105 protein-coding genes, 4 tRNA genes and 16 pseudogenes (2 of these 125 only partly in view) are annotated in these 112380 nt (G+C 68.8%); 72 read left to right on the top strand and 53 right to left on the bottom strand.

What is annotated here, in order from left to right; genetic code table 11:
- Positions 1-89, bottom strand: the 5' portion of a protein-coding gene (locus RGU41_RS17815; protein ID WP_134562045.1) for a cation diffusion facilitator family transporter. 874 nt of this gene lie to the left of the window's left edge; only the first 89 of its 963 coding nucleotides appear in the window; it begins with the start codon at positions 87-89; its stop codon lies off the left edge, out of view.
- A 58-nt stretch (positions 90-147) separates the two neighbouring features.
- On the opposite strand from RGU41_RS17815, the gene proC reads away from it, so the two are divergent.
- The 3 genes from proC (at position 148) to RGU41_RS17830 (ending at position 1754) form a co-directional block, all read left to right on the top strand.
- On the top strand, positions 148-1017 hold the full coding sequence (proC, locus tag RGU41_RS17820) for a pyrroline-5-carboxylate reductase (protein WP_134558650.1): 870 nt from the start codon (positions 148-150) through the stop codon (positions 1015-1017).
- 68 nt (positions 1018-1085) lie between these two features.
- Positions 1086-1532 carry an ArsR/SmtB family transcription factor gene (locus tag RGU41_RS17825; protein WP_134558651.1) on the top strand — a complete coding sequence of 149 codons (447 nt, stop codon included), beginning with the start codon at positions 1086-1088 and terminating at the stop codon, positions 1530-1532.
- Positions 1533-1655: 123 nt separating this feature from the next.
- Positions 1656-1754 carry a 30S ribosomal protein bS22 gene (locus RGU41_RS17830; protein WP_003792170.1) on the top strand — a complete coding sequence of 33 codons (99 nt, stop codon included), beginning with the start codon at positions 1656-1658 and terminating at the stop codon, positions 1752-1754.
- Positions 1755-1800: 46 nt separating this feature from the next.
- Here RGU41_RS17830 and RGU41_RS17835 read toward each other — a convergent pair whose 3' ends face one another.
- Positions 1801-2538 (bottom strand): HAD family hydrolase, encoded by a 738-nt coding sequence (locus RGU41_RS17835; RefSeq protein ID WP_134448778.1) that lies wholly within the window; start codon positions 2536-2538, stop codon positions 1801-1803.
- 53 nt (positions 2539-2591) lie between these two features.
- Here RGU41_RS17835 and RGU41_RS17840 point away from each other — a divergent pair, with 53 nt between their 5' ends.
- Together RGU41_RS17840 and RGU41_RS17845 are read left to right on the top strand one after the other, a co-directional pair.
- Entirely contained in the window at positions 2592-2861 is a 270-nt protein-coding gene (locus RGU41_RS17840; protein WP_134448779.1) for a glutaredoxin family protein, read from the top strand.
- Entirely contained in the window at positions 2858-3154 is a 297-nt protein-coding gene (locus RGU41_RS17845; RefSeq protein ID WP_322136981.1) for a Dabb family protein, read from the top strand. The genes RGU41_RS17840 and RGU41_RS17845 overlap by 4 nt, the downstream gene beginning before the upstream one ends.
- Before the next feature lie 121 nt (positions 3155-3275).
- Here RGU41_RS17845 and aspS read toward each other — a convergent pair whose 3' ends face one another.
- Positions 3276-4604 (bottom strand): aspartate--tRNA(Asn) ligase, encoded by a 1329-nt coding sequence (gene aspS, locus RGU41_RS17850; RefSeq protein WP_198413453.1) that lies wholly within the window; start codon positions 4602-4604, stop codon positions 3276-3278.
- A 64-nt stretch (positions 4605-4668) separates the two neighbouring features.
- Between aspS and RGU41_RS17855 the strand changes: the two are divergent.
- The 5 genes and pseudogenes from RGU41_RS17855 (at position 4669) to ccsB (ending at position 9465) form a co-directional block, all read left to right on the top strand.
- Positions 4669-5312: pseudogene (locus tag RGU41_RS17855) on the top strand (histidine phosphatase family protein).
- The gene (locus RGU41_RS17860; RefSeq protein ID WP_241975295.1) at positions 5309-5950 is read left to right on the top strand and encodes a TlpA family protein disulfide reductase; all 642 of its coding nucleotides are present in this window, start codon (positions 5309-5311) and stop codon (positions 5948-5950) included. Before RGU41_RS17855 ends, RGU41_RS17860 begins: the two are co-directional and overlap by 4 nt.
- Positions 5947-6708 carry a cytochrome c biogenesis CcdA family protein gene (locus tag RGU41_RS17865; RefSeq protein ID WP_134448782.1) on the top strand — a complete coding sequence of 254 codons (762 nt, stop codon included), beginning with the start codon at positions 5947-5949 and terminating at the stop codon, positions 6706-6708. The genes RGU41_RS17860 and RGU41_RS17865 overlap by 4 nt, the downstream gene beginning before the upstream one ends.
- Positions 6692-8382, top strand: a pseudogene (gene resB, locus RGU41_RS17870) (cytochrome c biogenesis protein ResB). The gene RGU41_RS17865 and the pseudogene resB overlap by 17 nt, the downstream one beginning before the upstream one ends.
- A gap of 51 nt (positions 8383-8433) precedes the next feature.
- Entirely contained in the window at positions 8434-9465 is a 1032-nt protein-coding gene (ccsB, locus tag RGU41_RS17875) for a c-type cytochrome biogenesis protein CcsB (protein ID WP_134558675.1), read from the top strand.
- Between the two features lie 21 nt (positions 9466-9486).
- Here ccsB and RGU41_RS17880 read toward each other — a convergent pair whose 3' ends face one another.
- The 5 genes from RGU41_RS17880 to RGU41_RS17905 form a co-directional block, all read right to left on the bottom strand.
- A complete protein-coding gene (locus tag RGU41_RS17880; RefSeq protein WP_134448784.1) occupies positions 9487-10500 on the bottom strand; it encodes an o-succinylbenzoate synthase in 1014 nt (337 codons plus the stop codon).
- A 147-nt stretch (positions 10501-10647) separates the two neighbouring features.
- Positions 10648-10911 (bottom strand): hypothetical protein, encoded by a 264-nt coding sequence (locus RGU41_RS17885; RefSeq protein ID WP_134448785.1) that lies wholly within the window; start codon positions 10909-10911, stop codon positions 10648-10650.
- The gene (locus RGU41_RS17890; protein ID WP_134448786.1) at positions 10908-11240 is read right to left on the bottom strand and encodes an ATP-dependent DNA ligase; all 333 of its coding nucleotides are present in this window, start codon (positions 11238-11240) and stop codon (positions 10908-10910) included. Before RGU41_RS17890 ends, RGU41_RS17885 begins: the two co-directional genes overlap by 4 nt.
- 193 nt (positions 11241-11433) lie before the next feature.
- A complete protein-coding gene (locus RGU41_RS17895; protein ID WP_416173190.1) occupies positions 11434-12423 on the bottom strand; it encodes an RNA polymerase sigma factor RpoD/SigA in 990 nt (329 codons plus the stop codon).
- Between the two features lie 42 nt (positions 12424-12465).
- Positions 12466-12630 (bottom strand): hypothetical protein, encoded by a 165-nt coding sequence (locus RGU41_RS17905; RefSeq protein WP_322136983.1) that lies wholly within the window; start codon positions 12628-12630, stop codon positions 12466-12468.
- A gap of 218 nt (positions 12631-12848) precedes the next feature.
- Here RGU41_RS17905 and RGU41_RS17910 point away from each other — a divergent pair, with 218 nt between their 5' ends.
- The 3 genes from RGU41_RS17910 (at position 12849) to RGU41_RS17920 (ending at position 16241) form a co-directional block, all read left to right on the top strand.
- On the top strand, positions 12849-13760 hold the full coding sequence (locus RGU41_RS17910) for a 1,4-dihydroxy-2-naphthoyl-CoA synthase (RefSeq protein ID WP_134558652.1): 912 nt from the start codon (positions 12849-12851) through the stop codon (positions 13758-13760).
- Between the two features lie 16 nt (positions 13761-13776).
- On the top strand, positions 13777-15033 hold the full coding sequence (locus RGU41_RS17915) for an AMP-binding protein (RefSeq protein ID WP_322137392.1): 1257 nt from the start codon (positions 13777-13779) through the stop codon (positions 15031-15033).
- 158 nt (positions 15034-15191) lie between these two features.
- Positions 15192-16241 carry a 1,4-dihydroxy-2-naphthoate polyprenyltransferase gene (locus RGU41_RS17920; RefSeq protein WP_322136984.1) on the top strand — a complete coding sequence of 350 codons (1050 nt, stop codon included), beginning with the start codon at positions 15192-15194 and terminating at the stop codon, positions 16239-16241.
- Here the strand turns inward: RGU41_RS17920 and RGU41_RS17925 are convergent.
- Positions 16215-16619, bottom strand: coding sequence for a DUF4229 domain-containing protein (locus RGU41_RS17925; protein ID WP_322136985.1), 405 nt, complete (start codon positions 16617-16619; stop codon positions 16215-16217). The genes RGU41_RS17920 and RGU41_RS17925 overlap by 27 nt on opposite strands.
- A gap of 90 nt (positions 16620-16709) precedes the next feature.
- Here RGU41_RS17925 and RGU41_RS17930 point away from each other — a divergent pair, with 90 nt between their 5' ends.
- The 4 genes from RGU41_RS17930 to RGU41_RS17940 all read left to right on the top strand — a co-directional run bounded on the left by RGU41_RS17930 (position 16710) and on the right by RGU41_RS17940 (position 20068).
- A complete protein-coding gene (locus RGU41_RS17930) occupies positions 16710-17228 on the top strand; it encodes a PLDc N-terminal domain-containing protein (RefSeq protein ID WP_322136986.1) in 519 nt (172 codons plus the stop codon).
- Positions 17221-18243, top strand: coding sequence for a thiamine pyrophosphate-binding protein (locus RGU41_RS21080; protein WP_416173167.1), 1023 nt, complete (start codon positions 17221-17223; stop codon positions 18241-18243). Before RGU41_RS17930 ends, RGU41_RS21080 begins: the two co-directional genes overlap by 8 nt.
- Positions 18183-19115: a hypothetical protein gene (locus RGU41_RS21085; protein ID WP_416173168.1), complete on the top strand. Its 933-nt coding sequence runs from the start codon at positions 18183-18185 to the stop codon at positions 19113-19115. Before RGU41_RS21080 ends, RGU41_RS21085 begins: the two co-directional genes overlap by 61 nt.
- A 77-nt stretch (positions 19116-19192) precedes the next feature.
- Positions 19193-20068 carry a polyphosphate kinase 2 family protein gene (locus tag RGU41_RS17940; RefSeq protein WP_322136987.1) on the top strand — a complete coding sequence of 292 codons (876 nt, stop codon included), beginning with the start codon at positions 19193-19195 and terminating at the stop codon, positions 20066-20068.
- Between the two features lie 144 nt (positions 20069-20212).
- On the opposite strand, the gene RGU41_RS17945 is transcribed toward RGU41_RS17940, so the two are convergent.
- Positions 20213-21439, bottom strand: coding sequence for an isochorismate synthase (locus RGU41_RS17945; protein WP_322136988.1), 1227 nt, complete (start codon positions 21437-21439; stop codon positions 20213-20215).
- A 158-nt stretch (positions 21440-21597) separates the two neighbouring features.
- On the opposite strand from RGU41_RS17945, the pseudogene RGU41_RS17950 reads away from it, so the two are divergent.
- From RGU41_RS17950 to RGU41_RS17960, 3 genes and pseudogenes are all read left to right on the top strand, one after another.
- Positions 21598-22279: pseudogene (locus tag RGU41_RS17950) on the top strand (class I SAM-dependent methyltransferase).
- A 30-nt stretch (positions 22280-22309) separates the two neighbouring features.
- Entirely contained in the window at positions 22310-23380 is a 1071-nt protein-coding gene (locus tag RGU41_RS17955; RefSeq protein WP_134558656.1) for a polyprenyl synthetase family protein, read from the top strand.
- Positions 23381-23390: 10 nt separating this feature from the next.
- Positions 23391-24850: pseudogene (locus RGU41_RS17960) on the top strand (FAD-dependent oxidoreductase).
- 123 nt (positions 24851-24973) lie between these two features.
- Here RGU41_RS17960 and RGU41_RS17965 read toward each other — a convergent pair.
- The gene (locus RGU41_RS17965; protein ID WP_134448794.1) at positions 24974-25462 is read right to left on the bottom strand and encodes a YajQ family cyclic di-GMP-binding protein; all 489 of its coding nucleotides are present in this window, start codon (positions 25460-25462) and stop codon (positions 24974-24976) included.
- A gap of 342 nt (positions 25463-25804) precedes the next feature.
- On the opposite strand from RGU41_RS17965, the pseudogene RGU41_RS21090 reads away from it, so the two are divergent.
- From RGU41_RS21090 to RGU41_RS17995, 6 genes and pseudogenes are all read left to right on the top strand, one after another.
- A pseudogene (locus tag RGU41_RS21090) lies at positions 25805-25933 on the top strand (RND transporter); the annotation flags it as partial.
- Positions 25934-26406: 473 nt separating this feature from the next.
- Positions 26407-26847 (top strand): hypothetical protein, encoded by a 441-nt coding sequence (locus tag RGU41_RS17975; protein WP_322136990.1) that lies wholly within the window; start codon positions 26407-26409, stop codon positions 26845-26847.
- 78 nt (positions 26848-26925) lie between these two features.
- Positions 26926-27633 (top strand): ABC transporter ATP-binding protein, encoded by a 708-nt coding sequence (locus tag RGU41_RS17980; protein ID WP_322136991.1) that lies wholly within the window; start codon positions 26926-26928, stop codon positions 27631-27633.
- Positions 27630-28862, top strand: coding sequence for an ABC transporter permease (locus tag RGU41_RS17985; protein ID WP_134448796.1), 1233 nt, complete (start codon positions 27630-27632; stop codon positions 28860-28862). The genes RGU41_RS17980 and RGU41_RS17985 overlap by 4 nt, the downstream gene beginning before the upstream one ends.
- A gap of 103 nt (positions 28863-28965) precedes the next feature.
- On the top strand, positions 28966-29847 hold the full coding sequence (locus tag RGU41_RS17990) for a hypothetical protein (RefSeq protein WP_134562052.1): 882 nt from the start codon (positions 28966-28968) through the stop codon (positions 29845-29847).
- On the top strand, positions 29840-31951 hold the full coding sequence (locus tag RGU41_RS17995) for an HlyD family efflux transporter periplasmic adaptor subunit (RefSeq protein WP_322136992.1): 2112 nt from the start codon (positions 29840-29842) through the stop codon (positions 31949-31951). The genes RGU41_RS17990 and RGU41_RS17995 overlap by 8 nt, the downstream gene beginning before the upstream one ends.
- 135 nt (positions 31952-32086) lie before the next feature.
- Here the strand turns inward: RGU41_RS17995 and RGU41_RS18000 are convergent, their stop codons facing one another.
- Positions 32087-33106 carry a LacI family DNA-binding transcriptional regulator gene (locus tag RGU41_RS18000; protein WP_134558660.1) on the bottom strand — a complete coding sequence of 340 codons (1020 nt, stop codon included), beginning with the start codon at positions 33104-33106 and terminating at the stop codon, positions 32087-32089.
- 168 nt (positions 33107-33274) lie between these two features.
- On the opposite strand from RGU41_RS18000, the gene RGU41_RS18005 reads away from it, so the two are divergent.
- From RGU41_RS18005 to RGU41_RS18015, 3 genes are all read left to right on the top strand, one after another.
- Positions 33275-33359, top strand: a tRNA-Tyr gene (locus RGU41_RS18005).
- 181 nt (positions 33360-33540) lie between these two features.
- Complete coding sequence (locus RGU41_RS18010) at positions 33541-34272, top strand: inositol monophosphatase family protein (protein ID WP_416173169.1); 732 nt, start codon at positions 33541-33543, stop codon at positions 34270-34272.
- A 293-nt stretch (positions 34273-34565) separates the two neighbouring features.
- The gene (locus RGU41_RS18015; protein WP_322136993.1) at positions 34566-35873 is read left to right on the top strand and encodes a peptidoglycan DD-metalloendopeptidase family protein; all 1308 of its coding nucleotides are present in this window, start codon (positions 34566-34568) and stop codon (positions 35871-35873) included.
- A gap of 35 nt (positions 35874-35908) precedes the next feature.
- Here the strand turns inward: RGU41_RS18015 and RGU41_RS18020 are convergent, their stop codons facing one another.
- Both RGU41_RS18020 and RGU41_RS18025 read right to left on the bottom strand, forming a co-directional pair.
- A complete protein-coding gene (locus RGU41_RS18020; protein ID WP_241975298.1) occupies positions 35909-36856 on the bottom strand; it encodes a GTP pyrophosphokinase in 948 nt (315 codons plus the stop codon).
- A 148-nt stretch (positions 36857-37004) separates the two neighbouring features.
- Positions 37005-38680: pseudogene (locus tag RGU41_RS18025) on the bottom strand (glycoside hydrolase family 13 protein).
- Positions 38681-38854: 174 nt separating this feature from the next.
- On the opposite strand from RGU41_RS18025, the pseudogene RGU41_RS18030 reads away from it, so the two are divergent.
- The 6 genes and pseudogenes from RGU41_RS18030 (at position 38855) to RGU41_RS18055 (ending at position 44899) form a co-directional block, all read left to right on the top strand.
- Positions 38855-40094, top strand: a pseudogene (locus tag RGU41_RS18030) (sugar ABC transporter substrate-binding protein).
- Positions 40095-40220: 126 nt separating this feature from the next.
- A pseudogene (locus RGU41_RS18035) lies at positions 40221-41842 on the top strand (ABC transporter permease subunit).
- A 1-nt stretch (position 41843) separates the two neighbouring features.
- The gene (locus RGU41_RS18040; RefSeq protein WP_322136994.1) at positions 41844-42752 is read left to right on the top strand and encodes a sugar ABC transporter permease; all 909 of its coding nucleotides are present in this window, start codon (positions 41844-41846) and stop codon (positions 42750-42752) included.
- Between the two features lie 8 nt (positions 42753-42760).
- Positions 42761-44638, top strand: coding sequence for a glycoside hydrolase family 13 protein (locus RGU41_RS18045; RefSeq protein ID WP_322136995.1), 1878 nt, complete (start codon positions 42761-42763; stop codon positions 44636-44638).
- Positions 44639-44719: 81 nt separating this feature from the next.
- Positions 44720-44791: transfer RNA gene (locus tag RGU41_RS18050), tRNA-Thr, on the top strand.
- 33 nt (positions 44792-44824) lie between these two features.
- A tRNA-Met gene (locus RGU41_RS18055) sits at positions 44825-44899 on the top strand.
- Positions 44900-45058: 159 nt separating this feature from the next.
- Here the strand turns inward: RGU41_RS18055 and RGU41_RS18060 are convergent.
- The 7 genes from RGU41_RS18060 to RGU41_RS18090 form a co-directional block, all read right to left on the bottom strand.
- Positions 45059-45373, bottom strand: a complete 315-nt coding sequence (locus RGU41_RS18060) for a hypothetical protein (RefSeq protein WP_322136996.1) — start codon at positions 45371-45373, stop codon at positions 45059-45061.
- Between the two features lie 55 nt (positions 45374-45428).
- On the bottom strand, positions 45429-46700 hold the full coding sequence (locus RGU41_RS18065) for a M20 family metallo-hydrolase (RefSeq protein ID WP_134558667.1): 1272 nt from the start codon (positions 46698-46700) through the stop codon (positions 45429-45431).
- Between the two features lie 3 nt (positions 46701-46703).
- Positions 46704-47150 carry a hypothetical protein gene (locus RGU41_RS18070; RefSeq protein ID WP_322136997.1) on the bottom strand — a complete coding sequence of 149 codons (447 nt, stop codon included), beginning with the start codon at positions 47148-47150 and terminating at the stop codon, positions 46704-46706.
- Positions 47051-47710, bottom strand: a complete 660-nt coding sequence (locus RGU41_RS18075) for a hypothetical protein (protein ID WP_322136998.1) — start codon at positions 47708-47710, stop codon at positions 47051-47053. The genes RGU41_RS18070 and RGU41_RS18075 overlap by 100 nt, the downstream gene beginning before the upstream one ends.
- Positions 47711-47791: 81 nt before the next feature.
- Positions 47792-48202: a nuclear transport factor 2 family protein gene (locus tag RGU41_RS18080; protein WP_322136999.1), complete on the bottom strand. Its 411-nt coding sequence runs from the start codon at positions 48200-48202 to the stop codon at positions 47792-47794.
- Positions 48199-48954, bottom strand: coding sequence for a cytosine permease (locus tag RGU41_RS18085; RefSeq protein ID WP_322137393.1), 756 nt, complete (start codon positions 48952-48954; stop codon positions 48199-48201). Before RGU41_RS18085 ends, RGU41_RS18080 begins: the two co-directional genes overlap by 4 nt.
- Positions 48849-49778 (bottom strand): cytosine permease, encoded by a 930-nt coding sequence (locus tag RGU41_RS18090; RefSeq protein WP_322137000.1) that lies wholly within the window; start codon positions 49776-49778, stop codon positions 48849-48851. The genes RGU41_RS18085 and RGU41_RS18090 overlap by 106 nt, the downstream gene beginning before the upstream one ends.
- A 111-nt stretch (positions 49779-49889) precedes the next feature.
- Between RGU41_RS18090 and RGU41_RS18095 the strand changes: the two genes are divergently transcribed.
- From RGU41_RS18095 to RGU41_RS21095, 3 genes are read left to right on the top strand one after another with little or no spacing between them, the layout of a single operon-like run.
- Positions 49890-50558 carry a cyclase family protein gene (locus RGU41_RS18095; RefSeq protein ID WP_322137001.1) on the top strand — a complete coding sequence of 223 codons (669 nt, stop codon included), beginning with the start codon at positions 49890-49892 and terminating at the stop codon, positions 50556-50558.
- 10 nt (positions 50559-50568) lie between these two features.
- A complete protein-coding gene (locus RGU41_RS18100) occupies positions 50569-51027 on the top strand; it encodes a helix-turn-helix transcriptional regulator (protein ID WP_322137002.1) in 459 nt (152 codons plus the stop codon).
- Positions 50952-51116 (top strand): cupin domain-containing protein, encoded by a 165-nt coding sequence (locus RGU41_RS21095; RefSeq protein ID WP_416173170.1) that lies wholly within the window; start codon positions 50952-50954, stop codon positions 51114-51116. Before RGU41_RS18100 ends, RGU41_RS21095 begins: the two co-directional genes overlap by 76 nt.
- Before the next feature lie 67 nt (positions 51117-51183).
- Here RGU41_RS21095 and RGU41_RS18105 read toward each other — a convergent pair whose 3' ends face one another.
- The 3 genes from RGU41_RS18105 to RGU41_RS18115 all read right to left on the bottom strand — a co-directional run bounded on the left by RGU41_RS18105 (position 51184) and on the right by RGU41_RS18115 (position 52953).
- Positions 51184-51762 (bottom strand): carbonic anhydrase, encoded by a 579-nt coding sequence (locus RGU41_RS18105; protein WP_322137003.1) that lies wholly within the window; start codon positions 51760-51762, stop codon positions 51184-51186.
- 311 nt (positions 51763-52073) lie between these two features.
- On the bottom strand, positions 52074-52769 hold the full coding sequence (gene deoC / locus RGU41_RS18110; protein ID WP_322137004.1) for a deoxyribose-phosphate aldolase: 696 nt from the start codon (positions 52767-52769) through the stop codon (positions 52074-52076).
- A 10-nt stretch (positions 52770-52779) separates the two neighbouring features.
- A complete protein-coding gene (locus tag RGU41_RS18115) occupies positions 52780-52953 on the bottom strand; it encodes a hypothetical protein (RefSeq protein ID WP_322137005.1) in 174 nt (57 codons plus the stop codon).
- Between the two features lie 51 nt (positions 52954-53004).
- Here RGU41_RS18115 and RGU41_RS18120 point away from each other — a divergent pair, with 51 nt between their 5' ends.
- Both RGU41_RS18120 and RGU41_RS18125 read left to right on the top strand, forming a co-directional pair.
- Positions 53005-53250, top strand: a complete 246-nt coding sequence (locus tag RGU41_RS18120) for a hypothetical protein (RefSeq protein WP_322137006.1) — start codon at positions 53005-53007, stop codon at positions 53248-53250.
- Complete coding sequence (locus RGU41_RS18125) at positions 53247-53600, top strand: cation transporter (protein WP_322137007.1); 354 nt, start codon at positions 53247-53249, stop codon at positions 53598-53600. Before RGU41_RS18120 ends, RGU41_RS18125 begins: the two co-directional genes overlap by 4 nt.
- Before the next feature lie 117 nt (positions 53601-53717).
- Here the strand turns inward: RGU41_RS18125 and RGU41_RS18130 are convergent, their stop codons facing one another.
- Positions 53718-54950, bottom strand: a complete 1233-nt coding sequence (locus RGU41_RS18130; protein WP_322137008.1) for an HNH endonuclease signature motif containing protein — start codon at positions 54948-54950, stop codon at positions 53718-53720.
- Between the two features lie 376 nt (positions 54951-55326).
- Here RGU41_RS18130 and RGU41_RS18135 point away from each other — a divergent pair, with 376 nt between their 5' ends.
- The 10 genes and pseudogenes from RGU41_RS18135 to RGU41_RS18175 all read left to right on the top strand — a co-directional run bounded on the left by RGU41_RS18135 (position 55327) and on the right by RGU41_RS18175 (position 64731).
- Positions 55327-56400 carry a DMT family transporter gene (locus tag RGU41_RS18135; RefSeq protein ID WP_322137009.1) on the top strand — a complete coding sequence of 358 codons (1074 nt, stop codon included), beginning with the start codon at positions 55327-55329 and terminating at the stop codon, positions 56398-56400.
- Between the two features lie 309 nt (positions 56401-56709).
- Positions 56710-57039 (top strand): annotated as a pseudogene (locus RGU41_RS21100) (2-enoate reductase); the annotation flags it as partial.
- An 86-nt stretch (positions 57040-57125) separates the two neighbouring features.
- A complete protein-coding gene (locus tag RGU41_RS18140) occupies positions 57126-58637 on the top strand; it encodes an FAD-dependent oxidoreductase (protein WP_416172961.1) in 1512 nt (503 codons plus the stop codon).
- Between the two features lie 209 nt (positions 58638-58846).
- Positions 58847-58975 carry a hypothetical protein gene (locus RGU41_RS18145; RefSeq protein WP_255454104.1) on the top strand — a complete coding sequence of 43 codons (129 nt, stop codon included), beginning with the start codon at positions 58847-58849 and terminating at the stop codon, positions 58973-58975.
- 5 nt (positions 58976-58980) lie between these two features.
- A complete protein-coding gene (locus RGU41_RS18150; RefSeq protein WP_322137011.1) occupies positions 58981-59253 on the top strand; it encodes a hypothetical protein in 273 nt (90 codons plus the stop codon).
- A gap of 8 nt (positions 59254-59261) precedes the next feature.
- On the top strand, positions 59262-60635 hold the full coding sequence (locus RGU41_RS18155; protein WP_322137012.1) for a mannitol dehydrogenase family protein: 1374 nt from the start codon (positions 59262-59264) through the stop codon (positions 60633-60635).
- Positions 60626-61702, top strand: a complete 1077-nt coding sequence (uxuA, locus tag RGU41_RS18160; RefSeq protein WP_134446652.1) for a mannonate dehydratase — start codon at positions 60626-60628, stop codon at positions 61700-61702. Before RGU41_RS18155 ends, uxuA begins: the two co-directional genes overlap by 10 nt.
- An 84-nt stretch (positions 61703-61786) precedes the next feature.
- Positions 61787-62497, top strand: coding sequence for a GntR family transcriptional regulator (locus tag RGU41_RS18165; RefSeq protein ID WP_322137013.1), 711 nt, complete (start codon positions 61787-61789; stop codon positions 62495-62497).
- A gap of 75 nt (positions 62498-62572) precedes the next feature.
- Entirely contained in the window at positions 62573-63634 is a 1062-nt protein-coding gene (locus RGU41_RS18170; protein WP_322137014.1) for a metalloregulator ArsR/SmtB family transcription factor, read from the top strand.
- A 131-nt stretch (positions 63635-63765) separates the two neighbouring features.
- A complete protein-coding gene (locus RGU41_RS18175; protein WP_322137015.1) occupies positions 63766-64731 on the top strand; it encodes a DMT family transporter in 966 nt (321 codons plus the stop codon).
- Here RGU41_RS18175 and RGU41_RS18180 read toward each other — a convergent pair.
- The 7 genes and pseudogenes from RGU41_RS18180 to RGU41_RS18210 all read right to left on the bottom strand — a co-directional run bounded on the left by RGU41_RS18180 (position 64694) and on the right by RGU41_RS18210 (position 70606).
- Complete coding sequence (locus RGU41_RS18180) at positions 64694-66085, bottom strand: protein kinase domain-containing protein (protein ID WP_322137016.1); 1392 nt, start codon at positions 66083-66085, stop codon at positions 64694-64696. The genes RGU41_RS18175 and RGU41_RS18180 overlap by 38 nt on opposite strands.
- A 56-nt stretch (positions 66086-66141) precedes the next feature.
- Entirely contained in the window at positions 66142-66462 is a 321-nt protein-coding gene (locus RGU41_RS18185; protein WP_416172960.1) for a DUF6458 family protein, read from the bottom strand.
- A gap of 43 nt (positions 66463-66505) precedes the next feature.
- The gene (locus tag RGU41_RS18190) at positions 66506-67174 is read right to left on the bottom strand and encodes a histidine phosphatase family protein (RefSeq protein ID WP_134446656.1); all 669 of its coding nucleotides are present in this window, start codon (positions 67172-67174) and stop codon (positions 66506-66508) included.
- 71 nt (positions 67175-67245) lie between these two features.
- On the bottom strand, positions 67246-67572 hold the full coding sequence (locus RGU41_RS18195) for a putative quinol monooxygenase (protein WP_322137017.1): 327 nt from the start codon (positions 67570-67572) through the stop codon (positions 67246-67248).
- The gene (locus tag RGU41_RS18200; RefSeq protein ID WP_322137394.1) at positions 67569-68315 is read right to left on the bottom strand and encodes an ATP-binding cassette domain-containing protein; all 747 of its coding nucleotides are present in this window, start codon (positions 68313-68315) and stop codon (positions 67569-67571) included. Before RGU41_RS18200 ends, RGU41_RS18195 begins: the two co-directional genes overlap by 4 nt.
- A 55-nt stretch (positions 68316-68370) precedes the next feature.
- Positions 68371-69416 (bottom strand): annotated as a pseudogene (locus RGU41_RS18205) (ABC transporter permease).
- 92 nt (positions 69417-69508) lie between these two features.
- The gene (locus tag RGU41_RS18210) at positions 69509-70606 is read right to left on the bottom strand and encodes a substrate-binding domain-containing protein (RefSeq protein WP_322137018.1); all 1098 of its coding nucleotides are present in this window, start codon (positions 70604-70606) and stop codon (positions 69509-69511) included.
- Positions 70607-70792: 186 nt separating this feature from the next.
- On the opposite strand from RGU41_RS18210, the gene RGU41_RS18215 reads away from it, so the two are divergent.
- Complete coding sequence (locus RGU41_RS18215; protein ID WP_322137395.1) at positions 70793-71776, top strand: LacI family DNA-binding transcriptional regulator; 984 nt, start codon at positions 70793-70795, stop codon at positions 71774-71776.
- Positions 71777-71783: 7 nt separating this feature from the next.
- On the top strand, positions 71784-72725 hold the full coding sequence (locus RGU41_RS18220; RefSeq protein ID WP_322137019.1) for a carbohydrate kinase family protein: 942 nt from the start codon (positions 71784-71786) through the stop codon (positions 72723-72725).
- Positions 72726-73151: 426 nt separating this feature from the next.
- Here the strand turns inward: RGU41_RS18220 and RGU41_RS18225 are convergent, their stop codons facing one another.
- From RGU41_RS18225 to RGU41_RS18235, 3 genes are all read right to left on the bottom strand, one after another.
- On the bottom strand, positions 73152-73673 hold the full coding sequence (locus RGU41_RS18225; RefSeq protein ID WP_322137020.1) for an SGNH/GDSL hydrolase family protein: 522 nt from the start codon (positions 73671-73673) through the stop codon (positions 73152-73154).
- 70 nt (positions 73674-73743) lie between these two features.
- Positions 73744-74370, bottom strand: a complete 627-nt coding sequence (locus tag RGU41_RS18230; protein ID WP_134446661.1) for a HEAT repeat domain-containing protein — start codon at positions 74368-74370, stop codon at positions 73744-73746.
- 50 nt (positions 74371-74420) lie between these two features.
- On the bottom strand, positions 74421-74879 hold the full coding sequence (locus RGU41_RS18235; RefSeq protein ID WP_134446662.1) for a GNAT family N-acetyltransferase: 459 nt from the start codon (positions 74877-74879) through the stop codon (positions 74421-74423).
- A 29-nt stretch (positions 74880-74908) separates the two neighbouring features.
- Here RGU41_RS18235 and RGU41_RS18240 point away from each other — a divergent pair, with 29 nt between their 5' ends.
- The 3 genes from RGU41_RS18240 (at position 74909) to RGU41_RS18250 (ending at position 77044) form a co-directional block, all read left to right on the top strand.
- Entirely contained in the window at positions 74909-75355 is a 447-nt protein-coding gene (locus tag RGU41_RS18240; RefSeq protein ID WP_134446663.1) for an FAS1-like dehydratase domain-containing protein, read from the top strand.
- Positions 75352-75792 carry a MaoC family dehydratase gene (locus RGU41_RS18245; protein ID WP_134446664.1) on the top strand — a complete coding sequence of 147 codons (441 nt, stop codon included), beginning with the start codon at positions 75352-75354 and terminating at the stop codon, positions 75790-75792. Before RGU41_RS18240 ends, RGU41_RS18245 begins: the two co-directional genes overlap by 4 nt.
- A 103-nt stretch (positions 75793-75895) precedes the next feature.
- Complete coding sequence (locus RGU41_RS18250; protein ID WP_322137396.1) at positions 75896-77044, top strand: UDP-N-acetylmuramate dehydrogenase; 1149 nt, start codon at positions 75896-75898, stop codon at positions 77042-77044.
- A 153-nt stretch (positions 77045-77197) separates the two neighbouring features.
- Here the strand turns inward: RGU41_RS18250 and RGU41_RS18255 are convergent, their stop codons facing one another.
- The 4 genes and pseudogenes from RGU41_RS18255 to RGU41_RS21105 form a co-directional block, all read right to left on the bottom strand.
- The gene (locus RGU41_RS18255) at positions 77198-77671 is read right to left on the bottom strand and encodes a hypothetical protein (protein ID WP_322137021.1); all 474 of its coding nucleotides are present in this window, start codon (positions 77669-77671) and stop codon (positions 77198-77200) included.
- Between the two features lie 203 nt (positions 77672-77874).
- Positions 77875-78111: a hypothetical protein gene (locus tag RGU41_RS18260; protein ID WP_322137022.1), complete on the bottom strand. Its 237-nt coding sequence runs from the start codon at positions 78109-78111 to the stop codon at positions 77875-77877.
- Complete coding sequence (locus RGU41_RS18265) at positions 78108-79190, bottom strand: hypothetical protein (protein WP_322137023.1); 1083 nt, start codon at positions 79188-79190, stop codon at positions 78108-78110. The genes RGU41_RS18260 and RGU41_RS18265 overlap by 4 nt, the downstream gene beginning before the upstream one ends.
- A gap of 125 nt (positions 79191-79315) precedes the next feature.
- Positions 79316-79795 (bottom strand): annotated as a pseudogene (locus RGU41_RS21105) (PspC domain-containing protein); the annotation flags it as partial.
- On the opposite strand from RGU41_RS21105, the gene RGU41_RS18270 reads away from it, so the two are divergent.
- Positions 79677-81185 carry a PspC domain-containing protein gene (locus RGU41_RS18270; RefSeq protein WP_322137024.1) on the top strand — a complete coding sequence of 503 codons (1509 nt, stop codon included), beginning with the start codon at positions 79677-79679 and terminating at the stop codon, positions 81183-81185. The pseudogene RGU41_RS21105 and the gene RGU41_RS18270 overlap by 119 nt on opposite strands.
- Positions 81182-81922: a response regulator transcription factor gene (locus RGU41_RS18275; RefSeq protein ID WP_322137025.1), complete on the top strand. Its 741-nt coding sequence runs from the start codon at positions 81182-81184 to the stop codon at positions 81920-81922. The genes RGU41_RS18270 and RGU41_RS18275 overlap by 4 nt, the downstream gene beginning before the upstream one ends.
- Before the next feature lie 36 nt (positions 81923-81958).
- Here the strand turns inward: RGU41_RS18275 and RGU41_RS18280 are convergent, their stop codons facing one another.
- From RGU41_RS18280 to RGU41_RS18300, 5 genes and pseudogenes are all read right to left on the bottom strand, one after another.
- The gene (locus RGU41_RS18280; RefSeq protein ID WP_322137026.1) at positions 81959-82582 is read right to left on the bottom strand and encodes a response regulator transcription factor; all 624 of its coding nucleotides are present in this window, start codon (positions 82580-82582) and stop codon (positions 81959-81961) included.
- On the bottom strand, positions 82579-83826 hold the full coding sequence (locus RGU41_RS18285) for a sensor histidine kinase (protein ID WP_134446675.1): 1248 nt from the start codon (positions 83824-83826) through the stop codon (positions 82579-82581). The genes RGU41_RS18280 and RGU41_RS18285 overlap by 4 nt, the downstream gene beginning before the upstream one ends.
- A gap of 42 nt (positions 83827-83868) precedes the next feature.
- Positions 83869-84732: an ABC transporter permease gene (locus RGU41_RS18290; protein ID WP_134446677.1), complete on the bottom strand. Its 864-nt coding sequence runs from the start codon at positions 84730-84732 to the stop codon at positions 83869-83871.
- A pseudogene (locus RGU41_RS18295) lies at positions 84729-85687 on the bottom strand (ABC transporter ATP-binding protein). The gene RGU41_RS18290 and the pseudogene RGU41_RS18295 overlap by 4 nt, the downstream one beginning before the upstream one ends.
- Positions 85688-85781: 94 nt before the next feature.
- The gene (locus RGU41_RS18300; protein ID WP_322137027.1) at positions 85782-86984 is read right to left on the bottom strand and encodes a pyridoxal phosphate-dependent aminotransferase; all 1203 of its coding nucleotides are present in this window, start codon (positions 86982-86984) and stop codon (positions 85782-85784) included.
- A 183-nt stretch (positions 86985-87167) separates the two neighbouring features.
- Here RGU41_RS18300 and RGU41_RS18305 point away from each other — a divergent pair.
- The 5 genes from RGU41_RS18305 to rplA all read left to right on the top strand — a co-directional run bounded on the left by RGU41_RS18305 (position 87168) and on the right by rplA (position 89952).
- Positions 87168-87240, top strand: a tRNA-Trp gene (locus RGU41_RS18305).
- Positions 87241-87282: 42 nt separating this feature from the next.
- Positions 87283-87558: a preprotein translocase subunit SecE gene (gene secE / locus RGU41_RS18310; RefSeq protein ID WP_134446683.1), complete on the top strand. Its 276-nt coding sequence runs from the start codon at positions 87283-87285 to the stop codon at positions 87556-87558.
- 100 nt (positions 87559-87658) lie between these two features.
- Positions 87659-88657 carry a transcription termination/antitermination protein NusG gene (nusG, locus tag RGU41_RS18315; protein ID WP_134446685.1) on the top strand — a complete coding sequence of 333 codons (999 nt, stop codon included), beginning with the start codon at positions 87659-87661 and terminating at the stop codon, positions 88655-88657.
- Between the two features lie 84 nt (positions 88658-88741).
- Complete coding sequence (gene rplK / locus RGU41_RS18320) at positions 88742-89173, top strand: 50S ribosomal protein L11 (RefSeq protein ID WP_134446687.1); 432 nt, start codon at positions 88742-88744, stop codon at positions 89171-89173.
- An 89-nt stretch (positions 89174-89262) separates the two neighbouring features.
- On the top strand, positions 89263-89952 hold the full coding sequence (gene rplA, locus RGU41_RS18325; protein WP_134446689.1) for a 50S ribosomal protein L1: 690 nt from the start codon (positions 89263-89265) through the stop codon (positions 89950-89952).
- 77 nt (positions 89953-90029) lie between these two features.
- Here the strand turns inward: rplA and RGU41_RS18330 are convergent, their stop codons facing one another.
- The 4 genes and pseudogenes from RGU41_RS18330 to RGU41_RS18345 all read right to left on the bottom strand — a co-directional run bounded on the left by RGU41_RS18330 (position 90030) and on the right by RGU41_RS18345 (position 94854).
- The gene (locus RGU41_RS18330) at positions 90030-91595 is read right to left on the bottom strand and encodes an APC family permease (protein ID WP_241984976.1); all 1566 of its coding nucleotides are present in this window, start codon (positions 91593-91595) and stop codon (positions 90030-90032) included.
- Between the two features lie 112 nt (positions 91596-91707).
- A pseudogene (locus RGU41_RS18335) lies at positions 91708-93142 on the bottom strand (aminobutyraldehyde dehydrogenase).
- A 107-nt stretch (positions 93143-93249) separates the two neighbouring features.
- Positions 93250-94005 (bottom strand): hypothetical protein, encoded by a 756-nt coding sequence (locus RGU41_RS18340; protein ID WP_322137028.1) that lies wholly within the window; start codon positions 94003-94005, stop codon positions 93250-93252.
- Positions 94006-94077: 72 nt separating this feature from the next.
- Positions 94078-94854 (bottom strand): FadR/GntR family transcriptional regulator, encoded by a 777-nt coding sequence (locus tag RGU41_RS18345; protein ID WP_322137029.1) that lies wholly within the window; start codon positions 94852-94854, stop codon positions 94078-94080.
- A gap of 137 nt (positions 94855-94991) precedes the next feature.
- Between RGU41_RS18345 and RGU41_RS18350 the strand changes: the two genes are divergently transcribed.
- The 3 genes and pseudogenes from RGU41_RS18350 (at position 94992) to RGU41_RS18360 (ending at position 98404) form a co-directional block, all read left to right on the top strand.
- On the top strand, positions 94992-96311 hold the full coding sequence (locus RGU41_RS18350; protein WP_322137030.1) for a CoA transferase: 1320 nt from the start codon (positions 94992-94994) through the stop codon (positions 96309-96311).
- Between the two features lie 39 nt (positions 96312-96350).
- Positions 96351-97499 (top strand): annotated as a pseudogene (locus RGU41_RS18355) (acyl-CoA dehydrogenase family protein); the annotation flags it as partial.
- Positions 97500-97648: 149 nt separating this feature from the next.
- Entirely contained in the window at positions 97649-98404 is a 756-nt protein-coding gene (locus RGU41_RS18360; protein ID WP_166790576.1) for a GntR family transcriptional regulator, read from the top strand.
- Here the strand turns inward: RGU41_RS18360 and RGU41_RS18365 are convergent.
- Positions 98323-99255: a hypothetical protein gene (locus tag RGU41_RS18365; protein WP_322137031.1), complete on the bottom strand. Its 933-nt coding sequence runs from the start codon at positions 99253-99255 to the stop codon at positions 98323-98325. The genes RGU41_RS18360 and RGU41_RS18365 overlap by 82 nt on opposite strands.
- A 170-nt stretch (positions 99256-99425) precedes the next feature.
- Between RGU41_RS18365 and RGU41_RS18370 the strand changes: the two genes are divergently transcribed.
- The 3 genes and pseudogenes from RGU41_RS18370 (at position 99426) to RGU41_RS18380 (ending at position 102908) form a co-directional block, all read left to right on the top strand.
- Positions 99426-101144 carry a circularly permuted type 2 ATP-grasp protein gene (locus RGU41_RS18370; protein WP_322137032.1) on the top strand — a complete coding sequence of 573 codons (1719 nt, stop codon included), beginning with the start codon at positions 99426-99428 and terminating at the stop codon, positions 101142-101144.
- Positions 101138-102058 (top strand): annotated as a pseudogene (locus tag RGU41_RS18375) (alpha-E domain-containing protein); the annotation flags it as partial. The gene RGU41_RS18370 and the pseudogene RGU41_RS18375, both read left to right, overlap by 7 nt.
- Positions 102059-102062: 4 nt before the next feature.
- A complete protein-coding gene (locus RGU41_RS18380) occupies positions 102063-102908 on the top strand; it encodes a transglutaminase family protein (protein WP_322137033.1) in 846 nt (281 codons plus the stop codon).
- Here the strand turns inward: RGU41_RS18380 and RGU41_RS18385 are convergent.
- Positions 102848-104068 (bottom strand): MFS transporter, encoded by a 1221-nt coding sequence (locus tag RGU41_RS18385; protein ID WP_322137034.1) that lies wholly within the window; start codon positions 104066-104068, stop codon positions 102848-102850. The two genes, RGU41_RS18380 and RGU41_RS18385, sit on opposite strands and share 61 nt — an antisense overlap.
- Before the next feature lie 150 nt (positions 104069-104218).
- Here RGU41_RS18385 and RGU41_RS18390 point away from each other — a divergent pair, with 150 nt between their 5' ends.
- Complete coding sequence (locus tag RGU41_RS18390; RefSeq protein WP_322137035.1) at positions 104219-104677, top strand: MarR family winged helix-turn-helix transcriptional regulator; 459 nt, start codon at positions 104219-104221, stop codon at positions 104675-104677.
- 89 nt (positions 104678-104766) lie between these two features.
- Here RGU41_RS18390 and RGU41_RS18395 read toward each other — a convergent pair whose 3' ends face one another.
- Entirely contained in the window at positions 104767-106257 is a 1491-nt protein-coding gene (locus RGU41_RS18395) for a helix-turn-helix domain-containing protein (RefSeq protein ID WP_322137036.1), read from the bottom strand.
- A gap of 117 nt (positions 106258-106374) precedes the next feature.
- On the opposite strand from RGU41_RS18395, the pseudogene aceA reads away from it, so the two are divergent.
- The 3 genes and pseudogenes from aceA to RGU41_RS18410 all read left to right on the top strand — a co-directional run bounded on the left by aceA (position 106375) and on the right by RGU41_RS18410 (position 110149).
- Positions 106375-107731: pseudogene (gene aceA / locus RGU41_RS18400) on the top strand (isocitrate lyase).
- 172 nt (positions 107732-107903) lie between these two features.
- Positions 107904-109511, top strand: coding sequence for a malate synthase A (aceB, locus tag RGU41_RS18405; RefSeq protein WP_322137037.1), 1608 nt, complete (start codon positions 107904-107906; stop codon positions 109509-109511).
- 104 nt (positions 109512-109615) lie between these two features.
- Positions 109616-110149, top strand: a complete 534-nt coding sequence (locus RGU41_RS18410) for a GNAT family N-acetyltransferase (protein WP_322137038.1) — start codon at positions 109616-109618, stop codon at positions 110147-110149.
- 9 nt (positions 110150-110158) lie between these two features.
- On the opposite strand, the gene RGU41_RS18415 is transcribed toward RGU41_RS18410, so the two are convergent.
- Both RGU41_RS18415 and RGU41_RS18420 read right to left on the bottom strand, forming a co-directional pair.
- Positions 110159-111574: a deoxyribodipyrimidine photo-lyase gene (locus RGU41_RS18415; RefSeq protein WP_322137039.1), complete on the bottom strand. Its 1416-nt coding sequence runs from the start codon at positions 111572-111574 to the stop codon at positions 110159-110161.
- Positions 111571-112380 carry the 3' portion of an NADP-dependent oxidoreductase gene (locus tag RGU41_RS18420; protein WP_322137040.1) on the bottom strand. It continues 198 nt past the right edge of the window, so only the last 810 of its 1008 coding nucleotides appear in the window; its start codon lies beyond the right edge, outside the window; its stop codon occupies positions 111571-111573. Before RGU41_RS18420 ends, RGU41_RS18415 begins: the two co-directional genes overlap by 4 nt.

Raw genomic sequence — 112380 nt, forward strand, 5'->3', positions numbered from 1 at the left:
AACGCCCAGGCGATGAGTTTTGTCGCGGCGATGCCCAGGTTCGCACCGAGTGCAGCGATGATGGCCTTGTTCCCCGAAGATGCGCTCATGCAGCAATTCTAGGAGGCCCCCGAGGCTGCGAAACGCCCCGAAAAGTAGACTGGCTGCATGACCGAGACTGCCGCCACCGCGGTGCCCCCCACCGTCCTGCCCACCATCGCGTTCCTCGGAGCCGGATCGATGGCGCGCGCCGTCCTGACCGGGCTGCTGACCCCCGCCGTGACGGTCGAGGGCGGCATCCGGGCCACCAACCGCACCGCGGAGAAGGCGGCAGAGCTGCACGACCTGCCCGGGGTCACCGCCTGGGCGACCGCGCTCGATCCGGACGCCAACCGCACAGCGGTCACCGGGGCGCGCATCGTCGTCGTCGCCGTGAAGCCGGCGATGGTGCCAGACCTGCTCCGCGAGATCGCGTCGTCCCTCGCGCCGGGCACCCTCGTGGTGAGCGTCGCGGCCGGCGTGACGATCGCCACATTCGAGGCGCTGCTGCCGGCATCCGTCGCCGTGATCCGATCAATGCCCAACACCCCTGCCCTCGTCGGCAAGGCCGTGACCGGCCTGAGCGCAGGCAGCCGTTCCACGGCGGCCGACCTCGACCTGGCCAGGGCCCTGTTCGGCACCGTCGGTTCGGTGCTCGTCGTCCCGGAGGACAAGCTCGACGCCCTGAGCACGATCAGCGGCTCCGGCCCGGCATACGTGTTCTACCTGATCGAGGAGTTCACCCGCACCGCCATCGACAAGGGGTTCACGGCGGAGGAGGCCGCGATCCTCGTCAACGGCACCTTCCTCGGTGCGAGCACCCTCCTCGCAGCAAGCCCGCTGTCGCCGGGCGAACTGCGCCGCCAGGTCACGAGCCCGCACGGCACCACCGAGCGCGCGGTCTGGGAACTCGAGAAGGGCGGCCTCAAGGAGCTCTTCGACCGGGCGACGGATGCCGCACTCGCCCGGGCGCGCGAACTCGCCGCCCCCACCGACTGACCCTGTCCCGGACAGCCGTTGCGGGCCCTTCCGTAGTATCCCTTCGTGGGAATGACTAGCCTAAAGGTATGGCAGACATCTTCGGCGTGGTGGCGGACTCGACTCGACGCGAAATATTACGCATTCTCCTCGAGCGATACAACCAGTCCGGGGCGGTCGGCGGCGAGCTCAGCGTGTCTGACATCGTCGTGCAACTCGGCCTCAGCCAGCCGACGGTCTCCAAGCACCTCAAGGTGTTGCGCGAGGCGGGACTCGTCGGCGTACGTGAAGCAGGGCAGCACCGTTATTACCATCTCGACTATGCCCCCCTGGAGGAGATCGAAGACTGGCTGATCCCATTCCTGAGCGTCGATTTTGATGCCGCAACGGAGGAGGAAGCCGAAGAGGCCGAGGGCCTCAAGGAAGAACAGCGGGCGTTCGCGACCGCGATCGGCAAGGTCTTCGCCGATACCTCATTCCAGGTCGCGCATGCGGTCAAAGACGTTAAACCGCGCAAATGGCGGAAGAACGAATAGAACAACCAGCAGTACTCGACCGGCAACCGCCGACCGAGCGTCGAGTGTCGCGCTTATCCGCTAGACTGGCACTTTCGTGTCTGTCGCGAATCTCGCGGCGAAATCAAATCTTGTGAGGTCCGTGTGGGTTCTGTAATTAAGAAGCGACGCAAGCGTATGGCGAAGAAGAAGCACCGCAAGCTGCTTCGTAAGACCCGCCATCAGCGTCGCAATAAGAAGTAGGACGGCTTAGCCCGTCCCCAAGCGTGAGCGTTAGGTCCTTCCGGGCCTAGCGCTTTTTGCTTGTGCGGACGCGGTTCGCGCGCGCCGCCCGGCGGATGCTCGCGCGCTTCATCCGCATCACGGGCCAGTCGCGCGCCGCCGCATACCGCGCGAGCGCAGCGTCCGGGTTGACCACCACCGGGTGGCCGACGAGGTCGAGCAGCGGAATGTCGTTGTGGGAGTCTGAGTACGCCCAGCAGTCGGCGAGGTCGACGCCGCTCGCCGCGGCGCGTGCCCGTGCCGCCTCGGACTTCAGGGCGCCGTGACAGACCCCGGCGGTCAGCCGACCCGTGAAGATGCCGTCGTCTGCCTCGAGCACGGTTCCGAGCGCGCCCGTGAAGCCGAGGCGCTCGGCGATGACGTCGGCGACCTCCTGAACGCTCGCGGTGAGCAGCCAGACCTCGTGGCTGTTCTCGAGGTGCCGTCTGGCCACCGCGACCGTCTCCGGCCAGAGCCGGCGGGTGAGCTTCGTGTCGAAGATCTCCTCGCTCAAGCGGATGAGCTCGGCCTGTTCGAATCCCACGGCGACCTCGAGGGCACGCAGCAGCACCGTGGAGAGGTGATCGCGGTTCTCGCCGACCGCGAGGAACCGGGCCTGCTTCCAGCCGAAGGAGGTGATGTCCCTGCGGGTGATGATCCCGCCCCGCCACGCGGCGACGCCCAGATGATAGAGGCTGGCCCCTCGCATCAGGGTGTTGTCGACATCGAAGAACGCGATGGCGCGCGGGGGAGTGGCTTGGAACATCTCCCTTGGAGTCTAGTTGGGTCACCATGCCGTCCCCGGCTTAGGCTGGGTGCATGGCTACTGCACTGCTCACCCTGATCGGGAAACCCGGATGTCACCTGTGCGACGATGCGCGTGAGCTCGTCACGGGTGTCGTCAGGACCCTGGACGGCACACCGGGAGCGCCCGAGATGGCCATCGAAGAGCGTTCGATCCTCGACGACGCGGCCCTGAGCGACCTGTATCTGGAGGACATCCCCGTGCTGATGATCAACGGCACGGTGCACAACTACTGGCGGATCGATCCCGACCGCCTCCGCACGGCCCTTCTGGCCGTGAAATGATCCGGCACGTGGTGTCGTGGCGGCTCGCCGCGACCGAGCCCGCCGCACGTGCGGCCGATGCGGCCGCCATCGTCGAGCGCCTCGAGGCCCTCGTCGGCGTCGTCCCAGAGATCCGCACCCTGCAGGTCGGCACGGATGTCGTCGGGAGCCCCAACTGGGACGTCGTGCTGATCGCGGACTACGAGGACCTCGACGCGCTCGCCCGCTACCAGGTGCACCCGGCCCACGAGGCCGCCGCGGCGTTCATCCGCTCCGTCGCCGCCGAGAAGGCAGCCGTCGACGTCCAGTTCTGACCCGTGCGGTTCTGAGCCGGCCGGAAACGCCGAAACGCAGGAGCTCCGGGCTGCTGAGGCGGTGTGAGCCTCAGGGCGCCGGAGCTCCTGCGTTTCGTTGTGCCGCTTGGACCCCGGCGACCTACGGCTCGAGACGGGTCGGGCCGCGGAACAGGTAGGTGACCTCGCGGATGCTGGCCTGGTGCAGCATCAGCATCAGCACCCGGGCGAGGCCCATGCCGAAGCCGCCGTGGCTGGGAACGCCGTAACGGAAGAAGTCGAGGTAACCGCCGAGCTCTTCCGGGTCGAGGCCCTTCTCGATCGCCTGGGCGGTGAGCACGTCGATGCGGTGCTCACGCTGCGCGCCGGTCGAGATCTCGGTGCCGTTGAAGATCAGGTCGTAGCTGTTGGTGATGGTCTGGTCGTTCTCCGGACGCATGTGGTAGAACGGGCGGATGCTCGCGGCGTAGTCGGTCAGGAACACGAACTCGTGGCCGTAGGTCTCCAGCACGTACGCGGCGATCTGGCGCTCGCCCTCCGGGTCCATGTCGTCGTCGTCGCGCGGCACCTCGTAGCCGCGACCCTTGACGATCTCCTTGGCCTCGGCGAGGGGGATGCGCGGGAAGGGCTGGGTGGGAACCGTCACCTCGACGCCGAACAGGGCCAGGACTTCTTCGCCGTGCTTGGCCTTGACGGCCGTGAAGCCGGCGACGAGGAGCTCCTCGTGCAGCTGCATGACGTCTTCGTGGCTGTCGATCCAGCTGATCTCCGCGTCGACGCTCGTGAACTCCGTCGCGTGACGGCTCGTGAACGACGGGTCGGCGCGGAACGCCGGTCCGACCTCGAAGACCTTGCCGAAGCCGGCCGACTGGGCCATCTGCTTGAAGAACTGCGGGCTCTGCGCGAGGTAGGCCTTGGTGTCGAAGTACTCGACCTCGAAGAGTTCGGCCCGGGACTCGCTCGCGCTCGCCATCAGCTTCGGGGTGTGCAACTCGATGAAGTCGTGTTCGATCCAGTACGTGCGGAGTGCGTGCTCGAACGTGGTCTGGATGCGGAAGATCAGGTTCTGCTTCGGCTGGCGCAGGTCGAGGAAGCGCCAGTCGAGGCGCTTGTCGAGGCTTGAGTCTGCGGCGATCGGCGTCTCGGGGATGGCGGCGGTGACGACCGTAAGCGTCGCGAGCTTGATCTCGATCCCGCCGAGCTTGACCCGTTCGTCGTGCTTGAGCTCACCGGTCACGGTGATGAAGCTGCCCTGGGCGAGCGTGGAGATCGTGGAGGCCGGCTCGTCGGCGACGACGGCACCGTCGGCATCCGTCGTGCGGGGGTTCACGAGCTGCACGGCACCCGACTCGTCGCGCAGCACGACGAACTGCACCTTCTTCTGGTCGCGGACCGTGTCGACCCACCCCGAGACCGTCACGGTTCCGTTAGAGAGGGCGGCCAGGTTCTTGATCAATACGCGCGAAGTCACCGGATAAGTTTAGCGGCACCGGCTCTCGGCTAATTCATGGGCACCTCCTCCGTAGAATGAGCGGGTGGTAGCCAGCCAGATCCATCTCGTCCGTCACGGTGAAGTGTTCAATCCTGAGCGCGTGCTGTACGGCAGGCTGCCCGAATTCCGGCTTTCCGACCTCGGCGCCGCCATGGCGACCGCCGCTGCCGTCGACCTCGTCGAACGCGGCCGGCCGGTGCGCCGGGTCATCGCCTCCCCCTGCAGCGCACCCGCGAGTCCGCGGCGCCCATCGCCGCGGCCTTCGGCCTGCCCGTCGAGATCGACGAGCGCATCATCGAGCCGACCAACAGATTCGAGGGCAAGCGGATGTCGGGCGAGCACGGCGCCCTGCGCGACCCGCGCAACTGGCCGGCCATGCTCAACCCGCTGCGACCGAGCTGGGGCGAACCGTACCGGGTGATCTCGGCACGGATGCTCGCGGCCATCGACGAGGCATACAACTCCGTGACCGACGGCGACGTCGTGCTTGTCAGCCACCAGCTGCCGATCTGGATGGTGCACCGCGCCCTCGCCGGCGAGCGGCTCCCGCACGACCCGCGCGGCCGACGCTGCGCCCTGTCGAGCATCACCACGCTGTCGTGGCGGGGCGAGGGACTCGTGGAGATCAGCTACGCGAACCCGGCGGCCGCGCTGCAGGCCGGGGCCACGGATGTAGGAGCGGTGTGAAGGCCGGTCCCGCGAACGGAACGCACCCGCGTCGGCGCCGCGCCGCCGGCCTGGCCGGCCTGACGGGGCTGCTCGCGCTCGCGCTCGTCCTCACCGGCTGTTCGACAGACCCCCTCGCGGACCAGTACCGCGCCGGAAGCAACAAGGGCTTCATCGCCGGCGACGGCAGCGTCACGGAGATCCCGGCCGCCGACCGCGGGGCCGCCGTGACCTGGAGCGGCGTCGATGAGACCGGCGCCACCGTGTCGAACACCGACTACGCCGGAAAAGTGCTCGTGGTCAACTTCTGGTACGCGAGTTGTGCGCCGTGCCGGGTCGAGGCCCCTGACCTCCAGAAGCTCAACGCCGAGTTCTCCGGCAAAGGAGCCGAATGGCTCGGCGTGAACGTGCGCGACCAGGCCGCGAACGCGATCGCGTTCAACCAGAGCTACGGCATCACCTATCCCTCGATCATGGATGTCGACGGCGGGGCCATGCAGCTCGCCTTCAGCGGCAGCATCCCGCCGAACGCGGTGCCGACCACCCTCGTGCTCGACAAGAGCGGCCGGGTCGCCGCGCGCATCCTCGGCGCCCTGTCGACGCCCTCGATCCTCGAGACCATTGTGCGCGACGCCATCGCCGAGGTCCCCGCGGCGTGAACAATCCCTTCGGCGAAATCGTCTTCAGCGGCCAGCTCCTGTTTGCGATTCCCATCGCTGTACTCGCGGGGCTCGTCTCCTTCGCGTCCCCGTGCATCCTGCCGCTCGTGCCCGGCTACCTCGCATACATCGGCGGATTCACCGACGGCCGGTCGACCGCCGGTCGCGGCGACCGGCGCGGCCGGAACCGGCTCCTGGCCGGCGTCGGGCTCTTCGTGCTCGGCTTCACGCTCGTCTTCGTGCTGACCGGGGTCGTCTTCGGCGCGGCAGGCTTCTGGCTCAACCAGTACCGCGACCTCGTCACCCGGATCGCCGGCGTTGTCGTGATCCTGCTGGGGCTCGTCTTCGTCGGCCAGTTCGCGGCCCTGCAACGCACGGTCAAGACGAGCTGGCGCCCGCGCGCGGGACTTGCGGGCGCCCCCGTGCTCGGCGCGGTCTTCGCCGTCGGCTGGACCCCGTGCACCGGTCCGACGCTCACGGCGATCAACTCGCTCAGCCTCACCACGGGCTCCCCGTGGCAGGGCGGCCTGCTCGCGCTGTTCTATGCGCTCGGACTCGGCATCCCGTTCCTTCTCATCGCGCTCGGCCTCAACTGGGCGACAGGGGCAGTGTCGTTCCTGAAACGGCACGTCCGCGCGATCAATCTGTTCGGGGGCGTGCTCCTCGTCGTCATCGGCGTCCTCATGGTGACCGGCGTCTGGAATGCCTGGCTCCTCGACCTGCAAGGAGTGATCGGCAGTTATGTCCCGGCCATCTGACCACTACGATTCCCCAGCGCCGGCCCCGGCGTCCGACGATGTCATCCAGCCCAGGCTCGGCCTCGTCGGCTGGCTGCGCTGGTTCTGGCGCCAGCTCACCAACATGCGCACCGCCCTGTTCCTGCTGCTCCTGCTGGCGATCGCCGCCGTGCCCGGTTCGCTCGTTCCGCAGCGCAGCTCAGACCCGAACGGTGTCACCCAGTACTTCGCGGACAACCCCGACCTGGCTCCCGTGCTCGACAAGATCCAGGCCTTCGACGTCTACTCCTCCGCCTGGTTCTCGGCGATCTACCTCCTCCTGTTCATCTCGCTGATCGGCTGCGTGATCCCGCGCACGAAGCACCACTTCCAGGCGCTCCGGGCCCAGCCGCCGCGCACGCCAGCGCGGCTCATGCGGCTCGCCGGCTTCACCGAACGCACGGCTCCTGCCAGCACGGATGCGGCGGCGGCGGTCGACTCCGCCCGCTCGCTCCTGAAGAAGAGCGGCTACCGCGTCGCCCTGTTCGACAGCGCGCCGGCACGCGGCGGGCGGGAATTCTCGGCGTCGGCCGAGCGCGGCTACCTGCGCGAGACCGGAAACCTCGTGTTCCACTTCGCGCTCGTCGGCATCCTGATCACTGTCGGCTTCGGCAGCGGCTTCGGCTTCAGCGGCCAACGGGTGCTCGTCGAGGGCCAGACCTTCGTGAACACCCTGCTCGCCTACGACTCGTTCAGCCCGGGGCGGTTCTTCAGCGACTCGAGCCTCGAGCCGTACAAGCTCACCCTCGACGACTTCAGCGTCACCTACGAGACCCAGAACCTCAAGGCGTACGGCCAGGCGATCGACTACTCCGCTGCCGTCAGCGTCACCCGCCGCGGCGAGGCCCTCCAGACCGGCGTCGTCAAGGTGAACGCCCCGATGCGCACCGGCGGCACCGATGTGTACCTGCTCGGCAACGGCTACGCGCCCTCGATCACCGTCCAGGACCCCAACGGGGTCGTCGTCTTCACCGACGCGGTGCCGTTCCTGCCGCAGGACGCGAACCTCACCTCGCTCGGCGTGATCAAGGTGCCGGACGGCCTCAGCGAACAGCTCGGCATGATCGGCTTCTTCTACCCGACGCAGGCCGCCAGTTCGACGGGCGCCTTCTACTCGTCGTACCCGGACCTCGAATACCCGATGCTCACCCTGAACATCTACTCTGGCGACCTCGGGTTGAACGCGGGAGTGCCGACATCCGTCTACTCGCTCAACACCGACAAGATGACGCGGCTCACCGGTGGCAAGACCGGCGTGAAGTCGCTCGAACTCAAGCCGGGGAGACCCAGCAGCTGCCGAACGGACTCGGCTCCGTCACGTTCAACGACGCGCACCCCGGCGCCGCCGCGAACGATTTCTCCGGCTCGGTGCTGCGGTTCGCGTCCTTCGACATCCACCACGACCCGACGCAGGTCTGGGTGCTGTCCTTCGCGATCCTCGCCCTGCTCGGGCTGCTCACGAGCCTGTTCGTGCCGCGGCGGCGAGTCTGGGTCAAGGCGATCGAGAGCGAAGACGGATCGCTGACCCTCGAGTACGCGGGACTCGCCCGCGGCGAGGACCCGGCCCTCGAAGCGGCCGTGACCGACATCGCAGACCGCCACGGGCGACTGCTGGTATCCTCCACATCAGCCGTCCCGGCAACCGAACAGAATTAGGCTGACCACGTGAATCTCAACGAGCTCTCGATCCTGAGCCTGTACTCGGCGATGGCCGTCTATGCGCTCGCCTTCATTTCCTTCGCCTTCGACCTCGCCAAGCGCTCCGCGGCCGTCAAGACGGCGGACGAGGCGACGGGCCTCGCGGCGCTCGCCTCCGTACCGGTCGGCGTCGGCGCGGCTAATGGGGCGCAACCGGCGGGCAGGGACGCGACCCTCGATCCGGGGAAGCCTGCCGGCAAGGCCGGTGCCGCGGCATCCGCCGGAACGATCGTCAACCGGATCAGCGCCCGCATCGCCAACGACGCCGCCACCCCGTACGGCCGCTCGAAGAGCCTGCGGATCGGCGTCTCGCTCACCGTGCTGGCCTGGGCGATCCACTTGATGGCCGACGTGCTGCGCGGCTTCGCCGCCGGGCGGGTGCCGTGGGCCAACATGTACGAGTTCGCGATGACGGGCACCCTGCTCATCGTGACCGTGTTCCTGATCGTGCTCACCCGCGCGGACCTGCGCTTCCTCGGCACCTTCGTGACCGGGATGGTGCTCGTGCTGCTCGGCATCGCGGCGCTGCGCTTCTATGTCGAGGTCGCCCCGCTGCCGCCGGCGCTCCAGTCGGCATGGCTCGTGATCCACGTCTTCGTCGCCTCGCTCGGAACCGGTTTCTTCGCGCTCGGCTTCGCGCTCTCCGTAGTGCAACTGCTGCAGTTCCGGCGGGAGGCGCTCGTCACGACCGCCGGCCGGGTGCGCCTCCGCTTCCTCGCGACGCTGCCCTCGGCAGCGACGCTCGAGAACCTGGCGTACCGGGTTCACATCATCGGCTTCATCCTCTGGACGTTCACCCTGATGGCCGGTTCGATCTGGGCGGAGAAGGCCTGGGGCCGTTATTGGGGCTGGGACACCAAGGAGGTCTGGACCTTCATCATCTGGACCATCTACGCCGGCTACATCCACGCCCGTGCAACCAGGGGCTGGCGCGGTTCCCGCTCCGCGTGGCTCGCGATCGTCGGTTTCAGCGCCGTGATGTTCAACTTCGGCGTCGTGAACGTCTTCTTCAAGGGACTGCACGCATACTCGGGCCTCTAACCCGGCATCCGCCAGGGCGGCTCAGTCCGTGATGGCGTCCGTGATGGCGGGTTCGGCGGCGAGCAGGGCGTAGCAGCGGCTGAGGCGGGCGAGCCACCAGGCGCTGCGCTCGGCGGATGCCGCGTAGCGGTCGAGCAGGTCGGCGTCGGGCACGACGCGGCGAACCGGGATCCGGCCGTCGACCGGCAGCAGCGGGTCGTGGGTGACATCGGCGGCGAGCAGCGAGGCGGTGCCGAGGCCGCAGTCGAACTCGAGGCCGGGGATCGCGGCGGCGAGGTGCGCGCCCATCGCGATGCCGACCGAGGTGTCGAGGGCACTCGAGACCACGACGGGCAGGCCGGCCAGCGCAACGAGGTCGAGTGCGACGTGAATCCCGCCGAGCGGTGCCGCCTTGATCACGAGGATGTCGGCAGAGCCCGTGGTCGCCACGAGCAGCGGGTCCTCGGCGCGGCGCACGCTCTCGTCGGCGGCGACGGGGATGCCGAGGTAGTCGGCGGAGCGACGGCGGATCTCGGCGAGTTCCTCGATGCTCGCGCACGGCTGTTCGACGTACTCGAGGTCGAACTCGCCGAGGGCGTTCAGGGCGTGTTCGGCTTCGTCGAGGTTCCAGAGGCCGTTCGCGTCCACACGGATGCGCCCCTCCGGTCCCAGCACCCGGCGCACGGCGCGCACGCGGGCGACGTCTTCTGCGAGGGTCTGCCCGGGGGCGGCCACCTTCACCTTGGCCGTGCGGCACCCCGGAAAGCGGGCGAGGACATCCGCCACGAGTTCCGCGTCGATTGCAGGGACGGTCGCATTGACCGGGATGCTCTCGCGCAGGAGGGCGGGCGTCGGGGTCCAGCCGAAGTCGATCGCGGCGCGCAGCCAGGCGACGGACTCTGCGTCGTCGTACTCGGCGAACGGCGCGAACTCCGTCCAGCCCTCCGGTCCTTCGAGGAGGAGTGCCTCGCGGGTGTCGATTCCGCGGAATCGGGTGATGAGCGGCAACGCGACAATGCGGGCCGTTCCGAGCAACTCTGCGAGTGGGGGAAGCATGCTTCCAGTCTGCCAGCCGGGCGCGGGTGCGGGCGACCGTGCCGCCGCACGCGTCGGGGCGTGCGCGCCAGAAGCGCCGCTCCGCGCCAGGCCTGCCGGGCGCGGAACGGCGCAGTGGGCGCGCGGCGGAGCGGACCGTGCGGGAGGCTAGAGGGAGTCGTGGTTGAAGGCGCCGTCGACCTCGAGGTCGAGGTCGTCCCCGTTGGTGGGTTTGACGTCGATAACCGCGAACGCGATGCCGGGCGCGATCAGGAGATAGGCGTCCTCGAAGCGGCCGCCGCCGCTGTTGACCGGAAGCCAGTACGGCTGGCCGGACGTGACGGCCGCGTTGATCTCATTCCGGAGCGACTCTGCGGACCGGCCGCCCAGGGAGTACTGCTGACCGCCATAGACGATGTCGATGCGAATCATGGTTCATCCTTCGTCGCGAGCACGGATGCCGGCCGGTGCGGTTCGGGGACGAGCTGCAAACCGCCAGAGGAGTTGGCGGTCAGCATGAGCGCCTCCACCCAGTCGCGATTGAGGCTCGGCGAGCGACCGCCGAAGTATTTGAAGGCGAGCGGGATGGCCGGATGCAGCCAGATCGTGCTGCGACCGTCGCCTCCGGACGGGTCGTCCCTCCACGTGAAGTAGAAGCACTCTCCCCGGCGCAGCTTGGCTCCGATGACCACCTGGATGTGCGCCAGGATGCGATCATCAAAGTCGGCCGTCACCGTCGAGTTATAGGTGAGCTTTCCCATGATTCCCTCGTTGGCGCGTCATAAGGAATTATTGCTACAAAATCGAGACGTTGCCAATGCTCAGTTCGGGGGTCCCCCGGAGAGCCGTGGAAAAGTTCAGTGCCGTGGAAAAGTTGGGTCACGCCGGAACCGGGTTGTGCGGGTGCTCACGCACCCGCACAACCGGTCATCGACGGACCAGGCCTGCGGGCATCTAATCGCGCAGGTACCGTTCGAGCCGAGGCACGTGCAGGAGGGCCAGCGCGCGCTTCTCGATCTGGCGGACCCGCTCCCGCGTGACGCCCTGGATGACGGCGATCTGGTCGAGGGTGCGCGGTTCGTCGCCGTCGAGCCCGAATCGGGCCTTCAGGATCGACCGCTCCCGCGGCGGCAGCGCGTCGAGGTAGAAGCAGATGTCCGCGGCACGCAGCGTGACCGTCGCATACTCGTCCGGCTGCGGCAGGTCGTCGTCGATGATGAGCTCCGAGATGTCTCCGACGCCGTCACCGACCGGGGAATGCAGGGAAATCGGCTCATTGTCGTACTGCAGCAGCCGCGAGACGTCGCGGATGGGGATCTGCGCCGCCTCGGAGAGCTCCTTGAGCGAGGGGTCGCGGTCGAGGGTGCTCGTGAGGTCGCGGCGGATGCGCTTGATCTTGTTGAGCTTCTCCGCGGTGTGCACGGGGATGCGGATCATCCGGGACTTGTCGGCCATTCCGCGGTGAATCGCCTGGCGGATCCACCAGGTCGCGTAGGTGGAGAACTTGTATCCGGTCATGAAGTCGTACTTCTCGACCGCTCGGACGAGGCCGATGTTGCCGTCCTGGACGAGGTCCATGATCGGCACCCCGCGGCCGGAGTAGTGCTTGGCGATGCTGACGACGAGGCGGAGGTTGGCTTCGATGAAGTGGTTCTTCGCCCGGCCGCCGTCGTGGGCGAGCCAGGCGAGTTCCCGGGAAAGCTCGTGGTCGTCGACCCCGTGCGCGAGCTTCTCTGCGGCGAACAGGCCGACCTCGATCCGCCGGGCGAGGTTGACCTCATCCTCGGCGCTCAGGAGGGGCCCTTGCCGATGCGGCGCAGGTAGTCGCCGAAGGCATCCGTGGATGCCCTGCTGTAGCGGGACGCTGCCGTACTGCCGGCCGAACGCTGGGATGAGCCGGCCGGGTTGATCGAGGGAGCGGGGCGCGGTAGGAGTCGGGAGAATCGAAGTGGTCGTGGGCCGGTGCCGACGTGTTCATCGTGACGGTCACGGTCGCACCGCCGTTCCGATGGCGTTCTGGTGTTTTCTGGTGTTTTCTGCCGGGGTCATGCGGATGCTGACGGCGCTGATGGTGCTGTGGGTTCGGGTTGCCACGTCGTTGTGGAGTGGCAGGTCGATCGGGGCTTTTGACTGTGTGTCTAGGTCGTTCATGACTACCTCCGGGTCTCACTGAGACCACAAGTACACATGGTGAAAATGAGGCGCTCAAGGGGGTTGACTTTGCCACCACAAAAGGGGTATTTCTCATTTTCACCGGCGTGTCGTTTGGTTTTTCAGGCCTGAGTATGTGTGAGAGCGCGCCCATCCGCGCGCTGTCCAGCCGGCACCCCTCGGGTCCGCGCGTGGGGTCCGCCGCGTAGGCTTGCAGCATGATCGAACAGGTGTCTGAAATCTTCGACCCGAGCCAGTGGAAACTCGTCCCGGGCTTCGAGTCCCTCACCGACGTGACGTACCACCACGACCTCACCGGGCAGATCGCGCGCGTCGCGTTCAACCGCCCGGAGGTGCGCAACGCGTTCCGGCCGCACACCGTCGACGAGCTGCAGGCCACCCTCGAAGACGCCCGGATGAACCCGCGCATCGGCGTCGTCCTCCTCACCGGAAACGGCCCGAGCCCGAGGGACGGCGGCTGGGCGTTCTGCTCGGGCGGGGACCAGCGCATCCGTGGCCGCGACGGCTACAAGTACGCGGAAGGCGAGACTGCCAGCGGCATCGACAAGGCCCGCAGCGGCCGACTGCACATCCTCGAGATCCAGCGCCTGATCCGCTTCATGCCGAAGGTCGTCATCGCCGTCATCCCCGGCTGGGCCGCCGGCGGCGGGCACTCCCTGCACGTGGTCTGCGACCTCAGCATCGCGAGCGCAGAGCATGCCAAGTTCAAGCAGACGGATGCCAACGTCGGCTCCTTCGACGCCGGTTACGGCAGCGCATACTTCGCCCGCCAGGTCGGGCAGAAAGCCGCGCGCGAGGTCTTCTTCCTCGCCCGCGAGTACTCCGCCCAGCGCGCCCTCGAGATGGGCGCGATCAACGCGGTCGTCCCGCACGCCGATCTCGAAAACGAAGCCATCGATTGGGCTCGCACGATCCTGACCAAGTCGCCCACCGCCATCCGCATGCTCAAGTTCGCCTTCAACGCCGTCGATGACGGACTCGTCGGCCAGCAGGTCTTCGCGGGCGAAGCGACGCGGCTCGCCTACGGCACGGACGAGGCCGTCGAGGGCCGCGACGCGTTCCTCGAGAAACGCGACCCCGACTGGGGTCCGTACGACTGGCAGTTCTAGTCCCGCCGTGACACGGATGCTCCGGGTCGTCTCCGTCGACCGGCCGCTCGACCTCCTCGACCTGCTCCGCGAGGCCCTCTCCGGGCGCGGGGACGCCCTGCTGCCCGTGCCCGTGCCCGTGCCCGTGCCCGTGCCCGTGCCCGTGACCGTTCCGGACGGCACGGCCGTCGTCATCGAGACGAGCGGTTCGACAGGCGTGCCCAAGCGGGTGCTGCTCGGCGCGCCAGCCCTCCTGGCGAGCGCCGCGGCGTCGAGTGCGGCGCTCGGCGGGCCCGGCCAGTGGCTGCTCGCCCTGCCCGCCCACTACGTCGCGGGCGTCCAGGTGCTCGTCCGCTCGCTCGAGGCGGGGACCACGCCGATCGCGCTGGCACCCGGTCACTTCGACCCGGCCGCCTTCTTCGAAGCGGCGACCCGGCTGACCGCGCCGCTGCGCTACACCTCCCTTGTGCCGGTGCAGCTCGCCCGCCTCCTCGACGCGGTCGACGCTGACGACCAGGGCGGGGCCGCGGAAATGCTCGCACTCCTGCGCCGCTTCACGGCGATCCTGGTCGGCGGCCAGGCCATGCCCCCTGCCCTGATCGAGCGCGCCGCCTCGCTCGGCATCGCGGTCGTGCGCACATACGGCTCCTCTGAAACGGCCGGCGGATGCTGTTACAACGGTCGCCCGATCGGCGACACGGTTGTGCGCGTCGTCGACGGCGAGCTCGAGATGTCCGGCTCCGTGCTCGCCGACGGGTACCTCGACGACCCGCTCCGCACCCACGACCGCTTCACCGAAGACCATGGCGTGCGCTGGTACCGCACCGGCGACCTCGGCGAGGTCGACGCCGTGACCGGCCTCGTGCGCGTGCTCGGCCGCGCGGACAACGTGATCATCTCGGGCGGAGAGAAGGTCTCCCTCGACGCCGTCGAACGCGTGGTGCGCGCCCTGCCCGGTTTCGCCGACGCGGTGATCGTGGGGGTGGCGGATGCCCGGTGGGGCCAGGTGCCCGTCGTCGCGGTCCCGGGGTCGCACTCCGCGGTGCCGGCCCGGTCGCGGGGCGAGGCCTCGCGCACGTCGCCGACCGCAACGCCGTTCAGCTCGCCGGAGACGGAGGCAGACACGGCGACGGCCCGACTCGCAGTCGTGAAGGACGCCGTCGCATCCGCCCTGGGCAAGGCGGCCCGGCCCGATCGCCTGCTTGTGGTCGCCGAGATCCCCCTGCTCGTCTCAGGCAAGCCCGACCGGCTCGCCCTGCAGGGCATCGCCGACGCCGGCCCCGTGCGGGCCTAGCCGCGGTCACTGGCCGTGGGCTGAGCCGCGGGCGCATGCGCTGGCCACGGGCGTTGATCTGCGCGCGTCGCGCGAGGGTGCCGACTCGCGGCATCCTCTTATCAAGTGCCCGGTAACATGAAAACGTGGCACAGGGAGCGCGGCCGGTCAGGCCCAAAATGCAGCGATTGAATCCTTCGGAGACCCTCGGGGCACCGGCGTCCGCCGGACAGTCGTCCGGAAAACAGGCGGGTAAGCCAGCCGGGAAGGCAGCGGGCAAGCCCGCCAACTCCGGTCGATCCGGAAACCCGGCGAAGCGGAACGGAGCAGAGGCGCACGGCCGCTCCGGCCCGGCGACGGCCGGCGACTGGATCTCCGGCGCGCGCCTTCGCACCCTTCCCCTCGCGATCGCCCCGGTCGCCCTCGGCACCGGCGCGGCCATCGTCGCGAGCGACCCGGGCGTCTTCCACCCGGTCCGCGCCCTGCTCGCGCTCATCGTGGCACTCTGCCTGCAGATCGGCGTGAACTACGCGAACGACTACTCCGACGGCATCCGCGGCACCGACGCCTACCGCGTCGGCCCGGCCAGGCTCACCGGCGGCGGGGCGGCGAGGCCGCGGTCCGTGCTCACGGTCGCCCTCGCCTTCTTCGGACTCGCCGCGCTCGCCGGTCTCGTGCTGGTCGTCCTGAGCGGCCAGTGGTGGCTGCTGCTCGTCGGCGCCGCCGCGATCGTCGCAGCCTGGTTCTACACCGGCGGCAAGCGTCCTTACGGCTACTTCGGCCTCGGCGAGCTGTTCGTGTTCGTGTTCTTCGGACTCGTCGCAACCGCGGGCACGACCTTCGTGCAGGTCGGAACGGTGAACCTCGAGAGCTGGCTCGGCGGGGTCGCGATCGGGCTCATCGCCTGCGCCGTGCTGATGGTCAACAACCTGCGTGACATCGTCCCGGACAAGGCGTCCGGCAAGCGCACCCTCGCGGTGCTGATCGGCAACCTGCCCGGCCGGATCGTCTTCTGCGTGCTGCTGCTCGTGCCATTCGTGATCGCGGCCTTCTTCGCGCTCTTCTACCCGCTCGCCTGGTTCGTGCTCTTCGTGCTCCTGCTCGCCCTTCCGGCGTGCCTGATCACCGTCACAGCGAAGACCGCGGCCGAGCTCATCCTGGCGCTCAAGCTCACGAGCTTCAGCGCGCTCCTGTACGGCCTGCTACTGGGCGCTGCCTTCGCGTTCTGACGCCGCTGACCCAGCGGTCGTGACGGGCGCAGCGGATGCCGCGGCCCGCGTCGTCGCCAGGCCGGCGGCATCCGCGGCCTCGGCAGAGGCGACCGCGGCAGAAGCAGCGGCGTCGGCGGCACGGTCGATCGCCGCGTCCTCCGACTCCGCGTCGGGATGTACGACCTCAGCGGTGGGGTGCCGGGCCGTGTACAGGTCGAGGGCGACCTGCTCCCTGGGCTTCCGCAGGAAGATGTACGACAGGCAGAGCCCGATCAGGGCCGCGACGATGGCGGAGACCCACCAGACGATCGAGAGCATCAGCAGTACCGCGAGGGGTACTGCGAACATGAGGATGCGGTAGACCGAGTAGCTCAGCCAGGACGGGACAGCTTTCATGCTTTCAGCATAGATTGTGGTTCCGATCGTTAGATTTGCGGACCTCTGCGTACTCACCGATCTCTCGGGTGATCGCCGTAGAATGAGCGGATGGTAAAGGTGTGGCTTGTCGTAGGAATTGCGGTCATTGTCGTGACCGTCTATGCGCTCGTCGAGTGTGTCACCTTCGACCGCGGTCGGATCCGCGGATTGCCGCGCTGGGTCTGGGTCTTTGTGATCGTCCTGGTCCCCGTCGTCGGCGCCCTGCTCTGGCTGTTCATCGGCCGTGGCAGCAACCAGAGTTCCGCGCCCGGTCGCGGCCCATCGCGGCAGCTGGCCCCCGATGACGATCCCGATTTTCTGAAGAGCCTCGGCCGTGACCGGCTCCAGGAGGAGCGCATCCGCCAGATGGAGCAGGAGCTCGCCGACCTCGACAAGCCGGACGCGACCGACAAGCCAGACCGACCGGGCAAGGGCCAGAACTCCGGCCCCGGCAAGGGGCAGGCCGCCGGCAACGCCGGGCCATCGACGGGCCAGTCCACCGGCCCGGCGAAGGGTCCCGCCGCAGCCGAACCCAAGAAGACGACCGACCCTGGCGAGGGCGAACTGCCTGGCCGCCGGGATGCCTGACCCGATCCTGACCGACACCGCGGCCGTGGGTGAAGGCCTGCCCTTCACCAGTCCGGCGGCCACCGGCAGCCCCGCGACCGATTTCAGCGTCGCCCTCCTCGGCGCGTTCGTGAGCCGCGGCATCCGCGACATCGTCGTGAGCCCCGGTTCCCGCTCGCAGGCGCTCGCCCTGGTCGCCGCGGAACTCGAACGCCTCGGCCTGGTCCGCCTGCACGTGCGCATCGACGAACGCGGCGCCGGTTTCCTCGCGCTCGGCCTCGCGGTCGAGACCGGCGTGCCCGCCCTCGTGATCTGCACGTCCGGCACCGCCGTCGCCAACCTGCACCCCGCGGTGCTCGAGGCCCATCACTCCGGGGTGCCCCTCATCGTGCTGACGGCCGATCGCCCCGTCGAACTCCGCGGCATCCGCTCGAACCAGACGACCGTGCAGACCGGGCTCTTCGGCGTCGCGACCCGGCTCTGCCTCGACGTACCGGCCCCCGGTGCTGCTGCGATTGCTGCTGCCGGTGCCCCGGCCGGCCATGCCGGCGATGCCACCGAGTCCCGTGCCGACGGTGCGGGCCGTTCTTCCGACGCTGTCCGCGCTGCCGAACTCGCCGCCCGGTCGATGGATGCCGCCACCGGAGGCCGCTCGCTCGACCCCGGTCCCGTGCAGCTCAACCTCGCCTTCCGGGAGCCCCTCTCCGCCCCCGTGACCCTTGAGCGCTCCGCCGACCCGGCCGCGACGACGACTGAGCCGCCGCTGAGCCACGGCCAGACCGACGGCTCACCCGCTTTCGCGGTGAGCGGTGACGTGGTGACGGGTGACCAGGCCGCACTCGTCGTCGACGGGGGCTGCGCACCGTCGTGGTCGCCGGCACAGGCGCGGGGAGTGCTGCAGAGGAGTTCGCCCGGGCCGGAGGCTGGCCACTGCTCGCGGAGGTGTCGAGCAACGCCCGCTTCGGGCCGAATCTCGTGGCCGCATACCGTGAGCTGCTGCAGGCCGAGGACTTCGGCGGCAGGGTCGAGCGCGTGATCGTGTTCGGACATCCGTCGCTGAGCCGGGAAGTCCCGGCCCTCATCCAGCGGGACGACGTCGAGACGATCGTCGTGGCCCCGACCGGCGCCGAGTGGTACAACCCTGGGCACCGGGTGCGCACGTTCGCCCGCACGGCGCGTGTCGGCGCATCCGCTTCGTCCGAGGCGGAAACCCGCGACGGCCGGGCCTGGCTCGGCAGCTGGGTGATGTCGAGCCGGCGCGTTCTCGACGCGGCGACCGAAGACGCGGATGTCCCCTTCGGCGCCCACGGGATGACGCGCGCCGAATTCGCAGCCCTCCGCGCTCCCGTCACCCGGAGCATGCTCGTCGACGCCGTCTGGCGGGCCTCCTGGCCGCACGACCGGCTGGTGCTCGGCGCGTCCCGGTTGATCCGCGAGGCGGACCGGCGGGTGCCGGGCAAGAAGATCTCCGTGCACTCGAACCGGGGCCTCGCGGGCATCGACGGCACGATCGCGACCGCGACGGGTATCGCGCTCGCGAGCCAGGCGTTCCAGCACGGCAGCGAACCGCGCTCGACCGGCACGACCCGGCTGCTCCTCGGCGACCTCGCCCTGTTGCACGACGCGGGATCGATGCTCCTGGTCCCGGGCGAGGCGCGGGCGCGGCTGCAGGTCATCGTCGGCAACGACGGTGGCGGAACCATTTTCGACGGGCTCGAGGTCGCGGCATCCGCCCCCGACGACTTGATCAGCAGGGTGCTCTACACACCGCAGGGCGTCGACCTCTCCGCGATCGCCGCAGCATACGGCTGGGAATACGACCGGGCGGCGACCCGCAGCGAGCTCGAGCGGGCGCTCACCGCGCCGCCGCTCGGACCGAGCCTGCTCGAGGTGCCGCTTACGCGCTAGGTTTTCTCCATAGCCTTACGCGGGCCCGGCTGCACAGTCTCAGTCTTCCTGCGGTTTTCGACGAAGGGTGCATCATCATGAGCGGACTCAACCAAAAGTTTTGGGATTCAGACCCGATCGAGACGCTCCGCGTCGGCCCCGGATTCCGGCTCGCCTCCGTCGACCCCGACGCGACGCCCGGCTTCGACGGGGTCGTGAAGAAGAACGCCGACAAGGCGCTCGCCTCGGGCGTGGGTCTGCTCGATTCGCTTCAGGAGAAGCTCTACGCCAATAGCCGGGCTTCCGCAGACGACGGCGGTGGCCGCAAGGTGCTCCTCGTGCTGCAGGCCATGGACACCGCAGGGAAGGGCGGCATCGTGCGGCACGTCGTCGGGTCCGTCGACCCGCAGGGTGTGCGCCTCACCGCGTTCAAGGCACCGACAGCGGAAGAACGCGCGCACGACTTCCTCTGGCGGGTGCGGAGCCGCGTGCCTGGGCCCGGCCTGATCGGGGTCTTCGACCGCTCGCACTACGAGGATGTGCTGATCGCCCGCGTGCACGAGCTCGCCCCCGCCGAAGAGATCGAGGCCAGGTACGGGCAGATCCGCCAGTTCGAGCAGGATCTCGTCGACGACGGAACAACGATCGTCAAGGTCATGCTGCAGATCAGCTCGGCAGACCAGAAAGAGCGGCTGCTCGAGCGCCTCGAACGCCCGGACAAGCACTGGAAGTACAACCCGGGCGACGTCGACGAGCGGATGCGCTGGGCGGACTACCAGACGGCATACCAGCTCGCCCTCGAACGCACCTCGACCCCCGACGCGCCGTGGTTCGTCGTTCCCTCGGGCAAGAAATGGTACGCGCGCCTCGCCGTGCAGCACCTGCTGATCGACGCCCTCGAGCGTCTGGACCTCGACTGGCCGCCCGCCGCCTTCGACGTCGACGCCGAAAAGGCGCGCCTCGCAGCCACCTGACCCGTCCCATCCGCCCACTCCTCCCGTTCATCCCGCGAGAGTACGAAATCGGCCCTTATGGGGCCGTCTTTAGGGCCATAAGTGTGCTCTCGCGGTTCACGGCGCTGAGCGCTGAGCGCAGAGCGCAGCGGAGGAGGAGGGGAGTTAGCCGAAGGCCTCGACGATGGGGCGAAACTTCATCCGGGTCTCGGCGAGCTCGCGGTCGGGCTCTGAACCGAGGACGATGCCGCAGCCGGCGTATGCCGTGACGTCGCCGCCGGGAGTGACCTGGGCGCAGCGCAGCGCGATCGCCCATTCGCCGTCGCCGTCCGCTCCGACCCAGCCGACCGGCCCGGCGTACCGGCCGCGGTCGAAGGGCTCGAGTTCGCGGATGAGCGCAAGCGCTGCCTGCGTCGGCGTTCCCGCGACCGCCGCCGTCGGGTGCATGGCGGCGATGAGGTCGAGGGAGGTCGATCCGTCGGAGAGGGTTCCCTCGACATCCGTCGCGAGGTGCCAGAGGTTCGGGAGCTTGACCGTGAACGGCAGCTCGCTCGTGAGCAGGTGCGAGGTATGCGGGCGCAGCGAGGCGAGCACGCTCTGCACCGCGAAGGCGTGTTCGTCGCCGTCCTTCGCGCTCGTCGCGAGCGCGGCGGCGGCCTCGAGGTCCGCTGCGGCGTCGGCGCCGCGCGAGACGGTCCCGGCGAGCACCCGGGCGTTGACCTCGCCGTGGTCGGCGCGGATCAGGGTTTCGGGGCTCGACCCGACGAGTCCGTCGACGGCGTAGGTCCAGCAGTCCGGGTATCCGAGGGCGAGTTCGCTGATCGTGCGGCGGAGGTCCGACTTCGCCGGAAGGTGGCCGCGGAGGTCGCGGGCGAGCACGACCTTGTTGACCTCGCCGGCCGAGAGACGCACGACCGCCTCATCGACGGCTGCCTTGTATGCCTCGGGCCGCAGCGTGCCCGAGAGCAGCGAGATCCGGTACTCCGTGCCCAGCGGATGCAGCGCCACCGGAATTTCCGGAGGAGTGCCGCCGGTCGGCCAGATCCGGGTGACCCAGCAGAGACCGTCCTCACGTCCGACGATGACCTCCGGAACGAGCAGCACGCTCGTCTCGGCGGATTCGTCGTCGAAGGCGAAGGTTCCGAACGCCAGCAGGCCGGTGCCCGTTCGCGCGAGGGGATCGGTCACCGTCGCAGCGGCGACGACGTCCCGCCACGCACTCGCGGCATCCGTCATGCGGGTCGGGCCCGAGAATTCGAGCCGCAGCGCCGAGCCGAGGCCGGCGAGGCCCTGGTTGCGGCGCATCCAGAGCAGCGGCTTCTGGGCGTCGAGGAGAAGGACCAGTTGTCGAATGTCGGCAATGGGAGTGGTTTCAACCGTTAGGGCCTGCACATTCACTTGCCCAGCCTATGCCAGCCGCCACGACGACCGGCTTCCCGGACTCCAGACTGCCCCTATCACCGGCTTCGCAGGATCACCGGGGAACGGCAACCTAGACTGTTGGAGTGAACAGAGCAGACCTCAGTAAGCAGCCGGAGCAGGTCGCTGCCATGTTCGATCAGGTGTCGACGCATTACGACCGCACGAACGCGGTGCTCTCGGTCGGAAACGCCGCCCTGTGGCGGCTCCAGGCGACCCGCGCCGTCAACCCCCAGGCCGGCGAGCGCATCCTCGACATCGCCGCGGGCACCGGCACCTCGAGCGTCGCGCTGACCCACACCGGCGCCCACGTCGTCGCCGCCGATTTCTCCGCCGGCATGATCGCGGTCGGCCGCGAACGCCAAGCGAGCAACCCGCTCGTCAAGTTCGTCCAGGCCGACGCCGACGGCGCTTCCGTTCGCCGACAACGAATTCGACGCCGTCACGATCTCCTTCGGCCTCCGCAACGTCGTGGAACCGCGCAAGGCGCTCGCCGAGTTCTTCCGCGTCACCAAGCCCGGCGGCAGGGTCGTCATCTGCGAGTTCTCCACCCCGCCGAACCCGGTCATCCGCAGCGCCTATTTCGCCTACCTCAACCAGGTGATGCCCCGGGTCGTCAAGCTCGCCTCCTCGAACGCCGAGGCGTACGACTATCTCGGCGAATCGATCGCCGCCTGGCCGACCCAGCCCGTGCTGAGCGGATGGCTCCGCGAAGCCGGGTACGAGTCCGTCGCCTACAAGAACCTCACCCTCGGAATCGTGGCGCTGCACCGCGGCGTCAAGGCCGCCCCCGCGGCAGTCCCCGCCGACTGAAACTCCCCACCCAATGGATAGGCTGTCAGAGTGAAACCGAGTCTTCCCCTGTTCCGGCGCGGCTCCTCCGTGACGAGCCAGATCGGCCTCAGCGATCGAATCTTCTCGACAGCGGATGACCGGGGCCTTGCCGCCGGAATCGACGCCGGTCTCGAGCGGGTCGAGGCGAGCCTCTTCGCCGAGATCGTCTTCGCAGACGAGATCGCAAGCGTCACCACCCGGTACCTCCTCGAAGCCGGCGGCAAGCGGGTTCGCCCGATGCTTGCCCTCCTCACCGCCCACCTCGGCAGCGGTGGGATCACCGACGTCGTGACCGCGTCGACGGCGATCGAGATCACCCACCTCGCCTCGCTCTACCACGACGACGTCATGGACGACTCCGGCCAGCGCCGCGGCGTCCCGAGCGCCCAGACGGTCTGGGGAAACTCGGTCGCGATCCTCACCGGCGACCTGCTGTTCGCCAGGGCGAGCCAGCTGATGGCCAAGCTCGGCGAGCGGGCCATCCGCCTGCAGGCCGACACCTTCGAACGCCTCGTCATGGGGCAGCTGCACGAGACCGTCGGCCCGCACGCGGGCGACGACCCGATCGAGCACTACATCTCGGTGCTCGCGGACAAGACCGGTTCGCTCATCGCGGCAGCGGCCCAGGCCGGCATCATCTTCTCGGATGCGCCCGACGAATTCGAACAGCCTCTCGTGAGCTTCGGCGAGAAGATCGGCGTCGCGTTCCAGCTCATCGACGACGTGCTCGACCTGTCCCCGCAGCCCGAGGCGACCGGGAAGGTGCCAGGCACCGACCTGCGTGCCGGGGTCGCCACCCTGCCCCTGCTCAGGCTCCGCGAGCGCGCCGCCGACGAGCCGGCATCCGCGGCCCTGCTCGAGCGGCTCGAGCGGGACGTCATGAGCAGCCAGGGCACCCGCTCAGAGGCGGCCGACTCCGCGATTGCCGCGCTGCGCGACCACGAGGTGACCGCACAGACCCTCTCAGAGGCCCACGGCTGGGCACACGACGCCGTTGCTTCCCTCGCTCCCCTGCCCGACGGGTCCGTCAAGAAGGCGCTGACCCGATTCGCCGACACGATCGTCGAGCGTTCAAGTTAGAAAGGTCGTCATGACCGAGAAGCGCCCCACCGACCAGCAACCCGCGAAGCTGCGCCTGGCGATCGTCGGGGCAGGGCCGGCCGGCATCTACGCCGCGGATATCCTGCTCAAGGCGGAACGCAACTTCGAGGTCTCGATCGACCTGTTCGACCACCTCCCCGCGCCGTACGGGCTCGTACGCTACGGGGTCGCGCCGGACCACCCCCGCATCAAGGGCATCATCACCGCCCTGCGCGACGTGCTCGACCGCGGCGACATCCGCATCTTCGGAAACGTGCGCTTCGGGGTCGACATCACGCTCGACGACCTCAGGAAGCACTACAACGCGGTCATCTTCGCGACCGGCGCCGTGCGCGACGCCGACCTCAGGATCCCCGGCATCGACCTCGTCGGCTCCTACGGCGCCGCCAAGTTCGTGAGCTGGTTCGACGGCCACCCCGACTACCCGCGCACCTGGCCGCTCGAAGCGAAGCAGGTCGCCGTGATCGGCAACGGAAACGTGGCCCTCGACGTGGCTCGGATCCTCGCGAAGCACGCGGACGACCTGCTGCCCACCGAGATCCCGGCGAACGTCTACGACGGGCTCAAGGCCTCACCCGTGACCGACGTGCACATCTTCGGGCGTCGCGGACCGACATCCGTGAAGTTCACGCCCCTCGAACTGCGTGAGCTCGGCGAACTGCCCGACGTCGACATCGTCGTCTACGACGAGGACTTCGACTACGACGACGCCGCGCGCGCCGCCGTTGCGAGCAACAAGCAGGTCTTCGTGATCGACAAGGTGCTCGGCAAATGGCGCGAACGCGCCCACAAGCTCGCCGAGGACCCGCAGGCGGGCGCGAGCCGCCGGCTGCACCTGCACTTCTTCGCCAAGCCCCTCGAACTGGTCGACGACGGCACCGGCCGGGTCGGCGGCATCCGCTACGAACGCACAGCGCCGGACGGCCAGGGCGGCGTCGTGGGCACGGGGAGATCCGCGAGCTGCCGGTGCAGGCCGTGTACCGCGCGGTCGGGTATTTCGGCTCGCCGCTGCCCGGGGTGCCGTTCGACAAGAAGCACGGCGTGATCCCGAACCGCGAGGGGCAGGTGCTCTCCAAGGGCGACCCGTCGTCTGGTGCGGGCAGCGCCAACCAGCAGCTCTACGGCGTGTACGCGACCGGGTGGATCAAGCGTGGGCCTGTCGGCCTGATCGGGCACACCAAGTCCGACGCGATGGAGACCGTGCGGCACCTGATCAACGATCTCGGCAACTGGTGGCGGCCCGAATCCCCGTCGGAGGAGAGCGTCGTCGCGCTCCTCGAGGAACGCGGCGTCGAGTACACGAACCTCGACGGCTGGCACCGCCTCGACCAGCACGAGCAGGCGCTCGGCGCGGCCGAGGGCCGGGTGCGGATCAAGGTCGTGCCCCGCGACGAGATGGTCGCCATCTCCCGCGCCGTCGCGCCAGCAGCAGTGACCGCCTCGGCCTAGAACCCGAGCAGTTCGCTGACCACCTCGCCGAACACGGCGAGGTGGGCGTCGACGTCCGCTGCGGTGGTGTCCGGGCTCATCAGCGCCATATCGTGGAACGGCGTCAAAAGGATGCCCCGATGCCTACCGGAAGTTGACGAACTGCAGGGCGACGTCGAGGTCCTTGCCCTTGAGCAGCGCCATCGTGGCCTGCAGGTCGTCGCGGCTCTTCGAGCTCACGCGCAGCTCATCGCCCTGGATCTGGCTCTTGACGCCCTTGGGGCCCTCGTCGCGAATGATCTTGCCGATCTTCTTCGCGTTCTCCTGGTCGATGCCGGCCTTCATCGAGGCCTCGATCCGGAATTCCTTGCCGGAGGCGTACGGGTCGCCCGCGTCGAGGCTGCGCAGCGAGATGCCGCGCTTGATGAGCTTGGACTCGAAGACCTCGAGGATCGCCTTGACACGCTCCTCCGAGTTCGCCTTCATGAGCACCTTCTCGCCGCTCATCTCGATCGAGGCGCCGACGTTCTTGAAGTCGTAGCGCTGCGCGACTTCCTTGTGGGCTTGGTTGAGGGCGTTGTCGACCTCCATCGGGTCGACCTTGCTGACGATGTCGAACGTTGAGTCTGCCATGACAGCAATGTTATCGGCGGATGCTTCGCCCGGCATCCGCACACCGGCTCACGCACCGGGCATGCCGGGCTCATCGGGAACTGATAGCCGCTGGAGGCCGCGGCCATAGCCCTGCTGCGTACCGTTGCCGACGCGGCAGTCAGAAGCCGCGCACGAGCTATCGAGGAGACCATGAAACGGCCACAGTTTCTCACGCACATCCGCCCACGAACCTGGGTGGTTGCCGGCGTCATCGTGCTCGCCCTCGCGGGCGGCAGCATCTACTGGTTCGGATTCGCCGTTCCGGCGAACACCAAGTCCACGGTCGCCGCTCCCATCACCACCGCAGCGAGCCTGACGACCATGCAGAAGACCGTCGACAGCGACGGCACCGCGACCCCGACCGTGAACGACTCGGTCAGCTTCGCCGTGTCCGGTACCGTCACGGCCGTGCCGGTCGTCGCGGGGACCACCGTGACCGCTGGCCAGGTGCTCGCAACCGTCGACACGCTCAGCCTCGACGCCGCCGTGCTCGAAGCGCAGGCGACGCTCGCGACCGCGAAGGCGAAACTCGCCACGAGCGTGAGCGACAGCGATGGAACCGCCGCTGCCGTCGCTCAGATCGCGGCCCAGACGGCATCCGTCGCCGTCGACGAGGCCGCCGTCGTGACCGCGCAGGCCGCAGTCGCCGGTGCGACCCTCACCGCCCCCGCCGCCGGCCTCGTCACCGCGGTCAACGTCGCCGTCGGCGACGTGATCTCCTCGGGCAGCTCGGGCAGTTCTGGGGCAGGGGAGCCACGACCGCCTCGACCGCCTCGACCTCTACGAGCACGGCCGACTTCAGTATCGTCGGAACAGACTCGTGGTCGCTCTCCCTCGCCATCGGCGAGTCGGACATCGCGAACGTCGCGGTCAACGACCAGGTCGAACTCTCCCTCGACGACGGCACCGCGTTCTTCGGAACCGTGCAGTCCGTCGGCATCCTGCCGTCGACGACCTCCGGAGCGGTCACCTACCCCGTCGTCGTCGCCGTCACCGGCGACCCCGACGGCCTCTACGACGGCGTCGCCGTCACGGCCAAAATCGTCTACGAGCGTCGCACCAACGTGCTCACCGTCCCGAGCGCCGCGGTCACGACCGCGGACGGCGTCTCCACGGTGAAGACCCTCGACGCCTCCGGCACTGCGGTTGCGACGACCGTCACCGTCGGCGAGACCGTCGGCAACGTCACCGAGATCCTCACCGGGATCGCAGAGGGCGACGAAGTCGTGGTCGTGACATTCACCCCTGGCTCCGGCAACAGCGGCTCGACGACCGACCGGCAGAGCGGCGGCAGCGGCGGATTCCCGTCCGGCGGCCCGCCCTCCGGTGGAATGACCCAGGGAAACGGGTCGAACGGTGGTTGAGCCGCTCGCGAACCCGTTCGCCCCCTGCCCGCGCCCCAGGCGGCGGTACCGTCCGCAGCCCTGCCCGCCCACCCGTGGGTGCTCGAAGCGGATGCCGCAGGCCCCGTCATCGAGCTCATCGACGCCGGAAAGACCTACAAGTCCGGCACCATCGAATTCGAAGCGCTGAAAGGGATCAACCTCGCCATCCACGAGGGCGAGTACGTCGCCATCATGGGGCCGTCCGGCTCCGGGAAATCCACCATCATGAACATCCTCGGCTGCCTCGACACCCTCACCCGCGGCCAGTACCGCCTCGGCGGCACCGACGTCGAGGAGCTCGACGAGATCGAACTCGCGAGCGTGCGCAACCAGCAGATCGGCTTCGTCTTCCAGGGCTTCAACCTGCTGTCCTCGCTCCCGGCCTGGCGCAACGTCGAACTTCCGCTCGTCTACGGGCACGTCCCGCGCGAGGAACGCAGGAAGCGCGCGAGCCGCGCCCTCGAACGCGTCGGCCTCGGCGACCGCCTCGACAACAAGCCTGGAGAGATGAGCGGTGGCCAGCAGCAGCGCGTCGCCGTCGCCAGGGCCCTCGTCGGGGAACCGACCATGATCCTCGCCGACGAACCGACCGGAAACCTCGACTCGGTGTCGACCCGCGACGTGCTCACCCTGTTCGACGAACTCAACGCCCTCGGCCGCACGATCGTCCTGATCACCCACGAACTCGAGGTCGCCCAGCGCGCCCGCCGCATCGTTTGGGTCAAGGACGGCGCCATCATCAGGGACGAGGTGAATGCGGCATGACCTGGATGGAGAGTTTCCGCACCAGCTGGAGCGCCGTCTACTCCCACGCCCTGCGTTCGATGCTCACGATCCTCGGCATCCTGATCGGCATCGCCGCGGTCATCCTGACCGTCGGCCTCGGCCTCGGCACCCAGCTCGACGTCAGCGCCCAGATCAGCTCCCTCGGCAGCAACCTGCTCATCGTCGCCCCCGGCAGCAGCACGAGCACAACGGGAACCCGCGGCGGCTTCGGCACGAGCGCGACACTCACGATCAAGGACGCCGAGGCCCTCAGCTCCACCGTGAACGCCCCCGACATCTCCGGGGTCGCCCCGGAGAGCACCACCTCGCTCTCGCTGACGGCCAATGACACCAACTGGACGACGACGGTCACGGGAACCACGACCGCGTGGACCTCGGTGCGGCAGCGCACCCTCGCCCGCGGCTCCTTCTTCACCCAGGCCCAGGCGGATGCCTCCGCAGCGGTCGTCGTGCTCGGCTCGGAGACCGCCGACGAACTCTTCGGCACCCAGAACGTGGTCGGCCAGTCCGTCGTGATCAGCGACAAGACCTTCCAGGTGGTCGGCGTGCTCGCCACGGCGGGCTCGGATTCCTCGAGCAACCTCGACGACGTGGCCATCGTGCCGTTCAGCACGGCGGCCACCGCCCTCGTCGGCGGCACCTCGAGCAATGCGGTGTCGACGATCTACCTGCAGGCCGCCTCGGACACGCAACTGTCCGCCGCGTACCAGGAGGCCGACGCGCTCCTGCTCAACCTGCACTCGATCTCCTCGACGGACGACGCCGACTTCACCATCAGCAGCCAGGACGCCCTGGTCAGCACCGCGACAGCGGTCTACCAGACCCTGACGATCCTCCTCACCGGCGTCGCCGGGCTGTCGCTCCTCGTCGGCGGCATCGGCGTGATGAACATCATGCTCGTCTCGGTTTCCGAGCGCACCAGGGAGATCGGCCTCCGCAAGGCGCTCGGCGCCCCGCCGTGGGCGATCCGGCGCCAGTTCCTGATCGAGGCCGCCATCCTCGGGCTGTCCGGCGGAATCCTCGGTGCCGTGATCGGCGTCGTTGCCGCCCTGACCCTGCCCGCGGTGATCGGAAGCTCGATCGTGGTGTCCCCGCTCGCGGTCGGGCTGTCCATCGGCGTGGCGATCGCCATCGGCATCGTCTTCGGGGTCTACCCCGCCACCCGGGCGGCCAAGCTCGCGCCGATCGATGCGCTCAGGAGCGAGTAGCCATGCGCGTCAACCGAACCCACGCCCCGCACGACTCGCCCGGCAGGCAGAACCCGCCCCGGGCATCCGCTTCAGCCACCGTTCCACGTCCATTGGAGACCTCATGACCCGCACTCGACCGACCACCCGTTTCGCCACCAACTTCGGAGTTCTTCTCGCCCTCGGCGGAGTGCTCCTCCTGACCGGCTGCGCCGCGGGGGCGAGCACGGCCGCGGTCCCGGCCGCCTCGTCAGCCCCGGCGGCCTCGGCTGGTGGGCAGGGAGACGGGGGCATCACCGGCACCATCGCCTCCGTTGCCGCCGGCATCCTGCAGGTTCAGGATTCCAGCACCCAGACCGCCGTGTCGTACACGGCCGCGACGACGATCACTGCGACCGTGACGGGCGCCCTGACGGATGTTTCCGTCGGCCGTTGTGTCTCCGTCTCCGGCTTCACCGCGGCGAGCGGTACGACGGTGGCCACCGCCGCGACGAGCGTGACCGTGACCGACGCGGTGGATGGAGCCTGCACGACGGGCAACCGCGGTGGCGGCGCGGGCGGAACGGGCGGGGCCGACGGCACCATGCCGAGCGGTGCCCCCGATGGGACCGCACCGACCGATATGCCGACTGACATGCCGACGGACATGCCGACCGACGGCGCCACCGGCGCCCCGGGCGGGATGACAGGAGGTTTCCCGGTCAGCGGACTCGTGACCGCGGTCACCGCCGACTCGATCACCATCGACGCCGTTGGCATGGGAGGCACGGACACGACCTCGACCGCGGTCACCGTCGCGTCCACGACCACGTACCTCAACACGGTCGCCTCCGACTCGAGCGCCCTCGTCGTCGGCGCGTGCGCCGTGGCGACCGGCGCCTCGGACACGAGCGGCGGCTTCGCCGCGACCGCCCTGAAGATCTCGACCGCCACCGCGGACGGCTGCGTCTCGCGGTCGGGCTTCGGCGGCGGAACCCGTCCGAGCGGGAGCACCTCCAATGAGTAGGACTCCCTTCGGCGCCTCCCGCAAGGCGGCCCGCGCGGAGGCTGCGGCAGCCGCAGCCGCAGCGGCCGCAGCCGGGGCTTCGCCTGCGACCGCGAAATCCGTCAGGACGGCCCGATCGGCGAAGGCCGTCGTGAAGCGCCGCCGGCGCCTGATTGCCCTCGGCGCGGTCACCGCCGTGCTCTGCGCCTCGGGCGGCGGGGTCGTCTACGCGATGAACCGCACGGACAGCGGCAACTTCCGCACCGTCGTCGCCGCAACGGGAACGGTGAGCCAGTCGCTCGCCGTCACCGGGACCGTCGCACCGACCACCAGGAAGGATGCCGCCTTCTCCGTCGGCGGGACCGTCGCGACGGTCGACGTCGCGGTCGGGGCCATCGTGACCGCCGGTCAGACCCTCGCGACCCTCGACGCCACGGATCTGGCCGCCGCGGTCACGAAGGCGGAGGAGACCGTCACCGCAGCCGAGCAGACCCTCACCGACGACCTCGACTCCCAGACCGCCACCGCGACAACCGCGACCACCGCGACGTCGTCGACGTCGTCTACGGCCGTCGCGACCGGGTCCTCGTCGGCGGCTTCAGTGTCCGGGGGCACCACGGACACGAGCTCGGGAACGACGGGAGCGTCGACCGGCTCGACCCCGACCGTTTCGAACGCGGCCGTGACGGCGGCCGTGACCGCGGTCACCGCAGCCCAGGCGGCGCTCCTCGCGAAATACACCGATGCCCAGACCGCGGTCGCCGCGAGCGACGCGACCATGGCCTCGACCGACGAGACCTGCAAGCCGTTCATCGACGCGGCACTCGACGACGCCGCGACGACCGACACGAGCGCGACCGACACGATCACCGCCACGACGGATGCCTCGCCCACCGCCACCGCCACGCCGACCCCGACCCCGACCCCGACCCCGACCCCGACCCCGACGGCGACCCCGACGGCGACCGCTGACCCTGCGACCGCCGCCGAGCGACTCGCCGCCGCGAAGGCCGACCTGGCCGCCTGCCAGACCGCCATCACCGCGGTCCTCGCCGGCCAGAAGACCGTCGACACGGCCCAGCAGGACGTGCTGACGCTCGTGACCGCGCTGAACTCCGCCGTCACCGGCCTCACCGACGCCGTCACGGCGGCGAATGCCGCCACGACGACCGCGACGACCGGAAGCTCAACCGGGACCACGGGAGCCACCGGCACCGGCACGACAACGGGTGCGACCGGCACGACAACGGGTACAGCAGCAACCGCGGGCACCACGTCCACCGCCACCGGAACCACCGGGACGACCGGAACCATCTCCGGAGCCGGCACGGGCTCGACGGCGACGACGACGGTCGCCTCGGCCGAGACGATCGTCGCCGACCGGGCCGACATCGCCGCGGCAGGGGCTCAGCTCGCCATCGCCCAGAAGCAGGCCACCCTCGCCACCCTCACGACCCCGTACGCCGGAACCGTCGCCGCGGTGGCGATCCTTGCCGGCGACACCGTCTCGGCGGCGTCGACCACCGCCGTCATCACGATCCTCGGCAATGACGGCTACGTCATCGACTCGACCGTGTCCCTCGCGAGCGTCGCGAGCCTCGAGGTCGGCCAGACCGCGAAGATCGAACTCGCCACGACGGGAACGGAACTGACCGGGGTCGTCAGCTCCATCGGCATCCTGAACGTCTCGACGTCGTCGACGCCGAAATATGCGGTCACCCTCGCCGTCGACGCGACGGACGCCACAATCCTGACGGGGGCCTCCGCCCAGGTCACGGTCGCGATCGAGAGCACGGATGCCGTGCTCACCGTGCCGACCTCTGCCGTGCACCGCGACGGCTCGGCATACACCGTCGACCTGCTCGTCGCCGGTACCTCCACCTCGACGACGGTCACGGTCGGCGCGGTCGGCACCGAGCTCACCGAGATCGATTCCGGCCTCGTGGCCGGCGACGTCGTGATCCTCGCCGACCTGGACGACGCGATCCCGGGGACCGCGGCCGACACGAGCTCGAGCCTCACCAGCCTCGGCGGTTCGAGCAGTGGAAGCAGCACCGATTTCCAGGGCGGCCCGCCATCCGGCGACTTCAGCGGCTTCAGCGGTGGCACCCCGCCCCAGGGCTGAGCCCGCGTTCCGAATTCAGGAGACGGCCTCGGATTCCGGCCAGAACCGGTCAGAAAACCGGTTCAGCCGGGCGCAACTCCTGAATTCGGAACGGGGGCGGCGGTGGATTCGACGCGGGGCGCGAACGGGTGAGGTTCAGCCCTGGGCCGGGCGGGCGGTGCTCGACCGCACCATCAGCTCGAACGGGATGGCGGTGTCGAGTCCGACCGGGTCGTGCTTTCCCGGCTGCAGCTCGTCGAGCAGGATCTCGACGGCCTTGTCTCCCTGCCACTGCGGGAACTGGGCGATCGTGGTCAGCCCGAAGAAGTCGGCGAGGTCGTGGTCGTCCGTCCCGACCACGGAGACGTCCCGCGGCACGACCAGCCCGAGGTCGCGCGCGGCGAGGATGCTGCCGATCGCCATTTCGTCCGACGCGGCGAAGATCGCGGTGGGACGCTCGTGCGGGTTGCCGAGCAACTGCTTCGCGGCCTGGTACCCGCCGCGGACCGTGAAGTCCGCCGCCTGGAACAGGGCGGGCGTCGGCGTGATGCCCGCGCCGGTCAGCGCGAGCTCGTAGCCGAGCCGCCGGTTCGTCGGCAGGTGGAAGTCGAGGTCTAGCTCGAGGTTGCCTCCGATATGCGCGATCCGGGTGTGCCCGAGCGCGAGCAGGTGCTCGGTCGCGAGACGGGCGACGGCAACATCGTCGATCGTGAGGGTACGCACCCCGGGGATCGGACCGCCGATGCCGACGAGCGGCTTCTTGAGCGCGTGCAACCGGGCCACCTCATCCGGGCTCAGCTCGAGGGAGACCGCGATGACGGCATCCACTCTCTGGCGCAGCAGGAAGTGCTCGAAGACGCTGCGGCGTTCGTCGTAGTCCCCGGCGAGGCTGTAGAGGGTGAGGTCGAAACCGCCGCGGAGCAGCGCCTTCTGCGCGCCCTCGACGACATTGGAGAAGAACCAGCGGTCGAGGAACGGCACGACGACGCCGATGTTCTTCATCCGACCGGATGCGAGGCTTGAGGCGTTCGAGGACACGACGTAGCCGAGTTCCCCCGCAACGGTCTCGACCCGGAGCCGGGTGGCCGGGGAGACATGCCCGTTGCCGCTCAGGGCGCGGGACACCGTCGCTGTGGACACGCCCGCCTGGCGGGCGACGTCGTCGATGCCGACCATGCGGCTCCTCACAAGTCAGGGGGAAATGGCCCTTCAGCGATCATATCGAGCGGGCGCATCCGCCAGCCGTCAGCGACGGTTCCGGACGCAATTTCGCACGGGGGCAATTCCCTTGTATTCTGTCTGAGCGTCTCCGGTCAGGTGGTTTCACATGGTCGGGTGCGCAATGGCAAGTTACCCAAGTGGCCAAAGGGATCTGACTGTAAATCAGCCGTCGTAGACTTCGGGGGTTCGAATCCCTCACTTGCCACCACCCAATGCCCCCGGAAACCCCGTGTTTCCGGGGGTTTTTGCGTCTCCTTCCCGGCTCTCCCCTGCGTCATCTACCGTGGAACCATGACTGCTCCCGCCCCGACCGAACTGCTCCGCCTCGCCAAGGACACCGCGCTCGTCGCGGGGAGCTGGCCGCGCGGCGACGCGCGGAGGGTGTCGAGGTGGCCGCGTCCAAGTCCTCGCCGGAGGACATCGTCACCTTCGCAGACCGGGAGACCGAGAACCTGATCCGCGCGTTGCTCGCCGAGGCGCGGCCGAATGACGGCTTCTTCGGCGAGGAATCCGCGGCGACCCCCGGCACCTCCGGCCTGACCTGGGTCGTCGACCCGATCGACGGCACGGTCAACTTCCTCTACGGGATCCCCGCCTGGGGCGTCAGCATCGCCGTCGTCGAGGGCGACGACCCGGCCACCTGGACGACCGTGGCCGGCGCCGTCTTCAACCCGGCGCTCGGCGAACTCTTCACGGCCTCGGCGGGCGGCGGCTCACACCTCAACGGCAGCAGGCTCCAGGTCAAGACCGGCGTTCCCCTCAACCTCGCACTGGTCGGAACCGGGTTCTCCTACCGGGCGGCCATGCGGCTGCGGCAGGCGAACGTCGTACACGGCCTCATCGGCCGGGTACGGGACATCCGCCGGATCGGTTCGGCCGCGCTCGACCTCTGTTCGGTTGCCGCGGGGCGCCTCGACCTCTACTACGAGCGCGGGCTCAACCCGTGGGACCAGGCCGCTGGCGCGCTCGTCGCCCGCGAGGCCGGCGCGCGCGTCGGAGCCTTCGGCGAGGACCGGGAGGGAATCGACCTCCTGATCGCAGGGGCACCCGACCTGTACGCCGACTTCGAGCCGATACTGGCCCCACTCTTCAGCGAATTCATGAGTTCTCAGGAACGGTGACGCGTCGGCCGCCGGATGCCCGCCGATGCCGGGGTGACAGCGGAAATCCGGCCGAAACAGCGCCCCCAATAGTGACGGCAAAATACCCCGTTTTGGGGTGTCATTACGTGCACAGGAATGGAATATTCGGGCCTCGCGGGCTAGCCTGTAGTGATTCGTTACTTTGGCCAGGCCAAGACGACCACTCTCTCGCCACTGTCAGCCCCGCCGAAAGAATTCACCCGACTTTGTCTTCTCACTCCTCCACACCGCGTGAACGCGCGCGTGCCGCGAGTGACTCTGGAAGCCCGGCAGTGACCGATTCTTCCGCTCCGGCGCAGCCCGTCCAGCAGGCTGTGCCCGTCCAGCAGGCTGTGCCCGTGCATCCGGCCGCACTGACCCGCCGGGAACTGCGCGAGCAGGAACGCCTCGCCGCGACACCCCTGGCCGCTGCACACCGCGCCGCAGCAGCCGACGCACTCGCCGTTCCCGCCGTTCCGAACGCCGCGCGGCCGATCGAACTCAGCGCCGACGCCGTGCAGGTTCTCGCCGATGAACTCGCCGAACCCGAACTCGCCGCCGTGACGGTCAACGACACCGACCGCCTGATTGCTGCCCCGGCCGCGGCGGACGCACCCGTGACCGACCTCGACCAGCTCCTGACGGATGCCGGGACGCCGACCACTTCGATCCCCCTGCCGACCAGATCCCAGGTTCGCGCCGCGAAGTCCGGCCACGGTTCCGCCCGTGCCGCCGGGGCGATCCGGGCCCTGGACGACGCCGGCCAGCCGGTCCGCCCGTCTCGGACCGGGTCGCGGACCGCCTCTCGGGCACTCCGCAGCGGCACGATGAAGCAGCCGACCCAGCGACCCGCCGTCCAGGCGCCGTCCCAGCGGCCGGCACCGAAGCTGCGCCGCCTCGCCACGACGGGCGTCACGGTCGTCGCCATGGCCTTCGTCGCCCTGATGGCCGTGTCGACATCGCTTCCCGCCGAGGCGCTGCTCTCCTCGGCCGACGTGCAGGCCGCCGCCCGGCTCTCCACGCAGACCTCACCGGCCGAGCCGGCCCAGACGCTCAGCATGGACGGCGGCACGGACACGATTTCCGTCACGCGTGACGGCTTCGAATCGAAGTCGATCGCCGAGGTCGCAGCGGCGAGCGGCATCCGCATGGAAGCGACCTTCACCAACAACCCGAACGGCACGATCCAGTGGCCCTTCGCGGTCGGCGTGCACATCGGCGACCGGTTCGGTTATCGCAACTGCGCCGGCTGTTCCGCTGACCACCAAGGCCAGGACTTCAACCCCGGCATCGGCGCCCCGATCCAGTCCATCGCCGACGGCGTCGTGAGCTTCACCGAAGACGGCGAAGGCAGCCTCGGCGTGCATATGATCATCGACCACGTCATCGACGGCAAGGTCGTCTCGAGCGTCTACGCGCACATGATCCACGGCTCGATGCTCTTCAAGACCGGCGACGTCGTCAAGGTCGGCCAGGTCATCGGCAAGGTCGGTAACACCGGAATGTCCACCGGCCCGCACCTGCACTTCGAGATCCGCCTCGGCGGCAAGGACGGCGTCCACGTCGACCCGCTCGTCTGGCTCCGCGCCAACACGAACTAGAGCCCCCGCGCGCCCGGTGGCGCCAGCCGGTGGCGCTAGTCGGTGGCGTCGCTCGTGCGGCCGCGATCGATGGCTTCGAGCAGGCTCGTCGGCAGCGCGAACGGGGTGAGTCCGGCGATGCTCAGCAGGTCGTCCCCTGCCCGCACCGTGGGTTCGAGGGCGACGACCTGGTTGTGCAGGCGTTCCATTTGGATGTCCAGGCGATTGGCGACATCCGCTGCCTCTTTGAGCTCGGCGACGAGGTTCGCCGGCACGACGCCGCGGTACTTGTAGAAGATCTTGTGCTCGAGGCTCGCCCAGAAATCCATCGCGACGGTGCGGATCTGGATCTCGACGGTGACCGGCTCGACCCGGTCGGACATGAACACCGGGATCGCCACGATCAGATGCAGGCTCTTGTAGCCGTTCGACTTGGGGGCGGCGACGTAGTCCTTGACCTCGAGGACGGTGACGTCTTCCTGGCTGGTCAGCATGTCGAGCACCCGGTAGGTGTCGGAGATGAAGCTGCAGGTGACCCGGATGCCCGCAATGTCCTGGATCTGCCGGCGGATGTCCTCGAGGTCGAGCGGGCAGCCCTTGCGGAGAGCCTTGTTCAGGATCCCCTCCGGCGACTTGATCCGCGAGCTGACATGCTCGATCGGGCTGTAGTCGTGGATGGACGCGAACTCTTCCTTGAGGATGTTGATCTTCGTCATCATCTCGTCGGTCGCGAACTTGTAGGACATCATGAAGCGGGTGAGCTCGGTCTTGATCTCATGGTGGCGCGCCTTCTCGGCGTCGCTCTCGGCCTGCATCTCAGCGTGTGTTTCCGCGTGTGTCTCGACGTAGGCTCCTGCACGGGACACTGCGCGAGCCCCAGACCGGGTTCCTGGCCCTGAACCGGACTCGACGACGAGGTCGGTATCCGTGCTCTCCTGTGCGACCAGGTCGGTATCCGTGCTCTGCTGGATGCCGGCGACGCTGTCGGTCTGTGGGGCGGTCACGGTGTGCTCCTTCTACGGGCTCCCAATCGGCGCCGCTCCCTCAATCCTCCCACTTCGGGCTGAACGGCAGCCGCTGAGGTGTCGCATATCGATGTTCGCGCGGGTCGCGAACATCGATATGCGACACCTCAGCTGAGGGAGGGTGGAGTTAGGCGCGCAGCCAGGCCGTGGTGTCGCCGGGCAGGGTGCGTCCCGTGAGCGGTTCGCTCGCGAGCAGCACCTCGCCGGCGGGCAGCGTGACGGATGCCGCCCCCGTGTTCGCGACAACGGTCACGCTGCCGTTCGTGAACGCCACGACCGCGTCACCGAGCCCGTCCAGCCCGTTCAGCCAGGACACCGAACCGAGCCCGAGGCCGTGCTCCTTGCGGAGCCGGAGGGCGAGCTTGTAGAGCTCGAGGGTCGACGTCGGCACGCCTTCCTGCACGTCGCGGGCGAGTTCGCCCCAGATGGCCGGCTGCGGCAACCAGCTGGCCGCGGTCGGGCCGAAACCGTAGGACGGCGCAGAGCCGACCCAGGGCAGCGGCACGCGGCATCCGTCCCGGCCGTAGCGTTCACCGTTGGTACGGAACCAGGTCGGGTCCTCGCGAGCGGTGTCCGGCAGGTCGACGACCTCGGGCAGGCCGAGCTCCTCGCCCTGGTACAGGTAGCTCGAGCCGGGCAGGGCGAGCATGAGGGCGGATGCCGCCCGCGCGCGACGCAGGCCGACGACGGTATCGGGAAGGCCGACCGTCTTCGGGCCGATGCCGTGACCCTGCAGGTTGTCGCCCGTCAGCGCGAGGCGCGAAGCGTGCCGGACCACGTCGTGGTTGGAGAGCACCCAGGTGCTCGGCGCCCCGACCGCGCTGAACGCGGCGAGGGAATCGTCGATGACGCGGCGGAGGGCTGGGCCGCCCCAGAGAGTCTCGAGGTAGGCGAAGTTGAAGGCCTGGTGCATCTCGTCTGGGCGCACCCACTCGGCGACGTGGCTGAGCGGGTCGACCCAGGCCTCGGCGGCCAGGATCCGGTCGCCGGGGTACTCGTCGAGCACGAGCCGCCAGTCGCGGTAGATCTCGTGCACTCCGGGCTGCGCCCAGTACGGGGCGGTCGCGGCGGACTCGGCGACGACGCCGGGCTCGAGCGCGGTGGCTCCGCCCATGCTGCCGCCGTCGGCGGGGGAGTGTAGTCAGGGAGGCCTGCGGCCTTGATCATGCCGTGTGCGACGTCGACCCGGAAGCCGTCGGCGCCGCGGTCGAGCCAGAAGCGCAGCACGTCGCGGAACTGTGCGCGCACCCAGGGGCTCTGCCAGTCGAAGTCCGGCTGGCTCGAGTCGAAGAGGTGCAGGTACCACTGGCCAGGAGTGCCGTCGGCCTCCATGACGCGGGTCCACGCGAGACCGCCGAAGACGGATTCCCAGTTGTTCGGCGGCAGCTGGCCGTTGACGCCCTTGCCGTCGCGGAAGATGTAGTGCCCGCGCTCCTCGCTGCCTGGGCCGGCCGCGAGGGCGGCCTGGAACCAGGGGTGATCGCTCGAGGAGTGGTTGGGCACGAGGTCGACGATGACCCGGATGCCGAGATCGTGCGCCGTCGCCTGCAGGGTGGCGAAATCGTCGAGGGTGCCGAAGAGTGGATCGACGTCGCAGTAGTCGGCCACGTCGTAGCCTGCGTCGCGCTGGGGCGACGTATAGAACGGTGAAAGCCAGATCGCGTCGATCCCGAGATCGCGCAGGGCCGGGAGTCGGCTGGTAATACCGGCGAGGTCGCCCATACCGTCGCCGTTCGAGTCAGCAAACGAGCGCGGGTAGATCTGGTAGATAACGGCGGTACGCCACCATTCGGAGCCTGTCATGACGAAAACTTTACTGCATGGAATCCCTCATGAAAGCGTTTGCAGAAATCTATGCTTAAACGATTCCGACAAACTTTCAAATACCATCGTGCTTTGAATTGCCAATCAACAGTCGATCGACTAAACATGTAAACGCTTGCACTTTTATTTGTTCGTTCTATGAGAGGCACACCAATGATGGTGAAGAAGAAAGCCCTGCTTGCCGCCGGCGCCGTACTGGCCGCCGCAACACTGGCCCTGACCGGCTGTTCAGGCGGAGGGGCCGCCTCGACAGCGAGCTCCACGGCCGCCGCCGGCTCCGGAAGCCTGACCGTCTGGGTCGACGCCGACCGCGCACCCGTGCTCAAGGATGCCGCCGCAGCGTTCACCCAGGAGACCGGTGTCGAGGTGAAGCTGGTCCAGAAGGACTTCACCAAGATCCAGGACGAGTTCATCGCCCAGGTTCCCACCGACAAGGGCCCGGACATCACGATCGCCGCCCACGACTGGCTCGGCAACTTCGTCGCCAACGGCGTCGTGCAGCCGGTCGAACTCGGCCAGACACCCCGCCAACTACCAGAAGGTCGCGGTCACCGCGATGAGCGTCGAGGGCAAGACCTACGGCGTCCCGTACTCCATCGAGAACATCGCGCTGCTCCGCAACACCGCGCTCGCCCCGGCCGCCCCCGCCAGCTATGACGACATGGTCGCAGCGGGCAAGGCCGCCGGCACCGAGTTCCCGTACCTCGTGCAGCTCGGCCCGGACGCCGACCCGTACCACCTGTACCCGTTCCAGACCTCCTTCGGCGCCCCGGTCTTCGGCACCAACGCCGACGGCAGCTACAACGCGAACGACCTGTCCATCGGCAACGCCGGTGGCGAGGGCTTCGCGACCTGGCTCGGCGCCCAGGGCGCTGCAGGCAACCTGAGCCTCAACGTCACGAGCGACATCGCCAAGGAGAAGTTCCTCGCCGGGGCCTCGCCGTTCCTGATCACCGGCCCGTGGAACGTCCCCGACGCCCAGAAGGCCGGCATCACCGTCGCCGTCGACCCGATCCCCTCGGCCGGCGGCCAGACCGCACAGCCGTTCGTCGGCGTGCAGGGCTTCGTCGTGAGCGCCAAGAGCAAGAACGCCCTCGCCGCGAACGAGTTCCTGGTCAACTACATCGGCAGCGAAAAGGTCCAGACCGCCCTCTACAAGGTCGGCGGGCGGGCTCCGGCCAACACCGCGGCCTTCGAGGCAGCCAGCTCCGACCCGATCACCGCCGGCTTCGGCAAGGTTGCGGCCACGGCCGTCCCGATGCCGAGCATCCCGCAGATGGGCAAGGTCTGGCAGTTCTGGGGTGTCACCGAAGCGGCGATCATCTCCCAGAAGGGTGACCCGGTCGCCCTGTGGCAGAAGATGACCGCCGACATCCAGACCGCCATCAAGTAACGAAGCGCCACAGCACCACAGCACCACAAGCACCACAGCACCACAGCACGACGGATGCCCGTCCCCGTCCCCCGAGGACGGGCATCCGCTCACCAGCACAACCTGCACCCGAGAAAGCGGACGACGATGACCACACCACGCACCGAGCAGGACGCGGCGCAGCTCCGGCAGACGAAACGCTCCCGGCGGGCCGCCCGGGTCGCCGAGGCCGCCTCCGCCGGGGTCAAGGTGCTCCTCGTGAAGATCGTGCTTCTGGGCATCGTCGACGCGATCAGCGTCTACGCACTCTTCGTGCTCGTGATGAAGCAGGACTGGGTCGTCGTCGGCCTCGTCGCCTTCGTCACCCTGGTCGTCAACTGGATCTACTTCAGCCACCAGAAGCTCCCGGCCAAGTACCTCGCGCCCGGGCTGATCTTCCTGCTCATCTTCCAGATCTTCGTGATCGGCTACTCCGGCTACATCGCCTTCACCAACTACGGCACCGGTCACAACAGCACCAAGGCCGACGCGGTCAACGCGCTCATCGTCTCCTCGCAGGAGCGGGTTCCCGACTCCGCGAGCTACGGCCTCACCGTGCTCGAACAGTCCGGCGAGTTCAGCTTCCTCGTCACCGACCCCGACGGCACCATCAGCGTCGGTTCGGCGACGAGCCCCTCCGGGTCGTCACCGACGCGACGACGGATGCCACGGGCAAGGCCACCGGCCTCGCCGGCTACACGTCGCTGCGCTTCGCCGACATCGTCGCCCAGCAGCAGGCGATCGCCGCGCTCTCCGTCCCCGTCTCGGACGACCCGAACGACGGGTCCCTCCGCACCCCCGACGGGTCGAGCGCTTACCTCTACGTCTCCGACCTGGTCTACTCCGCCGCCGACGGCACCATGACGAACAGCAGCACCGGCGTCGTCTACGCCGACAACGGCAAGACCGGCTCCTTCGTGGCGCCGAGCGGCGAGGAACTGCTCCCCGGCTGGAAGGTCGAGGTGGGCTTCGCGAACTTCGTGCACGCCTTCGGCTCCGAGTCCATCCGCGGGCCGCTGATCAGCGTCACCCTCTGGACCTTCGCCTTCGCCTTGCTCTCGGTGCTGACCACGTTCGGGCTCGGGCTCTTCCTCGCGATCGTCTTCAACGACCTGCGGATGCGCGGACGGAACGTCTACCGGGTGGTGATGATCCTGCCGTACGCCTTCCCAGCCTTCCTCTCCGCCCTCGTCTGGGCGGGCATGCTCAACCCGCAATTCGGCTTCGTGAACCAGGTGCTCTTCGGCGGGGCGGACATCCCCTGGCTGACCAACGAATGGCTCGCGAAGTTCAGCATCATCTTCGTCAACCTCTGGCTCGGCTTCCCGTACATGTTCCTGGTCTGCACCGGGGCTCTGCAGTCGATCCCGACCGAGATCCAGGAGGCCGCGACCGTGGACGGGGCGAGGCCCTGGCAGGTGTTCCGGCTGATCAAGCTCCCGCTGCTGCTCGTCTCGGTCGCGCCGCTGCTGATCTCCTCGTTCGCGTTCAACTTCAACAACTTCAACCTGATCTACATGCTCACCGGCGGCGGTCCCCGAGACGTCACGGCCGGCGTGAACGTCGGGGCCACCGACATCCTGATCTCGATGGTCTACAAGGTGGCCTTCGTCGGCGCGAGCCGGGACTACGGGCTCGCGAGCGCGTTCTCGATCATCATCTTCCTGCTGGTCGCGCTCGTGTCGATCGTCAGCTTCAAACAGACCAAGGCGCTAGAGGAGTTGAACTGAGATGCGAATCGCAGCCCCCAAAACCAGTGACCTGTACATCCCGACCAAACGACCGTTCAACTTCGGCCGGTGGTTCTCCCGCACCGGCTGGCGGCACCTCGTTGGCGCCGTCATGGTCGTGTTCTCCGCATTCCCGCTGCTCTACGTGCTCTCCGCGTCGCTGCACCCGGGTGGCACCCTGATCACGGCGAACGGCCTCTTCAACGAGGTCGACCTCGGCAGCTACTCGACCCTGTTCAACCTGCCGCAGCAGCCATACGCCGCCTGGTACGGCAACACGCTCCTGATCGGAACGATCACCTCGGTGTGCACCGTCTTCCTCGGAGCGCTCGCCGCATATTCCTTCTCCCGCATGCGCTTCCGCGGGCGTCGGGCGGGGCTGCTCATGCTCGTCCTCGTGCAGATGTTCCCGCAGCTCCTCGCCGTCGTCGCGATCTTCCTGCTGCTCAGCGGCATCTCGGACATCTTCCCCGCGATCGGCCTCGACACCCAGATCGGGCTGATCATGGTCTACCTCGGCGGCGCCCTCGGCGTGAATACCTACCTGATGTACGGCTTCTTCAACACGATCCCCGCCTCGATCGACGAGGCGGCCAAGATCGACGGCGCCGGCCATGCCCGGATCTTCTTCACGATCATTCTGCGGCTCGTCGCCCCGATCCTCGCGGTCGTCGGCCTGCTCTCCTTCGTCGGCACGACGAATGAGTTCGTGATCGCGAGCATCGTGCTCATCACGCCGGAGAAGCAGACGCTCGCCGTCGGCCTCTACCAGTTCGTCTCCCAGGAGTTCTCGAGCAACTACTCGGTGTTCGCCGCCGGAGCCGTGCTCGCGGCGCTGCCGGTGATGGCCCTGTTCCTGTTCCTGCAGAAGTACATCGTCGGCGGGCTGACCGCCGGGTCCGTCAAGTAATCGGCACGATGCGCCCGCAGCCCTCTGCAGAGCCCCATCACGACGGGTCACCGCTCTACGTCTCCACCCAGACTCCCGCGCTCGGCGAGAGGGTGCGGGTGCGGGTGCGCGTTCCCCGGCAGTTCGGCTGTGTCAGTGCCGTCTACGCACGGTCCAACCCAGACAGGGAGCCTCGATTCAATGCGGCGCACCTGCTCGGCACGGTCGACGGCACGCAGTGGGTCGACGGCGCCCAGTGGTGGGAGGCCGAGGGGCTCGTGGAGAACCCGGTGCACGGTTACCGGTTCCTCCTCACGCGGGTCGACGGCAGCCATGCCTGGCTGAACGCGAGCGGCGTGCATTCCATCGAGACGCTCGACTCGGAGGACTTCAAGCTCGTCACGTTTGCTCCGCCGCCCGAGTGGGCGCGGTCGACCGTGATGTACCAGGTCTTCCCTGACCGGTTCGGCCGGTCCGCGAGGGCCGACGGGCGGGAGGCACCCGCGTGGGGCATCCCGGCGGGCTGGAGCGACGGCGTCGACAGGGAACAGCCCGGTCGTTCGCACCAGTTCTACGGCGGTGACCTCGACGGCGTGGTCGACCACCTCGACCACCTCGCCCGACTCGGCATCACCCTGATCTACCTGACCCCGGTGTTCCCCGGTGCCTCCAACCACCGCTACGACGCCTCGAGCTTCAGCGAGGTCGATCCCCTGCTCGGCGGCGACGATGCCCTGGTCCGGCTCGTCGGTGCCGCGCACGCGAGCGGCCTCCGGGTGATCGGCGACCTCACGTCCAACCACTCGGGCGATCGCCACGACTGGTTCCGGGCCGCGCACCGCGCCCCGGCGGCCCCTGAGGGTGCCTTCTACTATTGGCTCGACGAGGAGCACGACGGCTACGCCTCCTGGCTCGGTGCGCGCAGCCTGCCCAAGTTCAACTGGGCCTCGGCAGAGCTCCGGCGGCGTTTCATCGAGGGCCCCGACTCCGTCGTCGCGCACTGGCTCGAGCCGCCCTTCAGCCTCGACGGCTGGCGCATCGACGTCGCCAACATGACCGGGCGGATGCTCGGCGACGACCTCAACGCCGAGGTGCGCCAGACCATCCGCCGCACCATGATCGAGGTCAACCCCGACACGATCCTGCTCGGTGAAAGCACCAATGACGCCGCGAGCGACTTCCAGGGCGACGCCTGGCACGGCGCGATGACCTACGCGAACTTCACCCGGCCGGTCTGGGGCTGGCTCTCGAAGCCGAACAGTCCCTCCTCGTTCTTCGGCCTGCCCTATGGCACGATCCCGCAGTACACCGGGGTGCAGTTCGTCGAGGCGCATCGCCGCTTCACCGCGGGGTTCCCCTGGCGCACGCGGCTCGCCACGATGAACGCCCTCGACACGCACGACACGCCTCGCTTCCGCACTCACGCCCTGGACGGAGCCGTGCCGGTGGCGTTCGGGCTGTCGGTCACGTTGCCCGGTATCCCGGTCGTCTTCGCCGGGGATGAGTTCGGCCTCACCGGCGACGACGGCGAGCACTCGCGCACGCCGATGCCCTGGGCGAGCGCGGGGGAGCCGGCGGTCGCGGAGACGATCGACCTCTACGCCGCCCTGATCCACCTGCGTACCGGCCACCCGGCCCTCAACGGAGGCTCGATGCGCTGGCTGCACGTCGACGACGACGTGCTCGTCTTCGTGCGCGAAACGGGCGATGAGTCCGTGCTCGTGCTGGCGGCACGGGCGCCCGGTGCGGTGTCCCTGCCGGCCGGAACACTGGCGGGAGCGGATGCCGCGATGCGGCTTCTTGGCGACGCCGAGCTCGTGGGCGCGACCGACGGCATCCGCCTCACAGCGCCCGGCCCGTCGTTCACGGCCTGGGCGCTTCCCGGGGTGCTCGTGCCCGTTGGGTGAAACGGTCACGGGGAGGGCGGCGGAGATGATAATGTTTACCGGTTGCCGAAATTCAGGGCGCAACTTCTGAAGAGAAGTTCTGCCCCCTTAGCTCATTGGTAGAGCACTTCCTTGGTAAGGAAGAGGTAGTGGGTCCGATTCCCACAGGGGGCTCAGGCTTGGGCGGTCGTGAGGCCGGCAGGTCGTGGCGGGGTAGCTCAGTTGGTTAGAGCACCACGGCTCATAATCGTGGTGTCGCGGGTTCAATTCCCGCTCCCGCTACACATAGCCCCGGACTTCAGCGAAGTCCGGGGCTTCTTCGTGCCATCCAGAGGCTCAACCCCACACAACCCCGCACTTTGGATTGTGCTGTCGATCACCACGACTATCGGCGCCGCTTCCCTCGGGCCGCGAACTCATCGTCTAGTTCGATGTTCTGGCTTATTCCGCACGGCGCGCATCGTGATGTTGCCCCAGCATCCAGCCGGCACCGAAGGCGAGCACGACCAACCCGACGATGAACACCACCATCCCGATCTGATTCTGTGGCGAGAACAGCCCGCCCGGCGGGAGGAATGTCGAATCGCTGAGCGGCGCATACGCGTACCAGCCGAAGCTCGCTTGATTGCTCGGCAGAAGAAGAAGCACAAGTCCGATGACGGCCGCCACGGCGCCGAGGACGACCATCGATACGCTCACCCGACGCGAGCGGTTTGACTCGGAAACGTTGCCTTGCCCAGCCTCGATCTCGTCCATGTGGCCATGCTAGGGGACCGATCCCGGACGCGACGCCTCAACCGCGCCGCCGCGACTACCCCGCGAAGTCGCCGAGCGCGAGGCGCTTCACGACCTCGGTGAGCACTCGGGCGCCCGCGACGAGGTCGGTGTCGTGGGTGAATTCCTTCTCGTTGTGGGACACCCCGTCCACGCTCGGAACGAAGATGAGGATGACGGGGACCGTTTCCTTCAGATTCGTGGCGTCGTGCCCGGCGAGGGTGAGCACCCGCATGCTGTCGAGGCCGAGTTGCTCGGCGGCCGTCTCGGTGATGGCCAGCCCGGTCTCGAGAAAAGGTCCGCTCTCCCAGACGCTCGAGGCGAGGACCTCGATGCGCACGCCGGTTTCCGACTCGATGGCGCGCATCCGCTGTTGCAGAATTTCAAAGGCGCTGGCGAGGATGCTGGATTCCCGGGCGCGCAGGTCGGCGAGCAGCCGCACTTCGCGTGCAATGGTCACGGGGGAGTTGGGCCCGACCGTGAACTCGCCGACGGATGCGTGCAGCACCTCGTCGTCGAACTCGCGGACCAGCTCGTTGATCGCGACGACGAGCTTGGAGGCACCGAGAAGGGCATCGCGGCGGTCCCGCATCAGGGTCGAGCCGGTGTGGGACTGCTCACCGAGTACGACGATCTCGTATTTGTACGCGCACCAGGTGCTTGCGACGACTCCGATCGGTACCCCGGCGTCTTCGAGCGTGCGGCCCTGTTCCACGTGGATCTCGGCGTAGCCGGCCACATCGGGTCCGACGAAGCCGCCGCGGCCGCCGATCGCGTCGAGCGCCTCCCGCACGCTCGTGCCTCTCGGGTCGGTCGTCGCCAGGGCGACCTCGAGGTCGAGTCGGCCGGTGAAGACCGCGCTGCCCATCATGCTCGGCTTGAACCGTGAGCCCTCTTCGTTGAACCAGTCGACCACGGCGATGTTGTACCGGGGCGTGATTCCCGATGCCGCGAGATCGCGGTGTGCGCGGTGCGCGGCGTGCCCGGCGGCGAGCACGCCATATGCGCCGTCGTACCGCCCGGCGAGGGGCTGGCTGTCCAGGTGCGAGCCGAACAGCACGTACGGCGCGCCGGGCACCAGCTCGAGCAGGCCGAAGATGTTGCCGATCGTATCGACCTCCACCCGGAAGCCGCGGTCGGCCAGCCAGGCAGAGAACCAGGACCGCGTCTGGCCGTCGGCGGCGCTCGCCGCCTGACGGTCGACGCCGCCGCCGCTGGTCGCGCCGAATTCGGACATGGTGTGGAAATCGGCCAGGAGTGCTGCGGCATCCGCCTCGGTGTTCGCGTCGACAATCGTGTTCGTGGTCATCGTCTAGCTCCAGTCTCTTTGCAGTTCCATGGTCGAGCAGTGCACGCTGCCGCCGTTCTTGAGCATCTCGCGGTAGGCGACGGGCAGGACCTCGACGTCGTGCCGGTCGCTGAGGATCTCGGCCGTCCGCGGGAAGTGGTCGGGCATGATCACCTTGCGGCGATCGAGGGTGAGCATGTTGCACGCCCATTCCTCGCGGGGATCGACCTCGATGGTTTCGATGCCGAGGTCCCACAGCTGTGCCATGTAGTCGTAGGGCGCCAGCCGCGGGTTGACGAGGGCGAGGTCGTCGTCGAGCATGACGGCGCACATGTCCAGGTGGATGAGGTATCCGGGCAGCGTGACCCGCTTCAGGGTGATGCCGAATTCCTCGAGGATCCTCGCCAGCTGCCGGTACCCTTCCGGGTTGCAGCGCACCGAGGTGCCGAAGAACGCCGTGTCCGGCCGCACCTTCTGGAAACTGCCGCCTTCGGCGAGGCCGGAGCCGGTGACCGTGCCGAGGATGGGCATCCCCGCAGCGGCGACCGTTGCGGTGATCGACTGTTCCTCCCCCGGCGCATCCGCGGGGCGAGGCGCCCGATGATCGCTCCGCCTGGGATCGTGATCAACGGGTCGCGGGTGTACACAGACTTCGTGAACGTGGCGGGAAGCTCGGGGGCGAACACCACCTCGACGTCATTGCGGGTGAGGGTGCTCACGAAGTCGTCGTACTGCGCGTTGAGGAGGTCGAGGTCCGGGGTGTCGCGCCCGGTCCAGTACCAGCGCAGTTCCGGGTCGACGAGGGCGCCGAGTTCCTCGTTGTAGGTGTTCGCCCGCACATTCGCGAGGCCCTGGCTCGGCCGTCGCATCAGCACGGAGCGCAGCCGGCCGACCTCGTCTGCGGCACCCCAGCGCCGTCCCCAGGTCGCTTCGAGTTCCCCGGTGTCGCCGAACGCGGGGAGGGCCTCCGGTCCGAGGAGCCGGTGGAACTTTCCGTCGGATATCTCGAGGGTGGAATCGATCTCGTGCATGAATGCTTCTTTCGGTGACTGGGTGTGGACGCGTGTCGATATGGTCATGGGCGGATGTCGTGTCCGGCTCCTACGGGAACCTCACGACCTCGCGGAGAGGTGCTCGTGCACGGCCAGCCATGTGCCGCCCCGGTTTTCCAGAACGATCGACTCGCGCTCGGCCAGGGTCTCCACGGTGCCGTCGACGCTGACGGTGCTGGCGACGTCGTGGCTGAACACGGCGACCTCGCCGAAGACCTGGATCCGACGCTCGCTCGAGACGCAGGAGAGCACCCGGAAGTCGTTCTGCTGTTCCCACTCGTCCCACAGCTCTTCGTAGGCGGCCCGGGATTCGAGCCGCGCGGGCGCCGAATGGAAGAGGAACGTCGCCTCCGGGGCGAACCGGGAGAAGTACGCGTCCCGCCGATGGTTTCCGAAGTCGGAGATCAGCGCGTCTGCGGCGGCGAGGGCGTCGGCGGCCGGGGTGCCGAGGTCGGCCACGTCGTTGCTCATGAGGCGCGCCGTGCGGCGGCCCTGGCGTGCACGCGGGCCGCGCTCGAGGCGTGGTCGGTCACGACGTCCTGGAGCGGCGCATTCGAGGAGGGAACGAGCCGCGGGCCTTCCTCGCCGAACACGTACCGGGGTTCGGGGAAGATCCAGAGGGCGCCGAGGTAGAGCACGGCTCCCGCGACGACGGCCGTCACGAGGCTGAGGTCCATGCCGCCGCCCAGGGCGCTGAACGGGCCGACGATGACGGGCGGGTAGTTCGCGAAGAGGAGTCCGATCACGGCGGCGCCGATCCAGGCGACCATGCCGCGCCAGTTGACGCCGGAGTTGAACCAGTAGATGCCACCGGTCTCGCCCTTGTTGAAGACCTGCAGGTTGCGGGCATCGAAGTGTCCGCGACGCGCGATGAAGCCGATCGCCATGATGACCATCCAGGGTGTCGTGGTCACGATGATGGCCCCGATGAACGCGTTGACGGCACCGAGCAGGTCGAAGAACAGACGCCCGGTGAGGATGAACAGGAACGCGATGACACCGATTCCGATGGTGGCCTGCACCCGGCTGAAGCGAGGCACGACCGAGGAGAAGTCGAGGCCGGTGCCGTAGAGCGAGGTGGTGCCCGTCGACAGTCCGCCGATGAAGGCGACCACCATCAGGAGCACTGCGTACCAGATCGGGGAGGCCTGGATGAGGGCGAAGACGTAGTCGGCCTGGCCCGCGACGATCGTGGCGGTGGCGACGCCGAACAGGAACGGGATGAGGGTGAGGGCCTGGCCGAGGAAGGTGGCGAGGAGGAGCTTGCTCGTCGGCGTCGATTTCGGGTATGTAACGCGACCAGTCGCCGAGGAACGCGCCGAAGGAGATCGGGTTCGCCATCACGATGAGTCGCCGAGGCGACGAAGGTGGGCCAGAAGCCGCCGAGGGCGAGGGCATCGGGCCCGGGGTTGTATCCGGCGTCGAAGGTGCCGGAGAACGCGACGAACGCAAGCAGGATCAGGGCGGTGTTTGCGATCACGGCGGTCTTGTTGACGAGGAGCATGAACTGGAAGCCGAACACGACGACGACGATGACGATCACGCCGATGACGCCGTAGACGAGGGTGCGGAGTCCGACGGAGTCCTCGATGCCGGCCAGGCGGTTGAGCGCGCCGACGAGGGCATCACCGCTCACCCAGACCGAGATCGAGTAGAAGGCGATCGCGGTGAGGAGGGACAGGAAGGAGCCGACGACGCGGCCGCGAACGCCGAAGAACGCGCCGGACGAGACGGCATTGTTCGTGCCGGTGCGCGGGCCGAAAAGGCCCATCGGCATGAGGAAGACGGTGCCGACGAGCACCCCGGCGACGGTGGCGAGCACGGCCTGCCAGAACGAGAGGCCGAGCACGATCGGGAAGGTGCCGAGCAGAACGGTCGCGAAGGTGTTGGCGCCACCGAACTGGATGCGGAGGAGGTCGACCCACGTCGATGTGCGGTCAGGGTGTGGAATGGTGTCGATCCCGTGGGTTTCGACCTCGGTGATCTTGGGGCGGGCATTGAGCACGGCGGTGCCGGAATCGCCGGCGCCAGTGTTGCTGCTGGTCATGGTGAACGCCTTGTCTTTCGTAGCGGGTGGGGTCTCCGACTGCGCAGAAGAAGTTGAGATGACATTACGTTCACTGGGAGAAAATTGATAGATATGCAAGAATTATTTACCATGACGAAACAATCGATTGTCGATCTCTCCGTCCCCGTCGGTGCGGGCACGCAGGTCTACCCGGGGGATCCGGTGCTCGAATTCTCCGTGCACAGCACCATCGAGCGAGACGGCTTCAATCTGCTCAACGTGTCCATGGGGTCCCAGACCGGCACCCACGTGGACGCCCCCTTCCACTTCAGCGAGACCGGCCTGAAGATCGACGAGATCCCGCTCGAGCGCTTCGTCGGACGCGGCGTCATCGTCGACGCCCGGGCCGCAGGGCCCCGCGGCCGCATCGGCTGGGAGTTCATCGAGCCGGTCGCCGACCAGGTGCGACCGGGCTCGATCATCCTCCTGCAAACCGGCTGGAGCGAGCACTACGGCACCGACCGGTATTTCGAGAACCCTTTTCTCGATGCGGATGCCTGCCGTCGCCTGATCGGGCTCGGCGTGCGAACGTTCGCGATCGACGCGATCAACATCGATGAAACCCCCGATGAGACCCATCCGGGTGAGGGATTCCCTGTGCATCACCTCATCGCAGACGTCGACGGCGTGATCGGGGAGAATCTGACGAATATCGCGGCAATCGACTTCCCTGCGCCGGTGATCTCGCTTCTTCCGATAGCTTTTGAAGCGGCAGATGGTGCTCCGGTGCGAGCGGTAGCGATTCGGCTCGAACCGTAGGGACGTTGAAATGGCACGTCAGATTCCGATTGGAGCGCGGCTCCGCGCAGCCCGGCAGGCCAAGAACCTGACCCTGGAGGCGGTCTCCACCGCGGCGGGAGTCACCTCGGGGTTTCTGAGCCGCATGGAACGCGACCAGGTGTCGCCCTCGGTTTCCTCCCTCGTCGCGATCTGCGATGTCGTCGGTCTCCGGGTGGGAGAACTCTTCGAGGCGCCGGCCACCCAGATCGTCCGTGCCGGTGAGGGGGCGCCGATCAACTTCGGGGGCCAGGGCGCCGAGGAGTTCCTGCTGACGCCGGGGGTGCAGACCCATATGCAGGTGATCCACTCCCGCATCCAGCCGGGGGTTCGGCGGGCCCGGACCTCTACGAACTGGAAAGCGAGGCGGAGTTCGTGCTCGTCCTGGCCGGTTCTCTCGAGCTGGTCATCGGCGAAGACGTCTTTCTCCTGGCCACGGGTGACGCGATGACATTCCGCGGCAGGGATCCGCATCGCTGGCGAAACCCCTCGCCGGCGGACGCCTGCGAAGTCATCTGGATGCTCGCCCCGGCGCCGTAGACGCACATCGCCGGCTCGCGTCCGCAGGCTTGCCCCGGCACCGCGCCTCAGCCGGGCAGGGGTTGCCTCAGCGCGCCGAGCCGGCTGCCGTGGCCGCAGGCACCTCGACGAGCCGGCCGGTCGTCACGTCGTAGATGTAGCCGTAGACCGGGATTCCCGCGGGAACGAGCGGATGCGCCTTGATGCGTCCGACGTCCTCCAGAACGCTCGACGCCTGGTCGGAGATCGTCAGCCAGTCGACGTACTTCGCCTCCGCCGAACCCGGGCCGGTGCCGACGTCGTAGAAGCCGGCCTCGCCGAGGGCGGCCGTCTCCAGGCTGTTGGCGAGCAGTCCACGGATGACTTCGTCGGTGAAGAATTCCATCCCGCAGTTGGTGTGGTGGATGACGAACCATTCCTTGGTGCCCAGGAGCTTGTAGGAGATGACGAGCGAGCGGATGGCGTCGTCGGAGGCACGCCCGCCGGCGTTGCGGATCACGTGCGCGTCGCCTTCGCTCAGACCCGCGTACTTGGCCGGATCGAGGCGCGCGTCCATGCAGGTGAGGATCGCGAAGCCCCTGGCCGGCGGCAGGGCGAGCTCTGACTTGTCGCCGAATGCTTCGGCGTATGCGCTGTTTGCGGACAGGACTTCTTCGAGAACGGTCATGGATGCGTCCTTCACGATGGGGGTAAGCCGCCTCGGCTGGCGGACTTTGTGAAAGCGTAGTCAGCGATGCCGGAGCGGAAAGCCTTTGTTGCGCATTGTTCCGGGGAAGTCGTCCACTTCGTTGTCGGGCGGTAGCTGACGTGCATATCGCAAGAACTCGCGCCTTGATCCTGGTCGCAGCTCACATATAAGTTCTCCGGCCATTTCAGCTGACCGGGAAGCTCGGAAGGCGTCGTCGGTTTGATTCCCGCTCCCGCCACACTGACCCGGACTCCGTCGGAAGTCCGAGTCATTCTTTGCCTGAGAGGGGGTCAGTAGGACCCGGCAGCTCCGGTCGGGATGGCGCCGGCGAGCAGCGCCGCGCTGCCGGAGACGCCGAGGCGGCTCGCGCCCGCTTCGATCATGGCGAGGGCGTCGTCGAAGCTGCGGACTCCGCCCGACGCCTTCACCTGGGCCCGGTCGCCCACTGTCTGCTTCATCAGGCGCACCGCATGCACAGTGGCCCCGCCGGCGGGGTGGAAGCCGGTGGAGGTCTTGACGAAGTCGGCGCCCGCGGCCACGGACGCTTCGCACACGGCGACGATCTCGGCGTCGGTCAGGGCCGCGGATTCGATGATGACCTTGAGCACCTTCGGTGCTGGGACACTGGCACGCACGGCGGCGATATCGGCCTGCACGTCGGCGAAACGGCCGGCCTTGGCCGCGCCGATGTCGATGACCATATCGATCTCGTCGGCGCCTTGCGCGATGGAGAGGGCGGCCTCGGCGGCCTTGATGGTGCTGTGGTGCTTGCCACTGGGGAAACCACAGACGACCGCGACCTTGAGGTCGGCCCCTTCCGGGATGGTGAGCGGCAGCATGGAGGGAGAGACACAGACAGAGTAGGTGCCGAGTTCTATGGCCTCGGCAACGAGGGCGGTGACGTCGGCGGTGGTGGCCTCCGGCTTGAGCAGGGTGTGGTCAATACAGCGGGCGATGCTGATGGTGTCGACGAGGGAGGTTGTCATGGGTGGGTCCTTAGCTGGTGACGAGTTCGGGGGAGATGTGCAGCGCGGTCGATGCGCTGAATTCCTCGATCGAGGCGACGCGACCGTCCAGGTCCAGTCGGCGAAACCAGGCATCACCCCGACCGGCTTCGATGGCGATGTGGGAGGTTCGGGAGATTCGGGAGCGGAGCGCTGTGCGCAGCACCGACCCTCTGAGCCTGTGATCTGCCCAGACATTCACTCTACGCTGGACGGCATGCGTTCAACCGGAGCCGTCGATACCGAGGTGGTTCTCCTCCGGCGCGGACGACGACTCGAATATGTCACCCTGGGCTGGAACGTCGTTGGGGTCGCCATCCTGGCCGTACTCGGCGTGACCGCATCGTCTGTCGCCCTGGTCGGATTCGGACTCGACAGCCTCATCGAGATCGGTGCCAGTACGGTCGTGCTCTGGGAACTGTCCGGCACGGGGAGACTCGTCAGCAGCGTGCGCTGCGGATGATCGGTGTCGCGTTCGTCGCGCTCGCCGCATACCTCTCCGTGCAATCGACCGTGGCCCTGGCGTCGAACCACCATGCGTCGCCGAGCGTCGCCGGAATCGTCTGGACGGGCATAACGGCCGCTGTCATGTTCGCACTGGCGTTCGGGAAGGCCCGGACCGGCCGCGCCCTCGGAAATCCCGTGCTCGTCACGGAAGGCCGAGTCACTCTGATCGACGGTGTGCTGGCCGTCGCCGTACTCGCGGGGTTGGTCCTCGACCTCGTCCTCGGCTGGTGGTGGGCCGATCCCCTCGCCGGCTATGTGATCGTCTACTACGCGGTCCGTGAAGCCATCCACATATTCCGGCCATGATCCCGTTCTTGTCGGTCGCCTGGTCACTCCCCGCATCGGCTGCTGTGGCTTTTGGGCCGTAGCGATAGCTGCGGCGGCCGGACAATGTAGCAGTCCGGTGAGGGGGACCCGCCGGTTCTAGAACGGTGTCGGGTCGTCGGGGTCGTCGGGTGTGGGGTCGAGGTTCCAGACGTCAACGATCGGGGCTGGCGGTTTCGGTGCGGGTTTCGGTTTCCGGGGTGGTCTCATGTCGGCGGAGGGTTCGACGATGTAGCTGTACCCGGCCGGGGAGGTCCATTCGATGCGGCCGTCGCCGAGGTGCCTCGGCGACCACCGGGTGTAGCTCTTCACCGCGTGGTGATACGGGCAGAGGTGGGCGAGGTTCATCGCGTCGGTCTCCCCGCCGTGCTGCCACTCCACACTGTGGTCGAGGTCTGATCGTTTGGCGGAGCGCCGGCAGCCCGGGAAGGTGCAGGTTTCATCCCGCACCTCCAGCCATTTCTTGAGCGCGGCGGGTGGTTTGTAGGTGTCGCGTCCCATGGAGAGCACGACGCCGGTTTCCGGGTGGGTGAGGAGCCGGGTGAAGCTCGGCGCCCCGGCCGCGAGACGCCTCGCGGTGTCGGGTTCGATGGGTCCGTACCCGGACAGATACCCGGGTTCCTCGCTCTTCCCGAGCAGGGTCAGCACGGGGACGGTCACGTTGACCTGCGCGGCCACCCCGGCACCGAGTCCGTCCGGGGTGACCCCGCCGATCAGGACGTCGGTGAGCACATCGGCCGCGATCTGGGTCAAGGTGCGGACCTCGTCCGGGCCCTGCAGGGTCAGGGCGAGGTCGAGGGTGCGGTGGTAGGCGGCCTGCACCTTCTCGGCATCCCCGGTCAGGTACAGCGACGCCATGCCGTCGTTGAGGGCCTGGAACACCACGTGCCGGTCCTCGACGCTTTTCTGGTGCCTCGCGGTGATGGTTTCCGGGTGGGTGCGTTCCCGCACCCTTCGGGCCCGGTCGGCGAGCTTCGCCACGGTCAGCACTTCCGCGTCGGGCACGAGGACCTCCTCGAACACGGCCCGGGCCCGGGCGGCCGCTTCCGGGTCATCATCGACCCGGATGCCCCAGGCCTGCTCCATGATCACCTGGGCGTGCCGGTAGCTGATCGCCCCGGAGGCCAGGGCCTCCCGGGTCACGGGGAGGTCTTCGGCGAGGGTGCGGCTGGCTTCGATCAGGGTCTCCGCCGTCCGGCGCGGGAGCCGCAGCAGAGCGCTGACCTCGCACGTGAACTCCTCTTTCGTGGCTTCTTCCGGAGACCACGGCGGGCGCAGGCCGCCCGCCCGCACTGCGGCGTCCGCCCGGGCCCGGCCGACATCGGCGAGCACCCGTTGGGCGGTGTAGACCGCGGCGGCCCGGCGAGCGGTGGCCTGATTGATTTCCCGGTCCGCGTCCCGGATCGCGTCATAGAAATCGGCGAGGGCGGCTCCACAAGGCTCAGATGCCGGGGGTTCAGGTACGAGTCGGGAGGGGTCCCGGGCGGGGGTTCCGCCGTGCTTTCCGAACGAATGGTTGAGGGTTCTTCAGCTGTCATACCGGTCACTCTACGGAGGACCACCGACATTCCACCGGCATCCGCACGCCCGCAAATCACCTGTGGATAACCCGGTCAGAAGCACTTTGTTGAGGAGTGGCCGTCTCGGAAACCGGTAGTCTCGCCGACGTCGCGAGTGTGGTCGCCCATGCGTCTGAGAGACTGTGCGGATGAATACTTCATCACCGGAGAACGGCTCGAGGGCGGGTGCCCTCGCCAACCGGGGAGTCCAGGCGGCGCTGGTGTCCGCGGTGCTGTTCGGTGCCGGGACACCGCTCGCCAAGATCCTCCTCGGCGAGGTCAGTCCGTGGATGCTGGCCGGCCTGCTGTACTGCGGCTCCGGGATCGGCCTCGGCCTGATCCGGGTCGTTCGCCGGTCGCCCCGGGTGCGGCTCAGCCGCGCCGAGTGGGTGCCGCTGACGGGTGCGATCCTGTTCGGCGGGATCTTCGGCCCTGTGCTCCTGATGCTCGGCCTCTCGAACATGCCGGCCTCGGGCGCATCGCTGCTGCTGAACGCCGAAGGCGTCTTCACCGCACTCCTGGCCTGGTTCGTCTTCAAAGAGAATTTCGACCGGCGCATCGCCCTCGGAATGCTCGCGATCGTTGCCGGGGCCGTCATCCTGAGCGCTCCCGGCGGGGCGAACTTCGGAAGCGCCTGGCCGTCCCTCGCCATCCTCGGCGCGTGCCTCTGCTGGGGCCTCGACAACAACCTCACCCGAAAGATCGCACTGACGGATGCGACGTGGCTCGCCGCCGTCAAGGGTTCCGTCGCCGGCCCGGTCAACCTGGCGCTCGCCTTCCTCCTCGGTGCGCACCTCCCGGCAGCTGGAAACATCGCTGCGGCCCTCGTCGTGGGGTTCTTCGCCTACGGCATCAGCCTGGTTCTCTTCATCGTCGCAATGCGCCATGTGGGTACGGCGCGGGCCGGGGCGTACTTCTCGATCGCGCCATTCTTCGGCGCGGTGCTGGCCATCATTCTCGGTGACGCCGTGACGTGGCCTCTCGTCATCGCCGGCTTCCTGATGGCTGTCGGGATCTGGCTTCACCTCACCGAGCGCCACGAGCACGAGCACACGCACGAACCGATCACGCACGACCACTGGCACACTCACGATGAGCATCACCAGCACGACCATGCCGAGCCGGTCTCGCCGGGAACCTGGCACAAGCACGAACACACGCACCAAGCCATCACCCACACGCACGAGCACTACCCGGACATGCACCACCGGCACGAGCACTGAGCCTGACAGATTCCGATTCGGCCGTTTCTGCGGTCCCCCTCGCCGCGCTGAGCGTACCGTGAGGAGGGAGGGACCGTCGCGGCTTCGCCGAAGAAGCTGCACCCTTGACAACGATGTTGGCGGATCCACTCAACCAAGGAGGATACCGCTACGTCAATCCTGACTGTCCCAACGATTAAGACTGCACCACCAGCATCCGCTGCACCCGCCTCTCCGGCGCCGCCCCGCGCATCCGTTCGATATCGCCGCCTGTTCGAACCGACGAACCTCGGGTCGATGGAGCTCAAGAACCGATTCGCGATGGCGCCGATGGGGCCCCTCGGTTTCTCCGATGCGGAGGGCGGCTGGAATTCGCGCGGCATCGAGTACTACGTCGCGCGAGCCCGCGGCGGCGTCGGGCTCATCATCACGGGAATCACGCCCGTCACCAACCCGGCGGAGAAGTTTCCGAACGGCAGCGTGCCGATGCCGATGCGGAATCCCGGTGCGTTCCTCCGCACCAGCCGTGAACTCGTCGAGCGGGTGCACGCCTACGACGCCAAAATCATGCTGCAACTCGGCGCCGGCTTCGGTCGGGTCATCATGACCGCCTTCCTCCAGGGCGGCGCGCAGCCGGTCGCGCCGTCGCCGATCAAGCATCGGTGGTCAGAGGCCATCTGCCGCGAGATGACGGTCGAGGAGATCCACGCGACGGTGCGGAGCATGGGCGATTCCGCGATTCCGCGGTGCTCGCCCAGCGCGCCGGGTTCGACGGCGTGCAGATCCATGCCGTGCACGAGGGGTACCTCCTCGACCAGTTCGCGACCTCCTTCTATAACCAGCGCACGGATGCGTACGGCGGAAGCCTCGACAACCGGTTGCGCTTCGCCCGCGAGATCGTCGACGAAATCAAGGAACGCTGCGGCGCCGACTACCCGGTCACGCTGCGATTCAGCCCCAAGTCGTTCGTGAAGGACTGGCGAGAGGGCGGCCTTCCCGGGGAGGACTTCGTCGAGAAGGGTCGCGACCTCCCGGAAGGTCTCGAGGCCGCGCGCCTCTTCGAGGAGTACGGATATGACGCCCTCGACATCGACGTGGGCACCTACGACTCCTGGTTCTGGAACCACCCGCCGATGTACCAGAAGAAGGGCCTCTACGTGCCCTTCGCCAAGGCGGTCAGCGATGCGGTCGGCATCACGGTCATCTGCGCCGGCCGGATGGACGACCCGGACGTCGCGCTCGCCGCGGTCGAGGACGGCGCGACGGACCTCGTCTCGCTCGGCCGCCCACTTCTGGCCGACGCCGACTACGTCAACAAGCTGCACAGCGGGCACCAGAACCTGATCCGCCCGTGCCTCTCCTGCCAGGAGGGGTGCATGGGCCGGATCGAAGCGTTCGCCGCCATCAACTGCGCGGTCAACCCCCAGTGCGGACGCGAAGCCGAATGGCGCCTGTACCCGGCGCTCCGGGCCAAGAACGTGATGATCGTCGGCGGCGGGGTCGCCGGCTGCGAGGCGGCCAGGGTGCTCGCGTTGCGCGGGCACGTGCCCGTCATCTATGAGGCCTCCGCTGCCCTCGGCGGAAACCTGATTCCGGGAGGTGTCCCCGATTTCAAGGAGGACGACCTCGCGCTGATCCGCTGGTACGAGGCCACGCTCGCCGAGCTCGGAGTCGAGGTGCACCTGAATGCGCCGGTCGACGAGACGATGATCGAGGCATCCGCCGCGGACGAGATCATCGTCGCCACCGGTTCGGTGCCACGGCTCTTCGCGCTGCCGGGCGGCGTGCCGGTGTTCTCGGCCGCCGACGTGCTCGAGGGCGTCTCGGACCCGGGCGCGACAACCGTGATCGTCGGAGGCGGCCTCGTCGGGTGCGAGCTCGCCCTGCACCTCGCCGACCACGGGGTGAACGTCACGATCGTCGAGCAGGCCGAGGACATCCTCGACGTGTCCGGGCCGCTGTGCGAGGCGAACCACATGATGCTGCACGAACTCATTCCGTTCAAGGGCATCGCGACGGTGACGTCGGCCACGGTGCTGCGTGCGACACCGCAGGGCGTCGTCGTGGTCGTCGGCGGCATCGAGCGGGAGATCGCGAGCGAATCGGTGATCCTCTCGGTCGGCTACGCCTCGAACAACACGCTGTACCGGAGCATTCTCGATTCCGGCAAGGAGATCCACCTCCTCGGCGATGCCCGCAGGGTGTCGAACATCATGTACGGGATCTGGGACGCCTTCGAAGTCGCCTCCGGCCTGTAGGCGGCGACCTTCGCGCACCGAGCGCGGGTGTTGCGCCGTTCCGCTGGTGGTGCGCCACCCGCGTTGCGGCGGAGCACCCGCGCTCGGTGCGTCCGGCACGCCCGCGGCACTGTCCTAGCCATTCCTGTGGAACACTAGTATGGTAGTAGTCAAAGCAACCAGGGACCATCCGTCTCGGGACGAGCTCCATCCCCAGGAAGGTGGCGACAATGACCGTCGCACACGCACCAGCACAACCCAAAGCACACGCCGGCACGTACAAGCTCGTCCCGGAGAATAAGGGCAAGACGCTCGAGCAGATCCAGGTCGAACTGACAACGGCGGGAGCCAAGAACTGATGCTGATGCTCACGACCGAAACCATGCAGAACCTCGCCGCGTTCGAATCGGCCGGTATCACCGTGCCGCACTTCGACCGCGCCGCGGTCACGCGAGCCACCACGGCGAACCCGGCCTGGATCCACTTCGGCGGCGGGAACCTGTTCCGCTGCCTGCACGCCTCGCTGCAGCAGCGACTGCTCAACGCCGGTGAGAGCGAGACCGGAATCGTCGTCGTCGACACCTACGACGACGAACTGATCGAGACGATCTACCAGGGTCGCGACAACCTCTCTTGACCGTCGTGATGAAGGCGAACGGGGACATCGAAAAGGAACTGATCGCGAGCATCACCGAGAGCCAGTACCTCGCGGAGTCGAACCCGGCCGGCACCGCGCGGGTCAGGGCGATCTTCGCGAACCCGAGCCTGCAGCTCGCCACGGTCACGATCACCGAGAAGGGCTACAACCTGAAGGGCCCGGACGGCGAACTTTCCGGGCTCGTGCTGGGGGACATCGAGGCGGGCCCGGACCACGCGCGGCACACCATGGCGCACCTGGCCTCGCTTCTCCTCGAGCGCTACCGGGCCGGCGCGACCCCGATCGCGATGGTCAGCACCGACAACTTCTCGCACAACGGCGAGAAGCTCCGCGACGCGATCCTCGTGGTCGCCCGGGCCTGGAAGGACAGGGGCTTCGTCGACGACGGGTACCTCGGCTACCTCACCGACCCGGCGAAGGTCGCATTCCCCTGGAGCATGATCGACCGGATCACGCCGGGCCCGTCGGCCTCCGTCGCCGGCGAGCTGCAGGCAGCGGGATTCGGCGACACCGAGATCCTGGTCACGCAGAAGCACACGACGACGGCGCCCTTCGTGAACACCGAGGAAGTCAACTACCTCGTCGTTGAGGACACCTTCCCGAACGGCCGTCCGCCGCTCGAGAAGGCCGGCGTGTACTTCACCGACCGCGACACCGTCAACAAGGTCGAACGCATGAAGGTGTGCACCTGCCTCAACCCGCTGCACACGGCCATGGCGATCTACGGATGCCTGCTGGGCTTCACGTCGATCGCCGACGAGACCGCAGACGCCGACATTTCGGCCCTGATCACGGGGATCGGCTACCGGGAGGGGCTCCCCGTCGTGACGAACCCCGGCATCATCGACCCGAAGAGCTTCCTCGACCAGGTCGTGGGGGAACGGCTGCCGAACAAGCGCATCCCGGACACCCCGCAGAGGATCGCCTCCGACACCTCGCAGAAGGTCGGCATCCGCTTCGGCGAGACGATCAAGCTCTACCGGAACGCTGGCGCCCCCGACGATCTGACGTTCATTCCGCTCGCCATCGCCGGCTGGTGCCGCTACCTGCTCGCACTCGACGACGGGGGAGAGCCGTTCGAGCTGAGCCCGGACCCGATGAACGAGCACCTGCGCCGGTACGTGAGTGACATCAGGCTCGGGGACCCGGCAAGCGTCGGCCGGCGGCTGCATCCGATCCTCTCCAACCGGGACATCTTCGGGCTCAACCTGTACGACACCGGACTCGGTGCGCGGATCGAGGGGTACGTCGAAGAACTCGTCGCGGGCCCCGGGGCGGTTCGCAGCACGCTGCACAAGTACGCGAGCACCACAAGCAACAGCACCACAAGCAACACAGAGGAGACAGCATCATGCAAATGACATTCCGGTGGTTCGGACCCGACGACGACAAGATCACGCTCGGGCAGGTCCGGCAGATTCCGGGCGTCGAAGGTGTCGTCGGCGCCCTCTACGACGTCCCGGTCGGCGAGGTCTGGCCCAAAGCCAAGATCGCCCAGCTGAAAGCACAGATCGAGGAAGCCGGGATGAGCCTCGAGGTGATCGAGAGCGTCAACATCCACGACGACATCAAGATCGGGCTCCCGAGCCGCGACGCGTACATCGAGAACTACAAGGAGACCATCAGGAACCTCTCCGAGTTCGGTATCAAGGTTATCTGCTACAACTTCATGCCGGTCTTCGACTGGGTGCGCACCGAGCTGGCCAGGACGCTTCCCGACGGTTCGACGACGATGGCCTATGACCAGTCCATCGTCGACACCATGGACCCCGAGGGCATGGCTGCATCGGTCGAGGGCGACTCGAACGGATACGTCATGCCGGGCTGGGAGCCCGAGCGCATGAAGGGCCTCAAGGCCCTGTTCGCCCAGTACGCGGATGTCGACGAGAAGAAGCTCTCCGACAACCTGCGGTACTTCCTCGAGGCGATCATCCCGACCTGCGAGAAGTACGACATCAAGATGGCCATCCACCCGGACGACCCGCCCCGGCCGATCTTCGGCCTCCCCAGGATCGTGAAGAACTTCGACGACCTCAAGGCCATCGTCGAAATGGTCGACAGCCCGCACAACGCGCTGACCCTCTGCACCGGCAGCCTCGGTGAGAATCCGGAAAACGACGTTCCCGCGCTCATCCGCTATTTCGCCGGTCGCGACCGGGTGCCGTTCGCCCACGTGCGCAACATCAAGCACCTCGGCAACGACAACTTCGAGGAGGCCGCGCACCTTTCGGAGATGGGTTCGCTCGACATCTACGAGATCATGAAGGCCTTCCACGACGTCGGCTTCGACGGGTACATCCGTCCGGACCACGGCCGGATGATCTGGGGCGAGACCGGGCGCCCGGGCTATGGCCTGTACGACCGTGCGCTCGGAATCGCGTACCTCAACGGGCTGTGGGAAGCCATCGACAAGGCCTCCAGGGCCTGAGCCGCCCGGTTGGTGGGCCCGGACTTCCGGGCCCACCTGACTGCGCCGTACCATGCAAGAACACCAGCGCCTCATACTAGAAAGATGACGATGGATTCGGGAGCGTTTCGGGCCAGGCCCGCGACCACACGGCGCAACGCCCGCACGCACGCCCTCGAGATCATCCGCCAGAAGATCATCACGCTCGACCTGGCCCCCGGCACCCGGCTGTCCGAGAACGAGCTCGCCGGCCAGCTCGGGCTGTCCCGCACCCCGATCCGCGAGAGCCTCATCCTCCTCGCCGAGGAGCAGCTCGTCTTCGTGGTCCCTCAGGTCGGAACGCTCGTCGCGCCGATCCTGCTCTCCGAGATCGAGACGGCCCAGTTCGTGCGGGAATCCCTCGAGCTCGCTGCCCTGAACGAGTCGGTCGCCCGCGCGACGCCCGACGACATCGCCGAACTGAACGCGATCATCGACGCTCAGCGGATCGCGGACAGCCGCAAGACCCAGTCCGGCTTCTTCACCCTCGACGAGGACTTCCACGCGACCCTGATGGGCATCAGCGGCCACGGCTCCGCCTGGCGGACCGTCGCCCAGGCCAAGGCGCACCTCGACAGGGCGCGGCACCTGTCGTTGTCCTTCACCGGGATGAGCGTGTTGATCGACCAGCATGAGGTCATCACCGACTCGCTCGCGGCGGGCGATGGGGATGCGGCCGCGAGCGCCATGCGGGAGCACCTGCGCCGTGTCTTCAACGACATTGCCGCAGTGCGGCAGACCAACCCGGAGCTGTTCACCCTCGACCCGTCCCAGTAGGTGCGCGGGACGCCGGCCAGGTGGCACGCCGGGTCGCCAGGGGCATCCGCTGCCCGGTCGCATAGACTCGCGTCTATGCGAACAGACCTTGCCGGCCCCGATCCGGACGCGCTGCGGCCGCTCGACCGCGCGGCCGCCGAGGACATCGCCCGGGGCCTGCGCGCGATGGCCGACCCGACCCGGGTGCAGTTGCTCGGCATGATCGTCGGCCGGCCGGACGGCCGCGCACTCGTCGGCGAACTCGCCACGGCACTCGGACTGAGCCAGCCGACCGTCAGCCATCACATGCGCATCATGACCGAGGAAGGCCTGCTCGCCCGGGATCAGGTCGGGCGTCAGGTCTGGTATTCGGTCGTGCCCGAGCGGGTCGGCGACGTTCTCGAGACGACCAGGAGCGACACCGACCCGATCGCGGCCGTCGTGGCCGCGCCCGTGCTGGCGCGCATCACGGACGACCTCGCGACCCGGTTCCGGGGCACGTTCTCGCACGAAACCGTCGGCCGATACGTGCGGGAGAGCTACGAACTCCTCGCCCGGCAGGCGAAGATCACCCGCTATCTTCCCTCGTTCACGGCGCGCTTCGCCGGCGACCGACTGCAGTCGCTGGCCGCGGTGGATGGCCGGAATGCGACGAACGGTCTCTTCGCGACGGACGCGTCCGACGCGTCGGGCGCGTCGGGCATTCCGGGTTCTCCAGGCTCTCCGGACGTTCCCGACGTTCCGGACGTTCCGGACGTGCTGTTCGTCTGCGTTCAGAACGCAGGACGATCCCAGCTCGCCTCGGCCATTCTGCGGTCGCTCGCGGGGGATCGCGTGCGGGTCCTGACGGCAGGGTCGGCTCCGGCCGGCCGGGTCAATCCGATGGTCGTCGCCGCGCTCGACGAGATCGGCGTTCCCCTCGCGGGCGAGTACCCCAAGCCGTTGACGGACGAGGTCGTCCGGGCGGCGGACTACGTGATCACGATGGGCTGCGGCGACGCGTGCCCGGTCTATCCCGGCCGCACGTACCTCGACTGGGACCTCGCCGACCCCGTCGGACTCCCGATGGAGGGCGTCCGGGCGATTCGCGACGAGATCGAGGCGCGGGTCAAGGCCCTCCTCGCCGACCTCGACCGGATGCGGCTGCCCACGACCTGAGTGTGCCCTCCGAGACGTACCTTTTCCGGTCGAGAGCCACCGGCAGAACGGGAACACTCGACCGGAACGGTGCATCTCGACCGTCCATCTCACGGTGGCAGGCAGCGGCAGGGCGCATGGAACAATGACGTATGACCGTGCGGGCTTCGAGGTGGCTGATCGTACTTGCGGCCGTGTGCTTCGGGACGACGGGCACCGCTCAGGCCCTCGGCGCCCTCGGCGGTGCCCAGGCGAGTGCGACGTCTCTCGGCGCGGCGCGCATCGTGTTCGGCGGCGCGCTCTTGACGATCCTCGCGTTCGCGGTGGCGCTCGCTGAGCGCCGGAGGCGGTCGGCCGGGGCCGACCGCGACGGCGACAGCGACCGCGAGCCGGGGCGCGTCCGCGGCCGGCTGCGCGGCTCGAGCGTGGCGCTCGTGCTCCTCGGGGCTGCGGGCGTTGCCGCGTACCAGCCGGCTTTCTTCACCGGGACCGCGCAGAACGGGGTCGCGGTCGGCACCCTCGTCGCGCTCGGATCCGCTCCCGTGCTGACGGGACTGCTCGAGTGGGGCTGGTTCCGCCGGCCCCCGGGCATCCGCTGGGCGTGTGCGACGTTCGTTGCGGCGACGGGGGTGGCAGCGCTCTCCGGGCTCTACAGCGGGGGAGGCGGCCCCGTGACGGCGCTCGGGATCGCGGGCTCACTCGGTGCGGCCGCGTCCTACGCCGTGTACACGCTGAGCACCAAGCTGCTCCTCGATCGCGGCTGGTCGCCCACCACAGCCATGGGCGCCACCTTCGGTACGGCCGCCGTGCTGATGCTGCCCGTGCTTCTCGCAAGCAATCCGGCCTGGCTCGCCCAACCGGCCGGGCTGGCGACGGCCGCGTGGCTCGCGGTCGTGACGACGGCCCTCGCATACACCCTGTTCGCCCGCGGATTGCGGGGCCTGCCGGCCTCGCAGGTATCGACACTCACGCTTGTCGAACCCGTGACGGCGACCGCACTCGGAATCTTTCTGCTGCACGAGGACTTCACTCCCGCGACCATCTGCGGCATCCTGCTGCTTGTGACGGGACTCGCGATCCTTACGGTGCCCCGGCGGATGCCGGTGCGGGCCGGGTGAGGTCCCTGCCGTACTCGAGCCGCAGTTCCAGTTCGTTCATGACCAGGGCGGCGAGGTCGCCCAGGGTCTCGATCTCGGCATCCGTCACGGTTCTCGGCTCGAAGTCGAGCACGCACAGCGTGCCGAGGTTGAATCCGTCCCGGGTGCGCAGCGGAACGCCCGCGTAGAACTGCAGGCCGAAACCACCGGAGACCAGGGGATTCGCGAGGGCGCGGACATCCGTGCGCGCATCCTCGATCACCCAGGGCCTGTCCTGCATGATCGCCGAGGCGCACAGGCCAGGGTCTCGGGAGATCTGTTCGAGGTCGAGCCCGGCATGGGACTTGAACCAGATCCGGTCCTGGTCGACGATGCTCATGATGGAGATCGGCACCGAGAAGATCCTGGCGGCGAGTGCCGTGATCCGGTCGAAGGTTCCGTCCGGAGGCGTGTCGAGGATCTGCAGGCGCGCGACCGCAGCCATCCGCCCTGCTTCGTCCGTCACGAGGGGACTGGTTTCCTCGCCCCGGTGCCTGCCCGTCTCCGTGATCACGGCCTGGCGGAGCGCGAGCACCACCTCGCCGATGTCCGGCCGGTCGGCCGGGTCCCTGGCGAGCATGGTGGACAGCAGGTCGCGCCAGGCCGGCGATATCGACGCCGGGATCACCGGATCGCGCAGGAGTCGGGCGACGGCCGCCGGAACCGGCTGGCCGGGAAAGGCGAGTTCCCGGGTGAAACACTCGAGGAGCACCAGTCCGAGAGCGTAGATGTCACTCGGCGGTCCCACTTCCTCGCCTCTGGCCTGCTCCGGGCTGAGGTACGCCGCCGTTCCCGACGTCATGCCGCCGTTGGTCAGGCGCTCACTCGCCGGGGACAGCGCGATGCCGAAGTCGGTGAGCTTGGCGCGCGCCCGGAACCGGCTGCTGTACTGGGCGAGGAGGATGTTCGCCGGCTTGATGTCCCGATGCACGATGCCTCGCCCGTGGATGTACTCGAGGCCCTCGGCCAGGTCATAGCCGACCTGGGAGATGTTCCGCACCGACAGCGGACCTTCGAGGAGTCGCTCCCGGAGGTCGACGCCGTCGATGAGCTCCATCACCAGGAAGATCTGGCGTCGGTCGGGCGTGGCCCGGTGCACACCGACGTCGAAGAGCGTCACGAGGCTATGGTGACTGAGGCTTGCAAGCACGTTGATCTCGGCCTGCTGGCGCTGGATGTCGTCCTGTTCGATGGCGACGGTCGTGAATACCTTGATCGCGACATCCCGGCCGAGCCTGTTGTCGGCGGCCCGGTAGACGGACGCCATGCCGCCGCGTCCGATCAGCTCCTTGAGCTGGTAACGGCGGCCAAGAAGCCCTGTGGGTTTCGCGGTCATCTGACCCTGTCAGTGTCGAGGTTTCGGTTCGCCGGGATATCCCGAACCTGGGAAATTCAGATCAGCGGGTCGCGCTCGGTCGTCTGCCGGGTGATCTGTTCACCGCTGGCAGGATCGACGGCGGACCGAGTCGTTGAAACAGACTGTCGCCGCCGCGTGATCAGCACGATGCCGAGGATGACTCCGACAAGTCCGGCGAGCATCAGGATGTAACCGATCGTCTTCAGGTCGATTCCCGCGACCTGGAGATCGACGGCGAATGCAAGGATCGCTCCCACGACAAGGAGGAAGATTCCGGCGCCAATGCTCATCGTGTTGTCCATTCTTCGGGATGCGGCGAGGCCGAGTCCGAGCGATCCGGTGTCGTACAGTTGCATCAGATTAGCCTAGGTACGCCGAAAAGAGAACCGGTGGGCGCGCTCAGAATCCACGGTCCGCCGGCAGTCCGGCGGGTCCGGACGAGGCGGGGGCACTCGTCAGGACCTCGGGGAGGACGCTGCCGATCCAGCTTTCCGCGGTCCACCCCGTGAGCGGCGAACCGGTGACGACGATCGTGCCGGTATTGCTGAGCGGATTGTCCGACACGTAGCCGGCGTGGAGGTTGCTGCAGGAGTACCCCGTCCAGGCGCGCAGGATCGCTCCGTGGCTGACGAAGGCGACGGTCTCGTGCCCGAGATCGTCGGCCTCCGTCACGACCCGGTCGAACCGGGCGAAGGTGTCCCTGCCGGACTCTCCTCCGGGCATCACGGTGTCGAGGTCGCCGTTCGCCCAGGCCAGGAACGTCGTGCAGTACGCGTCAACGGCGGCCCGGTCGTGGCGTCCCTCGAGGTGGCCGGCTGCGACCTCGCGGATGTCCTCGCGGACGCGGGCCTCGAGTCCCCGTGCCGCCGCGAGCGGTGCCGCGGTCTGCTGGGTGCGTACGAGGGTGGAGACGTAGAGGGCGTCGATCGTCACCGATTCGAGGGCGGCCACGAGATTCCCGGCCTGCTCACGGCCGAGCGGCGTGAGGTCGGCGCCGGGGTGCGCGGTATCGAGGAGACCACCGACGTTGGACACCGTCTGGCCGTGCCGGATCAGGATGAGGCGCATGGTTACCTTTCGGGACGCCCTGTCGTCGGGCATCCGCTTCTAGGATGCCCAACGATCGGCCCTCGCAGAAATCAGACGGTGAGAGGAGTCAGCCAGGTCAGCTCCGATCCCTCGCCCTCGATCAGGTCGCCGAGGGCTGCGTTGAACGCGGCCCCGTAGGCCGCCGTGATGTGCGCCTGGAACGCGTCGGCGTCGCGGTACACCTCGTACACGAAGAACTCGAGCGGGTCCGAAACGCGGCGGTGCGGGTCGAAGGTCACGTTGCCCGGCTCCCGGCGAACGTCGACGGTCAGGCCGGCGAGGAGCGCGGCCACCTCGTCCCCGCGGCCGGGGAGGGCGGTGAATTCGGCGTACAGGGCGACGGGCTCGCCGGGATGCGTGGGCGGTGTGATGGTCATGCCTTCCTGGCCCCGGTCATGATCGCGACGGCATCCGTCATGGAATGCGACTGCGGCGTGATCGTCGCGGCGCACTTGCCGAGTCGCTGGATGTGGATGCGGTCGGCGACCTCGAACACGTGCGGCATGTTGTGGCTGATCAGGATGACCGGGATGCCCCGGTCGCGGAGGTTCTTGACCAGCTCGAGCACCTGGTTCGACTCGCGGACGCCGAGGGCCGCGGTCGGTTCGTCGAGGACGACGACCTTCGAACCGAAGGCCGCCGCCCGAGCGACGGCGACGGCCTGGCGCTGACCGCCGGAGAGGTTCTCGACCGCGACGGTGACGTCCTGCAGGGTGCTGATGCCGAGGTCGCTCAGTTCCTGCTTCGCGCGCTTCCGCATGCCCTTCGTGTCGACCATGCGGAACACCGAACCGAGCAGGCCCGGGCGCCGCAGTTCGCGCCCGAGGAACAGGTTCGAGGCCACGTCGAGGGCCGGGGACACGGCGAGGGTCTGGTAGACCGTCTCGATGCCTGCGGCGTGCGCGTCCTGCGGCCGCTTGAACTGGACGGGCTTACCGTCGAGGGTGATCTCGCCCTCGTCGGCGACTTCTGCGCCGGTCAGGCACTTGATCAGGGTGGACTTGCCCGCGCCGTTGTCACCGATGATCGCGAGGACCTCGCCGGGGTAGAGCTCGAGGCTCACGCCGTCGAGGCCGACGACACGGCCGTAGGTCTTGACGAGCTTCTTCGCCGTGAGGATCGGCTCGCGAACCGGGGCGGGGCGGCCGCTGCCGCGGCATTGCCATCGAGGAGGGTCATTTGCGTACCTTTCGAATCCACTGGTCGACGGAGACCGCCAGAACGATGAGCACGCCGACCGCGAAGGTCTGCCAGAGCACGTCGAGACCGGCGAGGGAGAGCCCGTTGCGGAAGACGCCGACGATGAGGGCGCCGAGGAGACTGCCCCAGACGGTGCCGCGGCCGCCGAAGAGGCTCGTGCCGCCGATGACGACGGCGGTGATCGAGTCGAGGTTGAGGTCGGTTCCCGCGTTGGGTGAGGCCGCGTTGCTGCGGCCGATCTGGATCCACGCGCCGATCGCGAGGATGGCCCCTGCCGCGAGGTAGACGCTCATCAGCACCCGGCTGACGCTGATGCCGGCCAGGCGGGCGGCTTCCTTGTCATCGCCGACGGCGTAGACGTGCCTGCCCCACGCTGTCTGCGACAGGATGAACGCGATCACGATGTAGAGCACCAGCATCATCAGCACGCCGACGGTGAAGTTCACCCCGCCGACGGAGAACGTGGTCCCCGTCCAGGTCAGCAGGTCGGGCATGTCACCGCCGCGAACAGTCGCTCCGTTCGTGTAGAGCAGCGTGAGCGCGAGGAAGATGTTGAGGGTGCCGAGGGTGACGATGAACGGGGAAGCCGCAGTCGGGTCACGAGGAACCCGTTGAGGGCGCCGGCTGCGAGCGCGACGACGAGCCCCGCGAGCAGGCCCAGAACCGGCGAGACGCCGTTCTGCACCGTGAACTGGGCGATCACCATCGAGCTGAGCACCATCACGGCGCCGACGGAGAGGTCGATGCCCGCGGTGAGGATGATCAGGGTCTGGGCGATCGCGAGGGTGCCGACGACGGCGACCTGCTGGGTGATCAGGGAGAGGTTGGCCGGGTTGAGGAAGCGTTCGTTGAGCATCCCGAACACGATGATCGCAAAGACGAGCACGACGGCCGGGCTGATCGCCGGGTAGCGGTGCATGAGGCCCCGCAGCCGGCTGAGGGGAGTGGTGCGGTCGAGGAATTCCTCGGCCAGGTCATGCGGGCCCGTTGCCGGGTGCGCGGTTTGGGTGGGCTGGGTCACGATGGGCTCCGGTTTCCTAAACGCCTACGGGGAAGCCCCGTGGGATGCCGGAATCGATTCTCGGCACCCCACGGGAGCGGTAGTGGAACGGGTCAGCCCCAGCAGATGCCGGATGCCTTGGTCGTGTCGATCGAGTCGACCCCGGTCTGGGGTGCGTCGGTTACGAGCGCGACCCCGGTGTTGTAGAAGTCGAGGCCGGGGCTCGTCGTCGGCTTCGCGCCCTTGTTGACCAGGTCGACGATCGCCTGCACGCCGAGCTCGGCCATCTTCACCGGATACTGTTGCGCGGTCGCGCCGATGATGCCGTCCTTGACCTGCTTGACGCCGGCGCAGCCGCCGTCGATCGAGACGACGATCATGTCGGTCTTGCCGGCGGCCTTGAACGCCTGGTATGCGCCGTATGCGGCCGGTTCGTTGATCGTGTAGACGACGTTGATGTTCGGGTTCTTGCTCAGCAGCGTCTCTGCCGCGGTGCGGCCGCCGTCCTCAGCGCCGTTCGTGGGTTCGTTGCCGACGATCTCGTAGTCGCCGCCGCTATACGTGCCCGTCTTGGCCTCGTCACCGTTCTTGGCCTTGTCGGCGGTGTCGATGCCCATCCCGTCCAGGAAGCCCTGGTCGCGGTTGACGTCGACGGAGACGATCTTGTCGCCGAAGAGGTCGAGCATGGCGATGGTGGCCTTCTGGCCTGCGAGCTTCGCAGCGGTCCATTTTCCGATGTCCTGGCCGGCGAGGTAGTTGTCGGTCGCGAAGGTGATGTCGACCGAATCCGGGTTCGTCGGCGGCGTGTCCAGCGCGATCACGAAGAGGCCGGCGGCGCGGGCCTTGACGAGGGCGTCTTCGACGCTGGGGCCGGTCGGGGTGATCAGAATCCCCTTGTCGCCCTTGGAGATGGCGTTCTCGACGGCCGTGATCTGGCTCGCTTCGTCGCCGTCGGCCTTGCCCGCTGCGAGGGTGAGGGTGACGCCGGCCGCATCGGCGGCCTTCTTGGCGCCGTCTTCCATCGCGACGAAGAAGGGGTTCGTGGTGGTCTTGACGATGAGCGAGACGCGGATCGGGCCGGACGCTGCTCCTGTTGTGGAACTGCTCGAGGCGTTCGAGGAACAACCGGCGAAGCCGATCGTGGCGAGAGTGGCTACCGAAGCGGCGGCAATCATCCGCTTCATGGTGGATGGTGTGGTCGTGCGATTCATCTTTGAATCTCCTCTTGGTGGGGGAGGGTGCTCCCTGACAACGATGTCAGTGATCATCTTTAGTGCTAAATGTAATAAGGTCAAGTGCAATCGTGAGGCGGAGACCAAACTGTGACATCGATGTCAGAAACGGAAGACTGGGCGGCGGGCCCTGCGCACGCCGTCGATCCGCGTGCCCGCCCCACGATGAAGAACGTCGCAGCGCTCGCCGGGGTGGGCGTGAAGACCGTTTCCCGTGTGATCAACGGTGAACCGAACGTCTCGACCGCCACAATAGCCCGGGTGCGTGCCGCCGCCGAGAGCCTGGACTTCCACCCCGACCTGCACGCGGGCAACCTGCGCAGGGCCGACGGCCGCAGCAGCACCCTGGGCCTGCTTGTCGGCAGCGTCGGCAACCCGTTCTCCGGCGCCGTGCACCGCGCGGTCGAGGACGCGGCCAACGCCCGCGGGGTCGCGGTCTTCGCCTCGAGCCTCGACGACGACCCCGACCGCGAGGAGGTCGCGGTCTCCGCCTTCCTGCGCCGCCGCGTCGACGGCCTCATCCTCACGACCGTTTCGAAGAGCCAGGGCTATCTCCTGCCCGAACTGCGCCGCGGCACCCCCGTCGTCTTCGTCGACCGCGAGCCGGCCGGTGTCGAAGCGGATGTCGTCGTGAGCGACAACGCGGCGGGTGCGGCCGCCGCGACGCGGCATCTCCTCTCGTACGGGCACCGGAGGATCGCCTTCCTCGGCGACCGGACCGATATCCAGACGGCGCAGGAACGCCGCCGCGGGTTCCTCGAAGAGCTCGGGCGCGCCGGGGTCGCGACCGTCGACATCCCGATCGTCACGGGCCTGCACGACGAGGACGCCGCGAACCGCGCGCTGATCGCGTTGCTCGAGTCGGAGCATCCGCCGACCGCCGTGTTCAGCAGCCAGAACCTCATCACCATCGGCGCGGTGCGCGGCCTGCGCGAGCGGGGCGCACACCACACGGTCGCGCTCGTCGGCTTCGATGACGTGCCTCTTGCCGACCTGCTCGAACCGGGCGTCACGGTCGTCGCGCAGAACCCGCACGAGATCGGCCGGCTCGCTGCCGCACGGATCTTTGCCCGACTCGACGGAGACCGCTCCGCCGGGAGAACCTATGTTGTACCAACCGAGCTGATCACTCGCGGATCAGGGAGATGAGACCGAAATGACAGAAAACCAGACAGCGCCAGGCACAGAGACTGCGGGTGCGGGGGCGACCCGCCCGCGCGTCGTCGTCGTCGGCGACGCGCTCATCGACGAGATGCGCGAACCCGATTCAGTGCAGGAGTTCCCCGGTGGGGCGGCGCTCAACGTCGCTGTCGGCCTCGCCATCCTCGGCGTGCCGACGACCCTGATCGCGATGGTCGGCGACGACGCTGACGGCGCCGTGCTCCGGGACTTCATCGCCAGCTACGACGTGGAGCTGATCGCGACGCCCGGACCCTTCGGGAGCTCCCGGGCGACCTCCGACCGCACCGACGGTGAGCCGAGATACGCCTTCAACGAAGCCGCGCAGAAGCGGCGCATCGAATTCGGTCCCCGGGAGCGCGCCGCCCTCGATGCCGCGCCGCTCGTCGTCGTCAGCTGCTTCCCGTTCGACGACACCGCGCAGACGGATGAGTTCCTCGCCGCGGTCGGCGACGGCGAGCACCGCCTCGTGATCGACCCGAATCCGCGGGCAGGGATGCTGCACGACAAGGCCCGCTTCGTGGAGAACTTCGAGCGCGCCGCAGCGAGCAGCCTGCTGACCAAGGTCGGCGACGAGGACGCGGAGCTCCTCTACGGCAGCAGCCTCGAGGAGTTGCGCGAGCGCCTCGTCGCGAGCGGAACGCACCACGTGCTCGCGACCGCTGGCCGCGCAGGGGCCTCGATCAAGACCGACGACGGCCTGCTCGTGAGCGAGCCGATCGCGTCCTTGCCCGGCGCGGTCGTCGACACCATGGGCGGCGGCGACGCGACCCTGGCGTCGAGCGTGCAGAGTTTCCTCAGCGACGGCGTCCCGACGGATGCCGCAGGCTGGCAACATCTGCTCGCGAGCGCCATGCACATCGCGGCCGCGACCTGCCGCTCGGAGGGAGCCCTGCTCCGCGTGCCGCCCGCCCTCTGAGCCGCGCCGCCGAGCGGCCGTGAGGTGTCGCAGATCGACGTTCCCGGGGCTCAGGAACCTCGATATGCGACACTTCAGCGCGTGGGTGGCGGGCCTCGTGAGGTGTCGCAGTTCGACGTTCCCAAGGCTCAGGAACGTCGATATGCGACACTTCAGGGCGTGCGGGGGTCGTTCAGGCGGGGTCGACGGCCGTGAGGAGCGGGATCTTGGGTTCGCGGCCGTCGCCGGAGGACTTCCCGGTCAGGCGCCGCCCGATCCACGGCAACACGTAGCCGCGGTAGTAAGCCGCGGTGCGCATCCGCTGGGCCGCAGGGGCCGCAGGGGCCGCAGGGGCCCCCGACGCATCCGTCGCCGACCACTCCGCAGGAACCGGTACGCCGAGAGCCGTGAGCACATTGGACGCGATCAGGGTGTGCCCGCTCGCGTTCAGGTGCAGCTTGTCCGCCGACCAGTACCGGGTGTCGGTGAGCCGGGCATCCGCCCAGTTCTCGACGAGCGTGACGCCGGGCCGGGTGAATGCCGCGCGGGCGGCGTCGGCGAGCTGGTCGCCGCGGCGCTGCATGAGCGCACCGAGGGGAGCTGCTTCGAGGGGTTGCCGCCGCTCAGCACGAGCATGTGCGCGCCGTGCGCAAGCCCGGCCTCGACGACCTCGCTCATCAGCCCGACCACGCGCGAAATCTCCACGCGCGGGCGCATCATGTCGTTGCCGCCGCCGCAGATGGACAGCAGGTCGGGCGCCTGGACGAGCGCGGGTTCGAGCTGTTCGGCGACGATCGGGCCGAGCAACCGGCCGCGCACGGCGAGGTTCGCGTACGAGACCGGGGCAGCGGATGCCGCGGCGAGCCCGAGCGCGACGAGGTCGGCCCAGCCGCGCAACCGCCCGTCGGGGAGTTCGTCGCCGACCCCCTCGGTGAAGCTGTCGCCCATGGCGATGAAGCGCTGGTACATCCGACCCCCTGTTGCTGCGGGCGTGCCCCGCATCCGTCACCAGCGCGATGTTACCCGCCCGCGGCTGGGGTCAGCGCTCGGGGTGGCTGTGCTTCGTTCCGTGGCTGTGCTTCGTGCCGTGGGTCTGTTCTTCGCCCTGGCTCGGGTCGCGGGAGAGCTGCCAGCGTTCCTGAAGCACATCGCGGGCCTGCTGGGCGGCGCGGCGCACCTCCTTGTCGGGGTCGCGCAGGCGCTGCACGATCGTGGGGAGGTTCTCCTCGGTGCCCTGGGCGGCGAGCGCGTGCAGGGCGGCGGCGCGCACGCGCGGCACCTCGTCCGTCGTGAGACGCACGAGCTTCGGGGCGACCTGCAGCTCGCGCAGCTGCACGACGCGGGCGCACATCTCGCGCACCCGCCAGGCCTGGTTGTTCAGCCCGACGACGATGTACGGCGCGGCCGACTCTCCCCAGACGTAGAGCAGCGCACGCGCGCCCCAGAGCTCGGGCCAGTACAGCGCAGGGGCGCCCTCGAGAATGCCGAGCGCGTGGCGGCCACCGGCGTAGAGAAGGAAGTCCTTGCCGGCGTTCTTGGCGCGCAACAGGGCCACGGAACTGTCGACCACCGCGGTCTCGCCGTAGTGCTCGACGGCCGCGTGGATGCGCTCGGCCGTCGGAAGGTCGATGGGAAGGTCGGGGTGTGGCTCTAATTTGTTATGCATAGCACTCCCCACGGTACTGCCCGGGAGGCCACGGGGCCACTACGGCCGCGTCACATCGTGCGTGCGCCCAGCATCCGCTCGAAGCCGGTCGCGTGCTCGTAGACGCCGTAGTTGCCGATCTCGGTGTAGCCGAGGCTGCGGTACATGGCGAGAGCCTCCGGCTGCCGGTAGCCCGTTTCGAGGCGCAGCCGAGTGTAGCCGAGCTCGAGCCCGAGCGATTCGAGGGCGCCGAGAACCGCGGCGGCGTACCCCTGCCTGCGGTAGGCGGGGCTTGTCCACAGGCGTTTCGCCTCGCAGGTGTCGGCATCGAACCGACGGATGCCGCCGCCCGCGACGGTCACGTCGCCCTCGCGCAGCACGATGAACCCGCCATCGGGTGCCGCGAAATCCGCGGCCTTGTCCTCGAGAACGTCATCGCCGCCGCCGTACCGCAGCGTGTATTCGCGATTGAGATCGCTCAACAGGGGGACCACTTCGGCGTCGGTCAGGCGTACGCGTACAAATTCCACGGATCCAGTCTGCCCGGTAAACTCCTCGTGTGTCTGTCAACCCCGAACTGCAGGGCCGGGTCTTCCCGCCCGTCGCCCCTTATCTCGTCGGTCGGGAGAAGGTGCGGGAGTTCTCCCGTGCCGTCTTCGCGCGCAACCCGATCAACCACGACCCGGCGGCCGCCCGTGCGGCCGGCTACGCCGACGTCGTCGCCCCGCCGACCTTCGCGGTCGTCGTCCAGGAGGCCACCCTCGCCCAGCTCCTCGCCGAGCCCGACGGCGGGATCGACTTCAGCCGCGTGGTGCACGGCGAGCAGCGCTTCACCTTCAGCCGCCCGATCGTCGCCGGTGACGAACTGACCGCCACCCTCTCCGTCGCGAGCGTGAAGAGCCTCGGCGGCCACTCGATGGTCACCGCGGAGTCCCGCGTCGTCGACGCGACCGGCGCCCACGTCGTCACCGCGACATCCACCCTCGTCGTCAGGGGAGACGAATGACCCAGGAACCCGCGGCCACGCCCGCACTCGATGAGCTCACCCTCGGCCAGATCGTCGCCACCGGCCTCTTCCCGCTGACGCGCGATTCCCTCGTGCGGTACGCCGGGGCATCCGGTGACTTCAACGCCATTCACTACCGCGACGACGTCGCCGTCTCCGTCGGCCTGCCCGGCGTGCTCGCCCACGGCATGCTCACGATGGGCCTCGCCGTGCAGCCCGTCGTCGACTGGGCCGGCGACCCCGCCCGAGTCGTCGACTACCAGGTGCGCTTCACCCGCCCGGTGCTCGTCGATCCCACGCTCGGCGCCGTCGTGTCCGTGGTCGCGAAGGTCGGCCGCATCGAAGCGGATGCCGGCATCGTGCGCATCGACCTCACGGTCACCGCGAACGACCAGACCGTCCTCGGCAAGGCGCAGGCACGCGTCTCGCTCGCCTAGGCCCCCGATGACGGACCCCGCTTTCGGTTCGGTGCCCGCACCAGCGTCGGCGCCCGCGTCCGGGCAGGCCGAAACGGACGCCGGGCACGGCGTGACCGCCGGTATGGTGCCGGCGGATGCTGCGCCGACGACGTTCGCCGAACTCACCACGATCCGCACCGGCGGGCGACCGCTGTTCCTGCTCGCGCCGGAGACGGAGGACGAGCTCATCGAGACCGTTCAGGACGCCTGGGCGTCCGGCGAGGACTGGCTGCTGCTCGGCGGCGGCTCGAACACCGTCGCGGCGGACACCGAATTCGACGGCACAGTCGTGCGAGTGCTGACCCGCGGCATCACGGTCGAGCGTTCCGCCGACCGCGTGCTCCTGCGGGTCCAGGCCGGTGAACCCTGGGACGATCTCGTCGCCCACACCGTCGCGCAGGGCTGGTCGGGGATCGAAGCCCTCTCCGGCATCCCCGGTTCCACCGGGGCCGCGCCCGTGCAGAATATCGGCGCATACGGCCAGGAACTCGCCAACAGCCTCGTCGCGATCGACTTCCTCGACTACGAGAGCGGCGAACGGCGACGCATCCCCGCCGCAGAACTCGAGCTCGGCTACCGCACGTCGCTGCTCAAGCACGGACTCCGCGGCCTCGTCGTGGCTGTCGAGCTGGAGCTGTGGGACACCGCGGCCGAGGCATCCGTTCTCGGGGCAGCGCTGAGCCGCCCCCTCGCCTTCCCCCAGCTCGCGGACGCCCTCGGCGTGCATGTCGGCGACCGGGTGCCGCTCGCGGACGTGCGCGCGACCGTGCTGCGGCTGCGTGCCGCGAAGGGGATGCTGCTCAACCCGGGCGACCCGGATGCGACAAGCGCCGGCTCGTTCTTCACGAACCCGATCGTCTCCCTGAGCTTCTCCCGGACCCTGCCGGAGTCCGCGCCGCGCTGGCCGCTGGACGACGCCGAGCTTCCCGATCGGGTGATCCCGCTCGAGGACTACTACGGGATCGGCCCCGTGCCCGGCGCGGTCGAGGTTGTTCCGCTCGTCAAGCTCAGCGCGGCCTGGCTCATCGAGCATGCCGGAATCTCCCGCGGCTTCCGGTTGCCCGGCTCCCGCGCCGCGGTGTCGAGCAAGCACACCCTCGCCCTGACGAACACCGGCGGCGCGAGCGGCGAGGAGATCGCCCAGCTCGCCCGCTTCGTGCAGCAGCGCGTGCAGGCGGAGTTCGGCGTGATCCTGCAGCCGGAGCCTGTGCTCGTCGGCCTCGGCCTGTAGTTCCTGGTTTCGCTGCCGCGCGCCTGCCGGCATCCGCTCTCACGCGCCAAGTGCGCCGCTCCGCGCCAGGCATGCCGGTAGCGTAGCGGCGGAAATGGCGCGCGGGACGGGCGGGGCGCTCAACCGGCATCCGAGTCCGAACTCGGGGGCCGGTCAGGTCGCGCGGCGAGCGGCCGCGGCGATCCCCGCGACGATGAGCACGAGCCCCATCAGGATCACGCCGCCAAGCAGCCACAGCGCGGGGTCGGTCTCGCCGGGCACGATCGTGCGGTAGATGATGAAGCCCGAGAAGGCGAGCATCACCGTTCCCCAGAAGATCGTGCCGAAGAGCGGATGCCTCCGCCGCGCCGGCGCCGTCGGCCACGTCTCCGGGGTGGTCGCGCCCGGAGCCGCGTAAGCGGGCGCAGTCGGCGCGGTCGGCGCGGTCGGCGCCGGAGGTGTGGGCGGCGGCGTCGAGCCGGACGAAGGGGTCGCAGCTGCGCTCGCACCCACAGCGGCACTCGGTGCCAGAGGCATCGCGCTTTCCCGCGGTGCGGTGAATGCGGTGAACTCCGGAATGACCGGCTCGGCCGGGAGTACTTCGGTCTCGGCGTTTCCGGAACGGTCCGTCGTGTCGAACGGGAGCACTTCCGTATCGGCCTCCGAGATCGGGAAGGGGATGGTTGCGTTGAGGGGAGCACCGCGGTCTCGGGTGCGGCGGAATCGGATGATGCGGTGGTCTTGGGGGAGCCGGCGGACTCGGGCGATTCGCCGGTCGCGGGCGGCTCTGCGGAACCGCCGGGACGGCCCGAACCGGTGGACGGGGTGACGGGATCGGTCATGGTGGACTCCTAGCGTGCGGTGCCGACGCGGGCGCCGGACTGGGTGAGGTCGACCTGGCCGGCGAACGACCAGACCCGAACATGGGTGACGGCCCGGGCATCCGTGGCGTTGACGGTGCGCACGTCGCGGATGAAGACGCCGGCGCGCTCGGGGTCGCCCGATTCGCCGCCGGTCGTCACGACGCCGGCGAGGAGGTTGACCTCGACCTCGACGGGTCGGTCGCTCGGCAGCACGAGCGTCGTCACACCGAATCCGAGCCAGACGTCGATCGTTCGGACGTCCTTCGCTGGGGCGTTGTCGAGGGCGCTGAGATCGACGGTCGGAGTGCCGGCGAACATCGCGTAGCCGGGGGAGCCCCGGCCGAGGACGAGGGCACGGCCCAGTTGTGGGTGCCGGCGAAGGCGAACTGGGTGCCCTGCGGCATCCAGCCGAGGGCGACGAGGGTGAGCGCGGCGAGGAACGCGAGCCCGCCGAGGGCCCCGCTCTCCCGGCCGCGGATTCCGGACACGATCATCCCGATCGCCGCGACGCCGAGGGCGACGGCGAGGCCGAGCACGAACGCGGAGTTCGACCAGACCCCGTGCGCGTAGACGAACGCTGCGATCGCCCCGGCGAGCAGTGCGAACCCGAGGGTGATCGCCGAGAGGGCGGCGCTCGGCCGGCGGCCGCGGCGCCAGGCGGCGTGTTCGGCCTGGCGCTGGCGCTGGCGCTCCTGCCAGGCGAGGTTCTGCTCGCGCAAGGCGCGGTTCTGTTCGGAGCGCACCCGGTTCTGCTCCTGCCAGGACTGGTTCGCTGCCGTCGCGCTCGCCGCGGTCGCCGGGTACGCGGCGGTTGCGGGCGTGCCCGGTACGCCCGGGTAAGCGGATGCCGCAGGGTAGGTCTCCGGCGTCGCCGACGGGATCCCGTTCCGGTGCCGGTAGTCGGTCTGGTACGGATTCTCGGTCGCGGAAGGCGTCGCGGTCCACGACGATTGGGGAGCGAAGCCGGCGGACGCGGCAGGGCCGGCGGTGCCGGCAGAGGCCGCGGCGCCGGGCGCGGGTGGAGCCGGCGGAGCCGGAGGAGCGGGGGCGCGCCGGGCGCGGGCGGGGTCGAACCGGCATCCGCCGCTGAGCCGTAGCCCGAGGTGGGGCGCGGGCGCTCGCCCGGACCGGAACCGTAGCTGCCGCCGTTTCCGCCGCCGGAAGACCCGCCGTTGCCAGGACCGCGGCGCACGAGGTAGAGCACGAGCCAGACGATGCCGGCAACGACCGCGAGGCCCCACGCTGCGCTCAGCGACGTGCTCAGCCAGCCGGGCATGCCCCAGGCCGCGGGAGGGCCGTCCCACCAGAATCCGCGGGTGAACGGCACGACGGTGAGGAGGAGGACGGCGCCGATCCCGATCATGGCGGGCTCGAAGCGGCCGCGAAGGGCTTCCTCGGCGTGGATGCGGCCGAGTGCGTTGGGGAGCAGTGCCCAGCCCACCGCATAGACGAAGAGCACGGGCGCCCCGAGCACGGCGAGCACGAACGCGATGCCGCGCACGATGATCGGGTCGAGTCCGGTGCGGCCGGCGATGGCGCCGCAGACCCCGGCGAACCAGCGGTCTGCGCCGCGGACCATGCCGCTGCGGCGGATCCAGTCGAAGAAACGGGTGAGCTGGTCTGGACCCGACGGGCCCGGGCCGGCCGGGTATGTCGGATTACGCGGTTGATCGGTCATAACTTCACTCAACCACCCGCGATGGCGCGCTGCTATGGGGGAGAACCCTGAACGGACCCTGAGATCTGGCCGTACCGGATCGGGGCGGCCTTCGGGGTGCTTGGATGAAGACATGAGAACCGAGCGGATGTCCCGGCCGCGCCAGCGGATCATCGCCGGCGTCTGCGCGGGGTTCGCTGAGCACACCGGGTTGTCCGTGACGGTGGTGCGCACCGCGACGCTGCTGCTCATCCTGGCCGGCGGGGCCGGCGCGCTGCTCTACGCCTGGCTCTGGGTGACGACGCCGACCGCGACGGCGAACCCCGTCCGGTTCGGGGCCGCCGAGCTCCCCAAGGCGAGCCTCGCGCGGCCGGCGCCCGGGTACGCCGGTTCCCCCGGCTCCCGCCACGGCCTCGGCGGTCCCGCGGATGCCGCGGCCGAGCGAGCCGCCGCCGCCGCGTCCTCGGCCCGGTCGGCTCCGATCACGGAGATCCTGCTCGGGCTCGCGCTCCTCGCCGCCGGTCTCACTCTCGTCGCGAGCCGGCTCGGCGCCGACATCCCGCTCGCCGTGGTCATCCCCGCGATCGTCGTGCTGTCGGGGACCGCGCTCGCCTGGCGGCAGTTCGCGGACATCCGCGGCGGTTCGGAGCAGCACTCGTCCGCCCTGCTCGTGCGCGCGCTCGGCGCCCTCGTGCTCGTCGCCGTCGGCATCCTGCTGTTCTTCGTGACGAGTGACAGCCCCGACGGGTGGACGGTCGTGATCGCATCCGCTTCGGTGCTGCTCGGCGTCGTCGTCGTGATCGCGCCGTGGCTCGTGCGGCTCTCGCGCGACCTCGCCGACGAGCGCGCGGGACGGGCGCGGGAGGCCGAGCGCGCCGAAATCGCCGCGCACCTGCACGACTCGGTGCTGCAGACGCTCGCACTGATCCAGCAGAAGGCAGGGCCGCAGAGCGACGCGGCCCGGCTCGCCCGCGCCCAGGAGCGGGAGCTGCGCGAGTGGCTCTTCACCGGGACCGGGACCGGCTTCGGCACTGCAGCGAGCACTGCCGCAGGAACGGATACCGGTGCGGGCGGGGCCGGCGGCATCCCCGACGTCGATCTCCCGACGGCCCTCCGCCGGATAGGGGCGGAGCTCGAGGCCGACTTCCCGGTGCAGTTCGACATCGTGAGTGCGGGCTCGAGCCTCGGCCCAGCCCCCGAGGGGTTGCTCGCCGCGGGGCGCGAGGCCATGCTCAACGCGGCGAGGCACTCCGGCGGGCCGGTGTCCGTCTACCTCGAGACGGGCGCGAACGCGGTGAGCCTCAGCGTGACCGACCGCGGCCCGGGCTTCCGGCTCGACGACGTGCCGGACGACCGGCACGGCGTCCGCGAGTCCGTCATCGGGCGGATGCGCCGCCTCGGCGGCACCGCGCTCGTGCGCCCCGGCCCCGGCGGCGCGGGCGCGGAGATCCTGCTCACCCTGCCCACGGCGCCCGCTCCCGCAGACCCTGCCCTCCCGCACCCAACCAATTCGACGGACTTTGTGATGACAACGCACCTGAGCGGCCCGGAAACGATCGAAGACCCGAAAAACTCCGTCGAAGCGGTTCACCCCGACCGGACCCTGCCCGCGGCAGCGGATGCCGACGGGAGCCGCCCATGAGCGAGCCGCACGGCACCCCAGGCCCCGGCACCGATCCCGGAAGCGCGCCCACCCTGCCCACCCTGCCCACCCTGCCCGCCTCGACCGCCGGTCTCCCCGTCGTGATCGTCGACGACCACTCGATCTTCCGCTCGGGCCTGCGCGCCGAACTGGACGCGGACATCCGCGTGCTCGGTGAGGCCGCGACGGTCGACGAGGCGATCGCGCTCGTGGTCGCCCTGCAGCCGCGGTTGGTGCTGCTCGACGTGCACCTGCCCGGCGGGCGCGGTGGCGGCGGCAGCGAGGTCATCCACGACGCCGCGCACCGGGCGCCGCACACCCTGTTCCTCGCGCTGAGCGTCTCCGATGCCGCCGACGACGTGGTCCGGGTGATCCGGGCGGGGGCCCGCGGCTACATCACCAAGAGCTCATCGGGGGCCGAGGTCTCCGAGGCCGCCCGCCGGGTCGCCGACGGCGACGCCGTGTTCTCGCCCCGGCTCGCGGGGTTCGTGCTCGACGCGTTCGGCGCGGTCGCCGGCGAGACCGCAGAGACGACGGAAGAACTCGACCGCCTCTCCGCGCGGGAGCAGGAGGTCATGCGGCTGATCGCCCGTGGCTACACCTACAAGGAGGTCGCCGGGAGCCTGTTCATCTCGCCGAAGACCGTCGAGACGCACGTCTCAGCGGTGCTCCGCAAGCTGCAGCTCTCCTCCCGTTACGAACTCACCGCCTGGGCGCTCGAGCGCAAGCTGCTCTAGCCCCACTGCCGAGCCAAGCAGGCGGCGGAGACCGGGCTACAGCAGCCCGAGTTCCATCGCCCGGGTCACGGCGCGGGTCCGGTCGCTCACCGCGAGCTTCTCGAAGGCGTGCAGCAGGTGCGTCTTGACGGTCGCCTCGCTGATGAACAGGGACCGGCCGATCTGCGGGTTGCTCTCGCCGGCCGACACAAGCCGGAGCACGTCGAGTTCGCGGGCAGACAGGCGCGGAGCCGGCGCGGCATCCCTGCGCACCCGGTGTACGAGCATCGCCGCGATCGACGGTGCGAGCGCGGTCTGGCCGCGCGCGACCGAGCGCACGCCCTCGATGATCTCCGCCTGGGGCGCGGCCTTGAGCAGGTACCCGCTCGCTCCGGCCGCGATGGCCGCGAGGATCTGGTCGTCGCTCTCGTACGTCGTGAGGACCAGCACCCGGGTCCGCTCGTTCGCCGCGACGATGAGCGCGGTCGCCGCGACGCCGTCGAGCAGCGGCATCCGCAGGTCCATCAGCACGAGGTCGGGGTTGAGCGCGGCCGCGAGCGCGACGGCCTCCTCGCCATTGCCTGCCTGCCCGACGACCTCGATGTCGCCGGCGCCGCCGAGCAGGAGCGCGATACCGCCGCGCACGATCGGGTGGTCGTCGGCCACGATGACGCGGATCATCGCTCGTGCCTCGCCGATTCGACGGAGATCGTGGGGTGCCCGGCTTCCGCCGCCGGCACGGTCACCCGCAGTACGGTGCCGCCGCGCTCACCGGCGCCGACCGTGAGCCGGCCACCGACGAGGGCGAGCCGGTCGCGCATCCCCGAGAGGCCGAACCCGTTCTCCTGGGCGGGAGCATAGGCGCCGAGACCGCGACCGTCGTCGGTCACGGTGAGGACGGCATCCGTGCCGACGTGTTCGAGACGAACGGATGCCGCCCCCGCGCGGGAGTGCTTGCGCACGTTCGCGAGGCCTTCCTGGGCGCAGCGGAGCAGCACGACCTCGTTTTCCCGGTCGAGCCCGTCGAGCCCGGTGTCGGCGAGGATCACCCGCACCTGGATGCCGGTCTCGCGTTCGAAGCGCCCGGCGAGGCGGCGCAGGGTCTCGGCCAGGGTCGAATCTCCGACCCGCACGGGCGACATCGCCGCGACGAGGCTGCGCGCCTCGGTCAGGGCCTGCCGGGCGGTGTCTTCGATGAGCTCGACGGTGGGCCTCGCCCCGCTGTCCGGCCCGAGCTCGCTCCCCGCGCGCTGCGCGAGCATCACGAGGCTCGTCAGGCTCTGGGCGATGGTGTCGTGGATCTCCCTGGCGAGGCGTTCCCGTTCGGCCGCGCTCCCGGCGTCCCTGTGCAGGGCGGCGAGTTCGTCCTGGGCGAGGCTGAGTTCCTCGTAGAGACGCCGTTGGGTGCTGCCGTCGCGGGCGATGCGGGTGATCCAGGCGCCCATCGCGATCGCGAACACGAAGGAGATCCCTTCGGTGGCATACGCCTGCCCGAGGGCCGCGGGAGTGCCGCCGATGCCCAGCCAGAGACCCGCCCCCGCCGATGCCGCGAGGAGCGCACTCAGGGCGACGGAGACGAGGAAGGAATCGGTGAGCGTCCAGAGCAGCGGGAAGGCGATCGCCTGGAGCGTCGCCAGACTCGGATTGAACGCCGCTGCGACGCCCACGCCGACGATCAGCACTCCGCGGAAGACGGTCGCGGCCAGTGCGACCGAACCGGTCCGTCCGGTCGGGCAGGCGATCGCGCGCCGTCCGAAACCGACATAGCCGATGCCGATCGCGACGAGCGTCGCGAGCGCGCCGATCCGCGACAGCTCGTGCCCGTACCGGTACTGGTCGGCGGCCGCGAGCACCCCCATCAGCAGCAGTGACCCGCCGACGGCGACGTCCCACCAGCGCAGGGTCGTCATGGCCGGAATCCTCATGCGCCCAGCCTCCCACGCTCGCCGTGACCGGGGAACATCGGTTCAGCTGTCCTTGCGGATCCAGCGGAACGTCACCCTGCTGAGCACGAGCCCGACCACGAGCCAGATGCCGAGGTTGAGCGCGACGAGGGGGAGGTCCCAGACCCCGTTCTGCTCGAGGCTCGCGAAGCTGTCCGGCAGGAACACCGAGCGCATCCCCTGCGCCATCCACTTGAGCGGGAACAGGCTCGCGACGTTCTGCATCCAGTCGGGCAGCACGTAGAACTGCAGGTAGACGCCCGAGATGAACTGCAGGATCAGCACGATCGGGATCACGACGGCGGTCGCGCTCTTGCCGGAGCGCGGCAGCGCCGAGAGCGCGATGCCGAGGAACGCGCAGGCGATCACACCGAACAGGAAGACCCAGGCGAAGGTCAACCACTTGGCCGGGTCGGTCGGCAGGGCGATGTCGAGCACGAACCGCGCGACGAGGATCAGCAGGGCCGCCTGAATCGTGCCGGTGACGAGCACCTGCCCGATCTTCCCGATGAAGTAGCTCAGCGGGGACAGCGGGGTGCCGCCGAGCCGTTTGAGAGTGCCGTCGCTCTTCTCGCCGGCGATGTCGACCGCGAGGTTCTGCACCCCGGAGAGCAGCATCCCCGCCGCGAGCATGCCCGGAAGGTAATACGCGCCGACACTGACGCCGCCGCTGCCATCGGGCGCGCTGCCAATGTTGCCGGCCGAGCCGAAGGCGGCCGTGAAGATCGCGAGCATGATGAACGGGAACAGGAACGTGAAGAACACGCTGTCCGGGGTGCGGAAGTACATACGCGCTTCGTAATACACCCGGGCGAGGCCGAGCCTCAGCACACCGTGGCGGGCCGAGCGGATGCTGCCGGTCCCGGCAGTCGTGTCGATCGCGGTCATGCGAGCACCTCCGTGCTGTCGTCAGAAGCAAAAGCAGAAGCTGAACCAGCGGACGCCGCCGCAGTGGTTTCCGCGCGGTTCTCGCGCACGAGACCGAGGTAGACGTCCTCGAGGCTCGGGCGGATCACCTCGAGTTCGGCCGGTTCCGCGCCGCCCGCCGCGCCGCCCGCCGCGACGATTTCGGCGACGACCCGGCCAGGCTGGTCCGTGCGGATCTCGTGGGCCTGCCCTGCGGCGTCCCGCCAGCGGACCAGCGGCACCCGGGCCTCTGCCCCGCCGATCTCGTTGATCGCGCCGATGTCGATCAGGCGGCCCCCGGTGATCACCCCGGCGCGGTCGCCGAGCTGGGCGGCCTCGTCGAGGTAGTGGGTCGTGAGCAGGATCGTGGTGCCCTCCGCCTTCAGGCTGCGCACGAGGTCCCAGAACTGGTGACGTGCCTCGGGGTCGAACCCCGTGGTCGGTTCGTCGAGGAAGAGCAGTTCCGGCCGGCCGATGATGCCGAGCGCGACATCCACCCGCCGGCGCTGCCCGCCGGACAGTCGGCTGATGCGGGTCTTCGCCTTGTCCTCGAGGCCGACGGCCGTGATCACCTCCGCCACCCGCCGGGGGTTCGGGTAGAGGCTCGCGAAGTGCGCGAGCTGCTCGGCGACCGTGACGTTGCCGCTCTCGCCGGTCGACTGCAGCACGATGCCGAGCCTGGCCTTCCAGTCGAGGCCGCCGTGCTGCGGGTCGGTGCCGAGCACGCTCACCTCACCGCTCGTGCGATCGCGGTAGCCCTCGAGGATCTCGATGACCGTGCTCTTGCCTGCGCCGTTCGGGCCGAGGAGCGCGAAGGTCTCCCTGGCCGGATGTCGAAGCTGATGCCTGCGACGGCCTCGAACGCGCCGTAGGACTTGTGCAGGTCGCGCACGCGCACGACGGGGTCTGAGCTGCTCGCGGGAGTTGTGGTCTTCATACCGAAAGAATCCCACCAGAGGCCCGGGAACGTAAGCGTCCGCCCGGCCGACCCTGGCATCCACCGGTCGGTGGATGCGGGGCCGGCTGCGACGTCAGGCGAAGAGGCGCTGCAGGCGGCGGATGCCCTCAAGCAGTTGGTCGTCGCCGAGCGCGTATGAGAAGCGCAGGTACCCGCTCGGGCCGAACGCTTCGCCGGGAACAGCGGCGACCTCGGCCTGGTCGAGGATCAGGTCGGCGAGCTCGAGGGAGGTCGTCGGCGTGACGCCGCCCCAGGTGCGGCCGAGCAGCCCGGTCACGTTCGGGTAGACGTAGAACGCGCCCTGCGGCGTCGGCGTGACCATGCCGGGAATCTTGTTCATCTCGGAGACGATGAGCCTGCGGCGCCGGTCGAAGGCCTCCCGCATCGCGATCGCGTCGTCCTGCGGGCCGGTGAGCGCGGCGATCGCGGCGCGCTGCGACACGTTGGACACGTTCGAGGTGAGGTGCGACTGCAGGTTCGCCGCCGCCTTGATGGCATCGAGCGGGCCGACCATCCAGCCGAGGCGCCAGCCGGTCATCGCGTACGTCTTCGCGACGCCGTTGACGAGGATGGTGCGGTCGGCGAGGGCCGGAACGGCTTCGACGATCGAGACCGCGCGCACGCCGTCATAGGTGAGGTTCTGGTAGATCTCGTCGGTGATGACCCAGAGGCCGTGCTCCTCCGCCCACTCGCCGATCGCCTTGGTCTGCTCCGGAGAGTAGACCGCGCCGGTCGGGTTGGAGGGCGAAACGAAGAGCAGCACCTTGGTGCGCTCGGTGCGGGCGGCCTCGAGCTGCTCGACCGTGACGAGGTAGCCCTGGTCGCTTCCGGCGAAGACGTCGACCTGGACGCCGCCGGCGAGCCGGATCGACTCCGGATACGTGGTCCAGTACGGGGTCGGCACGATGACCTCGTCGCCCGGGTCGAGCAGGGTTGCGAAGGCCTGGTAGACGGCCTGCTTGCCGCCGTTGGTGATGACCACCTGGGCGGGGGAGACTGCGAGGGCGGAGTCGCGGAGCGTCTTCGCCGCGACGGCCTCGCGCAGGTCGGGAAGACCCGCGGCCGGCGTGTACTTGTGGTTCTTCGGGTCGCGCACGGCGAGAAGCGCCGCCTCGACGATGTGCGCGGGCGTCGGGAAGTCCGGCTCACCCGCCGCAAAGCTGATCACCGGTCGACCGGCCGCCTGCAGGGCCTTGGCCTTGCTGTCGACCTTGAGGGTCGCCGATTCCGCGATGGAGCCGATCCGGGTAGAGATTCGCTTGAGTTCGTGAGCCACAGAACGAGCATACGGTGGCCGCACCCGCGCGGCCAGCATCCGCCCCGGCGGCCCCAGCTTTACAGTCGTGCCGGTGTGACCTAGACTTGATCGAGGTAGTTGAAATCTGCCATGCTTTTTTGCGCCTTTTTCTCGAGTATTTTTCGGGGGGTGGTGTGAGTTCGCATGGCGATCCGGCTGCATAGGGTGGTGGCTCAATTGGTAGAGCAGCGGTCTCCAAAACCGCAGGTTGCAGGTTCGAGTCCTGTCCGCCCTGCAAGTCGGTGGCATTTCCGTCGGCCCATGAAAGGTGTAACAGGTGGCCCGAAAAGTTGTCGACGAACCCAGTGAGGAAATCGTCGCAGACGCACGACTCGCTCGCGACGGCAAACGCGGTCCGTTCGCACGGATGTCCCTGTTCCTGAAGCAGGTGATGGCGGAGCTTCGCAAGGTTGTCACGCCGACCCGCAAGGAACTGCTGAGTTACACGGCTGTCGTGCTGGTCTTCGTAGCGATCATGATGGCGCTGGTTTCCGCCCTCGACTGGGTGTTCGCACTCGTCGTCACGTACGTCTTCGGAACACCAAGCGGCTGACCGGCCGCCGCCAAGGCGGCTGACCGCACGGCCAGGATTCACGGCAACGCTGCGCGGGACACGTCTTCGTGCCCGCGCACTACATAAGGATTGAGATTTAGTGACTGAGACGAATCACGACGACGCCGACTGGGCCACCGCCGCCGAGCAGGCGTCTGACGACGACGAAGCACAGGAAGGCAACGTCCACGAAGCGGAGGAAGAGTCCGTGGAGGCCGCCGAACAGGTAGCCGTCCACGTCTTCGACCCCAGCGTCGGCGTTGAAGACAACCTCGACGCCGCCCTCGACGCCCTCGCCGGCGCGGTCGACCCCGCAGCCGACTCGGAGGTCGACGACGCCCTGGACATCGACTCCGTCGACGAGGCCGAGGCTGCCGCCGAAGCCGTCGACGACGAGGAAGATGTCGACGGCGGCGCGGACACGGCCGATGCAGAAGCCGATGCGGCCGACGCTGCTGACGCATCCGCTGAGCCCGTCGACGAAGACCCATACGCCGAGTTCCGCAAGGAACTCCGCTTCCAGCCCGGCAAGTGGTTCGTCATCCACTCCTACGCCGGCTTCGAGCGTCGCGTGAAGTCGAACATCGAGAACCGCAAGCAGTCGATGGCCATGGAAGATTTCATCTACCAGGTCGAGGTTCCGATGGAAGACGTCGTCGAGATCAAGAACGGCCAGCGCAAGATGGTCACCCGCGTGCGTATCCCCGGATACGTGCTCGTCCGCATGGACCTCAACGAGGACAGCTGGTCCGTCGTCCGGCACACGCCGGGTGTCACCGGCTTCGTCGGCAATGCGCACAACCCGACGCCGCTGCGCTTCGAGGAGGCCTTCGGCATGCTGAAGAGCCTCGTCGAGATCCAGGACGTGCCGTCCGCCAAGGGCGCGGGCACGCACGGCAAGATCGCGACCCGCGCACTGCCCGCCGAGATCGACTACGAAATCGGCGAGACCATCACGATCAAGGAAGGCTCGTTCGCGGGCCTGCCCGGCACGATCAGCGAGATCAAGGCGGAGAGCGGCAAGCTCATCGTCCTCGTCTCCCTGTTCGAGCGTGAGACCCCGGTCGAGCTCAGCTTCGACCAGGTCACCAAGCTTTAGTAAGTTTCCCCACCACCGGGGCCCGTCCGGGCCACCGGGAGAGTTGCCTCACGGCCGCTCGTCATCATAAAAGAAGGAAGAATCATGGCACCGAAGAAGAAGGTTACTGGTCTGATCAAGCTTCAGATCAAGGCCGGCGCCGCAAACCCCGCACCGCCCATCGGGCCGGCACTGGGCCAGCATGGCGTGAACATCATGGAATTCTGCAAGGCATACAACGCCCAGACCGAATCCCAGCGCGGCAACGTCATCCCGGTTGAGATCACCGTGTACGACGACCGTTCCTTCACGTTCATCCTGAAGACCCCGCCCGCAGCGGAGCTCATCAAGAAGGCCGCCGGCGTCACCAAGGGCAGCGGAACCCCGCACACCGTCAAGGTGGCCAAGCTCACCCAGGCGCAGGTCCGCGAGATCGCCGAAGCGAAGATGGTTGACCTCAACGCCAACGACATCGACGCCGCCGCGAAGATCATCGCCGGCACCGCACGCTCCATGGGCGTTACGGTCGAGGCCTAACCTCAACCAGGCATCCGCCACCAGCAGTACGTGGAAGAGCCGGCCAGGCTCGCACCACACTCTCAAATCTTTATATTCAGGAGATTCACATGGCACAGAAGTCAAAGGCCTACCGGGCCGCGGCCGAGAAGATCGAGGCCGACAAGTTCTACACCCCCACCGAGGCCGTCACGCTCGCGCGTGAGACCGGCTCCGCGAACTTCAACTCGACCATCGAGGTCGCATTGAAGCTCGGCGTCGACCCGCGCAAGGCTGACCAGATGGTCCGCGGAACCGTTATTCTTCCTCACGGTACCGGCCGCGTGTCGCGCGTCATCGTCTTCGCAACCGGCCCCGCGGCCGAGGCAGCCATCGCTGCCGGCGCCGACGAGGTCGGTGGCGACGAGCTCATCGAGAAGGTCGCCGCCGGTTACACCGCCTTCGACTCCGCGGTTTCGACCCCGGAGCTCATGGGCAAGGTCGGTCGTCTCGGTAAGGTCCTCGGCCCGCGTGGCCTCATGCCGAACCCGAAGACCGGAACGGTCACGACCGACGTCGCCCGCGCCGTCAACGACATCAAGGGCGGCAAGATCGCGTTCCGCGTCGACAAGCACGCCAACGTGCAGTTCGTCGTCGGCAAGGCATCCTTCACCGCCGAGCAGCTGAACGAGAACATCACGGCAGCACTCGAGGAGATCGTCCGCCTCAAGCCGAGCTCGTCCAAGGGCCGCTACGTCATGAAGGGCGCCGTCTCGACGACCTTCGGTCCCGGCATCCCGCTCGACGTCAACGCCATCTAAGCACCGGCACCAGCACCACAACGAAGGGCCCGTCGCAAGACGGGCCCTTCGTCGTACCCGTCTCGTTCTGGCGACGGTCAGTCAGAGACGGATGTCGGGCGCGGCTTCCCCGGATCGACGACTCCGGGTGCGGCATTGCCCGGATGTGCGCGGAGCAGCGCCGCGACCGCGATCGCATCACCCTCCGGCTGGTGCGAATTCGTGTGCGGCTTCGCGATGAACAGGTAGAGCAGGCCCGCGCCCATCACGACCGCCAGCCCGATCAGCACGATCCAGTCGTCGAGGAAGACCCCCGTCTTGCCGGGCAGCGCCAGCAACACCATCGCGAAGACACCGTAGGCGAGGGCGACCACGTTGACGACGAAGCCGGCCCTGCCGAGGTTGAACGGACCGGCCGGACGCCAGCCCTTGATCCTCTGGCGGAGCGCCGCGAGCACGACGGACTGGAACGCCACGTAGATGCCGATCACCGCGAATGCCGTGATCTGGGTGAGGCTGCCGCCCGCGTAGATCAGCAGGCAGAGCGCGAGCGGGATCGAGCAGGCGACGATGAGCGCGTTCACCGGGACGGCGGTGCGCGGACTCACCTTGGACAGCCAGGCGTGGCCGGGGATCATCCCGTCGCGGGCGAAGGAGAACATCAACCGGCTGGCCGCGGCCTGCAGGCTCAGCACGCAGGACAGGAACGCCGTGATCGCGACGACCAGGAAGAGCTTGGCGCCGACGGTTCCGAGCGAGGCCTCGAGGATCGCCGGGATCGGGTCGATGTCGTTGCCGTCGACCACCGCCTGCAGGTCGGGTGCCGCCATCACGTAGCCGCCGAAGGAGAACAGCGCGGAGACCCCGCCGACGAGGATGGTCAGGATCATGGCCCTCGGGATGCCCCTGGCCGGGTTCGCGACCTCCTCGGCCACGTCCCCGCAGGCTTCGAAGCCGTAGAACAGGAACAGTCCGGCGAGTGCCGCACCGAGGAACGCGACGGCGTAGTTGCCGTCGCCCTCGACGCCCATCGTGCTGAAGAAGACGCTGAACTCCTGCTTGCGCTGGAAGATCAGCAGGTAGAGCCCGAGCCCGATCACGCCGATGAGCTCAGCGCCGAGGCCGATCCTGGCGACCCGGCCGAGCATCTTCGTGCCAGAGAAGTTGAACGCGAAGGCGACCAGCAGGAACAGTACCGAGAGGCCCAGCGTGACCTCCTTCGTGACCGGCGCGTCGATCAGGCTGCCGAGGAAGCCGCTGCCGAACTCGGCGACGGCAGTGATCGTGACGAGCATCGCCCAGACGTAGACCCAGGCGGCCATCCAGGCGTATCGCTTGCCCCAGAGCCGGCGGGTCCACGGGTAGATCCCGCCGGCGATCGGGTACTGCGAGACGACCTCGCCGAAGACGAGGGCGACGAGCAGCTGGCCGGCGCCCACGATCAGGATCCAGAAGATCGAGGGCGGCCCGCCCGTGCTGAGGGCGAGCGCGAAGAGGGAGTACACGCCGACGAGCGGCGAGAGGTAGGTGAAGCCGAGGGCGAAGTTGGCCCACAGCGACATCGAACGGTGGAAGGAATCCTCGTACCCGAGCACCCTGAGGTGCTCCTGGTCACCGATTCCCCTCGCGGCGGGCGTCTTTCCGGGCTGATCTGCGCTCATCATGACCTTTCGGCTGCGGTGCATCCTGACGTCGTCGGCAGGCTGTGTGTGCCCACCATAGTGACACCATTGCGAGAAAGCTATAGAACCGGATGTTTGCCCCGAAAGGGGTGGATCAGCCGATGTAGCTCATCACGTGCTTGATGCGGGTGTAGTCCTCGAGGCCGTACATCGAGAGGTCCTTGCCGTAGCCGGAGTGCTTGAAGCCGCCGTGCGGCATCTCGGCGACGAGCGGGATGTGCGTGTTGATCCAGACGCAGCCGAAATCGAGGCGCTTGGCCATCCGCATCGCACGCGCGTGGTCCTTCGTCCAGACCGAGGAGGCCAGGCCGTACTGCACGTCGTCGCCCAGGCGAGCGCCTCGGCCTCGTCGGTGAACTTCTGGGCCGTGATGACCGGTCCGAATATCTCGTTCTGTACCGCGTCGTCGCCCTGCCGCAGGTTAGAGACGATCGTCGCCTCATGGAAGTAGCCGAGGTCGCCCTGGCGGTGCCCGCCGAGCGCGATGTCGGCGTGGTCGGGCAGGCCCGCGATGACGCCCTGCACCCGGGCGAGCTGGTCGGCGCTCGAGAGGGCGCCGAAGAGGATGCCGTCCTCGCGCGGGCCGCCGGTCCTCGCGTTCACCCGGGCGTACGCCGCGAGTGCTGCAACGAACTCGTCGTGGATTCCGGCCTGGACGAGGACCCGGGTGGCGGCGGTGCAGTCCTGGCCGCCGTTGTAGAACGCGGCCGTCGCGATGCCCTCGACGGCGGCGTCGATGTCGGCGTCGTCGAACACGATCACCAGGGCGCGTTGCCGCCGAGTTCGAGGTGCACGCGCTTGACGTCGAGCGCCGCGGTGCCCGCGACCTCCATGCCGGCCCGTACGGAACCGGTGATCGACACCATCTGCGGGATCCGGTCGGCGACGAGGGCGCGGCCCGTGGTGCGGTCGCCCATGACGACGTTGAAGACGCCGGCCGGGAAGAACTCCGCGGCGATCTCGGCGAGGAGGAGCGTCGAGACGGGTGTCGAGTCCGAGGGCTTCAGCACGACGGCGTTTCCGGCAGCGAGGGCGGGGGCGATCTTCCAGATCGCCATCATCATCGGGTAGTTCCACGGGGTGACCTGCCCGATCACGCCGATCGGCTCCCGCCGGATGAACGAGGTGTGGTCCTTCAGGTACTCGCCGGCTGACTTGCCCTCGAGCACGCGGGCGGCGCCGGCGAAGAAGCGCACCTGGTCGATCATGACGTCGGCCTCGTCGCCGACGAGGCCGGCACGCGGCTTGCCGGTGTTCTCGCTCTCGACGTCCGCGATCTCCTCCGCACGCTCGGACAGGGCATCGGCGAACTTCAGCAGGGCGAGCTGGCGTTCGCCGGGCGTGGTCTCGCCCCACGTCTCGAACGCGGTCGCCGCTGCGGAGTACGCGGACGCGACATCCGCTTCTGTCGACACGGGGGTGCGCGCGTAGACCTCCTCGGTTGCGGGGTTCACGATGTCGAGCTGCTCGCTCGCTGCGGAGGCGACGTACTGCCCGTTGACGAAGTTACGGAGTTCACGGATGGACATGCGCAGGCCTTTCCCAAGCGTCTGGTCGGCGCTGGCCAGGGCCGCGGCGCCCGGGGCGGAGTTCCCCAGAGGCCGACGATACCCTAAATCATCCCAAATGCAATCTTTTATTCCGGTGGGCGCCGGACGATCACGTCGAAGGGAATCCCGGGGCAGGGCACCCGGTCATAGCCGGTGAGCGGATGCCCCGGGTTCGGCACGATGTCGCCCGCGGCGAGCGTGGCCTCCGTCGAGATCATGACGCGGCCGACCGCGTTGACGAGGGCGGCGGGCGCGCTGAGTCCGAGCAGGACCGGAAGCAGGGCCTGCTCGAGACGGGTGACCGACACGTCGGCCCCGATCACGCCGACCGTGCCGCCGTCGACCTGCACGGGGAGGGTGAGGGTCACGATGAAATCGAAGGTGCACAGGTGGTCGACGTACGGACCCGTGACGTGCGCCCGCCCGGTGGCTTCCGGCACCCGGTACCACTCCAGGCCGCGGAAGTCGCGCAGGTATTCGGTGTGCACCCGCGCCGCGAGGTCGAGCCGGGTGGGGGAGAGCGTCGTGCCGAGCAGGGGGTTCGACGCGAGCGGGCCGAGCCACCAGGCGAAATGCGCGGGGCGGCCTGGCCGGTAGTCCGCTGTCGCGATGAAGCCCGCGCCGACCAGGAGGGCCGGTGCGCCGTGCGGTGCCGCGCCGTGCGGTGCCGTGCCGTGCTGTCCTGTGCCGTGCTGTGCCGCGTCCCGGTGTGCGGCCGGTTCGGCCTCGCCGAGGAGGGCCGGCACGACGAGCGTCTCCACGAGGGCGTCGAGTTCGGTCGTCGTCGTGAGCGGGACCGCTGCGGCGACCCGGTCCCGCCAGTCCTCGAGCACCGTGAACACGTCGGCGACCGCGTCGCTGACGGCGGCGGCGCAGGCCTGGGGAGCGAGGGGGCCGGCGTCACGACCGGTGTTTCAGGCGCTGACAGCGGATGCCGCATGGAGCGTTCCTCCCCGTTCGATCCTGGTCTTCGCGGCATGCAGCCACTCGGCGAGTTCGCGCACCTGCCCGGCGACGAGGGTGCGGGCGTGCGGGCCGTCGCCACTCCGGATCGCCGCGACGACGTCCGTGTTGCAGGCAGCGACACTGGCGCGCATCGACGCGTCTGCGAGCCCGAGCAGGAGGAGCGGGCCGAACTCGGCCTGCAGCCGGACCTGTTCGCGCACGAGCCGGGCCGACTGGCTGAGTACCGCGAGTTCGAGGTAGAAGCCGCCTGCATTGGCGCGGGCGCCCGCGTCGCGGTCCCAGTCGGCCTGGGCGAGCCACTCGGAGAGTCGATCGGCATCCTGCGGTGCCGCGCGAAGCGCGGCCCGTTCCGCGCAGCCTTCGATGATCGCGGAGAAGTAGACCGCGAGGTCCGAGAGCTCGACGTGGGCGACGCCGCGGAGCCGGGTGTGCAGGAGCGTCTCGTCCGGGGCATCCGCCTGGATCACGAAACTGCCGCCACCGCGGCCGCGACGGGTCTCGACGAGGCCGGTCTCGCGCAGGATCACGAGGCCCTCGCGGACCGTGATCAGGGCGACACCGAAACGGCGGGCGAGCTCCTGCTCGCTCGGCAGGCGTTCGCCCGCCGTGAGGACGCCGAGGATGATGGCATCGGTGAGGCGACGGGCAACCTGCTCGGCGCGGCCGGCCTCGATGAGCTGGGCGAAGATCGCCTCCCTGGCGCCGGGTCGCAGCTGTGCCTCCATAGACTTCAATGTAGCCGACGGTGGCATGCTGGGAACTGTCGGACGGGTGCCGGAACCGAAAACATTCGGTATAGGATCACAACTGAGTCCCGTCGGTGTTGCCGGCCGGACGCGTCGATGGGGACCGAGGTGAGCTGATGCCGCACGAACCGTCGGCCCGCGCACCCCGGCTGAGGGTCGCCGATTTCTCGCGCGTGCTCGCCGGGCCGTATGCCACGATGATGCTCGCCGACTTCGGCGCCGACGTGATCAAGATCGAGAGCCCGGCCGGGGACGACACCCGGCAGTGGTTGCCGCCCACGGATGCCCAGGGCGCGTCCACCTACTTCGGTGCGGTCAACCGCAACAAGCGTTCGGTCGTCTGCGACCTCGGCACCGTCGAGGGACGGGCGGCGGCCTGGCGCCTCGCGACCACGGCGGATGTCGTGGTCGAGAATTTCCGGCCCGGCGTGATGGAGCGGTTCGGCCTCGGCTACGAGGCCGTGCGCGCCGCGAACCCCGGCGTCGTCTACTGCTCGATCACGGGCTTCGGTGCCGGCGCCGGCGCCCGGCTCCCCGGCTACGACCTCCTCGTGCAGGCCGTCGGCGGGCTGATGAGCGTGACCGGCCCGGTCGAGGGGGAGCCGAGCAAAGTCGGCGTCGCCCTCGTGGACGTGCTCGCCGGACTCAACGCGCTCAGCGGCATCCTGCTCGCGCTCCGCGAACGCGATTCCCGGGGCGATGCCGGCGCGGCCGAGGCCACCGGCCCGGGCAGGCCCTCCGGAGGGCGCGTCGAAGTCGACCTCCTGACGACCCTGCTCTCGGCGCTCACCAACCAGGCGGCGGGCACCCTCGCAACCGGGCACTCTCCGGCCCGCCTCGGCAACGCCCACCCCAGCATCGCCCCGTACGAGCTCTTCGCGGCCTCCGACCGCGACCTCGTGATCGCCGTCGGCACCGATTCCCAGTTCCGCACGCTCGTGCGCCTCCTCGGCGCACCCGGCCTCGCGACCGACCCGCGATTCCTCGGCAACGCCGACCGGGTGCGGCACCGCGCCGACCTCCGGCCCGCCCTCGAAGCCCTCCTCCGTGCCCATCCCGCGGCGCACTTGGTCGACACGCTCACGGATGCCGGGGTGCCAGCCGGACTCGTCAACTCGATCAGCGAGGCCTTCGCCTTCGCCGAGGGTCTCGGAACCGCGTCCGTCGTCGAGCTCGTCTCGGGTTCGGACCCGCGGCGCGTCAGCCGGCAGGTCGCCAATCCGATCCACCTCGGCGACCGTCCGGCCGACTACCGGCTGCCTCCGCCCCGGCTCGGCGAACACGCAGGGGCCGACTGGCTCGAGCCGGACGCTCACAGCGCCCCCGGCGCGGCCGCTTCGGCGGAGCCGGCACCGGCACCCGTCCCCGCACCCGCATTCAGGCCCACTCCCGCACCACCCACCGCGCTCCGCCGAACCGAACAGGACCTCTCGTGACCGCATCAGGCCGCCCCACCCCCTCGTCGCCAGCCCCTCGTCGACTCGGTCTTCGATCTCGACGACCTCCTCGCTCCAGAAGAGGTCGTCTGGTCGCGCAAGGCCCGCGCATTCGCGACCAACCGCATCCTGCCCACGATCGAGCAGGACTTCGAGGACCGGTTCTTCCGCGCCGAACTCGTCCCCGAACTCGGCGCGGCCGGCTTCCTCGGAATGCATCTCGAGGGCTACGGCTGCGCGGGCGCGAGCGCCGTGAGCTATGGCCTCGTCTGCCTCGAACTCGAGGCTGCCGACAGCGGCTGGCGCACCCTGGTCTCTGTGCAGGGCTCGCTCGCCATGTCGGCGATCCACAAGTACGGGACTGAGGACCAGAAGCAGCGCTGGCTGCCCGGCATGGCCGCCGGCTCCCTCATCGGCTGCTTCGCTCTCACCGAACCGACCGGCGGCAGCGACCCCGCCGCGATGCGCACGACCGCCAGGCGCGACGGTGACGACTGGGTGCTCACTGGCACGAAGCGCTGGATCGGCCTCGCGAGCGTCGCCGACGTCGCAGTGGTGTGGGCGCAGACGGATGCCGGGGTGCGCGGATTCCTCGTTCCCACCGGGACGGCGGGGTTCACCGCGACACCGATCGCCGGCAAGCTCTCGATGCGCGCATCCATCCAGTGCGACGTCACCCTCGACGGGGTGCGCCTGCCCGCCGATGCCGTCCTCCCCGGCGCCACGGGGCTCTCCGGCCCGTTCAGTTGCCTGAACGAGGCGAGATTCGGCATCGTCTGGGGCGCGATGGGGGCCGCCAGGAGCTGCCTCGACGCTGCGATCGCCCGGTCGCGCAGTCGTGAGGTGTTCGGCCGCCCGATCGGGGCCATGCAGCTCACCCAGGCCAAACTTGCCGACATGCTCGTCGAGTACGAGAAGGGCGTCCTCCTCGCCCTGCACCTCGGCCGGCTGAAGGAACGCGGCACCCTCTCCCCGGCCCAGATCAGCGTCGGCAAGCTCAACAGCGTGCGCGAGGCCATCCGGATCGCCGGCCTCGCCCGGTCGATCCTCGGCGGCGACGGGGTGACGAACGAATTCCCGGTGATGCGTCACCTCGCCAACCTCGAGTCCGTCCGCACCTACGAGGGCACGGACGAGATCCACCAGCTCGTGATCGGTCGCGCTCTCACGGGGATGCCGGCGTTCTGACCCGGCCAGGGCACCGGCGGGTCGTTTCCGGCCGTACCCCCACTTCGCGGCGGGCGGGCCCGCCCGGCCCTTCGCGCCGTCGTCGCCGGAACGCCGTGTGTCATAGTTGAAACACGCGTACGTGGCGACGAGAACATCGGGTGGAAATAGTGTCGGTAACAGGCGGACAGGCCGCATTCGCATACCTGCGCGGCCGTATCCTCTCCGGTGAGATCCCGGGGAACGCCACCCTGCGCGAGCAGGCGCTCGCCGAAGAACTCGGCGTCAGCCGCACCCCGATCCGCGAAGCGCTGCGGAGGCTCGACGAGACCGGCCTCGTCGAGTTCGTGCCGAACAAGGGCGCGACGGTCATCGCCTGGACGACCGAGCAGATGCGCGAGACCTACTACTTGCGGGCCATGCTCGAGAGCCGCGCGGCAGGCCTCGCCGCGGTGCGGATCTCCGACGGCGACCTCGACCGTCTCGCAGAACTGATCACCCTGATGGACGACGTCGTGCTCGCGAAGGACGACGCCGGCATCTCCCGGCTCGGCGAACTCAATGCCGAGTTCCACCGCATCATCGTCACCGCCGCCGCGAACGCCCAGCTCACCCGCCTGACCGTGTCAGTCGGCCGGGTACCGCTGATGGCGAAGGCCTTCCGCCGCGACAGCGGATCCTTCCGCGCGGTGAGCAATCACCATCACCGCGACATCCTGGCCGCCCTCCGCTCGCACGACGCGCTCTGGGCCTCGACGTCCATGCGGTCGCACATCCTGGCTGCACGCAATTCGGTGCAGAGCTGGGACCAGGGCGACGATTCCGCCGTCACGCCTGGCGCCGCTCAGCCCGCTGACGCCAATCCGCTCGACGCGGAGGCGATCGACGCGGCCGACCTGGCCGACCTGGCCGACTTCACTCCGTAACGCGCATCCCGGATCTCGGCCACAGACCCCTGCAGGGCGATCCGGCCGGCCTCGACCACCGCGACCCGGTCACAGGTCTCCGCGACGATCTCGAAATCGGTCGATGCGACGAGGAGCGCGAACTCCTTCGCGTGCCAGAGGCCGCGCAGCAGGGTGGCGTGCGCGGCCCGGGCGTCCGGCTCCAGGCCCGCACCGGGGAGACCGCGATGACGAGGGCGGGGTCGCCGGAGAGGACGGCGGCCAGGACCACCCGGTGGAGGACGACGGGGTCGAGGTCCTGCGGATACTGCCGGGCCCTGGCGGCCGGATCGACGACACCGACCAGGTCGAGCAGGTCGACGATGTGCCGCTTCGCGACGTCCGGGGTGACGCCGATGCGTTTTGCGGAGGGCGCCGGCGAGCTGGTTCCTCACCGACCGGGTGCGGTCGAAACTGCTGAGCGGGTCGGCGGGCAGGTAACCGATCACGGTGCCGAGCAGGCGTGCCGCCGGGCCGCGACCGGGTCCGACCAGTTCCACGCCCTCCACGAGGATCGAGCCCGCCGCGATCGCGGCGCCCTCCGGGAGTTCTCCCGCGATCGCGAGCGCCACCGAGATCGCGCCGGCGGCCACGGTTCCGACGAGGCCCAGGGACTCGCCGTGGGAGACCGACAGGGTGATCGCATCCACCCGGGCAAGTGTCGTTGTCGCCGACGAGACGCCGAGCCCGCGCACGTCGAGCACGGAACTCACCCGGAAGGTGTGCGAAGGCACGGGATCCTCGTCCGGGTGATCGGCGTTGGCCGTGGCAGCGGCCGGTTTCCCGGCTCCGGTCGCAGCGACGGCGAGCTCGGGATCGGGGAAAGGGGTCACGGCCGGGCCAATCATTACGTCTCCCAGTGCTGTATGCAATCTTGACCACATCTTCCGCCAAATTCCCGAGAATGTCGAATCAGCTCCCCGAAATTTCGTCACTTTGCATACATGAATAACGGCCGGTGTGGCGAAACAATCCCGCAACATGAGGCGACTACGCTCCGACCATGGTTGACCTGTTCACCGGCTACGGTGCCACTACGAAGAGTCGGAAACGGACGGGGTCAGCGAGCGCCTGGGACGAGATGTTCCCGGATCCGTCCTCGCTCACTCCGACGGAAACGCGTGCCGCGTACAAGGACGTCTACGGCGCCCTGGCCAGAATGACCCAGGAGGAGCTGCGGGGCCGCACGGCGGCGCTCGCGAGTTCCTACCTCGCCCAGGGCGTCACGTTCGACTTCGCCGGGGAAGAGCGTCCGTTCCCGCTCGACGCCGTTCCGCGGGTGATCGAGCAACCGGAGTGGGTCACCGTCGAGGCCGGCATCAAGCAGCGCGTGCTCGCCCTCGAGGCGTTCCTCGCCGATATCTACGGGCCCCAGGCCGCCGTGCACGACGGCGTCATCCCGGCGAGCCTGATCAGTTCGTCGAACCATTTCCACCGGCAGGCCGCCGGCATCGTCTCGGCCAACAACGTGCGCATCCAGGTCTCCGGCATCGACCTGATCCGCGATGAAAAGGGCGCGTGGCGGGTACTCGAGGACAACGTCCGGGTGCCCAGCGGTGTGAGCTATGTCATCTCCAACCGTCGCGTGATGGCGCAGACGCTCCCCGAACTCTTCGTCTCGATGCGGGTGCGCCCGGTCGGCGACTACCCGAACAAGCTGCTCCAGGCGCTCAGGGCATCCGCCCCCGCCGGGGTCGACGACCCCAATGTCGTCGTGCTCACCCCGGGCGTCTTCAACTCCGCATACTTCGAGCACACCCTGCTCGCCCGGCTGATGGGCGTCGAGCTCGTCGAGGGCCGCGACCTGTTCTGCTCGGGCGGGCGCGTCTGGATGCGCACGACCGCGGGCCCCACCCGGGTCGACGTGATCTACCGCCGGGTCGACGATGAGTTCCTCGACCCGCTCCAGTTCCGCGCGGACTCCCAGCTCGGGTCGCCCGGCATGCTGATGGCGGCCAGGCTCGGGAACGTCACGATCGCCAACGCGGTCGGGAACGGTGTTGCAGACGACAAGCTCGTCTATACCTACCTGCCCGATCTCATCCGCTACTACCTCGGCGAAGACGCGATCATCCCGAACGTCGACACCTGGCGGCTCGAGGATCCCCTCGCGCTCGAAGAGGTGCTCGACCGGCTCGACGAGCTCGTGGTCAAGCCCGTCGACGGGTCGGGGGGCAAGGGCCTCGTGGTAGGGCCCGCCGCGTCTAAGGCGGAGCTCGCGACACTGCGGAAGCAGCTGCTGCGGGACCCGCGCGGCTGGATCGCGCAGCCCGTCGTGCAGCTCTCGACCATCCCGACCCTCGTCGAGGACGGTATGAGGCCGCGCCACGCCGACCTGCGCCCCTTCGCCGTGAACGACGGAACGGATGTCTGGGTGCTGCCGGGCGGGCTGACCCGCGTCGCGCTCCCCGAGGGTGAGCTCGTCGTCAACTCGAGCCAGGGCGGCGGGTCGAAGGACACCTGGGTGATCGGCCTCGAACCCGATTTCTACCACGAGTCCTCCGCGCGCAACATCCAGGGCCTCGTGGCCGACCAGGCCGCGAACACCCAGGCGGCGGCGGCGGGCACGCACCCCGTCGACCACTCGCCGCAGGACAAACCGCTGGGCAACAGCGACCAGCAGGAGCAACAACAGCAGCAGCAGCAGCAGGGGAGGCAACCGGTGTCCGCAGGGGCGCCGGCGGCATCGAAGTCATCGGCGCAGGAGGACCGGGAATGTTGAGTCGCATTGCAGAAAGCCTGTTCTGGATCGGACGGTACATCGAGCGCAGCGACGGCACCGCCCGCATCCTCGACGTGCACCTCCAGCTTCTGCTCGAGGATCCCTGGATCGAGGAGAACCTCGCCTGCCGGTCGCTCCTCCAGCTGATGGGCAGCCCCGTCCCCGATGAGGGAGAGCTGACCCGCAAGGACGTTCTCGCCACCCTCGCCATGGACCGCACGCATCCGGCTTCGATCGCGTACTCGATCACCTCCGCACGAGAGAACGCCCGTCGTGCGCGGGAGATCGTGCCGACCGAACTCTGGGAGTGCCTCAACACGACGAGCGCGCGGATGCCCCGCAAGGTCGCGAGTGAGAAGACCCACGACTACTTCGCGTGGGTGCGGGAGCGCGCCGCGCTCGCCGTCGGGATCGTCGAGGCCGGTGCGAGCCGGGACGACGCCTGGCATTTCTTCACCCTCGGGCGCAGCCTCGAGCAGGCCGACATGACGGCACGCCTCCTCGCGACCCGGTCGCTGACCGAGGCGAGCGGGCCGTCCTGGACGACGATCCTGCGTTCCTGCGGCGCGTACGAGTCCTACCTGCGCACCTACCGCGGAGTGCCTTCTGCCCGGAACGCCGCTGAATACCTGCTGATGGACCGGTTGTTCCCCCGGTCCATCGTCTTCTCCGTTTCGCGCGCCGAACAGTGCCTCCGCGACCTCGAGCCGCGCACAGACCGGGCCGGCGTCACCGGCCAGGCCCAGCGGGTGCTCGGCCAGATCCGCAGCCAACTGGAGTACCGACCGATCATGGACATCCTGAACGACCTGCCGCTGCAGATGATGCGCGTCCAGGACGCGACGAGCACCGCCTCCGAAGCCATCGGCAACCGGTACTTCCCCAAGGGGAACGTTCCGACCTGGACAGGGAAGCCTCGTGAACCGCCTCAGGATCCGGCACACGACCGGGTACCGCTACAAGGGCGAAGTCGCCGCGTCATACAACGAGGCGCGGATGCTGCCGGTCAGCTCGGTCGACCAGTTCGTGCTGTTCTCGAACCTCGAGATCAGCCCGGCGGCGGGCAACCACTACTACGCCGACTACTGGGGCACCCGGGTCTCCTCGTTCGAGGTGCTGACGCCGCATTCCGAGCTGATCCTCACCGCCAACAGCCTCGTCGAAGTCCGGCCGCGCGAGCACGAGACCCACGAACACAGCTGGGTCGACCTCGCCGCGGACGCCCTGCGCACCTCGACGCTCTTCGAACATTCCCGGCAGACCCGCCTGACGAAACCGCCGATGGACGTCGAGGCGCTCGCCGCCGCGATCGCCGCGCGCCACACGAGCTCCTGCTCGGCCGCCTACGAGATCTGTGCCGCGATCGGCGACCAGATGCAGTACGTCCAGGGTGTCACGGGCGTGCATTCGACCGCCGAGGAGGCCTGGAACGACCGTCGCGGGGTCTGCCAGGACATCACGCACATCGCCCTCGGAGCCCTGCGCTCGGTCGGGATCCCGGCCCGGTACGTCTCCGGCTACTTGCACCCGAAGCCGAACGCCGAGGTCGGCGAGACCGTCACGGGCGAATCCCACGCCTGGGTCGAGTGGTTCTGCGGCGAGTGGCGCGGATTCGACCCGACGAACCTCATCGAGATCGGTGACCGGCACGTCTCCGTCGGCCGCGGCCGTGACTACAACGACGTGCCGCCGCTCCGCGGCGTCTACGCAGGCTCAGCGGGCTCCCAGCTCTTCGTCACGGTCGAGATCACCCGCGAGGCCTGATCGGCCGGGCGGGAACGGCGGGCGCGGGCTGCGGCGACCAGCATGACGGCGAGACCGGCCACGGTGACGACCGCGCCGGCCCAGATCGGCGAGGTGTAGCCGAGGCCCGCGCTGATCGTGAGGCCGCCGAGCAGGGCGCCGAGCGCGTTGCCGAGGTTGAAGGCGGCGATGTTCGCGCCGGAGGCGAGCGTGGGCGCCTCGCTCGCGTAGCTCATCACCCGCATCTGCAGGCCGGGGACGGTTGCGAAACCGAACCCGCCGAGGAGGACGAGCGAGGCGATCGTCGCGCCCTGGCTGCGCGCGGTCAGCGCGAAGGCGACGAGGACGACGGCGAGCGCCGCCAGGACGACGATGAGGGTCCGGTCGACGGAACGGTCGGCCGCCTTGCCGCCGAGGACGTTGCCGACGAACAGGCCGACCCCGAAGAGGACGAGTAGCCAGGGCACGCTCGCGGCGGCGAAGCCGCTGACCTCGGTGAGGGTGAAGGCGATGTAGGTGAACGCGCCGAACATGCCCCCGTAGCCGAGCACGGTCACGGCGATCGAGAGCCAGACCTGGCTCGAGCGGAAGGCCCTGAGCTCGCCGCGGAGACCGCCGGCGCCGACCGTGGCGTGCGCGGTCGCGGGCACGAGCGTCGCGATGCCGACCAGGGCGAGCACGCCGATCGCGGTGATCGCCCAGAAGGTCGCCCGCCAGCCGAGGTTCTGGCCGAGGAGGGTTCCGAACGGCACGCCGAGCACGTTCGCGACGGTGAGGCCCGTGAACATGATCGCGATGGCACCCGCCTTCTTCGTCGGGGCGACCATGTCGGCGGCGAGCACCGAGCCGATGCCGAAGAACGCACCGTGGCAGAGGGCGGCGACGATGCGGCCGAGCATCATCACCGGGTAGGTCGGTGCGAGCGCCGAGATCAGGTTGCCGAGGATGAAAAGCCCCATCAGCGCGATGAGCACGTGCTTGCGTGGCAGCCGGGTGACGGCAGCGGTGAGGCCGAGTGCTCCGATGACCACGCTCAGGGCGTAGCCGGAGATGAGCCAGCCGGCCGCCGCCTCGCTCACGCCGAAGTCGGAGGCGAGGTCCGGCAGGAGGCCCATGATGACGAACTCGGTGAGTCCGATGCCGAACCCTCCGAGGGCGAGGGCGAATAGACCAATGGGCATGCGGGAGACTCCTTGGGGGCGGAAAACTGTACTTACGCGGTCATGCTGCGTACGCTGTTAGTTGCAGGCGCGTCATTAATACTTGCACACGCTAGATAAACGCGCAAGCAACTAGTTTGTCGACGAGGTCGACGGAAATCGGAGTGGACCATGGGCCTCGAAGACGACGCCGTCGAGATCCGCGCCCAGGGCTGGCGCACGCTCGCCGCGCTGCACGGCCTCATCGAGGCGGCCCTCGAGCGCGCGCTCCAGGGCGGTGCCGAGCTCTCCGTGATCGAGTTCACGGTGCTCGACGCGCTCAGTCGCCAGCACGGCTGGCACATGCGGATGCAGCAGCTCGCCGGCGCGACCGCGCTCAGCAGCAGCGCAACGACCCGGCTCGTCAACCGGCTCGAGGATCGCGGCCTGCTCACCCGCATCCTCTGCGCCGACGACCGCCGCGGAATCTACACCGAGCTCACCGCGACCGGCCAGGCCCTGCTCGCGGATGTCCGCCCCCTCTACGACGACACACTCGCGACAGCCCTCGCCGAGGCCGAGGCAAAACCCGAACTGGCCCCGCTCGTCGAGGCCCTGCACCGCGTCCCCGACACCGTCCCCGTGGCATAGCTCCTGCAGATTCCGGAAGACCGGATGCCCGGCCCCGGAATTCCGCGGAACTGGCCGAGCTGGAAATCAGCAGGACGATCGGCATCCGCTCAGAGGCTGGGGGAGTGGGATTCCAGGAACTGGTAGACCTCGGTCTGGTCGACGCCGGGGAAGGTGCCGGTCGGGAGGGCGGCGAGCAGGCTCGTCGGGGTACGCGCGGCCGGCCAGGCCTGGCCCGCCCAGCGCTCGGCGAGTTCGTCGGGGGCGCTGCGGCAGCAGGTCTCGTCCGGGCAACGGGAGACGGCCCGGTTGTTCGTCTCGCGGCCGAGGAACCACTTCGTCTCCGAGAACGGCACGCCGACGCTCACCGAGTACTCACCCTCCTTCGCCTTCGCGATGCGGGAGGTGCACCAGAAGGTGCCGGACGGGGTGTCGGTGTACTGGTACCAGGGGCTGAACCGGTCGGCGACGTCGAAGACCGTGCGAGCGGTCCAGCTGCGGCAGACCGTCGTCCCTTCGACGGCGCCGAGGGCGTCGCTCGGGAACCGCACTGAGTCGTTCTCGTATGCCTTGATGATCGTGCCGGACTCGTGCACCTTCATGAAGTGCACCGGGATGCCGAGCCGGGCCGTCGCGAGGTTCGTGAACCGGTGCGCGGCCGTCTCGTAGGACACCGCGAAGGCGTCGCGGAGATCCTCCATCGAGATGTTGCGCTGCGCCTTGGCCTCGGTCAGAAGTTTCACGGCGTCGTCCTCCGGCAGCAGGATCGCCGCCGTCAGGTAGTTGGTCTCGACCCGCTGCCGGAGAAATTCCGCATAACTTGTCGGCTCCTCGTGCCCGCAGAGTGCGCTCGCGAAGGCCTGGAGGATCGGCGAGCGAGTGTCCCGGGATGCGCTCTGCTCGATCGGCAGGTAGATACGGCCGTTGCGCTTGTCGGTGACCGATCGCGTCGAGTGCGGCAGGTCCGCGACGTAGTGCAGGGAATAGCCGAGGTGCGCGGCCATGTCGGCGACGACCCGCTGCGGCACCGGCCCGCCCCGGTGGCCGACCGCGCCCAGCAGTCCGGCCGCCTGGGCCTCGAGCTCGGGGAAATAGTTGTCCCGCGCGCGCATGATGCCGCGCAGTTCCGCGTTGGCCCGCCGCGCCTCCTCTGGCGTCGCCGCCCGCTCCCGGTGCAGACGCTCGATCTCGTGGTGCAGGGTGAGGATCGTCTGCAGCGCCTCATCGCTGGTTGACCGGCCAATCCGGATGTGCGGCAGCCCGAGGGCCGTGAAGACCGGCCCCCGCTGGGCCCGTTCCACGGCGATCTCGAGGGCGGCACGCTCCGAGGGCGCCTCCGTCTTGAGCAGCTCGTCGACGGTCGTGCCGAGCGCGGTCGCGATCGTGCGCAGCATCGACAGGCGCGGCTCGCGTTTGCCGTTCTCGATCATCGACACCTGCGACGGCGCCCGCCCGACGGCGGCGGCGAGGGTGTCGAGGGTCATCCTGCGGGAACCCCGCAGTTCACGGATGCGCCGGCCGAGAGTCAGGGCGTCGATCCCGTGCTCGTCGGGTTCCGGCTGGGACAGGGCGGTGCGCAGGGAGGGATCGGCGGTGATCATCGCACCATGTTCACACGGTGCAGAACTTCACGCAAGCAGAAGAACTTCATTTCTTCTGTCATTCCAGGAGAGGTTCGGGTCGCTCAACCACCGCAGAGTAGGTGTCACAGGCAAGCAATGACGCAAACCCAAGGAGACAGCATGACCGAGAACGCAGCCCGCCCCGGCGACCAGACCCAGACCGCCGCCGAACTCGCCCTCGAGTGGGCGGCCGACGCACGCTGGAACGGTATCCGCCGCGACTACACCGCGGAGGATGTCATCAGCCTTCGCGGCTCGGTCCGCGAGGACCGCACTCTCGCCCGCCGCGGCGCCGAGAACCTCTGGAAACTCATCCACCAGAACGGCACGGCGGAGAACCCCGAGTGGGTGCGCGCCCTCGGCGCCCTCACCGGCAACCAGGCCGTGCAGCAGGTGCGCGCCGGCCTCAAGGCGATCTACCTCTCCGGATGGCAGGTCGCCGCCGACGCCAACCTCTCCGGCCAGACCTACCCCGACCAGTCGCTCTACCCCGCGAACTCCGTCCCCTCGGTCGTGCGCCGCATCAACAACGCGCTGCTCCGTGCCGACCAGATCGAGTCGAGCGAAGCAGCCGCGAACGGCGGAACCGGCACCGGCATCGACTGGCTCGCGCCGATCGTCGCCGACGCCGAGGCCGGCTTCGGCGGCCCGCTCAACGCCTACGAGCTCATGCAGTCGATGATCGAGGCCGGAGCGGCCGGCGTGCACTGCGAAGACCAGCTCGCGAGCCGAGAAGAAATGCGGCCACATGGGCGGCAAGGTCCTCGTCCCGACCGGCCAGCACATCCGCACCCTGAACGCCGCCCGTCTCGCAGCGGATGTCGCCGGCGTGCCCACGATCATCATCGCGCGCACCGACTCCCTCGCGGCCACGCTCATCACGAGCGACATCGACGAGCGCGACCAGGAGTTCCTCACCGGCGGGCGCACCGCGGAGGGCTTCTACGACACCCAGAACGGCATCGACGTCGTCATCGCCCGCGGTCTCGCATACGCGCCGTACGCCGACCTGCTCTGGGTCGAGAGCTCGGAGCCCGACCTCGAGCTCGCGCAGCGCTTCGCCGCCGAGATCCACGCGCAGTTCCCCGGCAAGAAGCTCGCATACAACTGCTCGCCCTCGTTCAACTGGAAGTCGCACCTCGACGATGCCCAGATCGAGGCGTTCCAGCGCGAGCTCGCGAAGGCAGGCTACGCCTTCCAGTTCATCACCCTCGCCGGCTTCCACGCCCTCAACCACTCGATGTTCACCCTGGCCAAGGACTACTCCGAACGCCAGATGAGCGCATACGTCGAACTCCAGGAGGCCGAATTCGCCTCCGAGGCAGACGGCTACACCGCCACCCGCCACCAGCGGGAGGTCGGCACCGGCTACTTCGACAAGATCGCCACCGCGCTCAACCCCAAAAGCGCGACGCTCGCCCTCGTCGGTTCCACAGAGGCCGAGCAGTTCTAACCCGATCCACGCCTGACCCGTCTCACCCCGAGCGGATGCGGCCACCCGGCCGGCCGCATCCGCTCACCGCCCCGAACACCTCGACCTCACCCTCCAGAAGGAGAAACCCCATGAATTCCCCCTGGCGACGACCGACACGGTCGCCCCGACCACGAACACCGGCAGCTTCGCCATGATCCAGCCGCACCTCGAGGTCACCGGAGACCTCGGTGCCCGCTACGACGAGATTCTCACGCCCGCTGCGCTCGACTTCGTCTCGGAGCTGCACGACCGCTTCGCGGGCACCCGCCACGACCTGCTCGCGACCAGGCTGCGGAAGCGCGTTGACGCCGCCAACGGGCGCGACCCCGGCTTCCTCACCGAAACGGCGCACATCCGTCGCGACCCGAGCTGGCGCGTCGCCGGCGCGGGCCCCGGCCTCGAAGACCGCCGCGTCGAGATCACCGGCCCGACCGACCGGAAGATGGCCATCAACGCGCTCAACTCCGGTGCCAAGGTCTGGCTCGCCGACCAGGAGGACGCCACGAGCCCCACCTGGGCCAACGTCATCGAGGGCCAGATCACCCTGTTCGACACCGTCCGCGGGCAGCTCGACTTCACGAGCACAGAGGGCAAGGAGTACACCGTCACGGGAGACGCGACCGGCGCGACCCCGACGATCGTGATGCGCCCGCGCGGCTGGCACCTCGTCGAGAAGAACATCAGCTTCGTCGACCGGGCGAACCGCACGATGAACGCCTCCGGCAGCCTCGTCGACTTCGGACTGTACTTCTTCCACAACGCCCAGCGCCTGATCGAGGGCGGCAGCGGACCGTACTTCTACCTGCCGAAGCTGGAGAGCCACCTCGAGGCCCGGCTCTGGGACGACATCTTCAGCCACTCCGAGGACGCGCTCGGCCTGCCGTACGGCACGATCCGCGCGACCGTGCTGATCGAGACGATCCAGGCCGCCTTCGAGATGGAGGAGATCCTCTACGAACTCCGCGACCACTGCGCGGGCCTCAACGCCGGCCGCTGGGACTACATCTTCAGCATCATCAAGACCTTCCGCGCCCGCGGGCGCAGGTTCGTCTTCCCCGACCGCAAGCAGATCACGATGACCGTGCCGTTCATGCGCGCGTACACCGAGCTGCTCGTCTCGACCTGCCACGGCCGCGGCGCGTATGCCATCGGCGGCATGAGCGCCTTCATCCCGAACCGGCGCGACCCGCTTGTCACGGAACGGGCACTCGAGCAGGTCGCTGCGGACAAGAAGCGCGAAGCCGGCGACGGTTTCGACGGCACCTGGGTCGCCCACCCCGACCTGATCCCGACCGCCCAGGCCGAGTTCGATGCGGTGCTCGGCGACAGGCCGAACCAGCTCGACCGTACCCGCGACGACGTCAGCGTGACCGCCGCGGAACTGCTCGACGTCGCATCCGTCGGCGGGCAGATCACCACCGCCGGCGTGCGCGACAACATCACGATCGGGCTGCGTTACATCGAGTCCTGGCTGCGCGGCGTGGGGGCCGCGGCGATCGACAACCTGATGGAGGACGCCGCGACCGCGGAGATCTCCCGCTCGCAGGTGTGGCAGTGGATCCACGACAACTCGGTCACCGCCGAGGGCGTGCGCATCGACGGACCGTGGGTGGACGGCCTGGTCGCCGAGGTGTTCGCCGGCCTGCCCCGCACTCCCGGCGACCGCTTCGACGACGCCCTGTCGGTCTTCCGCACCTCGGCGCTCGAGCCCGAGTTCCCGACCTTCCTCACCGTCGGCGCATACGCCCGCTACCTGTAGCGGTCCGTCCCACCTCCGCGAAAGCGGGTGAATCGTCGTTCTGACCGCTGGTTAGCGACGTTTCACCAGCTTTCGCGGGCCGGCGGGGTCGGTAGGGTGGGGACGTGATATCGATACGAACGGCGGGGGCGGCGGATGCCGGGGTGCTCGCCGAACTCGCGGCTGCGACCTTCGCGCTCGCGTGCCCTCCGCACACGACTCACGAGGCGATCGCGGCCTTCGTGCGCGACGTTCTCTCAGAGTCGAACTTCGACGCCTACCTCGCCGACCCCGGGCGGATGCTGTTCCTCGCCGAAGACCCGGAGACCGGTCTTCCCCTCGGCTACACCATGCTGATCTTCGGCGAGCCCGGTGACCCTGAGGTGCTCGCGGCCATCGGCATCCGCCCGACCGTCGAGCTCAGCAAGTGTTACCTGCGCGCCGAAAGCCACGGGCGCGGAGTGGCCGCAGCGCTCATGACGGCGACACTCGACGCCGCGCGGGATCGCGGCGCGCGGGGCGCCTGGCTCGGGGTGAACCAGGAGAATGCCCGGGCCATCCGTTTCTACGGGAAGCACGGCTTCGCGCGGGTCGGCACCAAGCACTTCCTGGTCGGCGACCGGTACGAGGACGACTTCGTCCTCGAACGCGCCCTCTGACCCGGCGGCTCAGGCCGAGGGAACCGGGGCGGGCGCCTTCGCGGCCTTGACGTACTCGTAGGCGGCCAGAGCCGCGCGCCGGGTCTCGCCGAGGTCGACGAGCGGAGCGGGGTAGGCATCCGTGCCGATTTCGGGCACGTACTCGCGGATGTACTCCCCGTGCGGGTCGAATCGCGCCGCCTGCAGTTCGGGGTTGAACACCCGGAAGTAGGGTGCAGCGTCCGCGCCCGTTCCGGCGACCCACTGCCAGCCGAACGGGTTGCTCGCGCCGTCGGCATCGACGAGGGTGTCCCAGAACCAGCGCTCGCCCACGCGCCAGTCCACCAATAGATTCTTGGTGAGGAATGAAGCGGTGACCATGCGTACCCGGTTGTGCATACTCCCGGTCTGCCACAGTTCGCGCATCCCGGCGTCGACGAGCGGAATGCCGGTGCGGCCCTGTTGCCAAGCCTCGAGCACGCGGTCATCGAGCGGGGGCCACGGGAAGCGGTCGAACTCGCGCTTGAGATTCTCGGTCGCGAGCTCGGGCGCGTGGAAGAGCACGTGATAGCTGAACTCCCGCCAGCCGAGTTCGGTGAGGAACCGCTGCGCGCTCGACGCGGTGGCGGCATCCGCCCCGCGGAGCACCCGCTGGGTGGCGTGCCAGACCTGGAACGGGCTCACTTCGCCCCAGCGGAGCCGCGGCGACAGGCGGCTCGTTGCGGCCTGGGCGGGGGCGTCCCGTTCGTCTGCGTAGCGCGCGAGCGACTCACGCAGGAACGTGTCGAGCGCCTCGGCGGCGAAAGCCTCGCCCGGCTGCCAGGCGGCACGGAGCCCGGCGGCCCAGTCCGGGCGGGTGGGCAGGAGGCCCCAGTCCTCGAGCCGGTCAGAGGGCAGTGTCCCCGACCCGTCGTCGATCGATTCCGGCGCCGGGTATGGCTCGCGCGGGGGCGGCCCGGCGACGCACGCCCGCCAGAACGGCGTGAACACCGAGTACGGGTTGCCCTGTCCCGTGCGGATCGTCCACGGCTCGAACAGCAGCGAACCGGCGAAGCTCCGGGCCTCGACGCCGTCGGCGTGCAGCCCGGCCTTGATCGCGGTATCGACCGCGCGCTCCGCAGCCCCGTAACGGCGGTTCCAGAACACGGCCCCGGCTCCCGTGGATGCCGCAAGCGTGCCGATCACATCGGTCGCCGGCCCGCGCCGGAGCAGCAGCCTCCCGCCGAGTGCCTTCAGTGAGTCGCCAAGCGCATGGAGGCTGCCGTGCAGCCACCAGAGGGACGCCCCGCCGAGCGGCCGGACACCCGGGGAGTCCTCGTCGAGCACGTAGACCGCGACAATCGGGAGCCCGCGTTCGACGGCCGCATGCAGCGCCGGGTTGTCGGCGAGGCGGAGGTCGTCGCGGAACCAGACGATCGTCGGCCCGGTGCCCGAGGCTGGGCTCACGCGCCCGTTCCCGAGACTCCGACATCGGAGATGCGGAGCACGATCTTGCCGCGGGTGTGGCCCTCTTCGATCAGGCGGTGAGCGGCCGGGCCTTCCGCGAGTTCGAAGACGTGGTCGATGTGGGGCCGCACCGCGCCGTCGTCGATCATCTTCGTGATCCAGTCCAGGGCGTCCGCGTCGGCCGCGACCTTGAATCCGGTGGCCCGCACGCCGGCGGCCTCGGCGTCCGCCTGCAGGGTCGGCCAGCTGCCGCTCGGCGCATTGACGAGCACCCCGTCGGGCCGGAGGATGCGGAGCGACCGCGTGCCGGTGTCGTCGTGCACATTGCCGATCAGGTCGATCACGGAGTCGACGTCGGCGAGCACCTCGTCGAAGCGGATGCTCGTGTAGTCGATGACCTCGTCGGCGCCGAGCTGGCGCAGGAACTCGGCGTTGCGGGGCGAACCGGTCGTGATCACGTACGCGCCGAAGGCCTTGGCGAGCTGGACCGCGAAGTGGCCGACGCCGCCGCTGCCGGCGTGGATCAGCATCCGCTCGCCCGGGGTCACCTCGGCGATGTCGACGACCATTTCCCACGCGGTCAGCGCAGCGACAGGCACGGCGGCGGCCTCGATGTGGCTCAGCGTCGACGGTTTGCGGGCGACGCTCATGCTCGAGACGGCGACGTACTCGGCATAGCTGCCCGTCGTGCGGGGGAAGCGGGTCATGCCGTAGACCTCGTCACCGGGCTGCAGAGGGAAGGCCTCGTACGGCGAGCTCACCACGATTCCGCTGAAGTCGTAGCCGAGCACGGCGGGGAATGCCGG

The organism is Cryobacterium sp. 10C3 (genome assembly GCF_034314285.1).
Classification (GTDB): domain Bacteria; phylum Actinomycetota; class Actinomycetes; order Actinomycetales; family Microbacteriaceae; genus Cryobacterium; species Cryobacterium glucosi.

Bases quoted from the DNA above. Each gene is read 5' to 3' on its own strand.
- proC (WP_134558650.1), top strand. From the start codon at position 148: ATGACCGAGACTGCCGCCACCGCGGTGCCCCCCACCGTCCTGCCCACC.
- RGU41_RS17825 (WP_134558651.1), top strand. From the start codon at position 1,086: ATGGCAGACATCTTCGGCGTGGTGGCGGACTCGACTCGACGCGAAATA.
- RGU41_RS17835 (WP_134448778.1), bottom strand. From the start codon at position 2,538: ATGTTCCAAGCCACTCCCCCGCGCGCCATCGCGTTCTTCGATGTCGAC.
- RGU41_RS17840 (WP_134448779.1), top strand. From the start codon at position 2,592: ATGGCTACTGCACTGCTCACCCTGATCGGGAAACCCGGATGTCACCTG.
- RGU41_RS17845 (WP_322136981.1), top strand. From the start codon at position 2,858: ATGATCCGGCACGTGGTGTCGTGGCGGCTCGCCGCGACCGAGCCCGCC.
- ccsB (WP_134558675.1), top strand. From the start codon at position 8,434: ATGGCCGTCTATGCGCTCGCCTTCATTTCCTTCGCCTTCGACCTCGCC.
- RGU41_RS17880 (WP_134448784.1), bottom strand. From the start codon at position 10,500: ATGCTTCCCCCACTCGCAGAGTTGCTCGGAACGGCCCGCATTGTCGCG.
- RGU41_RS17885 (WP_134448785.1), bottom strand. From the start codon at position 10,911: ATGATTCGCATCGACATCGTCTATGGCGGTCAGCAGTACTCCCTGGGC.
- RGU41_RS17890 (WP_134448786.1), bottom strand. From the start codon at position 11,240: ATGGGAAAGCTCACCTATAACTCGACGGTGACGGCCGACTTTGATGAT.
- RGU41_RS17905 (WP_322136983.1), bottom strand. From the start codon at position 12,630: ATGAACGACCTAGACACACAGTCAAAAGCCCCGATCGACCTGCCACTC.
- RGU41_RS17910 (WP_134558652.1), top strand. From the start codon at position 12,849: ATGATCGAACAGGTGTCTGAAATCTTCGACCCGAGCCAGTGGAAACTC.
- RGU41_RS17915 (WP_322137392.1), top strand. From the start codon at position 13,777: ATGCTCCGGGTCGTCTCCGTCGACCGGCCGCTCGACCTCCTCGACCTG.
- RGU41_RS17920 (WP_322136984.1), top strand. From the start codon at position 15,192: ATGCAGCGATTGAATCCTTCGGAGACCCTCGGGGCACCGGCGTCCGCC.
- RGU41_RS17925 (WP_322136985.1), bottom strand. From the start codon at position 16,619: ATGAAAGCTGTCCCGTCCTGGCTGAGCTACTCGGTCTACCGCATCCTC.
- RGU41_RS17930 (WP_322136986.1), top strand. From the start codon at position 16,710: ATGGTAAAGGTGTGGCTTGTCGTAGGAATTGCGGTCATTGTCGTGACC.
- RGU41_RS21080 (WP_416173167.1), top strand. From the start codon at position 17,221: ATGCCTGACCCGATCCTGACCGACACCGCGGCCGTGGGTGAAGGCCTG.
- RGU41_RS17940 (WP_322136987.1), top strand. From the start codon at position 19,193: ATGAGCGGACTCAACCAAAAGTTTTGGGATTCAGACCCGATCGAGACG.
- RGU41_RS17965 (WP_134448794.1), bottom strand. From the start codon at position 25,462: ATGGCAGACTCAACGTTCGACATCGTCAGCAAGGTCGACCCGATGGAG.
- RGU41_RS17985 (WP_134448796.1), top strand. From the start codon at position 27,630: ATGACCTGGATGGAGAGTTTCCGCACCAGCTGGAGCGCCGTCTACTCC.
- RGU41_RS17990 (WP_134562052.1), top strand. From the start codon at position 28,966: ATGACCCGCACTCGACCGACCACCCGTTTCGCCACCAACTTCGGAGTT.
- RGU41_RS17995 (WP_322136992.1), top strand. From the start codon at position 29,840: ATGAGTAGGACTCCCTTCGGCGCCTCCCGCAAGGCGGCCCGCGCGGAG.
- RGU41_RS18000 (WP_134558660.1), bottom strand. From the start codon at position 33,106: ATGGTCGGCATCGACGACGTCGCCCGCCAGGCGGGCGTGTCCACAGCG.
- RGU41_RS18040 (WP_322136994.1), top strand. From the start codon at position 41,844: ATGCGAATCGCAGCCCCCAAAACCAGTGACCTGTACATCCCGACCAAA.
- RGU41_RS18045 (WP_322136995.1), top strand. From the start codon at position 42,761: ATGCGCCCGCAGCCCTCTGCAGAGCCCCATCACGACGGGTCACCGCTC.
- RGU41_RS18060 (WP_322136996.1), bottom strand. From the start codon at position 45,373: ATGGACGAGATCGAGGCTGGGCAAGGCAACGTTTCCGAGTCAAACCGC.
- RGU41_RS18065 (WP_134558667.1), bottom strand. From the start codon at position 46,700: ATGACCACGAACACGATTGTCGACGCGAACACCGAGGCGGATGCCGCA.
- RGU41_RS18075 (WP_322136998.1), bottom strand. From the start codon at position 47,710: ATGCACGAGATCGATTCCACCCTCGAGATATCCGACGGAAAGTTCCAC.
- RGU41_RS18080 (WP_322136999.1), bottom strand. From the start codon at position 48,202: ATGAGCAACGACGTGGCCGACCTCGGCACCCCGGCCGCCGACGCCCTC.
- RGU41_RS18090 (WP_322137000.1), bottom strand. From the start codon at position 49,778: ATGACCAGCAGCAACACTGGCGCCGGCGATTCCGGCACCGCCGTGCTC.
- RGU41_RS18095 (WP_322137001.1), top strand. From the start codon at position 49,890: ATGACGAAACAATCGATTGTCGATCTCTCCGTCCCCGTCGGTGCGGGC.
- RGU41_RS18100 (WP_322137002.1), top strand. From the start codon at position 50,569: ATGGCACGTCAGATTCCGATTGGAGCGCGGCTCCGCGCAGCCCGGCAG.
- RGU41_RS18105 (WP_322137003.1), bottom strand. From the start codon at position 51,762: ATGACCGTTCTCGAAGAAGTCCTGTCCGCAAACAGCGCATACGCCGAA.
- deoC (WP_322137004.1), bottom strand. From the start codon at position 52,769: ATGACAACCTCCCTCGTCGACACCATCAGCATCGCCCGCTGTATTGAC.
- RGU41_RS18120 (WP_322137006.1), top strand. From the start codon at position 53,005: ATGCGTTCAACCGGAGCCGTCGATACCGAGGTGGTTCTCCTCCGGCGC.
- RGU41_RS18125 (WP_322137007.1), top strand. From the start codon at position 53,247: ATGATCGGTGTCGCGTTCGTCGCGCTCGCCGCATACCTCTCCGTGCAA.
- RGU41_RS18135 (WP_322137009.1), top strand. From the start codon at position 55,327: ATGAATACTTCATCACCGGAGAACGGCTCGAGGGCGGGTGCCCTCGCC.
- RGU41_RS18145 (WP_255454104.1), top strand. From the start codon at position 58,847: ATGACCGTCGCACACGCACCAGCACAACCCAAAGCACACGCCGGCACG.
- RGU41_RS18150 (WP_322137011.1), top strand. From the start codon at position 58,981: ATGCTCACGACCGAAACCATGCAGAACCTCGCCGCGTTCGAATCGGCC.
- RGU41_RS18155 (WP_322137012.1), top strand. From the start codon at position 59,262: ATGAAGGCGAACGGGGACATCGAAAAGGAACTGATCGCGAGCATCACC.
- uxuA (WP_134446652.1), top strand. From the start codon at position 60,626: ATGCAAATGACATTCCGGTGGTTCGGACCCGACGACGACAAGATCACG.
- RGU41_RS18165 (WP_322137013.1), top strand. From the start codon at position 61,787: ATGACGATGGATTCGGGAGCGTTTCGGGCCAGGCCCGCGACCACACGG.
- RGU41_RS18170 (WP_322137014.1), top strand. From the start codon at position 62,573: ATGCGAACAGACCTTGCCGGCCCCGATCCGGACGCGCTGCGGCCGCTC.
- RGU41_RS18175 (WP_322137015.1), top strand. From the start codon at position 63,766: ATGACCGTGCGGGCTTCGAGGTGGCTGATCGTACTTGCGGCCGTGTGC.
- RGU41_RS18180 (WP_322137016.1), bottom strand. From the start codon at position 66,085: ATGACCGCGAAACCCACAGGGCTTCTTGGCCGCCGTTACCAGCTCAAG.
- RGU41_RS18185 (WP_416172960.1), bottom strand. From the start codon at position 66,462: ATGCAACTGTACGACACCGGATCGCTCGGACTCGGCCTCGCCGCATCC.
- RGU41_RS18190 (WP_134446656.1), bottom strand. From the start codon at position 67,174: ATGCGCCTCATCCTGATCCGGCACGGCCAGACGGTGTCCAACGTCGGT.
- RGU41_RS18195 (WP_322137017.1), bottom strand. From the start codon at position 67,572: ATGACCATCACACCGCCCACGCATCCCGGCGAGCCCGTCGCCCTGTAC.
- RGU41_RS18210 (WP_322137018.1), bottom strand. From the start codon at position 70,606: ATGAATCGCACGACCACACCATCCACCATGAAGCGGATGATTGCCGCC.
- RGU41_RS18215 (WP_322137395.1), top strand. From the start codon at position 70,793: ATGAAGAACGTCGCAGCGCTCGCCGGGGTGGGCGTGAAGACCGTTTCC.
- RGU41_RS18220 (WP_322137019.1), top strand. From the start codon at position 71,784: ATGACAGAAAACCAGACAGCGCCAGGCACAGAGACTGCGGGTGCGGGG.
- RGU41_RS18225 (WP_322137020.1), bottom strand. From the start codon at position 73,673: ATGTACCAGCGCTTCATCGCCATGGGCGACAGCTTCACCGAGGGGGTC.
- RGU41_RS18230 (WP_134446661.1), bottom strand. From the start codon at position 74,370: ATGCATAACAAATTAGAGCCACACCCCGACCTTCCCATCGACCTTCCG.
- RGU41_RS18245 (WP_134446664.1), top strand. From the start codon at position 75,352: ATGACCCAGGAACCCGCGGCCACGCCCGCACTCGATGAGCTCACCCTC.
- RGU41_RS18250 (WP_322137396.1), top strand. From the start codon at position 75,896: ATGGTGCCGGCGGATGCTGCGCCGACGACGTTCGCCGAACTCACCACG.
- RGU41_RS18270 (WP_322137024.1), top strand. From the start codon at position 79,677: ATGAGAACCGAGCGGATGTCCCGGCCGCGCCAGCGGATCATCGCCGGC.
- RGU41_RS18275 (WP_322137025.1), top strand. From the start codon at position 81,182: ATGAGCGAGCCGCACGGCACCCCAGGCCCCGGCACCGATCCCGGAAGC.
- RGU41_RS18280 (WP_322137026.1), bottom strand. From the start codon at position 82,582: ATGATCCGCGTCATCGTGGCCGACGACCACCCGATCGTGCGCGGCGGT.
- RGU41_RS18285 (WP_134446675.1), bottom strand. From the start codon at position 83,826: ATGAGGATTCCGGCCATGACGACCCTGCGCTGGTGGGACGTCGCCGTC.
- RGU41_RS18290 (WP_134446677.1), bottom strand. From the start codon at position 84,732: ATGACCGCGATCGACACGACTGCCGGGACCGGCAGCATCCGCTCGGCC.
- rplK (WP_134446687.1), top strand. From the start codon at position 88,742: ATGGCACCGAAGAAGAAGGTTACTGGTCTGATCAAGCTTCAGATCAAG.
- rplA (WP_134446689.1), top strand. From the start codon at position 89,263: ATGGCACAGAAGTCAAAGGCCTACCGGGCCGCGGCCGAGAAGATCGAG.
- RGU41_RS18330 (WP_241984976.1), bottom strand. From the start codon at position 91,595: ATGATGAGCGCAGATCAGCCCGGAAAGACGCCCGCCGCGAGGGGAATC.
- RGU41_RS18345 (WP_322137029.1), bottom strand. From the start codon at position 94,854: ATGGAGGCACAGCTGCGACCCGGCGCCAGGGAGGCGATCTTCGCCCAG.
- RGU41_RS18350 (WP_322137030.1), top strand. From the start codon at position 94,992: ATGCCGCACGAACCGTCGGCCCGCGCACCCCGGCTGAGGGTCGCCGAT.
- RGU41_RS18370 (WP_322137032.1), top strand. From the start codon at position 99,426: ATGGTTGACCTGTTCACCGGCTACGGTGCCACTACGAAGAGTCGGAAA.
- RGU41_RS18385 (WP_322137034.1), bottom strand. From the start codon at position 104,068: ATGCCCATTGGTCTATTCGCCCTCGCCCTCGGAGGGTTCGGCATCGGA.
- RGU41_RS18390 (WP_322137035.1), top strand. From the start codon at position 104,219: ATGGGCCTCGAAGACGACGCCGTCGAGATCCGCGCCCAGGGCTGGCGC.
- RGU41_RS18395 (WP_322137036.1), bottom strand. From the start codon at position 106,257: ATGATCACCGCCGATCCCTCCCTGCGCACCGCCCTGTCCCAGCCGGAA.
- aceB (WP_322137037.1), top strand. From the start codon at position 107,904: ATGATCCAGCCGCACCTCGAGGTCACCGGAGACCTCGGTGCCCGCTAC.